90 protein-coding genes, 2 tRNA genes and 2 pseudogenes are annotated in these 89,192 nt (G+C 62.6%); 52 read left to right on the plus strand and 42 right to left on the minus strand.

Annotation, left to right across the window (positions count from 1 at the left end):
* Window positions 1-155: 155 nt before the first annotated feature.
* The 6 genes and pseudogenes from Q3C01_RS25510 to Q3C01_RS25535 all read left to right on the plus strand — a co-directional run bounded on the left by Q3C01_RS25510 (window position 156) and on the right by Q3C01_RS25535 (window position 9,720).
* Window positions 156-1,491 (plus strand): annotated as a pseudogene (locus tag Q3C01_RS25510) (transposase).
* Window positions 1,492-1,707: 216 nt separating this feature from the next.
* Window positions 1,708-3,015: a sensor histidine kinase gene (locus Q3C01_RS25515; protein WP_458148055.1), complete on the plus strand. Its 1,308-nt coding sequence runs from the start codon at window positions 1,708-1,710 to the stop codon at window positions 3,013-3,015.
* A 656-nt stretch (window positions 3,016-3,671) separates the two neighbouring features.
* On the plus strand, window positions 3,672-4,571 hold the full coding sequence (locus Q3C01_RS25520) for a SphA family protein (protein WP_458148056.1): 900 nt from the start codon (window positions 3,672-3,674) through the stop codon (window positions 4,569-4,571).
* A 1,160-nt stretch (window positions 4,572-5,731) separates the two neighbouring features.
* Complete coding sequence (locus Q3C01_RS25525) at window positions 5,732-7,405, plus strand: arylsulfatase (RefSeq protein WP_458148057.1); 1,674 nt, start codon at window positions 5,732-5,734, stop codon at window positions 7,403-7,405.
* 50 nt (window positions 7,406-7,455) lie between these two features.
* Window positions 7,456-8,085, plus strand: coding sequence for an alpha/beta hydrolase (locus Q3C01_RS25530; protein WP_458148058.1), 630 nt, complete (start codon window positions 7,456-7,458; stop codon window positions 8,083-8,085).
* Window positions 8,086-8,394: 309 nt separating this feature from the next.
* Window positions 8,395-9,720, plus strand: coding sequence for a sensor histidine kinase (locus Q3C01_RS25535; protein ID WP_458148059.1), 1,326 nt, complete (start codon window positions 8,395-8,397; stop codon window positions 9,718-9,720).
* Window positions 9,721-9,967: 247 nt separating this feature from the next.
* Here Q3C01_RS25535 and Q3C01_RS25540 read toward each other — a convergent pair whose 3' ends face one another.
* The 11 genes from Q3C01_RS25540 to Q3C01_RS25590 form a co-directional block, all read right to left on the minus strand.
* The gene (locus Q3C01_RS25540; protein WP_458148060.1) at window positions 9,968-10,264 is read right to left on the minus strand and encodes a hypothetical protein; all 297 of its coding nucleotides are present in this window, start codon (window positions 10,262-10,264) and stop codon (window positions 9,968-9,970) included.
* A gap of 76 nt (window positions 10,265-10,340) precedes the next feature.
* Window positions 10,341-10,979 (minus strand): hypothetical protein, encoded by a 639-nt coding sequence (locus Q3C01_RS25545; protein ID WP_458148061.1) that lies wholly within the window; start codon window positions 10,977-10,979, stop codon window positions 10,341-10,343.
* 9 nt (window positions 10,980-10,988) lie between these two features.
* The gene (locus tag Q3C01_RS25550; protein ID WP_458148062.1) at window positions 10,989-11,498 is read right to left on the minus strand and encodes a hypothetical protein; all 510 of its coding nucleotides are present in this window, start codon (window positions 11,496-11,498) and stop codon (window positions 10,989-10,991) included.
* Between the two features lie 5 nt (window positions 11,499-11,503).
* Complete coding sequence (locus Q3C01_RS25555) at window positions 11,504-11,749, minus strand: HNH endonuclease (RefSeq protein ID WP_458148063.1); 246 nt, start codon at window positions 11,747-11,749, stop codon at window positions 11,504-11,506.
* Between the two features lie 57 nt (window positions 11,750-11,806).
* On the minus strand, window positions 11,807-13,321 hold the full coding sequence (locus Q3C01_RS25560; protein ID WP_458148064.1) for an AAA family ATPase: 1,515 nt from the start codon (window positions 13,319-13,321) through the stop codon (window positions 11,807-11,809).
* 92 nt (window positions 13,322-13,413) lie between these two features.
* Window positions 13,414-14,355 carry a DUF1376 domain-containing protein gene (locus Q3C01_RS25565; RefSeq protein WP_458148135.1) on the minus strand — a complete coding sequence of 314 codons (942 nt, stop codon included), beginning with the start codon at window positions 14,353-14,355 and terminating at the stop codon, window positions 13,414-13,416.
* Window positions 14,355-14,903 carry a hypothetical protein gene (locus Q3C01_RS25570; RefSeq protein ID WP_458148065.1) on the minus strand — a complete coding sequence of 183 codons (549 nt, stop codon included), beginning with the start codon at window positions 14,901-14,903 and terminating at the stop codon, window positions 14,355-14,357. Before Q3C01_RS25570 ends, Q3C01_RS25565 begins: the two co-directional genes overlap by 1 nt.
* The gene (locus Q3C01_RS25575; RefSeq protein WP_458148066.1) at window positions 14,900-15,406 is read right to left on the minus strand and encodes a hypothetical protein; all 507 of its coding nucleotides are present in this window, start codon (window positions 15,404-15,406) and stop codon (window positions 14,900-14,902) included. Before Q3C01_RS25575 ends, Q3C01_RS25570 begins: the two co-directional genes overlap by 4 nt.
* Complete coding sequence (locus Q3C01_RS25580; protein WP_458148067.1) at window positions 15,396-16,475, minus strand: MT-A70 family methyltransferase; 1,080 nt, start codon at window positions 16,473-16,475, stop codon at window positions 15,396-15,398. The genes Q3C01_RS25575 and Q3C01_RS25580 overlap by 11 nt, the downstream gene beginning before the upstream one ends.
* Window positions 16,476-16,489: 14 nt before the next feature.
* Window positions 16,490-16,858 carry a GapR family DNA-binding domain-containing protein gene (locus Q3C01_RS25585; protein WP_458148068.1) on the minus strand — a complete coding sequence of 123 codons (369 nt, stop codon included), beginning with the start codon at window positions 16,856-16,858 and terminating at the stop codon, window positions 16,490-16,492.
* A gap of 71 nt (window positions 16,859-16,929) precedes the next feature.
* Window positions 16,930-17,370: a GcrA family cell cycle regulator gene (locus Q3C01_RS25590; RefSeq protein ID WP_458148069.1), complete on the minus strand. Its 441-nt coding sequence runs from the start codon at window positions 17,368-17,370 to the stop codon at window positions 16,930-16,932.
* A 346-nt stretch (window positions 17,371-17,716) separates the two neighbouring features.
* Between Q3C01_RS25590 and Q3C01_RS25595 the strand changes: the two genes are divergently transcribed.
* The 25 genes from Q3C01_RS25595 (at window position 17,717) to Q3C01_RS25715 (ending at window position 31,513) form a co-directional block, all read left to right on the plus strand.
* Window positions 17,717-18,643, plus strand: coding sequence for a PD-(D/E)XK nuclease-like domain-containing protein (locus Q3C01_RS25595; RefSeq protein WP_458148070.1), 927 nt, complete (start codon window positions 17,717-17,719; stop codon window positions 18,641-18,643).
* Window positions 18,643-19,587 carry a recombinase RecT gene (locus Q3C01_RS25600; RefSeq protein ID WP_458148071.1) on the plus strand — a complete coding sequence of 315 codons (945 nt, stop codon included), beginning with the start codon at window positions 18,643-18,645 and terminating at the stop codon, window positions 19,585-19,587. The genes Q3C01_RS25595 and Q3C01_RS25600 overlap by 1 nt, the downstream gene beginning before the upstream one ends.
* Before the next feature lie 16 nt (window positions 19,588-19,603).
* Window positions 19,604-20,047: a helix-turn-helix domain-containing protein gene (locus Q3C01_RS25605; protein WP_458148072.1), complete on the plus strand. Its 444-nt coding sequence runs from the start codon at window positions 19,604-19,606 to the stop codon at window positions 20,045-20,047.
* Window positions 20,047-20,256, plus strand: a complete 210-nt coding sequence (locus Q3C01_RS25610) for a hypothetical protein (protein ID WP_458148073.1) — start codon at window positions 20,047-20,049, stop codon at window positions 20,254-20,256. The genes Q3C01_RS25605 and Q3C01_RS25610 overlap by 1 nt, the downstream gene beginning before the upstream one ends.
* A 112-nt stretch (window positions 20,257-20,368) precedes the next feature.
* Window positions 20,369-20,719, plus strand: a complete 351-nt coding sequence (locus Q3C01_RS25615) for a hypothetical protein (RefSeq protein ID WP_458148074.1) — start codon at window positions 20,369-20,371, stop codon at window positions 20,717-20,719.
* Between the two features lie 2 nt (window positions 20,720-20,721).
* Window positions 20,722-20,973 carry a hypothetical protein gene (locus Q3C01_RS25620; protein ID WP_458148075.1) on the plus strand — a complete coding sequence of 84 codons (252 nt, stop codon included), beginning with the start codon at window positions 20,722-20,724 and terminating at the stop codon, window positions 20,971-20,973.
* 128 nt (window positions 20,974-21,101) lie between these two features.
* Window positions 21,102-21,177, plus strand: a tRNA-Phe gene (locus Q3C01_RS25625).
* A gap of 87 nt (window positions 21,178-21,264) precedes the next feature.
* Entirely contained in the window at window positions 21,265-21,507 is a 243-nt protein-coding gene (locus Q3C01_RS25630; protein WP_458148076.1) for a hypothetical protein, read from the plus strand.
* Window positions 21,507-21,764, plus strand: coding sequence for a hypothetical protein (locus Q3C01_RS25635; RefSeq protein ID WP_458148077.1), 258 nt, complete (start codon window positions 21,507-21,509; stop codon window positions 21,762-21,764). The genes Q3C01_RS25630 and Q3C01_RS25635 overlap by 1 nt, the downstream gene beginning before the upstream one ends.
* Window positions 21,764-21,976, plus strand: a complete 213-nt coding sequence (locus tag Q3C01_RS25640; protein WP_458148078.1) for a hypothetical protein — start codon at window positions 21,764-21,766, stop codon at window positions 21,974-21,976. The genes Q3C01_RS25635 and Q3C01_RS25640 overlap by 1 nt, the downstream gene beginning before the upstream one ends.
* The gene (locus Q3C01_RS25645; protein WP_458148079.1) at window positions 21,976-22,170 is read left to right on the plus strand and encodes a hypothetical protein; all 195 of its coding nucleotides are present in this window, start codon (window positions 21,976-21,978) and stop codon (window positions 22,168-22,170) included. Before Q3C01_RS25640 ends, Q3C01_RS25645 begins: the two co-directional genes overlap by 1 nt.
* Before the next feature lie 27 nt (window positions 22,171-22,197).
* The gene (locus Q3C01_RS25650) at window positions 22,198-22,383 is read left to right on the plus strand and encodes a hypothetical protein (protein WP_439372962.1); all 186 of its coding nucleotides are present in this window, start codon (window positions 22,198-22,200) and stop codon (window positions 22,381-22,383) included.
* Window positions 22,384-22,451: 68 nt separating this feature from the next.
* Window positions 22,452-22,592, plus strand: coding sequence for a hypothetical protein (locus Q3C01_RS25655; protein ID WP_458148080.1), 141 nt, complete (start codon window positions 22,452-22,454; stop codon window positions 22,590-22,592).
* A complete protein-coding gene (locus Q3C01_RS25660) occupies window positions 22,589-22,912 on the plus strand; it encodes a TSCPD domain-containing protein (protein ID WP_458148081.1) in 324 nt (107 codons plus the stop codon). Before Q3C01_RS25655 ends, Q3C01_RS25660 begins: the two co-directional genes overlap by 4 nt.
* Window positions 22,909-23,577 carry a hypothetical protein gene (locus Q3C01_RS25665; RefSeq protein WP_458148082.1) on the plus strand — a complete coding sequence of 223 codons (669 nt, stop codon included), beginning with the start codon at window positions 22,909-22,911 and terminating at the stop codon, window positions 23,575-23,577. The genes Q3C01_RS25660 and Q3C01_RS25665 overlap by 4 nt, the downstream gene beginning before the upstream one ends.
* On the plus strand, window positions 23,574-23,939 hold the full coding sequence (locus tag Q3C01_RS25670; protein ID WP_458148083.1) for a hypothetical protein: 366 nt from the start codon (window positions 23,574-23,576) through the stop codon (window positions 23,937-23,939). Before Q3C01_RS25665 ends, Q3C01_RS25670 begins: the two co-directional genes overlap by 4 nt.
* Entirely contained in the window at window positions 23,936-24,127 is a 192-nt protein-coding gene (locus Q3C01_RS25675; protein WP_458148084.1) for a hypothetical protein, read from the plus strand. Before Q3C01_RS25670 ends, Q3C01_RS25675 begins: the two co-directional genes overlap by 4 nt.
* 10 nt (window positions 24,128-24,137) lie before the next feature.
* Window positions 24,138-24,317: a hypothetical protein gene (locus Q3C01_RS25680; protein ID WP_458148085.1), complete on the plus strand. Its 180-nt coding sequence runs from the start codon at window positions 24,138-24,140 to the stop codon at window positions 24,315-24,317.
* A 56-nt stretch (window positions 24,318-24,373) separates the two neighbouring features.
* Window positions 24,374-24,700 carry a hypothetical protein gene (locus Q3C01_RS25685; protein WP_458148086.1) on the plus strand — a complete coding sequence of 109 codons (327 nt, stop codon included), beginning with the start codon at window positions 24,374-24,376 and terminating at the stop codon, window positions 24,698-24,700.
* Window positions 24,697-24,885, plus strand: coding sequence for a hypothetical protein (locus Q3C01_RS25690; RefSeq protein ID WP_458148087.1), 189 nt, complete (start codon window positions 24,697-24,699; stop codon window positions 24,883-24,885). The genes Q3C01_RS25685 and Q3C01_RS25690 overlap by 4 nt, the downstream gene beginning before the upstream one ends.
* A 1,028-nt stretch (window positions 24,886-25,913) precedes the next feature.
* Entirely contained in the window at window positions 25,914-28,070 is a 2,157-nt protein-coding gene (locus Q3C01_RS25695; protein ID WP_458148088.1) for a TonB-dependent receptor, read from the plus strand.
* 46 nt (window positions 28,071-28,116) lie between these two features.
* Window positions 28,117-28,932, plus strand: a complete 816-nt coding sequence (gene exbB / locus Q3C01_RS25700) for a tonB-system energizer ExbB (protein WP_458148089.1) — start codon at window positions 28,117-28,119, stop codon at window positions 28,930-28,932.
* A gap of 4 nt (window positions 28,933-28,936) precedes the next feature.
* Entirely contained in the window at window positions 28,937-29,371 is a 435-nt protein-coding gene (gene exbD / locus Q3C01_RS25705; protein ID WP_458148090.1) for a TonB system transport protein ExbD, read from the plus strand.
* Window positions 29,368-30,096: an energy transducer TonB family protein gene (locus Q3C01_RS25710; RefSeq protein WP_458148091.1), complete on the plus strand. Its 729-nt coding sequence runs from the start codon at window positions 29,368-29,370 to the stop codon at window positions 30,094-30,096. The genes exbD and Q3C01_RS25710 overlap by 4 nt, the downstream gene beginning before the upstream one ends.
* Before the next feature lie 454 nt (window positions 30,097-30,550).
* Window positions 30,551-31,513 carry a hypothetical protein gene (locus Q3C01_RS25715; RefSeq protein ID WP_458148136.1) on the plus strand — a complete coding sequence of 321 codons (963 nt, stop codon included), beginning with the start codon at window positions 30,551-30,553 and terminating at the stop codon, window positions 31,511-31,513.
* A 40-nt stretch (window positions 31,514-31,553) separates the two neighbouring features.
* Here the strand turns inward: Q3C01_RS25715 and Q3C01_RS25720 are convergent, their stop codons facing one another.
* From Q3C01_RS25720 to Q3C01_RS25750, 7 genes are all read right to left on the minus strand, one after another.
* Window positions 31,554-32,228, minus strand: coding sequence for an aquaporin (locus Q3C01_RS25720; RefSeq protein ID WP_458148092.1), 675 nt, complete (start codon window positions 32,226-32,228; stop codon window positions 31,554-31,556).
* Window positions 32,228-32,752 carry an arsenate reductase ArsC gene (locus Q3C01_RS25725; protein WP_458148093.1) on the minus strand — a complete coding sequence of 175 codons (525 nt, stop codon included), beginning with the start codon at window positions 32,750-32,752 and terminating at the stop codon, window positions 32,228-32,230. Before Q3C01_RS25725 ends, Q3C01_RS25720 begins: the two co-directional genes overlap by 1 nt.
* An 8-nt stretch (window positions 32,753-32,760) precedes the next feature.
* A complete protein-coding gene (locus Q3C01_RS25730; RefSeq protein ID WP_458148094.1) occupies window positions 32,761-33,234 on the minus strand; it encodes an ArsI/CadI family heavy metal resistance metalloenzyme in 474 nt (157 codons plus the stop codon).
* 12 nt (window positions 33,235-33,246) lie between these two features.
* Window positions 33,247-33,591 (minus strand): ArsR/SmtB family transcription factor, encoded by a 345-nt coding sequence (locus Q3C01_RS25735; RefSeq protein ID WP_458148095.1) that lies wholly within the window; start codon window positions 33,589-33,591, stop codon window positions 33,247-33,249.
* A gap of 69 nt (window positions 33,592-33,660) precedes the next feature.
* Complete coding sequence (locus Q3C01_RS25740) at window positions 33,661-34,203, minus strand: hypothetical protein (RefSeq protein ID WP_458148096.1); 543 nt, start codon at window positions 34,201-34,203, stop codon at window positions 33,661-33,663.
* 27 nt (window positions 34,204-34,230) lie between these two features.
* A complete protein-coding gene (locus Q3C01_RS25745) occupies window positions 34,231-35,472 on the minus strand; it encodes a site-specific integrase (protein WP_458148137.1) in 1,242 nt (413 codons plus the stop codon).
* Between the two features lie 376 nt (window positions 35,473-35,848).
* The gene (locus Q3C01_RS25750) at window positions 35,849-37,159 is read right to left on the minus strand and encodes an ABC transporter substrate-binding protein (protein WP_458148097.1); all 1,311 of its coding nucleotides are present in this window, start codon (window positions 37,157-37,159) and stop codon (window positions 35,849-35,851) included.
* A gap of 456 nt (window positions 37,160-37,615) precedes the next feature.
* On the opposite strand from Q3C01_RS25750, the gene Q3C01_RS25755 reads away from it, so the two are divergent.
* The 4 genes from Q3C01_RS25755 (at window position 37,616) to Q3C01_RS25770 (ending at window position 42,419) form a co-directional block, all read left to right on the plus strand.
* Window positions 37,616-38,746, plus strand: a complete 1,131-nt coding sequence (locus Q3C01_RS25755) for a sugar ABC transporter substrate-binding protein (protein ID WP_458148098.1) — start codon at window positions 37,616-37,618, stop codon at window positions 38,744-38,746.
* Window positions 38,747-38,810: 64 nt separating this feature from the next.
* Window positions 38,811-40,358, plus strand: a complete 1,548-nt coding sequence (locus tag Q3C01_RS25760) for a sugar ABC transporter ATP-binding protein (RefSeq protein ID WP_458148099.1) — start codon at window positions 38,811-38,813, stop codon at window positions 40,356-40,358.
* Window positions 40,351-41,463: an ABC transporter permease gene (locus tag Q3C01_RS25765; RefSeq protein WP_458148100.1), complete on the plus strand. Its 1,113-nt coding sequence runs from the start codon at window positions 40,351-40,353 to the stop codon at window positions 41,461-41,463. The genes Q3C01_RS25760 and Q3C01_RS25765 overlap by 8 nt, the downstream gene beginning before the upstream one ends.
* On the plus strand, window positions 41,460-42,419 hold the full coding sequence (locus Q3C01_RS25770; protein ID WP_458148101.1) for an ABC transporter permease: 960 nt from the start codon (window positions 41,460-41,462) through the stop codon (window positions 42,417-42,419). The genes Q3C01_RS25765 and Q3C01_RS25770 overlap by 4 nt, the downstream gene beginning before the upstream one ends.
* Before the next feature lie 229 nt (window positions 42,420-42,648).
* On the opposite strand, the gene Q3C01_RS25775 is transcribed toward Q3C01_RS25770, so the two are convergent.
* The 6 genes and pseudogenes from Q3C01_RS25775 to Q3C01_RS25800 form a co-directional block, all read right to left on the minus strand.
* Complete coding sequence (locus Q3C01_RS25775; RefSeq protein ID WP_458148102.1) at window positions 42,649-43,551, minus strand: SMP-30/gluconolactonase/LRE family protein; 903 nt, start codon at window positions 43,549-43,551, stop codon at window positions 42,649-42,651.
* A 175-nt stretch (window positions 43,552-43,726) separates the two neighbouring features.
* The gene (locus tag Q3C01_RS25780; protein ID WP_458148103.1) at window positions 43,727-44,968 is read right to left on the minus strand and encodes an ABC transporter substrate-binding protein; all 1,242 of its coding nucleotides are present in this window, start codon (window positions 44,966-44,968) and stop codon (window positions 43,727-43,729) included.
* A 42-nt stretch (window positions 44,969-45,010) separates the two neighbouring features.
* Window positions 45,011-46,492, minus strand: a complete 1,482-nt coding sequence (locus Q3C01_RS25785; protein ID WP_458148138.1) for an ATP-binding cassette domain-containing protein — start codon at window positions 46,490-46,492, stop codon at window positions 45,011-45,013.
* The gene (locus Q3C01_RS25790; RefSeq protein WP_458148139.1) at window positions 46,492-47,418 is read right to left on the minus strand and encodes a branched-chain amino acid ABC transporter permease; all 927 of its coding nucleotides are present in this window, start codon (window positions 47,416-47,418) and stop codon (window positions 46,492-46,494) included. The genes Q3C01_RS25785 and Q3C01_RS25790 overlap by 1 nt, the downstream gene beginning before the upstream one ends.
* A gap of 75 nt (window positions 47,419-47,493) precedes the next feature.
* Window positions 47,494-48,075, minus strand: a pseudogene (locus Q3C01_RS25795) (branched-chain amino acid ABC transporter permease); the annotation flags it as partial.
* 114 nt (window positions 48,076-48,189) lie between these two features.
* Entirely contained in the window at window positions 48,190-49,437 is a 1,248-nt protein-coding gene (locus Q3C01_RS25800) for an ABC transporter substrate-binding protein (protein WP_458148104.1), read from the minus strand.
* Between the two features lie 322 nt (window positions 49,438-49,759).
* Between Q3C01_RS25800 and Q3C01_RS25805 the strand changes: the two genes are divergently transcribed.
* On the plus strand, window positions 49,760-50,764 hold the full coding sequence (locus Q3C01_RS25805; protein ID WP_458148140.1) for a ribonuclease Z: 1,005 nt from the start codon (window positions 49,760-49,762) through the stop codon (window positions 50,762-50,764).
* Between the two features lie 18 nt (window positions 50,765-50,782).
* Here Q3C01_RS25805 and Q3C01_RS25810 read toward each other — a convergent pair whose 3' ends face one another.
* Window positions 50,783-51,883 carry an NAD(P)/FAD-dependent oxidoreductase gene (locus tag Q3C01_RS25810; protein ID WP_458148105.1) on the minus strand — a complete coding sequence of 367 codons (1,101 nt, stop codon included), beginning with the start codon at window positions 51,881-51,883 and terminating at the stop codon, window positions 50,783-50,785.
* Window positions 51,884-51,985: 102 nt separating this feature from the next.
* Entirely contained in the window at window positions 51,986-53,221 is a 1,236-nt protein-coding gene (locus Q3C01_RS25815; protein ID WP_458148106.1) for an SMP-30/gluconolactonase/LRE family protein, read from the minus strand.
* Between the two features lie 411 nt (window positions 53,222-53,632).
* Here Q3C01_RS25815 and Q3C01_RS25820 point away from each other — a divergent pair, with 411 nt between their 5' ends.
* From Q3C01_RS25820 to Q3C01_RS25830, 3 genes are all read left to right on the plus strand, one after another.
* Window positions 53,633-54,598, plus strand: coding sequence for an ABC transporter substrate-binding protein (locus tag Q3C01_RS25820; protein ID WP_458148107.1), 966 nt, complete (start codon window positions 53,633-53,635; stop codon window positions 54,596-54,598).
* A gap of 7 nt (window positions 54,599-54,605) precedes the next feature.
* A complete protein-coding gene (locus Q3C01_RS25825) occupies window positions 54,606-56,411 on the plus strand; it encodes an adenylate/guanylate cyclase domain-containing protein (protein WP_458148108.1) in 1,806 nt (601 codons plus the stop codon).
* 262 nt (window positions 56,412-56,673) lie between these two features.
* Window positions 56,674-57,699 (plus strand): aldo/keto reductase, encoded by a 1,026-nt coding sequence (locus Q3C01_RS25830; protein ID WP_458148109.1) that lies wholly within the window; start codon window positions 56,674-56,676, stop codon window positions 57,697-57,699.
* Window positions 57,700-57,712: 13 nt separating this feature from the next.
* On the opposite strand, the gene Q3C01_RS25835 is transcribed toward Q3C01_RS25830, so the two are convergent.
* The 7 genes from Q3C01_RS25835 to Q3C01_RS25865 all read right to left on the minus strand — a co-directional run bounded on the left by Q3C01_RS25835 (window position 57,713) and on the right by Q3C01_RS25865 (window position 66,377).
* Complete coding sequence (locus tag Q3C01_RS25835) at window positions 57,713-58,573, minus strand: carbohydrate ABC transporter permease (protein WP_458148141.1); 861 nt, start codon at window positions 58,571-58,573, stop codon at window positions 57,713-57,715.
* A gap of 88 nt (window positions 58,574-58,661) precedes the next feature.
* The gene (locus Q3C01_RS25840) at window positions 58,662-59,780 is read right to left on the minus strand and encodes a carbohydrate ABC transporter permease (RefSeq protein ID WP_458148110.1); all 1,119 of its coding nucleotides are present in this window, start codon (window positions 59,778-59,780) and stop codon (window positions 58,662-58,664) included.
* A 96-nt stretch (window positions 59,781-59,876) separates the two neighbouring features.
* Window positions 59,877-61,532 (minus strand): type 2 periplasmic-binding domain-containing protein, encoded by a 1,656-nt coding sequence (locus Q3C01_RS25845; RefSeq protein WP_458148111.1) that lies wholly within the window; start codon window positions 61,530-61,532, stop codon window positions 59,877-59,879.
* Between the two features lie 312 nt (window positions 61,533-61,844).
* Window positions 61,845-62,300, minus strand: a complete 456-nt coding sequence (locus tag Q3C01_RS25850) for an RbsD/FucU family protein (protein WP_458148112.1) — start codon at window positions 62,298-62,300, stop codon at window positions 61,845-61,847.
* A gap of 147 nt (window positions 62,301-62,447) precedes the next feature.
* The gene (locus Q3C01_RS25855) at window positions 62,448-63,371 is read right to left on the minus strand and encodes a substrate-binding domain-containing protein (RefSeq protein WP_458148142.1); all 924 of its coding nucleotides are present in this window, start codon (window positions 63,369-63,371) and stop codon (window positions 62,448-62,450) included.
* 37 nt (window positions 63,372-63,408) lie between these two features.
* On the minus strand, window positions 63,409-64,746 hold the full coding sequence (locus Q3C01_RS25860) for an ABC transporter permease (protein ID WP_458148113.1): 1,338 nt from the start codon (window positions 64,744-64,746) through the stop codon (window positions 63,409-63,411).
* Window positions 64,743-66,377 (minus strand): sugar ABC transporter ATP-binding protein, encoded by a 1,635-nt coding sequence (locus Q3C01_RS25865; protein ID WP_458148114.1) that lies wholly within the window; start codon window positions 66,375-66,377, stop codon window positions 64,743-64,745. The genes Q3C01_RS25860 and Q3C01_RS25865 overlap by 4 nt, the downstream gene beginning before the upstream one ends.
* Before the next feature lie 172 nt (window positions 66,378-66,549).
* Here Q3C01_RS25865 and Q3C01_RS25870 point away from each other — a divergent pair, with 172 nt between their 5' ends.
* Window positions 66,550-67,263, plus strand: coding sequence for a GntR family transcriptional regulator (locus tag Q3C01_RS25870; protein ID WP_458148115.1), 714 nt, complete (start codon window positions 66,550-66,552; stop codon window positions 67,261-67,263).
* Between the two features lie 45 nt (window positions 67,264-67,308).
* Here the strand turns inward: Q3C01_RS25870 and pxpB are convergent, their stop codons facing one another.
* The gene (gene pxpB, locus Q3C01_RS25875) at window positions 67,309-68,058 is read right to left on the minus strand and encodes a 5-oxoprolinase subunit PxpB (protein ID WP_458148116.1); all 750 of its coding nucleotides are present in this window, start codon (window positions 68,056-68,058) and stop codon (window positions 67,309-67,311) included.
* A 144-nt stretch (window positions 68,059-68,202) separates the two neighbouring features.
* Between pxpB and Q3C01_RS25880 the strand changes: the two genes are divergently transcribed.
* The 7 genes from Q3C01_RS25880 (at window position 68,203) to Q3C01_RS25910 (ending at window position 76,733) form a co-directional block, all read left to right on the plus strand.
* Entirely contained in the window at window positions 68,203-68,979 is a 777-nt protein-coding gene (locus tag Q3C01_RS25880; RefSeq protein ID WP_458148117.1) for a LamB/YcsF family protein, read from the plus strand.
* A gap of 112 nt (window positions 68,980-69,091) precedes the next feature.
* A complete protein-coding gene (gene xylB, locus Q3C01_RS25885; RefSeq protein ID WP_458148118.1) occupies window positions 69,092-70,537 on the plus strand; it encodes a xylulokinase in 1,446 nt (481 codons plus the stop codon).
* A 141-nt stretch (window positions 70,538-70,678) separates the two neighbouring features.
* A complete protein-coding gene (locus Q3C01_RS25890; RefSeq protein ID WP_458148119.1) occupies window positions 70,679-72,202 on the plus strand; it encodes a sugar ABC transporter ATP-binding protein in 1,524 nt (507 codons plus the stop codon).
* Window positions 72,195-73,235: an ABC transporter permease subunit gene (locus Q3C01_RS25895; protein ID WP_027524527.1), complete on the plus strand. Its 1,041-nt coding sequence runs from the start codon at window positions 72,195-72,197 to the stop codon at window positions 73,233-73,235. Before Q3C01_RS25890 ends, Q3C01_RS25895 begins: the two co-directional genes overlap by 8 nt.
* 98 nt (window positions 73,236-73,333) lie before the next feature.
* The gene (locus tag Q3C01_RS25900; protein ID WP_458148120.1) at window positions 73,334-74,281 is read left to right on the plus strand and encodes an ABC transporter substrate-binding protein; all 948 of its coding nucleotides are present in this window, start codon (window positions 73,334-73,336) and stop codon (window positions 74,279-74,281) included.
* 122 nt (window positions 74,282-74,403) lie between these two features.
* Window positions 74,404-75,240, plus strand: a complete 837-nt coding sequence (locus Q3C01_RS25905; protein WP_458148121.1) for an SDR family oxidoreductase — start codon at window positions 74,404-74,406, stop codon at window positions 75,238-75,240.
* Between the two features lie 182 nt (window positions 75,241-75,422).
* The gene (locus Q3C01_RS25910) at window positions 75,423-76,733 is read left to right on the plus strand and encodes a solute carrier family 23 protein (protein ID WP_458148122.1); all 1,311 of its coding nucleotides are present in this window, start codon (window positions 75,423-75,425) and stop codon (window positions 76,731-76,733) included.
* A 33-nt stretch (window positions 76,734-76,766) separates the two neighbouring features.
* On the opposite strand, the gene Q3C01_RS25915 is transcribed toward Q3C01_RS25910, so the two are convergent.
* Complete coding sequence (locus tag Q3C01_RS25915) at window positions 76,767-77,006, minus strand: hypothetical protein (protein WP_458148123.1); 240 nt, start codon at window positions 77,004-77,006, stop codon at window positions 76,767-76,769.
* A 21-nt stretch (window positions 77,007-77,027) separates the two neighbouring features.
* Complete coding sequence (locus tag Q3C01_RS25920; protein WP_458148124.1) at window positions 77,028-77,207, minus strand: hypothetical protein; 180 nt, start codon at window positions 77,205-77,207, stop codon at window positions 77,028-77,030.
* Here Q3C01_RS25920 and Q3C01_RS25925 point away from each other — a divergent pair.
* The 5 genes from Q3C01_RS25925 (at window position 77,206) to Q3C01_RS25945 (ending at window position 82,475) form a co-directional block, all read left to right on the plus strand.
* Window positions 77,206-78,294 (plus strand): hypothetical protein, encoded by a 1,089-nt coding sequence (locus Q3C01_RS25925; RefSeq protein ID WP_458148125.1) that lies wholly within the window; start codon window positions 77,206-77,208, stop codon window positions 78,292-78,294. The two genes, Q3C01_RS25920 and Q3C01_RS25925, sit on opposite strands and share 2 nt — an antisense overlap.
* 427 nt (window positions 78,295-78,721) lie before the next feature.
* A complete protein-coding gene (locus Q3C01_RS25930; RefSeq protein ID WP_458148126.1) occupies window positions 78,722-80,284 on the plus strand; it encodes a 2-isopropylmalate synthase in 1,563 nt (520 codons plus the stop codon).
* Window positions 80,285-80,465: 181 nt separating this feature from the next.
* A complete protein-coding gene (locus tag Q3C01_RS25935; RefSeq protein ID WP_458148127.1) occupies window positions 80,466-81,467 on the plus strand; it encodes a TRAP transporter substrate-binding protein in 1,002 nt (333 codons plus the stop codon).
* Between the two features lie 198 nt (window positions 81,468-81,665).
* Window positions 81,666-82,235, plus strand: coding sequence for a Spy/CpxP family protein refolding chaperone (locus tag Q3C01_RS25940; protein WP_458148128.1), 570 nt, complete (start codon window positions 81,666-81,668; stop codon window positions 82,233-82,235).
* A gap of 164 nt (window positions 82,236-82,399) precedes the next feature.
* Window positions 82,400-82,475 (plus strand) — tRNA-Lys (locus Q3C01_RS25945).
* Between the two features lie 312 nt (window positions 82,476-82,787).
* Here the strand turns inward: Q3C01_RS25945 and Q3C01_RS25950 are convergent.
* From Q3C01_RS25950 to Q3C01_RS25975, 6 genes are all read right to left on the minus strand, one after another.
* Window positions 82,788-84,314 carry a site-specific integrase gene (locus tag Q3C01_RS25950; protein WP_458148129.1) on the minus strand — a complete coding sequence of 509 codons (1,527 nt, stop codon included), beginning with the start codon at window positions 84,312-84,314 and terminating at the stop codon, window positions 82,788-82,790.
* A gap of 860 nt (window positions 84,315-85,174) precedes the next feature.
* Window positions 85,175-85,585: a GFA family protein gene (locus tag Q3C01_RS25955; protein ID WP_458148130.1), complete on the minus strand. Its 411-nt coding sequence runs from the start codon at window positions 85,583-85,585 to the stop codon at window positions 85,175-85,177.
* 171 nt (window positions 85,586-85,756) lie between these two features.
* Complete coding sequence (locus tag Q3C01_RS25960) at window positions 85,757-86,680, minus strand: oxidoreductase (RefSeq protein ID WP_458148131.1); 924 nt, start codon at window positions 86,678-86,680, stop codon at window positions 85,757-85,759.
* Window positions 86,681-86,797: 117 nt separating this feature from the next.
* The gene (locus tag Q3C01_RS25965) at window positions 86,798-87,646 is read right to left on the minus strand and encodes a helix-turn-helix transcriptional regulator (RefSeq protein ID WP_458148132.1); all 849 of its coding nucleotides are present in this window, start codon (window positions 87,644-87,646) and stop codon (window positions 86,798-86,800) included.
* Window positions 87,647-87,879: 233 nt separating this feature from the next.
* A complete protein-coding gene (locus Q3C01_RS25970; protein WP_458148133.1) occupies window positions 87,880-88,710 on the minus strand; it encodes a class I SAM-dependent methyltransferase in 831 nt (276 codons plus the stop codon).
* A 117-nt stretch (window positions 88,711-88,827) separates the two neighbouring features.
* Entirely contained in the window at window positions 88,828-89,115 is a 288-nt protein-coding gene (locus tag Q3C01_RS25975; RefSeq protein ID WP_458148134.1) for a GFA family protein, read from the minus strand.
* Window positions 89,116-89,192: the final 77 nt, after the last annotated feature.

Below are 89,192 nucleotides of genomic sequence, written 5' to 3' on the forward strand. Positions count from 1 at the left end.
CGGACACATGACTTGCACCCGACCGCAAGCCGAACGCCAGATTCTTCTTGCAACGCGGGCGTCGTCCACACATGACCGATTCCGTTGAAAAAGGCGGCTGTTGCGACTCAGAGATACCAGTGATTCAGTCTGCTTAGTTGGCAGGACTGAAGATCATGATGGGGCATCGGCAAGTCGAACAGGCTGCGTTGTTCTATGAGTTCTCGCTCGAGAAGCATATTCCCGCCGACCACCTGCTTCGGTCGATCGACAGGTTTGTCGACCTCGAAGAGGTCCGGCTGGGCCTGGCGCCTTTCTACAGTAGCATCGGTCGACCTTCGATCGATCCGGAGCTCATGATCCGGATGCTCCTGATCGGTTACTGCTGCGGCATCAGATCGGAGCGGCGCCTGTGCGATGAGGTCCACCTCAATTTGGCCTACCGGTGGTTCTGCCGGCTCGGCCTGAACGGTTCGGTGCCGGATCACTCGACTTTTTCCAAGAACAGGCATGGTCGCTTCCGGGAGAGCGATCTCTTCCGTCGAGTGTTCGAGAGCGTCTTGCGCCGCTGCATCGAGGAACGACTTGTCGGTGGTGAAGGATTTGCGGTCGATGCGAGCTTGATCAAGGCCGATGCCAATCGGCAGAAGGGGATCGAAGGCGACAAGGGTCTTCCACCGGAGGCCGCCGGCCGAGCGATCGATGAGTATCTGGCCGTCCTCGACGATGCCGCTTTCGGAGCAGCGACCGAGGTCACGCCGAAGTTCGTGTCGCCCTCCGACCCAGCGGCGCGCTGGACGGGAGCGCACGGCGGCCAAGCCTTCTTCGCCTACTCGACGAATTACCTGGTCGACGTCGAGAACGCGATCATCGTCGATGTCGAGGCAACCACGGCAATCCGACAGGCGGAGGTGTTGGCCGCCAAGCGCATGATTGAGCGCTCGCTCGACCGGTTCGATCTCTATCCGAGCCGGCTCCTCGGCGACAGCGGCTATGGCTCGGCCGAGATGCTCGGATGGTTGGTCTACGAGCACGGCATCGAGCCACACGTCACAGTGTTCGACAAGGATATTCTCGCGCGAGGACTTCACCTATGACCACGCAGGTGACGTGTATCGCTGTCCTGGCGGCAAGGTACTCACCACGACCGGAGCGCTGGTGAACGATGGCGCCACGATGCTTTACATGGCCAGCAAGCGCGATTGCGATCGGTGCGCACTGAAGTCCCGGTGTTGCCCCAAGCAGCCCTCACGGAGGGTGCCGCGCTCAATCTATGAGGGCGCTCGCGACATGGCCCGCCAGATCGCAAGGTCGTGGGAAGGAGGCACCTCGCGTCGGCTCCGCAAAAAGATCGAGATGCTGTTCGCGCACCTCAAGCGCATTCTCAAGCTCGACCGTCTGCGTTTACGAGGTCCAAACGGTGCTCGTGATGAGTTCACCCTCGCAGCCACCGCCCAGAACCTTCGCAAGATGGCCAAGCTGATCCCAACACAATCCCTCAAACCCGTATAACGGCCGTTGGGCCCCATCGGCGCTGGCGCTAATACATCAGGACTACTGCCGCCTTTTTCAACGGAATCGACCCAAAGCGGACATTGTACGTTTTTGCCATTCGTGGAAAGCTGCGATAGCGGCAGGGCCAGCGCAGTGAATAGCCGCAACGCGGTGTTAGCTTCCGACCGCTCGCCGGGGAGAGGCGGCGCACCGAAGTCGACGGAACGACGCCGCATGACAAAAAGAGACACCCGCCGAGGGGAAAACGCGGCGACGCCAGGCGCTCTTTCCAGCTCCGAGCTACAGGTGCAGGTGACTGAACTCACCGCACAGCGGGCAGCTATCTCGGAGGTGCTGCGCGCCATTGCCTCCTCACCACACGACTTGCAGCCCATATTCCATGCCATCCTCGACAACGCCAATCGCCTCTGCCGGGCAGATGTGGGCTTCGTCCGCCTTGCCGAGGAAGCAGGCCTTCGTCTCGTTGCGCGCACACAGAGCCCCGGCACGTATTCACCGTCAAAGCTAATCGGACCCGGTAGCCTCTATGGTCCCCTCATCGCAAACAAGGCGCCGATCCACGTCCCCGACCTCGCCACGCATGAACTCTATCGCGCGGGAGAGGTTGGCGCAGTGGGTTTGGTTAAGGCGGGCTACCGGACGCTCCTCGTGCTGCCGATGCTAAGAAACGACGAGCTAATCGGAACGATTGGTCTTTCACGGCTGCGCCCAGAGCCCTTTACTCAGAAAGAGATCGAACTGGTCACAGACTTCGCCGCGCAGGCGACCATTGCCTTGGACATTACGCGTCGCGAGCGCCAGTATCGTGAGGTGCAGACCGAGCTGGCTCATGCAAACCGCGTCGCTGTTATCGGGCAACTAACCGCCTCGATTGCCCACGAACTCAGACAGCCCCTCGGTAGCGTTGACGTCAATGGAAGCGCCGGTCTGCGGTGGCTTGCAATGCAGCCGCCTGATCTCAGAGAGGCGAAGCTTTGTTTCGAGAGGGCCGTTGAGAGTGCGCGCCGTGGCGGCGATATCATCAGCGGCTTGATGGACCTTACAAGGAAGCAGCCGATAAAGAAGGAGCCGGTGGATATCAACGAGGCCATCCAAGAGGTGATCGTGTTGACCCATGGCGAGGCCGGGAAACACGGAGTGTCCCTCCGCACGCAACTGGCGCCTCGGTTGGCGCACGTCGAAGGGGATCGTCTCCAACTTCAACAAGTTGTGCTGAACCTGACCGTCAACGCCGTACACGCAATGAGCGCCACTGATGGTGGGCCACGCGAGTTGCTGATCTGCACCGAGAGCATCGAGAGTGAAGGCATTCGCGTTGGCGTCCGGGATACCGGTCCGGGGCTGAGCCCAGAGAGCCTTCCGCATCTCTTTGAACCATTTTACACGACCAAGGCTGGCGGCATGGGTATGGGATTGGTGATCTGCCGCTCGATAGTCGAAGCGCACGGGGGACGGCTGTGGGCCACTCAGTGCGAGCCAAGAGGAGCCCTTTTCCAGTTTGAGATTATTCCTGGCCGTTAAGGCGCAGTCCCGTGATCAAGCAATGTCGGCTATTGGCCCTTCGCGTCATTTACTGCGTCTGCTCAAAAGCGGTCGCTATCGGGACCGAAGCGGACATCGATTGGTAGCGAGCACGCCCGGCTCAGTCGCGAATGACCCAACTCGGAAGTGCTGTCTGCGAATCCCTAGGAGCCACCGCGCACGCTTGGTGGTCATCCGAACGGCGACCCCTCGCCACGAAGACTCGCCTCTAGTGTTCAACGAAGCCGACAGCCCGCGCGCGCTTTTTAGCCGTTGTTCTTGTCCGAGGCCCGGCTGGCAGGCTGTGGCGCTCCAGGCACAGTCTTCCGATAAACATCGAGCGAACGGGCGGCTTGCCGATTCTGCATACGAAAGAGTGGCGGTGCAAAATATGATTATCTCGAGTTGAGTCTCCTAAGCCGGCCGCCTTGGAGATCGCTGTAGGCAAAAAAATATGAAGGGGTGCCAAAATGCGATGGCTTCGATTGGGGTTGGAACCCAGTTTTTCTCGGCGGTATTTTCCTATTGGGGTATTGGCCGCGCTACTCGCGCTTCCCACTCAAACCGCTCGCGCTGATGAAGGCGGCGTCAGCTTTTGGATACCCGGATTCTTTGGCAGCCTCGCGGCTGTCCCAGCGCAGGCCCCGGGATGGTCAGTGACCTCGATCTATTATCATGACTCGGTCTCCGCCGGCGCTGACGTGGCGCGGGCACGCGAGATCACGCTTGGTCGCATTCCCGCGAATCTGAACGTCAACGTGAACGCGAACGTCAATGCGAATGTGAATCTTGGCTTTCTGGCCGGGACCTACACCTTTGCGACGCCGGTGCTGGGTGGTCAGGCCTCTGCCAGCCTGCTAGCGGCCTACGGTTCCAACTCCACGTCGCTGGCGGGATCGCTTGTGGGGACATTGACGACACCGGGCGGCGCTATCCCCTTCTCGCGCTTCGACAGCATCGACAGCTCGATCATTGCATTTGGTGATCTGGTCCCGCAGTTCGCGCTGAAGTGGAATGCCGGTACCAACAACTACATGACCTACATTACCGCCGACCTCCCGGCCGGCGCCTACCAGTCAACCCGCCTTGCGAATTTGGGGATCGGGCACTGGGCAATCGATGCGGGCGGCGGCTACACCTATTTCGATCCAAAGACCGGGCATGAATTTTCGACGGTGCTGGGATTCACATACAACTTCGTCAACCCGGCCACTCAATATCAAAGCGGCGTCGACATGCACCTCGACTGGGGCGCGTCGCAATTTCTGACCAAGCAGTGGCAGGTCGGCCTCGTGGGTTACCTCTATCAGGAGATCGGCTGCGACAGTGGCTCCGGCGATCGCGTCGGCTGCTTCCGGTCGCGGGTGCAGGGCATCGGACCGCAGGTTGGTTACATTTTCCCGGTCGGAGACATGCAGGGCTATCTGAACCTGAAGGCCTACGGTGAATTCGCCAATGCCAATCGCCCAGCAGGCTGGAACCTCTGGCTGACGTTCAATCTTTCGCCCGCGGCGGAAACGCCACCGACATCCTCAAGGCCGAGGTTCACGAAATAGGAGCGCCGGCGCACCAGCACTCTTGCACGCTGAAGTCGGCTTCCCGCTTGGCCAAAGGCTTGACCGCCGCCGGGGTCGGCATAGCCTTCACCACCGCCATCATTGGTCTTTACTGGAACTAGCTCGGTCGGATTTCATCACGCCAGTTTAGTCCAGTATGCCCAAGCAAGTGGGAGAATTGTGCCATGCCGAAGCGCTCTTCCATAGGCAAGCGTCGGAGCAAAGCCTTACCCGCTCTAGGGTTTGCCGCCATGTCTCTCTCGGCGGCAAGCGGTGCGTGCGCCTCAACTAGCGAAGCGTCGGCGAATACATCACCGCCCTCGCAGAAGCACGAACTCTTTCTTGGTGAGGAGGAAATCTCCGACGTTAGTTTGGCGACGTTCCATGTCTTCGACAAGGAAAATGCTGGACCACCACCGCTCTTCCAAAAACCAAGGCTGGCCAGAGGCTGTGGCTGTGCCTGTAGCTGTGCGCCTTGTGCCTACTGGCCGCAAGCTCCGCAGCCTCCAAAGGCAACGCAGCCGACACAGCATCGAAAGAAGAAGCCTCCACACCGCACGAACTAAATAGCGTCCGGCACAGCTGCCTCAGTCAAGCTTTGCGCGACAGGCTTACAACGTCCTAGAGTCCTCACCTTCAAAATTCGCAGGGGTAGAGCGGAAGTCGTCGGTATGCGGTTAGATCGACGCGAATGACCGCAAACCGACATCGTTCGTCCAAGCGACTTATGCGACCCGTTGGTGTCGCTTCATCAATTCGACGTCGCCAGGCTACCAGCTCTTGTTTAGGGTGGCTTTGGCGTCGCGCGCCTGTTGGTCGCTGACGGGCCGCGTGATCAGCCATGCCGAAAAGGCGCCGGTGACAGCCGGCGCCCTCGAAGGTGAGCATATTCAGAAACGCGCTAGCACCGTAACGGAAAAAGATCAAGAAGATCGGGTCCGCCGAGTGCTGCGAAGCCATAACGCCGTCAACTCCCAGCACCGGCGTTTCGCAGTTATCCTAGCGGCCGCGCCACGAAGGCTCGGCTGGCTTGTCTGGATGTCCGCGACCGTCTCTCTACCTCACAATTCAATTTGATCTGCCGAAAATGCATAGCATCGGACGTTCCTCTCCAGCTGAACTCCGGACCACTCGGTAACGTCAAACGGAGGAACCGACCCATGAAAATCGGACGAGCATTGCGGCATGGCCTGTTGGCAGGCGTCGCCGTCACGGCGCTTACGAACGTGCCGGCATACGCGCAACAGCAGAAGCGGCCCAACATCGTCATGTTGATGACAGACGACACTGGCTGGAACGATTTCGGTGCTTATTCGGGAGGCGGCACCGCCCTTGGCCATCCGACCCCGAACGTCGACCGGATCGCCAAGGAAGGCGCGGTGTTCACCAACTGGTACGGGCAAGCAAGTTGCACCGCGGGCCGCGCCTCCTTCATAACCGGGCGCGTCCCGATTCGTACCGCGCTCTCGATCGTAGTCGCTCCAGGCGACGAGAATGCGCTGAAGAAGGAGACGCCCACCATCGCGGAGTTCTTTAAGAAGAACGGTTATGGGACTTACTTCTCCGGTAAATGGCATCTCGGGGACAAGCCGGAGTCTTATCCGATCGAGCACGGCTTCGATGAGATGAAGGCGTTCGGCGCCTACTATCCGGGCGTCTACACCTACGCTGACACATCCCGGTACTTCCATCCCTGGTTCCCGTCGTATAACCCGGAGTTCAAGAAGGCCTACTTCGACGTCGTGAACATGTACGAATGGGAGGGCGTGGCCGGCCAACCAGCTAAGAAGGTCGCCGACATCAGCTACGAATACTTGGCGAACTTCGACGTCCGGCAAGCCGATTACGCGATCGACTACATCAAGAAGCACGCCAAGGACGACAAGCCGTTCTTCGTGGACGTGAACTTCATGCACATGCACAACCCCACTAATCCGGCAACCAGGTTCGCCGGGAAGTCGCGCCTCGGTGACTACTCGGATTCGCTCATGGAACTCGATGACGACATCGGCCGGATCATGGATGCAATCCGCGCGGAGGCGCCAGACACGATCGTCATCGTGACGGCGGACAACGGCGCCTGGCAGGATGCCTACCCCGACGCCGGCACCTCGCCGTTCCGCGGCGAAAAGGGTTCGGCGTTCGAAGGCGGCTGGCGGGTGCCGGGTTTGATGTGGTGGCCCGGACACATCCCGGCCGGCGCGAAGTACGACGAGATGATGTCGCATATCGACTGCTGGGCGACGCTCGCCAAGATGGTCGGTCTCACCCCGCCGCCGCACGGTGCGTGGGTCGATAACAACAACAAACCGATCTACTTCGACAGCATCGACAACAGCGAGTACATCCTCGGGCAGGCCAAGCATTCCGCCCGGAGATCGTGGATCTACATCGATGGCGAAAACTTCATGGGAGCACGCGCCGACGTCGCCGGCGATCCCGAGAACCCCAATCTCTCCATCGCGTGGAAATATTTGTGGACGGCCAAGGATACCTGGCTCGGGTCGGAGCAGAACCTCGGGTCAATCGGCGCGATTTACAACCTCACCATGGACCCGTTCGAGAAATATGACATGACGTTCAACGGCGCCATGTCGGCACGGCTGGCGCAGTCCTCACCGGGCAAATGGTCGGGACAGGACAACGGCTGGGTCCTTGCGCTGATTTCTGCGGTCGTGATGGACTTCAACAAGTCGATTGTTGATTTTCCGAGCATTAAACGGCTCCCCGGTGGCGCCTCGAACGACTGGAGACCCAATCTTCAGCAACCCGACAATCCGGTGCCATTAATCGACATGAAGCATCCGCCACAAGTCAAGGCCAGCGGCGGCTAGTCGAGGCGGGCCCAAGACGGAGCGGGGCGTGCGCAATCGCACGTCCCCGAGTGATCCCGCTGCTCTTGGCGGATGGCTTTCAAGTGATCTCGACGCAAAACCATCTCAACACCGTTGCTGACGACGCGGCCGCAGTTCGGACCTCGTTCGCCCGCGCCAGCGGTCCTGTCGTTCTCGTCGGTCATTCTTACGGTGGCGCTGTCATCACGGCAGCCGGGACTGACAGCCGGGTGGCAGCGCTCGTTTATATATGCGCGTTTGCACCGGAGGACGGCGACACAGTGCTTGTCGACCAAAACAAGTACCCGGCCACGCCGATTTTCCAGCACGTCGAAGTGACAGACGGGCGCATATGGCTTCGTCCATCCGGCGTTCCCGAATTTGCAGGCGACCTGCCGGCACCCGAGCAGCAACTGGTTTGGGCTACGCAAATGGCACCACTGGCTGATCTTTTCGGTCAACCCGTTCCGGGTGCCGCCTGGAAACACAAGCCGACATCTTACATTGTCGGTTCTGAGGATCGGACCATACAGCCCGAGCTGGAGCGCTTCCTGGCCAAGCGCATGAACGCCAAGGTTACCGAACTTGCATCAAGTCACGTGCCGATGCTTTCCCAGCCTCGGCGCGTGTATGAAGTTATTCGGGACGCAGCCGGCAACATCCAGCGACGGGCCGCATAGCAACGGCGAAGCCCTTGCTCTTGGCGTCCATGCTTCGCGACGTTTCCGTTGAGGAAGTCGTCGAGTTCGATGCTGCTTGTGAACGTCAGCTATTGTTGGCCCTCAGCAGTAGTTGGCGAAGCGTGGCGCCATGTCCGTAGTTGGTGCAAAACCGGAGCGTTCAGAGCGAAGGGAATGACCCAGGGCGGTCATGGACCAATGCAGTGAAATGGTCGTAACGCTGCGATAGCGGCGGGGCCAGCCTAGCGAAAGCCGCAACGCCGTGTTAGCTTCCGGCTGTCGCCATGGAACTCGACTGAATGATGCCGCATGACCAAAGGGGACGCCCGTGCGCCAGATCCTCTCTCCCGCTCGGAGCTGCAGGAGCGGGTAACTGAACTCCGGGGGCAGGTAACTGAACTCGCCGCACAGCGGACAGCTATCTCGGCAGTGCTGCGCGCCATTGCCTCCTCACCGCACGACTTGCAGCCCATATTCCAAGCCATCCTGGACAACGCCGCACGCGTGTGCCGGGCCGACGCGGGTGGCTTCCGGCTCGTCGAGGAAGCCGGCCTTCGTCTCGTTGCCCATAAAGGCTTGGTGTTAAAGCAGTATCCACCGCCAATGCTTCTGGAATACAGCAGCTTTATAGGTCGCTTCACCGCAAGCAAGTCGCCGGTCCACATCCCCGACTTAGCCGCACATGAAGTCTATCGAGCGGGCGAGGCCTATCTAGTGGCTTTGGTCAAAGCGGGCTTTCGGACGGGCCTTTACGTGCCAATGCTGAGAAACGACGAGCTAATCGGAGTGCTTAGTATTGGGCGGCGGCGCGTAGAGCCCTTTACGGAGAAAGAGATCGAACTGGTCACAGATTTTGCCGCGGAGGCGACCGTTGCCTTGGAGATTACCCGCCGCGAGCGTCAGTATCGTGAGGTGCAGACCGAACTGGCTCACGCAAACCGTGTCGCCGTTGTCGGACAACTCACTGCCTCGATTGCCCACGAACTCAGACAGCCGCTCACTGCCGTCAAGGGCAACGGAGACGCCGGTCTGCGGTGGCTTGCGATGCAGCCGCCTGATCTTGAGGAGGCGAAGCTTTCGCTAGAACGGGTCATTAACGATGCATGCCGAGGCAGCGATATCATCACCGGCCTGATGGATCTTGCCAAGAAGCAGCCGCCAAGGAAGGAGCCGGTGGATATCAATGAGGCCATCCAGGAGGTGACCGTATTGACCCACGGCGAGGCCTTGAAACACGGGGTGTCCGTGCGGGCACAACTGGCACCTGAGTTGCGGCATGTCGAGGCGGACCGGATTCAGATTCAACAGGTCGTGTTGAACCTGACCATCAATGCCATTCAGGCAATGAGTGCTGTGGATGCTGGACCACGCGAGTTGCTGATCAGCACCGAGGGCATCGTCGGCGAGGGCGTCCGCGTTGGCGTCCGGGATACCGGTCCGGGGCTGAGCCCAGAGAACCTTCCACGTCTCTTTGACCCATTTTACACGACGAAGGCTGGCGGCGTCGGTATGGGATTGGCAATCTGCCGCTCAATTATCGAAGCGCATGGTGGACGGCTGTGGGCGACTGCGTGCGAGCCAAGGGGGGCTCTCTTCCAGTTTGAGATTCCTGCACGTCAAGGCGCAGTCTTGTGATCAGGTGATGTCGCCTGTTGGCCCATCGCGTCATTTCGCCGCTTCGCAGCAACCGCGTCATTTTAGGAGCAAAGCGGACATGACGAGATTGGAGTGGACCCCTCGGTACGAAAAAACAACCGGCGTCCGTTAACCGGGGCCGGTTGATCCAAGTCTCTGTGCTAGATGAAACCACGGCCTCGACCCGAGAGCGCCGGGCTCTGGCGTCGAGCTGTGCTGCGATCAAGCGCAGGCCCGGACTTAGCCGTCAACGTAAATTTCTGGCGAGCCACGCATTCCAGTCGAGCGTCGGATCGGCGATGCGCTGCTGTTTGAAGCGGCTGGCCAGGCCCTGGCGCGCTGCTTTCGATAGCTGCCGGTAGAGAAAGCGAAGCTCGACCACAGTCTCGCGCCGATTTCGCTTCGCGAGATTGCTGTCCGCCTCGCGGCGCTTCATCTTTCCGATCAATCCAATCGGCCCAGCGGGTGCAAGACGCTCTCCGCGTAGGAGCGCAGTCGCCTGCTTCTCCAGTTCTTTGCGCTTCTGGTGCTGGGTGATTGTCATTCGGGCAACCGATGGGCCCGCTCGCCGTCGCGCGATAGATGGGCGGGATTTTTTGCGGCGTCAACGTAAATCTTCATCAGCTAGTCGGACATTTTTCGGCTGGTTCTTGTCCGACGCTTCCAAGCAGCGGGAAAATGTCCGGCAACAGATGTTCGCTGCAATCGAGAACGTCCAACGTAATCAGCTGCTTGGTAACAGCCTTGCGCAGCCGCGCCCTCGCTTCAGCGTAGCTCATCCCCGCTCCGGTTTTTTTCGCATCGAGACGCCAGGCCCGATAGGCAGCGTTGAACCAGGCAAGCTCGCCGGTCGCGTTCGCCGCATCGATCACCTCCTGGACATGCCTGACCGCCGATTTCACGCGCGACATCGCTGCGTCGTGATTGGTCAGCGGGATATGCCAGGAGCGAGCGACTGCCTCGATCTGCCGCGCTGCGACTTCGGCGCGCACAGCGAGCCGACCGTCCTGGTCATGCGGCAGCACGCTGTCAACCTCAGCCGCGATTGCCTCGGCGGTGTCGCGGTCCTTGACCCAGTAGGCGCGCGAGATTTCCGACCGTAGCCATTTCCCCTGCATTGCGTGCAAGGTCAGATTGAGATCGCGGGTTGCGTCGACGATGCACGGCTCCCCAATCGGGCTGGTGCCTATATAGACCGCCGCCACGCCGAAGATGATCAGATACTCACGCTCCGCACCGTGAGGGATTTCAAATTCCATTAGGCACTCTCAGAACACCGGGACCAGCCTCTTGCGCAACTCGCGAGCGATGATCTCGCAGCCCTGGTCGTGGCGCTGCCGCCAAGTGTCCGCATAGCCGCCGCGCTTGGCCGCGACCCACCCCGCATCGCGATCCAGGGCGTGAGCCAACGCCACGGCATTCACGGCCGAGACCAGGTGCGCGAGCCGCCCGAGGTACTGGGCGGGCCAACAGATCGCCGCTTCCATGCGGGTCACATCGCGAAGCGACGGCAGCAGCCTGGTGCGGTTCTGCATCTGCTGCGTCCGCTCCAGCTCGCCCTGCTTGTGCTGCTCGACGAGGTCCTCGAACTCGTAGACGTAGGGCGGCCAGCCAGGCCGATGGCCGCAGACCCCAGGCATGGGCAGCAGCCGCAGGGTCTGCATCGCCTCGCACAGCCGCTTGCCGACATGGGGCCCATCCCAGATCGATGGCGCGTCGTCGTCGAGGACAATGTCCCCCAGCGGGTTGAAACTCATCGCCTCGCGCCGGATCAGCATGCAACTCATTTTCCAAGCCTCCCTTTCGGTGCATAGAGATCGCGCACGCGGCGCTCACCGTACTGCTGCCGCCGCCGCTCCTGTCGCTGGGCGTCCTTCAGCGACAATCGGCGGTGCTCCATCCGGTGACACGGGGCGCAGAGCGCTTCGAGATCGTCGTCGCGCTCGCAGAACAGTCGCTCGTAGGTCTTGTGATGAACCTCCTGCGCCGGACGCCCGCAGCGTTCGCAAAAGCCGCGCGCCCGACGCATTGCTGCGCCTGCTTTTGCCCGCCATTCCGGTGGATTGCAGGTATTCGGCGTAATCCATCATTCGTCCTCGCTGGACATCGCTGCCTGCTTCGGCTTCTTCGTTTGCAGATTGCAGGTTGTGTACCGGCCGCAGTCGGACTGAAATTCCAGGCCGAACTTCGTCGCGAAGCCCAGCTCATCGAAGCGCGCTTTCTTGTGATGAAGCTCGGCGTAGTACTCGCAGTTGCCTGCATCGTTGAACAGACGCGGCCGATGCACCACGAAACCCTGATCGACCATGTTGTCCCAGTGCTTTGAGCCATGGATGTGTTCAAGCTCGGGGGGATCGCTGCGACGGTAGCCGTCGCTCGCCTTCGCCGGATGCGCGATGATCTGCACATGGCAGTCGAGATCGACAGCGAAGCTGTACAGCTCGCGCAAACAACGGCCGATGTAGTCGGTCTCGCTCTCGCCGCGCTCGCGGCTTGCTTCAAGCCTGTTCCACGGATCGATCTGGAGGATTTTTGCGCCGTAGCGCCGCACGGCGACTTCCGCATTCATTAGCAACCACTGCAACGTCGGGCGACGTTCGGGATGCTGCAAGAACAGGTAGTGGTCCTCGATCCACCTGTCGGCGGCGGCGATCTCGTTGGCGTTAGCGTCCAAGGACTTTTCAAGCCTGCGCGCATGCAGCGTCCGCAGTTGCCGTCGCAGATGCGGCTTCGGACGGGTCTCGAAACTGGCGATGCAGGCGACGAGACCGTACCTTGCGATGGTCTGATACCAGAGCTGCGTCCACAGCGTGGTCTTGCCCATACCAGGATGGCCGGTCACGACCGACAGCGTACCGGCCGCGACATGGCAGCGATTTTTCCAGTCATCGAAGCCAAGGTGCCAGACCGTCATCGGCGGCGGGTCCGGAAGGTCGCTCATGCGGAACAGGCCATCGACAGGCCACGGCATGGGCGCGTGGAGAACCTTGTCGCGCAGGTCCGTCGCGCCGTCGCTGCGCAGGAAGTCGTTCGCGTCCTTCGTGCCCTCCGGCCACTCGATGAAGAAAAAATTCGAGAAGCCGAACAGTTGCGCCATCATTGCACGGAGCTTCAATCCGGCTTCGTCCTGGTCGCCGCACCAAACGATCTTCTTCGCTTTGGCCACGCCCTGCTGCTGCGCGTCGAGAACGTACTCGTAGGAGCCGCCGTTCGCTGCGGGCGCGGCCAGCACCTGATCAGCAGGCAAGCCCGCTTCCACCAGCGCACAGGCATCAAGCTCGCCCTCGACGATGTAAACCACTGTCATCGGGCCAGCGAGCACGGCCTCGATATTCCAGAACGTCAGCGTCGTGCCCTTGCGCGAGGTGAACGCTTTTTCGGGATAGGCTCGCGCCTTCCAGCCCTCCGGGTATCGGAAGAACAGCGCATCACTGCGCCGGTTCAGGTCGGGAAAAAACACGTTGCCGGATGCGACGGGCATCTTGCGCAAAGTCTCGACGCTGATCCCGCGCTCGACGCGCATCCACTCGATTGCCTGTTCGGACAGCCGGGTCTGCATAACCTGCAAATCCGCAGTGGTGGCATTTGAAAATGAAACCATCGCCGATGCTCGCTTCCTTCACGGAGAGACACTTTTGGTGCTTGTGATGCTTCCGGTGATCGCTGCACACCGGACATCGATACTTTCCGGGCTTAGTCGCACCCGTTCGGGCCAAGATGACCGCCGCTTCCGTTGGGCTCGGCTTGCCGTGCATTTGCTTCCTTCTCCATCCTCCGTTGTGCTTCCCTTCCGCGGTAGGCGGCCACGCGTGCAGCGTGGGCGTCGCGCTCCTTCAGCTTTTCGTTGAACGCAGCCTTCGTCGCCTGATCGGGCTTCAGCGAGGACGATGCGCTGCGCTGCAGGTTCTCGCGCTGCTTTTTGCGGAGAAACGCCAGCAGGGCCTGCTTGCGCTCGCTCGGCGCGATCTCCTTCAGCCAGGAGCGACAAGCGTTACGCACGATTGCGCGCACCGATTTGATTGTTGTGATTTCGCGTTCCAGTTCGGCGAATTCGTCAGCGAGGATCAGGACCGATCCGTCGTCGGACATGAAGTCGTAGTCCGACAGGACGCGCTTGCGATCCTGGGCGGCCTCGGGCTCGGTCTGTCGGTTGAGGGAAACAAACCCAAGCGAAGCGTCATCTTCTTCTTTCTTATCTTCTCTACTCTCTTCTTCTCTTCTCTTATGGTGTTGCTGATCGAACAGTGGACTTGACGGCTGGTCGTTATCTTTCAGAGAGTTATCATGCTGACCGCCGTTCAACCTCTTGCGAACCCCGGCACTAGCCTTGCCCCCTTTGGCCGAGGTCAGGCGGTGGTTGTGGACACGTTGAAGCTCGGTTGCAGCGCGGTCGTTCGAAAGTCGGCCGTCGATCAGGGACAGCTTTCCGGCGTCGAGCAGGGTCTTGAGGTTCTTCCGGAAAGCGAGGATGTGCTGGTTACAGCGACCTGCGATGCCTTGCTCGTGCAGCGCGATGGGCCCATTGTTCAAATAGATCAGCTGGCAGACGACGTGATAGGCGCGGTACGGACCATCATCGAGGCCTTCCGTGCCGTCCATCCAATCCGGGATGTTGTGCATGTACCATTCGACCATCACGCAATCCTCCGTCGAAAAAGTGGAGAGGCCTGCAGAGCGAGCTTGGGATCGAGGATTGACGCCTGGAAGTGCCAGAGCGCGAGCGCGTCGGCGGCGTTGTCGTCGGCCGGGGCCCAGCCGAGCCGATGGCAGGCGCTGATCGTCAGCGCCTTGGCCTGGTCGCGCTTGTGGCGGTTCGAGCCGATGAAGTGGGAGCGCACATCCGACACGCGCGCCTCCCGCACGTCGTAGCCGCCGCGTGTGCAGGCCAGCTCCTCGACCACCGCGCAAAGGCCGCTCAACCTCCGCATGATGTCGGCGGTCGTTCGGCCAGCCATCTGCTGCGGCGTCATTGGCGCTTCGAAGACGATCAGCTTGATGTCGGGCTCGATGTTGAGCAGATCGTCCAGCAACTGTCGGCAAGCGGAAAAGAGCGCTCCCATGCTCGCGCCCTCACGCGCCAGGCGGAACGATCCCGAGCGGGGCGCTTCGTCGTTCGGATAGCCGAGCGCCCAGCCAGTGCGCGCCGCCAGATCGAGAGCCAGGATGCGCGGCGAGTAGGTCATGAGAAATAGACCTCGCTCGACGCGATCAAGAGCGGCGGATGCGGCGGGAATGACCGGACATCAAACCATTTGAAGTGCGTGCCGTCGCCGTTGCTGCCATCGCCGTGGCGCAGCTCGGTTCCGTTCCGCGCCTCGCGGATCAACGCCGCGCGAAAAGCCGCGAGATCAATCAACCACCAAGGCGAAATCTCCAGCCCCTCGGGGCTGGCTGCGTGCCCGTAGAAGAACCAGTCGCCCCATCCGTTGATGATCTTCGACAGCTCAGTTTCGGTGCCGGTATCGCGCTGACACCTCAGGGTGAACTGATGCGGGTACCGCTCGGCATAGCCAAATGCACGCACACGGACGCCGATGCGAATATCGCGCCCGAGCACGGTCATCAAATCGGCGGCCTGCTTCTGGTCGATGAAGTCGGGAGTCGCGTCGAGCAGGTAAGGCGAGATCAGCCGCTTGACCTCGGGCAGGAAGCGGTCCGATGTCTGGCGGTCGGTTTCATACGGCATCCGCGACCTCCGGGAATTTGGAGATCTCTTTGCCGAACTGGGCAAAGCCGGAATGAGCCTCGCGGGCAAACACATCCAGCCGCGACCCCCCCGTCACTCGCGCAATCAGCTCATAGAACTCCGCTGGCTTGCGCGAGTGCTCGCGGCGCGGCCACGAGTTGCAAACGTTGAAGTCCTTCGTGTCGGTGAAGACCGGCGTGCCCCTGCGGGCATAGACGATGAACTCAGCGTTGTATTGCGGCAGATCGTGCGGCTGGAAGCCTCCGGGTTTGTGCCAGACCATCGTCAAGACGTAACGCAGGTCCCATTTTTCGAGGAGCGCCAGCGTTGCGGGCAGAAACTTCTCGGTGGTCCAGCAAAGGACGTGGCAGTCGTCCTTCAGGTGCGGTGCGATCTCGCTGGGCCAAAAGGCCTCGATCTGCTCCAGCGTCATCACGTCATAGTCAAAGGCGTCCTGGTTCGGCCGCTCGTTGCGGTCGATCTTCTGCATTGGCCAGGGCGGATCGATCACGACGACATCGAACGGCCCGGTCTCGGAAAAGACCGCCGTCAGCGCCGCCTGGCGCTTTTCGGCCTTCGCATTTTTGCGCGATGCCGCGAGCAACGCGGCGGGTGTGACCGCTTTGTCAGCCGCCTTAAGATCGGCCGTCAGCGCGGCGCGCTCGTCTTCGCCCATGTCGGCGAGCTTTTCCGCCCGGAGCAGGCGCTTCTTGTCGATCCCGAGTTCTAAGACGGTGGGGGCCGAGTCACGCGGGTCCACATAGGTCCCGCGTGGCCCGGTTTTCTTCCCGCCTGCGCGAGCACCCTTCGCCTTGCCGACCTTCTTCCGTTCCTCGCCAATCTTGACTTCGGCTTCGACCCAGACTTCGCCAGCGCGGTCGGCAACCGCCTTCACCGGCTTGAACATGCGCTGATAGCCAGCAGCCGCGTTCGCAGCTGCCTCGATGATATCGATGGAAGGTGCGTTCCTGATCTCGGCCGCCAGATGATCGAGTTCAGCCAGCGCCTTCTGCGCGGATGGGAAGAGTGCGAACTCGGTCGCGCGAGGGCCTGCAACGATGCTGTGCATGGACCGCCCCCCAATCAGTGAGCGGTGGCGCTTGCATCACCCATCATGGCGGCGGCCCGCCAGAGCGGCAGGTCCTTGACGCCTTCGGCGGTCGCCAGCATCGACAGCGTCAGCTGCTGGTCGGCCTCCAGCTCCTCGTAAATCTTGCGGTTCTTCTGCTCGTTGAGCCTGATCCGGACCAGCGAGCGCAGCTCCTTCTCGGGGATGCCGCGCGCCTTGGCCTCGGTGTAGACGTTCGAGATAGACTCGCGGATGCTGCGGCACGTTTTCATGAACGTACCGCGCTCGCTCGCCAGATCGGCGTGATAGCCGTCGATCTTCCCCAGGAGTTCCTGCACGACTTCGGGTTCGAAATCGTTGCTCGTGTTCGCTGCTTTCGCCATCGGTATCCCTTTGAGTTTTGCAGGGCCACGGTGAAGCGGGAGTGATCACCGGGCCGCGCTCATTGTCGTCATCACGACACCCTCGCCACGGTGAACACGCGCCGATGCTTGGCGCACCAGGGCGAGCCGAACGCCTTCGTCTCGCCGCAGAACAGCGCCAGGCCGTCCTTGCCGCGCTGATCGAGCACGGCGCGGCAGTGAAACCACTTTGCCTTGAGGAACGGCACCGGTTCGCTGGGGCGCGGCTTCGGCTTCGCCCCTTTGCGGTGCAGCGGCACGACGTTGGACCTGGTCGGCTGCTTCGCGATCTTCGGCTTGCGCTGTGTCCGCGACAGCCCCAGGCGATGAACCTTGCCGATGACGGAATTACGCGAGGTGCGCAGGGCATCCGCGATCAGCGCTGCTGAAGCACCTTGCATCCACATCGCCCGAAGAACCTGCTCAGAGTTTGGATTGTCCCAGACCGACACGCGCATCGGCAATTCATGATCACCGACGTTACTCGCTGTCATCGTAAACTTTGCGCGCGGCCAAACTTTCCGGGTCTGGCTCAACCGTTAGGACGCAGCGACGCGCGATGAAGACTCCATGGTGCGGTCGTTAAGAGTCGCAACGCGCTGCATCAAACTTTCCGGGTCTGCGCCTGGTCGCGCTGTTGACAGTCCATATTGCGGGATTGACAATCCGGAGCATCAGGCGGGCGCAAAGAGCACCAATCAACATCGCCCCTCATGATCTCGAAACCACGGTGTCATCACCTGCCGTGTAGCAGGTGACCCGGTCCCAAATCATCGCACTTCGTTGTCCTTGGCCTCGCGCCAAGGCCGTTGCTGCTTTGCGCCGGAGGTTCGTGTCGTCATGCAGTCTATCCAGTGGGACGGAAGCCCGATCACCACGCCCGGGATTTACCGTGGCGTCCCGCTCGCCGATTATCACCGCCCCGATTTGTGCGCCGAGATCAGCGTCTCGTCGTCAATGTTTCGCAGCATCATCGCGAAGTCGCCGAAGCACGCCTTCGAAAAGTCGCAGCTCAATCCGGCTCGCTCGCTCGATGACGAGCAGAACGAGTCGCTGTCGCTCGGCCGTTTCCTGCACAGCGCCGTGGCTGGCGAGCCGTTCGAGCACGACTGCGTGCTGCGCCCTGCGACGGTCGGCGGGGTCGCCTACCAGGGCAACAGGAAGGAATGGCGCGACTGGAAGGCCGCCCAGATCGCGGCAGGCAAGTTCATCGTGTCGCCCGAGATGGTCGAGGCCGCCAAGGGCATGATCGTGGCCCTCGGCAACTTCCCCCTCGTGCAGCAGGGCATTCTGAACGGCGCGCCCGAGCGGTCGCTGATCTGGCGCGATCCGCGCGGCTTCTGGAAGAAGGCTCGGCCTGATCAGATGCCGAACGACAGCGGCGACTTCGTCGATTTCAAGACAACGCGCTCGGTCCTCTATCGCGACACCCAGCGCTCGATCATCGACTACGGCTACCACCAGCAGGGCGCGATGGTGCTGGAAGGTGCCCGCGCGCTGGGCCTGCCCGCGAACTCGTTCACGCTGCTCTGGGTCGAGAGCAAGCCGCCTTATTGCGTGCGCGCCCAGACACTGAAGGAGGAGGACCTGGCGCGCGGCCATGCGCTCAACGAGCTGGCCGCGAAGATGTTCTGGGACTGCTACCGCAGCGGCGTGTGGCCTGGTCCTGGCGATGATCGGCCCGATGCCGAGTACGTCGATCTGCCCGACTGGTACCGGAAGTCGGTCGATGATCGCATCAAGTTCGAATTGCGGGAGGCTGCGTGATGACCGACGAGACTGTCACCACCGAAGCCCCGCATTCGCCGCCGCCCCAGCAGCACGCGCAAGCCCAGCCCCAGCGCGTCACTCGCGGTGACCTTGCACGCGGCGACGCCGAAAAGGTCGTCAGCGAACGCACGGAAGCCGTGACGCTGTTCAAGGGCGGCGGCGTCGATTACGCCAACCTGCGCGACATGGTCGATGCGGCCAAGCTGCTGTCCGCTGCCGGACCGATGATGCCGCCCTGGCTGCAGGGCAACGTCGGCGGAATGTTCGGCATCTGCATGAAGGCGCAGGAGCTGGATATCTCGCCGCTCTCGCTGGCGGGCTGGACCTACACCGTCGAGCAGTGGATCAACGGTCAGAAGGTCGAGCGCGTCGCTTACGAGAGCCAGTTCTTCCACGCGATCATCGAGCAGCGCGCCCCGATCACGACGCGCTTGCAGGTGGACTACGAGGGCGAAGGCGACAAGCGCCGCTGCCGGGTCTGGGCAACCTTCAAGGGCGAGAAGGAGCCGCGCTATTTCCCGCCGCTCGACGCCGATCCCGACCAGTTCACGCTCGGCAAGCTGCACCCCGGCCACAACGACAAGGGCAAGGTCAAGGGCTCGCCGCTCTGGGACAAGAAGCCCGATCTGCAGCTCTTTTACAACATGAGCCGCGACTGGGCGCGCATGTACTGCCCCGACATCATCGCTGGCATGTATGGCCGCGATGAGATGGAGGATGCCGGGTTCACCGTTGCCTCCGACGCCGCCAAGGACGTTTCGCCCCGTTTGGCGCAGCGCTTGAGCGGCAATGCTCCCCCGATTGGCCAGGCGGCCATCGCCGCCATCGACGCGCACGCCGCGACGCACGCGCCGAAGCCCAAGCCGCCGAAATCTGAGACCGAAGCACCTTCTGCACCTGCCGCCGACGCTGCGGGTGATCGACCGACCAGTGATGCGTAACGGGGAGTGACTGGGAATGGATAGGTTTGTTATCGACGCCTGCTGTGCCGAGCTGCTGAGCGAACGCCTGTGGGTTACTCGGAAGGTTCTCCACGCTGTTGGTGGCCAGCACAGCATGCTGGCAATGCCGTTCGCGGCTGACGGTGATCGCTATCGCAGAATGTTCGCCGAGTTCAAGGCGATCACCGGGACGCGCCCGTACCTGAACCACTGCACCATCGCATGTACGGTTGGCGCGCAGCATTTCGGCGTCACGGTCGCTGATCTGCAGACAAGACCCAATCGGGACATCGTCGCGACGCGGCAGAAGATCATGGCCTTCACGCGGGTCGTGACCGGGGCTGGCTATCACCAGATCGCCCGCGTCTTCAACATCGATCACAGCGCCGTCATCCGCGCCTGCGAGCGGCACGAGGATTTCATCCGCCAGGCCCTGGCTCGCAAGACCGAGGCCGAGTGATGCGGAAGGTGGTGCGCGATGCCATTGCCGCCATCCGCGACGCGGGCGGTTCGAACGTCCGCGTCTCCGAAGCCGGGAGGCACACGCGCATCCACTTCACCGGTCCGGACGGGAAACGATCCCTCGTGCTGCTCCATCGCGGCAGCGTCGTGAGCCGTTGGTTTCCGACGCAGGTCCGCTCTCAAATTCGAAGGAAGCTCGCGACATGAGTGCCAACCATCTTCGTCTTCTGATGCTGTTCGCCAACTTCGCCGTCTGGATCGTGCTGCTCTACGTCGCCGAGCTGCTCTGGACGCTGATCCGCTGAAAAAAGGAGTGACCATGAACCTCGCTAACGAAATTTCCTCGCTTGAGACCGAGCTGCAGTCCTTGCGCGCCGAGAACGAGGTGCTCAAGAGCAACAAGGCGATCATCGAGTTCGAGAACGACAGCCTGCGCCGCCAGGTCACCAAGGTGAACGCCGAGCGCGACAACCTGATGCGGCGCTCCGAGGCGATCAAGAGCCTGCTCGATCAGATCGGCGGCAGCCTGATGCTCGGCCTGCGCAAATTCCACGATAACGAGCGCGACGTTGCGGCAGCGCAGCTCATCGCCGAGACCGGTGAGATGCCGATGTTCCTGGCCCAGGCGCGCGGCAACGGCCACGCCGAGGCTGACCAGACCGAGCACTGATCATGAGCCGACCCAGCGACCTCGAAATTGCACAGGCGATCTGCTGCGGCGAGCACTGCCGCAGCGAGACGGCGCATTGCCATGCGGGCGATCACTTCGCCGAAGCCTATCGCGTTCGCAAGCTGCTGGATCGGCACGCCCTTGGGACCGGTGGAGCTACGGAGGCGGCGTCTCGCACAGCGCCGTCGCGCGGCGAGGATATGAGCCAACGACCCGCGCCCCAGACCAAGCGCAAGCGGAGGGCTCGGGCATGATCGCGCGCCGCGCCTTCCTGCAATGCGTCGTCGCCGCACTGGCGTCGCCGGTCCTGGCGGACGACGAGGATTTCGATGCGATGTGGACGCGCCGCATCGGGCGCGTCTCGAATGATGACGAGGCGCTGGCCGGGGTAGCTCAGTCGGTAGAGCGGCGGATCGAAAATCCGCGCGTCGGTGGTTCGAACCCATCCCCTGGCACCAAGCGCCATCGCCGCCGCGACCCGGTCTGCGGCACGCGCGGTCGCCGCTATTTCCACATCGGTCGCCGCCTGTCCTGGAGGTGCCGCCGTGCCGGTTGATGAAAACAAGATCGCCGACAACGTCTGCAGGCTGATCGAAACATTCCATCAGGCCAGCGAGGACATGGATTGCGACAGCGAGGGCGCGGCGCTGGCCTATCTGGTCGCCGAGTACGTCGCCTGCTTCGCGCCTTCGCACCAGCAGGAGATGCACGGGCTTTTCGACCGGTGCGTCGCCGACGAAATCAAACAGATCAACGCCTACCTGCATCGCCAGAAGGGAGCGCACTGATGATGTCCGCCGCGAAAGCGAACGCCAAACCGCGCGCCGAACGCAAGAAGCGCGAGCAGCAGCAGGTGGTCAAGCCCGACCTGCTTGCCTACTCGGTCCCTGAATTCTGTCGGGCGTTCCGCATCTCCGAGCGCCACTACCTCAATCTGCGATACGCGGGCAAAGCCCCCACCGAGATGCGTGTCGGTCGCAGGGTCTTGATCTCCGTCGAGAGCGCGCAGGCCTGGGTCAAGGCGCGCGAGCTGGAGGGGACCTGATGATCACCGCCGTCGACAAGCTGCGCTGCGTGCTGCGCGAGATCGGCTACCGCAAGCACGTCTATCGGCGGCGCGTCGCGGACGGCTTCATGAACGAGGCCCAGGCGAAGCGCGAGATCGAGCTGATGGAGGCCATTGCCCTCGATTACCACGCGATGGCCGCAGCCGAAGCGCCGCAGGCCGAGATGTTCACCGAAAAGGAGCGGCCCTGATGGAGGCGACGATCACCATCGACGGGCACAAGCTGACCGAAGGACAGGCCATGGCGGTCCGCGTCGCCATCACCGCGTTCCTGCTGGAGCTGAAGCACGACAAGAAGTTCGCGGACGGCCTCGGCGTGATCGGCATCGCCTACCAGGCGCGGCTGAACGAGGTCATGCACATCATCCTCAACGAAGCGTCTTAACCAACGCGCAAAAAAGGAGAGAAGACTATGCGTATTCCCAAGGGGGCCGATATCCAGCTGAAGACCGAGAACGACGCGCTCGAATTGCACATCACTGCAGCGATCACCACCAAGGCGCAGGCGAACGACCTGATCTCCTGCATCCGCCAGGTTGCCGGTGCGCTGGAGAGCGAGCGCCGGGTGCGCAAGCCGAAGATCGCCGAGGCGGCGTGATGGTTTGGCGGTGGCGTGTTTCGGCCTTCTATGGCATCGACGACCCCGACAACGGGAGGCGGCGCGGCATGTGCGCGATCGCGACGACGCACGCCACCGAACCCAGCCTGATGGTCGAGCTGGCGGCTTTCCGCCAGCGCCCCGACATCGGCTGGGTCGATATCGTTGACCTTCAAACCAGCGAACAGCGTCGGGGATACATGCGATGACGGACCGCCGCATCTTGCCGCTGCGCCGCCGCGCCGAGACCTTCGAGATCAGCTTCGGCGGCCTCAATCGTGGCTATGCCGTCACGTTGGGCTTCTACGACGATGGCGTGCCCGGCGAGGTCTCCATCTCGGGTGGCAGGTCCGGCGAGGCCGTCGAGGCTATCGCACGTGATGGTGCGGTCCTGTTGTCCCTCGCGCTGCAGTACGGCGCGCAGATCGAGAACATGGCGAGCGCCATCACCCGCGATAGCCAGGGGCAGCCGTTATCGATCATCGGCGCAGTGATCGACCGCCTGCTGCCGGAAGCGAGGGAAGGATGAGTAACGTCGCCTCGACCGTCTTTGAACACACCAGCGTCCCCTACGGCGAGGACGGCAGGCTGGTCCGTGGCATCATCGCGAGATGCGGCGCGCCTAACTGCGAGGCCGCCGTTCCGCTCCCGGTGAACCTGATGGCAAACGGTCGCGGCATGGACAGCAACATCGAGTGGCAGTTCATCGCTCGCAAGCTGGAGCAGAAGGGCTGGCGCATCGGCAAGACCGCGACGGCACACCGCTGTCCGAAGTGCTTCAGCGCGGCGAAGTTTTCAGCAATCCGAAAATCTGGGGAGAAACCCGTGGTGAACAAGACCGAGCAGCCGCTGCAGGTGGTGCAGGAGAACGCCAGGGTGATGACGCGCGAGGATCGGCGCATCATTTTCGAGAAGCTGAACGATGTCTATATCGATGGCAAGGTCGGCTACGGGCGCGGCTGGACCGACGAGAAGGTCGCCCTCGATCTCGGCGTGCCGCGCGCCTGGGTGAAGCTGCTTCGAGAAGAGAACTTCGGCGACGAAGTCGGCAACGAGGAAATCCACGAGCAGCTCGCAGAAGCGAAGACCGCGCTCGCCGAAATGCGTAAGCTGGAGCCCGACATGCGGCGGCTGCTGGCACTCGCCGACAAAATCGAGAAGTCGCTGGCCGAAATCCAGAAGGTGCTGAAGTGACCGAACCGAGCGAACTGGAGAACCTGCGGGCCGAGTTTGCGGCTGCCAAAGAACAGGCAGCCGAGCTGCAGGACATTTTCGATCTGCAGTGGGAGGCCGACATGCGGGCAGTCCGCCGCTGGCGCGCGGCGAACCCCGGCAACGAGCTGGTGCTGCCGGATCGCGCCAACCTGGTCATCTGGTTGCTCGGGCTCGTCGAGCGGTCAGCGCCTCCGCGCGGCAGCTGCGACGGCGAGCGCTGCTTCTGCGGCGAGCCCGCCGCGCACAAGGTCGAGGAAGTGGTCTTCGCCGACGATCCGCAGCCGATCAGGCATCCCCTGACGAGCTACGTTTGCCGCGAGCACTTCCGCCAGATCATGTGACCGGCAGCACCATGACCTTCCGAGTCATCAACCTGACCAGGGGTGAGATAGTGGCCGAGCTGCACCGGGCCGATCAGGCCATGCAGCTAGCCGACGCCCTGGCCGCAGACTGCCAGTACCAGGAGCAGTTCGCCGTGGTCGAACTGGTGACGATTTACGAAACATCGAGGCCGCTCAAGTCGAGTTGAGGAGTGAACGATGGCTGACAATCTCTGCCCCTGCGGGTCCGGCAAGCAGTCGTGGTGGGAGCACGACGCTCGCGGCATTCCGCTGTGCCGGGTCTGCGACAAGTGCAGGAAGGAGAAGCTCGGCCGCTATCGGCCCGATGTGCTGACCGACCCGAATTACTGGACCGACGAGCCCGTCGAAGAGGATTGATGAGGCGGCGCGGTTACATCTCGTTCAAGACGAAGCTCGCGGCGACGCTTTGCGAGATGCTGGCCGACGACGGCACTGGCAAGCTGGTGAAGATCATTCCGCACGAGGATGCGGTGAAGATGACCGAGGACCAGGTGCTTTCGCTGTTCCGGTTCGACCATGGGCTCTATCACGCGCAAGGCGGCTCGGACGAGTTCTGGAACCTGACGCCCATGCTGATTAAGGCGCACAACGTCAAGACGCGCCAGCGGGATCTCCCGCAGATGGCAAAGACGCGCCGGATCGAAAAAGCCCAGGAGGAATTCCGGGCGCGCCTCCTGGCTAAGGACCGAGGCGAGCCGCACCCGCCCAGCCGTTGGCCGAAGCGCAAGTTTGGAAAATGAGCACGATGAAGCTGGACGTTATCGCGACCAAAGTCTGCAAGGCATGCTGCAAGGAAAAGCCGATCAGCGATTTCTATGTGCAGGTGCGGCCTGGCCTGAGGGATGCGACCATGACGGTCTGCAAGGAATGCCACCGCGCTCGTGTGAAGCGCGCCACCGCAGAACGCAAAAAAAGCCCCACTTAAGCGGCGGAGAGCTGCCCGCAGCCGATGACATATTGGCAGCTAAGGAGCCCTAGCGGTGGAAGGGAGCCGCCCGTCCCCTGGCAGTCTCCAACCGGCACAGTAGGAGCGAGAGAATGGGCTGGATGAGGCGGACTACACGCCGCCGCGCTGATTACAGGCCGCAAGGTTCGATCAGCAGGCCTTCGTCGCCCGGCACTGATTGACCGAGCCGACAGGTCAGATAAAATGCTCAGGTGAGTGCCCATCCAGAATGGTGATAATTCGGTTTCGAATGGGCTGGTTCAGGAACAATATCAGACAGGGTTCGTGGGCGGCGCTGATTGCGCTCGCCATTAACTTTGCGTTGTCCTTTGGTCACGTTCATGCCATTGGCGGCACGGGCTCAGGTCTAAGCCAGGTTGCCCTCACAGCGCCAAACACGCCAGACGATCACGATCGGACGCCAAAACATCCTGCCGACGGGGTGGACTACCTCTGTCCGATCTGCATCGCCCACGCGGCGATGGGGAACGCGCTGGCGGCGACACCGCCTGCGCTACTCGCGACTCTCGCCGAGATATCGGTCGATCGTGCGGTCGAGCACGAATATGCAATCTCTCAGCCGCCATGCGCGGCCTTTCAATCCCGCGGCCCCCCGATTTCCTGACGCCGCTGCCTCGGTCGCGTAGCGCTGCACCAGAACTGTTGTCGCCGTCGGCCGAGGTTCCATCGCTCAGCATGGCTTGCGTTGTTTTGCCCCGCAGCCTTGCATCAGCTCAGTCAGGAATCTCATGTACTTCGCCCCTTTGCGCATCCCACGCAGCCTTCTCCTAACCGTGTCTACGCTTGCGCTGGTCGCAGCGTCAGATGTCCCCGCGCGCGCGCAAGCTGGCGCCGCCTCGCCGACGCCGCAACCATCCGCCTCCCCTTCCGCGCCCGAAACGCCGGCTCCGACTCAGCCGATACCGCAGCAGACCCCCCCTGCCACGGAACAGACCCCGTCGCCTCCGCCCCAAGCGCAGGGCGGCACTGTCCTGCCCGAAACGCGCGTGGTCGCACCCGCCGAGCGGCGGCCGCGAACGCCACCACCGCGCCAAGTGGTGCGCCGCCAGCCGTCCGCGCCAACACAGACCCAGGCACCGAGCGAGGCGGCGACCCAAGCGCAGGTCGTCGCCCAGCAGAACCAGAAGTTCGACGCGGCCCGCCAAAACATCTTCCCGCCGGTAGGGGCCGGCTCTTATGAGATGAGCCATCAGGCCATCGAGTCCTTGCCGCAGGGCAACAACACTACGCTGGATAAGGCGCTGTTGCAGTTCCCGGGCGTCCACCAGGATTCGGCCGCGAGCGGCGAGCTGCATGTGCGCAACGAGCACGCCAATCTGCAATACCGCATCAACGGCATTATGCTGCCCGACGGCGTCGGCGGTTTCGGACAAATCCTCGACACAGGTATCGTCGGCAATATGGCGCTGCTGACGGGCGCGCTGCCGGCGCAATATGGCCTGCGCACGGCCGGCGTGCTGGATATTACGACCAAGGCGGACGCGTTCGACAATTCCGGCAAGGTCAGCGTCTATGGCGGCAGCCATCAGACCATCACGCCGTTCGCCGAATACGGTGGCACCGTGGGACAAACGCAGTATTACGTGTCGGGTCGCTATCTCTACAACAATCTCGGCATCGAGAATCCGACGCCCGCAAATGAGGCCATTCACGACCGCACGCAACAGGAAAAAGGCTTTGCTTACGTTTCGACGGTACTCGACCCCAACAGCCGCATCACCTACATCGGCGGCGTCTCAAACGCGCTGTATCAGATTCCCAACAATCCCGGTCAGCCGTCCAACTTCCAGTTGGGGAACATAACCAGCTTCAATTCCGCGCTTCTCAACGAGCGGCAGTCCGAACTCAATCAGTTCAACGTCGTGGCCTACCAGCACTCGGCCGAGGGAATTGACTACCAGCTTTCCTATTTCAACCGCTACAGCCAGCTCCACTTCTTCCCCGACCCGATCGGTGACCTGCTCATCAACGGGATTTCATCGAGCGTGTATCGTCAGAGCTACGTCAACGGCATTCAGGAGGATACCGCCTGGCGCGTCGCCGACGCGCATACGCTGCGGTTCGGCTTCACCGCCAGCGCCGAGCGGTCCCTGGTCACCGACATCAACACCACATTCCCGGCCGATCCGGTGAACGGTGGTCAGGCGTTCGACGCGACCACGGGCAATCCGCTTCCGCCTGTCACCATTTTTGATTCCAGTTCCAAGCTCGGCTGGCTGTTCGGCGCCTATGTGCAGGACGAATGGAAGATAACCAACAATCTGACCCTGAACGCCGGCTTGCGCTTCGACCAGATGTGGCAATATGTCGACGCCAACCAGTTCAGCCCGCGCATCAGCCTGACCTGGGTGCCTCAGGAGGGCACGACCGTCCATGCCGGCTACGCGCGAACCTTCACGCCGCCACAGCAGGTGATCGCGGCTCCGACCAACATTGCGCTGTTCCAGGGCACGGTGGCTGCGCCCGCGGTCACCCTGAACGATCCGGTGCTGCCGGAACGGGCCAATATTTTCGATGCCGGCGTGCTTCAGAAGATCTGGCCGATTCCCGGCCTCGAAGTCGGCCTCGATGGCTACGTCAAGCTGGCGCGTGATCTGCTCGATGACGGGCAGTTCGGCCAAGCCTATGTGCTCAGCGGCTTCAACTATGCCAAGGCGAATAATATCGGCCTCGAATTCAAGGCGAGCTACACCAATGGCAATCTCAAGCTCTACGGCAACGTGGCCTGGGCGCGCCAGCTCGGCACCAATGTCGTCTCGAACCAGTTCCTGTTCGATCCGGACGAACTGGCCTACATCGCGACCCACTACATCTTCACCGACCATAGCCAGTGGGTGACGGCGTCGGCCGGTGCCTCCTATAAGTGGTACGACACGAAGTTTACCGCATCCATGATCTACGGCAGCGGACTTCGTTCCGGCTTCGCCAATACCGACCACGTACCGTCCTACACTCAGGTCAATGCCGGCGTATCGCACGACTTCTATCTCGTCGCGCCGAACAAGCCGACCACGGTGCGGTTCGACGTCGTGAACCTTTTCGACAAGATCTACGAAATCAGGGACGGGTCCGGCATCGGCGTGTTCGCGCCGCAATTCGGACCGCGGCGAGGATTCTTCGTCGGTATCTCACAGAAGATATGAGCGGGAGCAGGGAGTGATCCAGAAGGACAACAGAAAAGAGAACCATATGCCTGATCGCAACTCACGGGCGAAGTCTGGAATTTTCGCCCGCATCGTCACGCTGACTATCGTGAGCCTTGCACCGCTCGCGATATCGACGGCTGCGCTGGCGCAGGCGGACACCTCAAATCCGCTGCTGCCCCGCAATCTCTCGCCATGGGGCATGTTCCTCAACGCCGACATCATCGTGAAGGCGGTGATGATCGGGCTTGCGTTTGCATCGTTCGTGACCTGGACGGTGTGGCTTGCCAAAACGATTGAGCTGGCGGGCGCGCGGCGGCAGGCCCGCCGCCGCACCAGGCTGTTGGAAAGCGGCGGCAGCCTCGCGGAGGCGGTCCGCGCCTGCCGTAACGACAGCGACGCCGTCGCCCAGCTCATCCTCACCACCGCGCGCGAGGCCGAACTGTCCGACGGCATCGTCGACGACGCGTTCAAGGAGCGCGTTGCCTTGCGGCTGGAGCGCGTGCAGGCGGCGATGACGCGGCAGATCTCGCGCGGCACCGGCCTGCTCGCCACGATCGGCGCGACGGCACCGTTCGTCGGCCTGTTCGGCACGGTCTGGGGCATTATGAACTCCTTCATCGGCATTTCAGAATCCCACACCACCAATCTCGCGGTGGTGGCGCCTGGTATCGCCGAAGCGCTGCTCGCAACCGCGATGGGACTCGTCGCCGCAATCCCCGCGGTCGTGATCTACAACCACCTGGTGCGGGTCATCGGCGGCTACCGCGTGTTGCTGGATGACGCCTCGGCGCAGCTCCTGTTGATGATCAGCCGCGGACAGCACGGCCGCGCCGCGATGCTGTCACGGGCCGCGGAGTGACAGCATGGCCATACGTCTTGGACAACGTTCGGGCAGCGACGATCTCGAAATCCAGCACGAGATCAACGTCACGCCGTTCATCGACGTGATCCTCGTGCTCTTGATCATCTTCATGGTGGCGGCACCGCTTGCCACTGTCGACATCGGCGTCAACCTGCCCGCTAGTACCGCGCCGGAGCAGCCGCGGCCGGACAAGCCCGTCTTCGTGACCATCAAGCCGGACGAGACCATTGCGGTTGGCGAGACCTTGGTGCCGCGCGGGGAGCTTTCGGCCGCGCTCGATTCCGCCACCAACAATCATAAGGACGAAACGATTTTCGTCCGCGGAGACAAGACACTCAGCTATGGCGCGCTCATGGAGGTGATGAACAGCCTGCGCGACGCCGGATATCTCAAGCTCGCTTTGGTCGGTCTGGAAACGCCGGCAGCCAAGCCATGAACGCGTTTGCACTGCATCTGCCAGAACGGCGCGGACTTTCCCGCTGGACATTTGCCGGCGTGACGATCCTGATGGCGCACGCGGCGATCGTGGCCACGGTTGCGTTGTGGTATGCCCGCAGGCCGGTCGAACCGAACATCCTGCCCGCCATCGCAGTGACACTGGCGCCGGTCGAAAGCAGTTCGCCCGAGATCCAAAACCAGGACATCGCCGTCGGGCCAACCATGCAGCAGGCCGAGGCCGCGCCACCGGAACCGCCCAAGGTCGAGGAGAAGCAGGAAGAGCCGGCGGTGCAGCCACCGCCGCCGGCACAAGAGGCGGAAGTCACGCTGCCAAAGGTCGAGAAGGAGGTGGACGAACCGAAGCCGGTGCCTCAACCGCCCGCGCCGGAAACCCGCGCGCCGCCAAAGAGCGAACATATCGGGCAGTTCACCGAAGCAGGCTCAAACGCCTATAACGCGCTGGTGTTCGGCCATCTGCAAAAGTTCAAGCGCTACCCGTCGGCCGCGCGCGGCAAATCAGGCACGGTCATCGTGAGATTTGTGCTGAACCGCGCAGGCGATGTGATCGGCAGCACTGTAACGAAGTCGTCGGGCAACGATGTACTCGATCGCGAGGCGATCGAGATTCTTCGACGCGCGAGTCCCTTCCCGGCATTCCCTGCGGCCAAGCCGGGCGCGCAGGATACTTACATCGCGCCGGTGAATTTCGCCCGGTCCAGTTGAAGGCGCCGGCACCGGGTCGCACTCGACGGGAGTGTCGAATGACAGTCCGGACCTTGTTGCTGGCTCTTTGCCTTCTGATTTGCAGTGAACTGCCCGCTGTTTCCAAAGGCAGTGCCGCAAATAAGGAGGATCCCTGGGATCCTCGCCATATAGACAATTTGCCCGCCGAGGTCCGACAATACATCACTGGAATCTGCAAAGGGCCGGCCCGCGCCCGGCATGACTTCGCAACCTACTCACCGCACGAAAAGCGCTGGCGAATAAACCTTGAGTACCTTCAATGCAACGGCCTTGGCGAATACCGTCGAGGAAACCAATGTCTGGACGTGGATTTCGTTGAAATAGGCTCGCACTTTCGTGTTGCCTCGAAACAGTACAGAGATTGCGGCTACTAAAAGCCCGCGAAGGGTAAGGTGGAGGCGATCCGTTGCGGTCAGGATTAAGCTTTCTCAAGATGGTTGGTCTCAGCATCACAACGGCCGCGTGGCTGGCGGCTGGATCCTTTGCAGCGGAGCAAACGTCGGACGTTCCGGCCTGGCTGCGAGGCCTTATTGGCGAAGGCGACGGGCAGATCGCGCAAGTGGTCCTACAGAGGGCGCGCGCCCTCTATCTGAGAAAGGTGAACGAAGGCGTCGTTAAAAATCCCTGCTATTTTGCCATGGACGCGACGCGCCCCAACGATTTAGGCAATGGCAGATTGGGCTCCCGGTTTTACGTTATTTGCGAAGCTGACCGGTCTTTTCGTGCGATTTCCGCAGGGCACGGCAGCGGTCGCAATTTGAAGGGCGTTGCTGATTTCGCAAATGGCAGAGAGTGCGCGAAGAATTTTGGCAATGCCATGGATTCGCACCTGACGACCGGCGGCGCCTACGTGACAGGTGAGACGAAAACGTCGTTCAAAGGCTATTATCGCGTGTCGACGAAACAAGATGCGGCCTTGACGCGCTCGTTTGTTCAGTTCGATGGCGAGGGCGAGACCGCCAACGCCAGACCGCGCGCCATCGGTGGACATGCGGCCGTCACACTGAAGGACATATGTCTTCGAAAGAATCCACGTAGTCCATATGCGAACCAGAACGGTTACGTTCCATTTGGGACTCTGGTGGACTACTCCGGAGGTCGCAGCGATGGCTGCACCAGTTGGTCGCCGTCTGACGCCCAGCAAATCGTTCCGCTGTTGAAGGACGATCCAACGACGGTCTACATTTATCCGGAATCCCACGACATCGAGGCGGTCGCGCAAGCCGCTGCAACTCGCCAGTCGCTGTCGCGAGCGGGGTTGTATTGGAACGCCCTCTGCTTGAAGCAGATGGGCACTCCGAAATTCTGGCCGAAAGAGGTTCTCGAACCGATCCTTGCTCGATACCATAAGGACCCGGAGCTGCCCGCACGGTCGCCTCCGGTTTGCAAGCCGTGAACTCGTTCCTTGTTTCGCCAAAGTTCCTTTGAAGGTTGGCCTAGCCCGCTGCGGAAGGCTTAGCTTCCCAAAGCCATCCGGCAATTGCCGTTGCAGCCAAGGCGCCCCCCAATTGCGCCACGATGAACGCTAGCACCCCAGCGGGAGCGATACCCGCGAACGTGTCCGACACGGACCGAGCGATGGTCACGGCGGGATTCGCGAATGATGTCGAGGCCGTGAACCAGTAAGCTGACGTGATGTAGAGACCGACCGCATACGGGATCGCGCTTGGCGCGCGAGCAGCGCAGCCGAAGATGGTCAACAGGAGCCCAAACGTTGCGACCGCCTCGGCCAGCCATTGGCCGGTCCCTGCGCGTTGGGTCATCGACAACTGCCATAACGGCAGATCGAACATCAGATGCGCGGTCCATACGCCTGCGATCCCGCCAGCGATCTGCGCGGCGATGTAGATCGCGACCAGCCGCCACGGCAACTCGCCCCGATAGGCCAACGCCAGCGTCACGGCGGGATTGAAGTGCGCGCCGGATACGGGTCCAAATATGAGGATCAGGACGACAAGGATCGCGCCGGTCGGGATCGTGTTGCACAGCAGGGCGAGCGCGACGTTTCCGCCCGAGAGCTTCTGCGCCATGATGCCAGAGCCGACGACGGCCGCCAGCAGGAACGCGGTGCCGAGCCATTCGGCAACAATTCGGCGCGCCAGCGACGGCATCAGGTGCGTTCCCGTACCTGCGTTGCGCCTTCCATCTCGCCGATTTCACGGAGCTTGGCCTTGAGGCTCATCTGGTCCAGCGCCCGCAGCGGCAGCGCGACGAAAGCGCTGATCCGCTGATTGAGCAGGCGGTAAGCCTCCTTGAACGCCAGCGCGATCTCGGCATCGGTGCCCTTTGCTTCGGCCGGGTCCAGTATGCCCCAGTGTGCGGTCATCGGATGACCCGGCCACACGGGACATGCCTCGGCCGCCGCGCTATCGCAGACGGTGAAGATGAAATCGAACTTGGGCTCGCCGCCCTTGGCGAATTCATCCCATGACTTTGAGAGAAAGCCGGATGTGTCGTAACCGAGACTTTCGAGAAGCTGGATCGTATGCGGGTTCACCTTGCCCTTCGGCTGGCTGCCCGCGCTGTAGGCGCGGAACTTGCCCGCGCCGATCTTGTTGAGGATCGCTTCGCCGATGACCGATCGCGCCGAGTTTCCGGTGCAGAGAAATAGGACGTTGTAGGGCTGGTCGGTCATGGTCGATCCTAATTGCAGCACGCAGTGGCTTGCTTCGGCTCGGCTTGTGGCGCGCAGCAGGCGCTCTGCTTCTCATGCGCGACCCGCGCCCCGTTCTCTCCAGTGCCGTCGCCGTAGTTCGTGCTCTCGCCGGTCGTGTGGAAGGTCTCCCACGCGATGCCCGCCGGGTCATCGATCCACGACTTCTCGGATTTGGCATAGCAGCAGGACGTCTGCCCCTGCTCGATGATATTGCCGCCAGCCTGCCGCAAGCGATCGTAGACTTCGTGCAATTCCTCGCTGTTCTCGACCTGAATGCCGAGATGATCGAGGCCAGGTTGGCGGCCTCGCGTTGAAATGGCGAAGTTGACGCGCGGATCATCGAGCATCCATTTCGCATAATCTGGTTTCACCACCGACGGCTGCGCCGCGAACAGCGCCGAGTAAAACCCGATCGAGCGCGACAGGTCTTCGACCGAGACGTGAACATGCAGTCGCTTCATGGCTTTTCCCTTTCAGGCTGGCGTTTTCGCCCGCTTCCGCGCAGGCTTGCACTCAGCGACGGGCGCACACGGCGCGCCGCCGCAGCAGTTCTCGGTCAGGAAGCAGAGCAGCCCATTCATCGTCTCGAACTGCGCCGCATAAATCATCGAGCGGCCCTCGCGCCTCACCGTAACAAGGCCCGCTTCCCGAAGCCGGTCGAAGTGGAATGTCAGCGTGTTGGGCGCGAGATCGAGCGCCTGCGCCACCGACCCAGCGGACATGCCCTCGGGACCGGCCTGCACAAGCAGCCGGAAAACGTCGAGACGATTGTCTTGAGCCAGCGCCGCCAAGGCGGCCACGACATCTGCCTTTTTCATATTTCAATAATCGTCGAAATAATCGACCCTCGTCAACTATCATTTCAGCAGCCATTGAAATGTTGTCGATCACCGTTGCGTGACCCGACCACTCGGGGCCCGCGCCAGGGGATGCCAAAGCAACGCCCGGACAATGAGCGGTGCCGCGACCGCAAGCGGCAGAAGCCAGTAGGTGATTGACGGAAGGTCCTTCCAGATCGGCAATTGCTTTCCATTGTCCACGTAGAAGGCGATCAGCATGAAAACGTAAGACATGCTCATTCCCGTGATGTGCAGCCTCACCCAATTGCGCCAACGCCGTCGCAGCGCGGTGCGACCAAACAAAGCGCAGGCGAAAGCAACGGCACCGAGAACAAACAGGTGGTAGTTCTCGGCCCAGCGCATGACCGAGAGCACGGTGGCCGAGGTGAAAAGCGCCAGTAGGCACCAGAAATAGACCAAGCCGAAGCTGGAGTGGCGTCCGCGTCCCTTCCGCGACAGCATTGCGCCAGCGCCGATTACAACGCACGCAATCCCGAGCGGGATGTGCACCCCGATGACCACGGCGAGGAAAACCGGGTCTGTTGAAGGGATGACGATGCCGCCAATCGTGGTCGCGTCTTCCACCGTCATGCGACCCGTCTCAACGGTGCGGCTCGATCAGGCCGCTGCCAGCTGCACCACGTTGTCAGGCGGCGTTGTTTCATGATCCAGGAGAGTAGCGCGGGTGATCGCATCGGTGTGGTCGGTGATGTATTTGGAATAGGTCCTTTCGATCTCGACCACGCTGGTGTCGTGGTTGGCGGCAACGACGCGGGGCGGAGTGCCTTTCATCAGCTGCCGCACGATGCTGGAATGCCGCAAGGCGTACATCGTCACCTCGTCGGGGTCGAGGCCGCTTGCTTTGACGACCTCGCGGAAATCATCGCCATAATCGTCGGCGACCCCGATAGCGTCCCGGCTCGGGTCCTTCGGATCGATGCGGCCCCAGGGCTTGCCGTTGCTCTGCAAGAGCAGCCTGTCATTCGGCTTGCGGCCTTCGGCGTGTTTGGCCAGCCGCGCCGCCAGAGCCGGAGTGATCGGGAGCGGGAAGCGCTCGACCCGCTTTTCCTTCGCCTTCGCGCCGCCGCCCTTGCTCGACTTCGGCATCATCAGCTTCGGACTGGTCCGATGGTTGAGCAGGTCGCGAACCCGGAGCCGCGCACTCTGCGAAGGCCGGTTGCCGCCCTGGGCCTGCACATCGGTAAACAGGCCAAGCTCGTGGTCGTGAGCATAGGCGTTGCGGACAATTGTGCGGACCTGATCATCGAGCAGGATGACGTTATTGCTTTCGGTCGCGCCCGGTATCCGCTTCAGACCGCTCTTCCAGGCCTGCGCATTCTGGATGCGGCCATCCTGCTCAGCCGCGAGGTTGAGGGCAGCGTTGATATTGCTCAGGTGGCGGTTGACGCTGGCGGGTGTCAGATCGTCGAGCAGACCGTCGCGCCACTTGCGCAGCTCGGTGGCATCAAGCAGTGGCACCGGCTTCGACAGCAGCGACGCGGGCAAATGCAGGCGCGGCCAGGTGGCGTTGTAAGGATTGCCGCCGCGCTTTTCCAAATCGGTCCCATAGTTGGTCAGAGCCTCGTCGAGGGTCACGAACCTCTTGCCCTGGTCGGCATCAATGTTATCGGCGTCGCCGCCGCGCACCAGCCTGCGGGCTTCCTGGGCCGCCTGTTTGTAGGTGAAGATCGTTTTGCCGTCCGCGACGGATTCGCCGTCGTCGGCGCTGCCGAAAGCTTTGAGCCACTCGCTGCCGTTGCCATCGGGAGCGATGACGCACCAGGTGCCTGGCCCCTGGTTTCGGCGATAGCCAAGGGTCAGGCCGCGTTCAAGGTGCTGGCGATAGGGACGCTTGCGCACGGCCAATTTGGCGCGAGCGCTCGGGCTTTTGAGATTGAAGGGCGACATCTTGCACATTCCGTTGTTTTGGTGTCGGGTTTGGTGTCGGTAAATGCGGGTGCGGGCCGGTGCGTCCGCTTTCCGGAACGTGCGTAATTTACTAAGGATATCAGGGGTTTGGAAGTCGAGTGGGTGCCGCAAGAAACCGCAAGGACCCGCAAACTTTTCCCCTTGCGGGAGAAGGTGGCGCGAAGCGCCGGATTAGGAGTTGTTTCCGAAAGCGCCAATCGCGAGAGGTTACTCGTGGAGAGAACCCCTCACCCGTCTCGCCGCTGAAGCGGCGAGCCACCCTCTCCCGCAAGGGGGGAGGGGAAGAGTCAGCGCAAAAGCTTTCCTCCTACGCCCCGTAGGTCGATCCCTTCGGCAGCGGAAAGACCGGGTCCTGCGTCCGGATATTCGTCGGCCACACCACCGAGATGTGCTCGCCGGCATTTTGCATCACGACCGGTGTCGAGCGCTCGTTCTGGCCGGAGAGCGGCGTGCCCGGTGGGAAGAATTTCACGCCATAGCCCTGGATCGTGCCTCCGGCGGGGATATCGACGTCGAGCGCGGCCTTGCGGATCGCATCGGGTTCGAAGCTGCCGTATTTCTCCTTCGCTACCGGCAGCACGTTGTTGAGCAGCACCCATGTCTGGTTGAAGCCCATCGAGCAGTGCGGCGGCACGTCGGTCGCGCCGGTCTTCGCCTGATAGCGCGAAACCATGGTCTTGATGAGATCGCCCATGCCGGGGGCGAGCTTCGACGGATCGAGCAGCTGCGCGGGCACCGGGTCGATGTTGCAGAAATTGTCGATGTCCGCACCGAACGTCGCGCGCAGCTTGTCGAGCTGGCTGTAGCCGGCCCCGGCCCCGAACAGCATCTTGAAGCGCAGCCCGCTCTCGCGTGCCTGGCGCAGGAACAGCGTGATGTCGGGATTGTATCCGGCATGCGAGATCACGTCGGCCTTGGCGCGCTTGATCTTGGTGACGAGTATCGAGAGATCGGGCGCGGAGGCCGAATACCCCTCTTTCAGCGCAACCTGAACGCCAGCCTCCTTGGCATAGGCCTCGTCGGCGGCGGCAACGCCGACGCCATAGGGGCCATCCTCGTGGATGAGCGCGACCTTGACGTCCTTCGGATCCATGCCGAGCTTTCCTTTCGCATGCTCGGCGAGGAAGCCCGCGAAGGCCTGGCCATACTGGTCGGAGTGAATCTGCGCGCGGAAAACGTATTGCAGGTTCTTGTCCTTGAACACGGCGGTCGAGACCGCGGTCGTGATCCAGAGGATCTTCTTCTGCTGCTCGACCTTTGCCGCGAGCGGCACCGCGTGTGCACTTGCATAGACGCCGATGATGATGTCGACCTTCTCCTGGTCGATCAGGCGGGTTGCCTCGTTGATCGCGACGTCCGGCTTGCTCTGGGAGTCCGCGGCGACAGGGACGATCTTGGTCTTGCCGCCGATGCCGCCCTTCTCGTTGACGAGGTCGATCGCGATCTGCGCGCCGATCGAGGAAGCGACCGAGCCGCCCGCCGCAAACGGGCCGGTCAGGTCGTAGATCACGCCGATGCGCAACGTTTCGGCTTGTGCTTGGGCGCGTGTCCAATCGAGGCTGAGTGCGGCGGCGGCAGCCGCCGAGGTCTTCAGCAGCATCCTGCGTGAAGTGGGCATCCTATCCTCCCATGGCCCGGCGTTTGCGACCGGCTCTACGCTTTTTTTTGCCGAGTATTTGGAGGGGGTGGTGGAAAGTCAACATGCGCCGCACTAGGCAATTCGGACATGTGCGATGTGCCGCGCGATCGCGGTCGGGGTTTTCGGATCACGTGTCGCGTCGCACTGGAAGCTCGGCGCCCGCCGCGAACATTTTCCCCTGAGTATCATTCTTTTTGCGCCATTATCGGTGCCTCCTCGGGCGCGCTGTACGAGGCCGCACCGCCTCCCGTTTTTGTGATGGATTTTTGCTGGCTTGCTCGGTGCGAGCCGAGGGCGTCGGTGGGCCTTCGGCTTGTGCGCATCGCAGATTGCATGTCATCCTAGCCAGGCAAATTGCATGGGAAGCTCAATTCCCGGCATGGCCATCGCGCCAGTTTAAGGGTTGGAAACGCAAAACGCTCAAGGAGAAGGGACATGGAATGGACGCATCGTCTTGCAGGGCTGGCTTGCGCCGGTCTCCTGCTATCCCCGGTCAGTGCTTTGGCAGGCCCCAAGGTGGTGTCCGGTCCGGGCGCCGATCCCGGATGTTTCAAGCCTTGGTCCAGCCAGACCAAGTTCTTCCAGTGGGATAAGAAGCCGGGGCCCTACAAGATCGCCCTCGTCAACGGCTTCGTCGGCAACACCTGGCGCATCCAGATGGTGAAGACGGCGAAGGCATTTGCCGAGCAGCCCGGCATCAAGGAGAACATCAAGGAGTTCAAGGTGGTCTCCACCGGCACCGATGTTGCAGCGCAACTCGGCGCGATGGAGGACTTCATCAATCAGGGCTTTGACGGCATCGTCACCATCGCGGTGGCGCCCGACGGCTTCGACCGCATCATCCGTCTCGCCGACAAGAACAACGTGGTGGTCGTTCCCTTCGACAACATCCTCGATACCGACAAGGTGATGATGGTCAACGAGGACCAGAAGGAAATGGGCCGCATGTCGGCGAAATGGATCATGGATGAAAGCGGCAAGAAGTCCGGCGACATCCTGGAGGTCCGTGGCCTGCCCGGCAATTCGGTCGACCGTGACCGCCATATCGGCTTCCGCGAGGTGATGGAAGCACCCGGCAACAGCTTCAAGATCACCGAAGTGGTCGGCAATTGGGATACCGGCACCTCGCAGAAGGTGACGGCGGACGCGCTTGCGGTGCACGGCCACTTCGACGGCGTGTTCACGCAAGGCGGCTCCGACGGCACCGTGCAAGCGATGATGTCGGCCAAGCATCCCTTCGTGCCAATGTCGGGCGAGGGCGAGAACGAGTATCGCAAGCAGATCGCCGATCACGCCAAGGACGGCCTCAAGGGTATGTCCTATGGTCAGTCGCCGGCGCTGGTCGCCATTGCCATGAAAGCGGCGATCTCGGCGCTTCAGGGCAATCCCATGCCGCAGCTGATCTCGATCCCGATTCCGGTCGCGACCTACAAGGATCTCAAGCCCGGCACCAATTACTGGCCCGAGCTTAACGCCAACTTCTTCGCGCCGAACCAGTTCACGCCCTGCGGCGTGAATTTCACCGCGCCGGAGATCATGTCGCAAAGCGAAAAGAACACCCAGTGAGCTCACTGGGGATGCCTCGGTCACGGCCCGGCACTCGCCGGGCCGTCGTTGCGTGAGCCTGGCCATGCCGGATGCCGTCCTGACGCAAGAAGTCTTTCTCGAGCTGTCCGGCATCTCCAAGCGCTACGCCGGGGTGCGGGCGCTCGAGGGCGTCGACTTTGCCTGTGAGCGCGGCAAGATCCACGCCGTGCTGGGCGAGAACGGCGCCGGCAAATCGACGCTCATCAAGATCATCGCCGGCGTGGTGCAGCCCGACAGCGGCCGCATGCGGCTCGCCGGACATGACGTGAGCTTCGCGACGCCGTCGGCCGCCAATGCCGCCGGTGTGGTCTGCATCTTCCAGGAATTGTCGTTGATGCCCGACCTCTCGGTCGCGGACAACATCTCGATCGCCTCGCCACCGCGCCGGTTCGGCCTGATCGACGCACGGGCGCAGCGCCGCCGCGCCGAGGAACTGCTGGCCGAGATCGGGTGCGAGGACGTCAACCCCTTGATGCGCGTCCGCGACCTGCCGCTGTCGCGCCGCCAGATCGTCGAGATTGCCAAGGCGCTCGGCAAGAGGCCGCAGCTTTTGATCCTGGACGAGGCAACCTCGGCTCTCACCAGCGCCGACGTCGAGAAGGTCTACGCGATGCTGGCCCGGCTCAAGTCCGAGGGCGTTGCCATTCTCTACATCTCGCACCGCATGCACGAGGTCGAGGCGCTGGCCGACCGTGCCTCGGTGTTCCGCAACGGACGCCATATCGAGACCTTCGACAAGGGCAGGCGTTCGACCGCGGAGATCGTTCAGCTCATGATCGGGCGCGACATCGCGGCTCAATATCCTGCCAAGCCGGCCCGTACCTCGGTGAAGCCGATGCTGGCGCTCGACAACCTGTCGTGGGAAGGTCGTCTCGACCGCATTTCGCTGCGCGTCGGCGCCGGCGAGATCGTCGGTCTCGGCGGCCTCGACGGCCAGGGTCAGAAATCTCTCCTGCTGGCGCTTTTTGGCGTGCTGCGCGGCATCTCCGGGCGCGTCACGGTCCAAGACCGCGAGGTGCGGCCGGGCTCCCCCGCAGCTGCGAAGTCGGCTGGCATTGCACTGGTACCCGAGGATCGCAAGACGGAAGGCCTGATGCTGCCGATGTCGGTCGCCGACAATCTGGTGGTCGCCTCGCTCGACGCAATCTCGACCGGACCTCTGGTCGACCGTGCCAAGGAGAGCGAAGCCGTCAAGCGCGCCATTGCGCGGCTCCAGATCAAGATCGGCGCGCCCAGCGATGCGGTCTCGACGCTGTCCGGTGGCAATCAGCAGAAGGTGGTGCTCGCCAAATGGCTGATGACCGAGCCGCGCATCATCCTGCTCAACGATCCCACGCGCGGTATCGACGTCGGCACCAAGCAGGAGCTCTACCGGCTGATGCGTGAGCTCGCCGACCAGGGCGCCGCCATCCTGTTCTACTCGACCGACTATGACGAGCTGATAGGCTGCTGCGATCGGGTCGCGATCATGTATGATGGCCGTATCGTGCGCGAGCTCGAGGGTGATGAGTTGACCGAGACCAATATCATCGCGAGCGCGCTGAACATCGATGCCGCAGCGCCGCCCGGTCCCGGAGCCGTCCATGCTTGACGATGTTGCCATCCGTGTCCGCCAGAACGTCGGCATCGTCACCGCCATTGTGTTGTTCTGCGTCCTTTATCTGCTCTACAACCTCGCGCACCCCAAGGGCTTCTCCTCGGCCGTGTTGGTGCAGAACAGCGACGAGATTTTTGCGCTTGCCATGCTGGCCATGGCCCAGACCGTCCCAGTGCTGGCCTCGGGCCTCGATCTCTCGGTCGGTGCCGTCATGACCATGGTGGGATGCTTTGCGAGCTATCTGCTCACGGGGACGGCGGGAGGCGCGCCGCTGCATCTCGATATCTTCGGCCTGCATCTTTTCCTCGGCACCTTCCCCGGCGGCGTCAGCGGCATCCTGCTCGGGATCGTCGTCTGCCTCGCCATCGGCGCACTGGCTGGCTTCGTCAACGGCTGTGTCGTCGTTTACGGACGCATCCAGCCGATCATCGCGACACTCGCGACCGGTGCGGTCTATATCGGCATCGCGCTGTTCCTGCGGCCGACGCCGGGCGGCAAGATCGACGAGGATCTCAACTGGGCGCTGACCAATTCGCTCGGCGATTTCGCTGCGACCGTGCATATCTTCGACGATGGTGCCGCAAGCTGGTTTGCGCCGGTGGCCTGGATCCCGGTGCCTTTCGTGCTGCTGGTCCTGATCGCGCTCCTCGTCTGGGTGCCGTTCCGCCGCTCCGTTCTCGGCCGCGCCGTCTATGCGGTCGGCTCGGCCGAAGGCGCGGCCTACATGTCGGGACTGCCCATTGACCGCGCCAAGATCGCGGCCTTCACGCTCGCCGGCTTCTTCGCCGGCTGCGGTGGTCTTTTCCTGGCCATCCAGACCTCCTCGGGCAATGCCGACATTCCGCAGGCCGGCGCTTATACGCTCAACTCCATCGCCTCCGTTGTGATCGGCGGCACCTCGCTGCTCGGCGGCACCGGCAGTGCGATCGGCTCGATCTTCGGGGCCATGATCCTGCGTGTGATCTCATTCTTCTTTCGCATCTTCGATATTGCGCCCCTGCTGCAACCGCTGTTCGAGGGCCTGATCCTGCTGGCGGCGGTCAGCATCGGCGCGCTCGGCGTCTTGCGCGTCAGGAATACGCTGGAGCTCTTTCGATGACGTCGGCCTCTCTCAGCCTCTCGCGCGACGACCGCCCGATCCTGATTGCGGCGCTGTTCATCCTCGTGATCCTGGTGGCGGGCACCGTCTATACGTTCGCCCGTTTCGGCAGCGCGCCGCTGCTGTCGCCGACCTATCTGTTGCAGCAGCTTCAGATCGGCGCTTTCCTCGGCATCGTCGCGGCCGGCATGATGATCGTGATCCTGATCGCCCAGATCGACCTGTCGGTGCCGTGGACACTGGCCGCCGCTGCCATGATGGCGACGTCGATCGGCGGGCCGCTCGCCATTCCCGTGGGGCTCGCGATCGGGCTTCTGGTCGGGCTCGTCAACGGCATCGGCGTCGCGTACTTGCGCGTGCCCTCGATGATCTTCACCCTCGGCGTCAACGCGGTGATGCGCGGCCTGATGGTAGCCCATACCGGCGGCTACGCGCCGCAGACGGCCGCCACCGATTTGATGCGGACGCTCGCTGCCGACCGGACGCTCGGTATCCCCAACGCCTTGTTCGTCTGGGCCGCGGTGTCCGTGCTGGTCGCCGTCATGCTCCAGCGCACCGCGCTCGGCCGTTACATCTATGCCATTGGCAACAAGGAAGCGGCGGCGTATCTGGCCGGCATCGACACGCGCCGCGTCACAGTGGTTTGCTTCGTCATCTGCGGTGGTGCGGCCGCACTCGCGGGCGTCCTGCTCGCCGGCTATTCCACAAAAGCCTATCAGGGCATGGGCGATGCCTATCTGCTGCCGTCGATCGCCGCGGTGGTGATCGGCGGCACCAACATTCTGGGCGGCCGCGGCCGCTATCTCGGCACGCTGATCGGCGTGGTGCTGATCGTGCTGCTCAACAGCGTGCTCTCGATCATGGAAATGCCCGAGGCCGGCCGGCAGGTGATCTACGGCCTCGTCATCATCTTCATGCTGCTGGTCTATGGGCGCGGCGAGCGCGTCACGAGCTGACGAATCTGAGTCCGTTTCCTGGCGCTCGAAAAGGTTAGGTGGGTCCGACTGCTCCCGTTAGGGGTCTGTCCATCCCACGGCCCGATGATGGCATCATGCCCCTGATTTGCCCGACGCGTCAAATGATTTCGTAAAATCGTAAATCATCGCGCCGTTCGCCACCGGCTACTTTGCATGGGGTTGTTTTCGATGTTTTTGTTGTGTGGTTGCGCGAGCCTCGCGGCGCTCCCTAAACCGCCGCGCGCGTGTTGAGATAGATCGAGTACAGCGAGGTCTGGCCGCAGATATAGAGCCGGTTGCGGCGCGGGCCGCCGAAGCAGACATTGGCGACGATTTCCCCGACCGGAACCGTGCCGATATGCGTGCCATCAGGCGCGTAGCAGAACACGCTGCGGCCTGCCGACGTCCAGATATTGCCATGGATGTCGCAGCGGAAGCCGTCGTAGAGACCCTCGCCACAGGTGGCGAACAGTGCGGCGTCTCCGGACGTTTGCTGTCCCTCCACCTTGTAGGACCAGATCGTTGCGGGCAGCCCGGGGACATGGGTGGCGCCGGTGTCGGCGACGTAGAGCCGCGTCTCGTCGGGCGAGAAGGCCAGCCCGTTGGGCTGCACCCGGTCGGACACGACGCGCGTGATCTTTCCGGTGCTGCCGTCGATGCGGTAGACGTTGCTGGCGCCGATCTCGGACGGGCTCTGCTGCCCCTCGTAATCGCTGTCGATGCCGTAGGTCGGATCGGAGAACCAGACCGAGTCGTCGGACTTGACCACGACGTCGTTGGGCGAGTTGAGCCGGTGGCCGTCGAACTGGTCGGCCAGCACGGTGACCGAGCCGTCGTGCTCGGTGCGGGTGACGCGCCGCATGAAATGCTCGCAGCTGACCAGCCGTCCCTGGCGATCGGTCGTATTGCCGTTCGAGTTGAAGCTGGGCGAGCGGAACACCGACACCGATGCATCGGTCTCGTCAAACCGCATCATCCGGTTGTTGGGAATGTCGGACCAGACGAGGTAGCGGCCGGCCGGGAAATAGGCCGGACCTTCGGCCCAGCGGCAGCCGGTGAAAAGCTTCTCGATATTGACATGACCGATGACCAGCCGCTCGAAGCGCGGGTCGTGCGTGACATAGGGGAGCATGGGTCCTCCGCGATGAGCCGCAGGTTCTTCAAGCTTGCCCGCGTGCTGCTTTCCATCACTCTGATCGACCCTGCCAAATTTGCAAGTGGTGCTTCATCGGATGGGCACGGATGCAAGAAAGTGAATGCCCGGGGCAAGCCCGGGCATTCGCGTGATAGAGCTCGTTCTGCGGCCCTTACTGCGACAGCTTCACGAAATTGGGAAACTTGAGCTGCCCTTCCGCGATCGCCTTCGGCCAGACCGTGATCTGCTTGCCGTCCTGCCACTGAAAGACCAGACCGGTCACCGCCCCGGGGCCCGACTTGATGCCGTGGGTGAACTCGTCGCTCTTGCCGTAGAACTGGATGCGGCCGATCGTGCCCTCGAAGTCGGTCTTCTCCAACTCAGCGACCATCTTGTCCGGATCGGTCGAGCCCGCGCGCTTGATTGCATCCGTGATGATGTAGACCTCGTCATAGGCCGTATAGCCGGTATAGGCCGGCGGCGTGCCGAACTTGGTCTTGAAGGCCGCCGCGAACGGTTTCGTCTTCGGTGTCACCGCGACGTCGGGCGTCGCAACCGCCAGCGACGGCACGCCGTCGGCCGCGCCGTTGGTGTCGTTCCAGAAGGTCGGGCTCAAGGCCTGCGCGCTGATGCCGAACATCGGGATCGGCACCTGCTGGTTCTTCCACTGCACCGTCGGCTGCACGCCGACATGCGAGATGCCGGTGACGATCACGTCCGGCTTCTTGCTCTCCATGTTGTTGAAGATCGGCGTGAAGTCGGTGGTATCGGGCGAGAAGCGTACGTGCTCGACGACCTTGAGGCCGGCCTTGGGCAGACAGGCTTCGTAACCGACGTCGAGCGGCTTGGTCCAGGCCGCGTCCTCGCTCATGATCGCGACCGTCTTGAACTTGAGCTGGTCGACGAGCAGGTCCTTTGCGGCATCGCAGACGAGCTGCGCCTGCGCGGCCGAGGTCAGGTAGCCGTGGAATGTGTACTTGTTCTTGTCGTAGTCATTGTGGATCGCCTTGGTGATCTCGTTCGACGCAGCACCCGGCGTGATCAGCGGCATCTTCAGCCGCGCTGCCCACGGCTCCAGCGCAAGGACGACCTCGCTGATATAGCTCGCGATCACCGCGGAAACCTTGTCCTCGCTCACCGCACGCTGGAAGGCGCGCACGGAATCTGCCGAAGAGCTCTTGTTGTCGTAGGTGACGATCTCGACCTTGCGGCCGAGCACGCCACCCTTGGCGTTGATCTCGTCAGCGGCGATCTGGGCGCCGCCCGGCGTCGCTGCACCCGCGATCGACTGTACCTCGGCGATCACGCCGATCTTGATGGGCTCGTTCGATTGCGCATAGGCGGGCGCGGCGAGGCATAGCACCAGCGCAGAGGCGAGAAGGAGGTTGCTGGTGAGGCACTTCGATAGTGGCATGCTTGTCTCCCTTGCTGTGTTTTTTGGTTGTTATGGCAATCGTCAGAGATAACCCGCGCCGGCTTCCGCCGCGAACCTTCCGGGATCGCCTTCCCAGACGATCCGTGCATGCTCGAGCACATAGACGCGGTCGGCGTGGGGAAGGGCGAAGGTCACGTTCTGCTCGCCGAGCAGAACCGTGATCGACGTGGTCTGCCGCAGCTTCTCCAGTGCCTTGGACAATTGCTCGAGGATGACAGGCGCGAGCCCCAGCGTCGGCTCGTCCAGGATCAGGATTTGCGGCTGCATCATCAGCGCGCGGCCGATCGCGAGCATCTGCTGCTCGCCGCCGGAGAGCGTCTGCGCCAATTGGCCCTGACGCTCTTTCAGGATCGGGAACAGCCCGAACAGCCAGGCGAGCTGCGCTCCGCGCGCCTCGTCGGTCAAATGCTGGCCGCCGAGATCGAGGTTTTCACGCACTGTCATCTCGCCGAACAGCTCGCGCGATTCCGGACATTGCACGAGACCGCTCCGCGCGATTTTCGCCGCGCTCGTGCCCCGCAGCTTTTCCCCCTTACGCAGGATCTCGCCGTCATAGGGCAGGAAGCCGGAGATGGTGTTGAACAGCGTGGTCTTGCCGGCACCATTGAGGCCGACAATCGAGACGAACTCGCCCTCGTGGATGTGGATCGAGACTTTCTCCAGCGCCTGCGCCTTGCCATAGTGAACGCTGACGTTCTCCACCTGCAGCAGCGGCACCTTGTCCTTGAAGGTGGTTTCGGGCCGCGCGTGGGTCTCGATGGCGCCGCCGAGATAAACCCGCCGCACGGTCTCGTTCTTCATCACCTCGTCGGCCTTACCGGTGACGATCTCCTCGCCGAGATACATCGCGAGCACGCGGTCGACGAGCGCGGCGACGCTCTTGACGTTGTGGTCGACCAGCATCACTGCGCGGCCCTCATCGCGAAAGCTGCGGATCAGGTCGGAGAAGACGTCGACCTCGGCCCGCGTCAGCCCGGCGAAGGGCTCGTCGACCAGCACCACCTTCGGGTCGCGCGCGATCGCCTTGGCAAGCTCGAGCCGGCGCAAATCGGCAAAGGGCAGCGTCGGCGGGCGGCGGTTCATCACGGCGCCTAACCCGACGCGGTCGGCGATCCACTTGGCACGGTCTACCAGCGCCTTGTCCGGAAACAGCATGAACAGGCTGTCCGGCAACAGCGCGACCATGATGTTCTCCAGCACGGTCTGCCGGTTCAGCGGCCGCGAATGCTGGAACACCATGCCAAAGCCCTTGCGCGCGATCTTGTGCGCGGGAAGGCCCGCGACGTTCTCGCCCTCGAAGATCACTTCGCCGGCACTCGGGCGCTCGATGCCCATCACGCTCTTCATCGCAGTGGATTTGCCCGAACCGTTCGGCCCGATCAGGCCAAAAATCTCGCTGCCGCGCAGGTCGAAGCTGAGATTCTTCACGGCCGTCAGGCCGCCGAACCGTTTGGTCAGACCGCGAACGGCGAGAACGGAGGTGGCGGCGACAGTCTGATCCATCATGAACGCGCCTCGCGTGACAGGGCCGCTCCGAGGAACCCGCCGGGGAAGAAAAGCACCACAAGGAGCGCAACTGCCGAGACGATGAAGGTCGCGAGCTCGCCGGTCGGCCGCAGGAACTCGCCGGCGACGATCAGGAAGATCGCGCCCAATGCCGCTCCGAGCACCGTGCGGCGGCCCCCGAGCACGGCCGAAACGATGACATTCACGCCGACCGCGACGTCGACCACGGTTCCGACCGAGGCGGTGCCGAAATAGAACACCAGCAGCGCACCCGACAGTCCCGAGAAAAACGCGCTGACAACGAACGCAGCGAGCTTGTGCTTGACGATATTGAACCCGAGCGCGCCGGCCTGTACCGGGTCCTGGCCACTTGCCTGCAGCACGAGCCCGATCGGCGATTGCGACAGGCCGTAGAGGATGGCCGCCGAGATCGTCATGAAGCCGAGCGCGATCCAGTAGTTGGCGCCGGCGTTGATGGTAATGACGTCGGGGATGGTCAGTCCGATCTCGCCGCCGGTGAGATCGGCGAACACCACGATGAAGTTCTGGAGCATGAGCACCGCAACCAGCGTTGTCAGGCCGAAATACGGCCCCCGCACCCTGAGCGCGGGCAGCGCCAGCACGAGGCCGGCGATGACGGAGGCGAGCGCGCCGAGCACGATGCAGAGATAAACCGACCAGCCGAACTGGTTGTTGAGAATGCCGGCCGTGTAGGCGCCGACGCCGATCAGGAAGGTCGGCCCGAAATTGACCTCGCCAGCAAAGCCGAACAGCAGGTCCCAGGCCATGGCGAAGACGCCGAAATAGAAGGCGACCGTGAGCAGGCCGAGGACATAGCCGGAGACGTAGAGCGGCAGGGTCGCTGCGATCAGGACGAGCGCGAGCGAGACGAAGAACAGGCGAGAGGTGAAGAATCCGGCCATATCAGCGCCTCCCCAGAAGGCCCTGGGGCCGGATGTACATGACGACCACCAGAAGCAGCAGCGCCGGAATGGTGAGTAGATGTTGGTGAGCTCGAGACCGAGCAGGGTGACGCCGCGCGGGTTCATCGAGGCCGCCAGCACCGCCTTGCCGGTGCGGGTGCGGTTCACCAGCAGCCACAAGAGCGCGATGACGAGGCAGCACACAACCGCGGTGAAGATCTCGTTGCGCGGCGTGCGCACGCCGAGAATGTCGACGACGCCCTCGACGATCGGCAGCACGGTCTTGGCATTGTTGGTGAAGAAATAGGCGATCAGTTCCTGGATCATGATGCCCCAGAGTAACGTGCCCGTGAGGACGAAGATCTCCTTTTCCTCGTTGGGGATACGACGGGAATCCTGGATCGGCTTCACGACCGCGAAGTAGGTGGCAAAGGCAGTGATGAGCGCGACCCCGACTCCGATCAGCGCGCCGAAATAGGTGTCGACATGCAAAATGCTGGCTGCGGCCCAGGCCGCCACCGCTGCCGCCACCATGATGGCGCCGTGGGAGAGGTTGAGCACGCCGGAGACGCCGAAAATCAGCGTGAATCCGGTAGCTCCGAGAGCGTAGAGGGCGCTGATGGCAAAGCCATCGATCAGGATCTGGAGTGCTCGCATCTATGATTGGCAATCTGGTCTATGAGAGGCGGTCTCACGCGCCCTCTTTGGAGAAAAGGTGCTGCGTACGCCGCATGTGAAAGCTCCCGGGAGGTGGCCCGGGAGCAGTTCCGACTAGTTGGTTGTGAGCTTGATGAAGCTCGGGAACTTGACGTCGGTTTTGGCGACGTCCTTCGGCCAGACCGCAATCTGCTTGCCGTCCTGCCATTGCAGCATCAGGCCGGTGATCAGACCCTTGCCGTATTTGATCGAATGGGTGAACGGATCATCCTTGCCGTAGAACTGCACGCGGCCGATGGTGCCTTCCCAATCGGTCTTCTCCAGTGCGTCGACCAGCTTGTCGGCGTCGGTCGAGCCCGCTCGCTTCACGGCGTCGGCGATGTAGTAGACCTCGTCATAGGCGGTGTAGCCGGCATAGGACGGATAGTTGCCGTACTTCTTCCGGAAACCCTCCGCGAACGGCACCGACTTCGGTGTCACCGCGACGCCGGGGCCGGAGACGCCCTGGTAGAGCACGCCCTCGGCGGCCTGGTTGGTGTCCTTGCCGAACGTCTCGTTGGTGGCCTGCGAGGAAATGCCGAACATCGGAATCGGCACCTGCTGGTTCTTCCACTGCACCGTCGGCTGCACGCCGACGTGCGAGATGCCGGTAATGATCACGTCGGGCTTGGCGCCCTCGATCTTGTTGAAGATCGGCGTGAAGTCTGTGGTATCCGGCGAGAAGCGGATGTGGTCCAGCACCTTCAGCCCGATCTTGGGCAGGCATTCCTCGTAGCCGACGTCGAGCGGCTTGGTCCAGGCGGCGTCCTCGCTCATGATGACCGCCGACTTCATGTGCATCTTGTCGACCAACAGGTCCTTGGCGGCGTCGCAGACGGAAAGCGCCAGCGCGGCCGAGGTCAGGTAGCCGTGGAAGGTGTACTTGTTCTTCGCGTAGTCGGCGTGAACGCTCTTGCTGATTTCGTTGGAGGCGGCGCCCGGTGTGACGAACGGCGTCTTCAGGCGCGAAGCCCAGGGCTCCAGCGCCAACACAACTTCGCTGATATAGCTCGCGATGACGGCGTTGACCTTGTCTTCGTTGACGGCGCGCTGGAATGCGCGCACTGAATCGGCCGAGGAGGAGTGATTGTCGTAAGAGATGATCTCGATCTTGCGACCGTCGACGCCGCCCTTGGCGTTGATCTCGTCGGCGGCGAGCTGCGCTGCCTGCGGGATCGATGCGCCGGCGATCGCCTGCGCCTCTGCGATCACGCCGATCTTGATGGGATCTGCTGCAAGTGCCGCGCCCGATCCGGTGATCAGCACGTTGAACGCTGCCGCACCGAGGAATATCCGCAATGCACCAGGGAGTATGCTTTTCATTCTGTTTCTCTCCTCTTAAACAAGCCTCTTTTGAGCTATTGGGCGCGACTATAACGGCGACGCCAATCTCGGCAAGCGAAACTGCATTCAGGATTGTGAGAGCCGGACTAAAGTCTAGCGCTGCGCAAATAGAGTGCAGGAAGGTTCGCTGCAGGCATGCAGAATTTGCTGGTGGGCATGCGTTCGCGCCCGCCGCGAGCCGCAGGTCGCCCGTGACGCGAGCAGGCACCAGTCGACGCCCGCCTCAAGCGCAGAGAAACGAGGGCGGTCGCCTGGCCGGCATCGTCGGGATAACGTCGCGCGGTCCAGGAAGGTCCTATTGATGGGTCAACTCGTTCAATGCCGCCTCGTCAATGAGCCATTCGCCGATCCCGGACTGCTGGCCGATTTCAGGTTCGGGCGGCGCGCCATGTTGTTTGACCTTGGCGATCTGTCTTCCCTGGCCAATCGGGAATTGCTGCGCATCAGTAACGTCTTCGTCAGCCACCGTCACATGGACCACTTTGCCGGCTTCGATCAGTTGCTGCGGGTCAGGCATCATCAGCCGGGCCGTTTGCGCGTGATCGGGCCGCCTGGTCTCGTCGCGGCCATCGCCGGCAAGCTAGCGTCGTATAGCTGGAATCTGCTGAATCAGGAGTCGCCGGAGTTCGAGATCGTCGCCGCCGAATTCTGTGATGACCGGCTCGGCGAGTGGACCAGCTTTTCTGCGAGACGGCAGTTTCACCACTCGCCGATTGAAGCGCCGTCCGTTGCACCGGGGCTGGTGTTTGCGGATGGCGATCTGCGGATCGAGGCTGCGACCCTCGATCACGGGATTCCCTGCCTTGGATTTGCGCTGCAGGAAACCCTGCGCGTCAATGTCTGGACAGCCGGGCTCGCCGAACTCGGCCTTCAGGTGGGCCCGTGGCTCAATGCGGCCAAGAGCGCGGTGCGGATGGGCGCAGATGAGGACACATCGATCGAAGTTGACAGCGGTCGCCCGATCCGGCTTGGCGAGCTGACCCGGCACGCGCTCAAGGTCGCGCCCGGACAGCGCATCGCCTACGTGACCGACGCCGCCTTCACCCGGGCCAATGCGGAAAAGATCGTCGCGCTCGCGCGCGGCGCCGATCACCTGTTCATCGAGGCTGCCTTCGCCGGCGACGACGCGCAACTTGCTTCCGAGCGCCGTCACCTGACCGCGGCGCAGGCCGGATACCTCGCGCGCGAAGCGGGCGTGAAGCGGATGACGACGTTTCATCATTCTCCGCGCTATCTGGAGACGCCGGACAGGCTGCGAGATGAGGCAGAGGCTGCATTTGCAGGCCGGAGCGCCCCCGTGGCATGAGCCGCGTCGTCGGCGTGATCATCGCGCCTGCAGCAGCGACGGATCGAGCGGTCGAAGCCGGGCGGGATCGAATGCCGTGAGATCGATGCAGCGTGCTGCGCCCTCAGTGATCACTTCCGCCAGTGCTTCGCCGGTCGCAGGCGCATTGAGGATGCCCCAGACATTGTGCCCGGTCGCGACGTAAAGGCTCTCGCTGTTCGGCACTTTGCCGATCAGCGGCAAGCCGTCTTGGGTGACCGGCCGGAAGCAGGCTTGCCGGGCGATGATCCTGTCGGCGCGAAACAGCGGCGACAGCCGTCCAGCGATCGCTTGCAGGCGGTCGATCGCGTCCTGATCCGGCGTTACGGTCGCAGGGTCCACCGGTAGCGGTGCGACGTCCGAGAACGCGGTGATCAGCGTGCTGCCGTCCGCGCGCGGAAAGACCTCGAGCGATATTGCGCTGCCGCTTTGCTCATGCTCCAGAAACAGCGCATCGGCTGGAACGTCCGTGCCGGTGTCGTACACGAGGCTTGGACTTCGCTGCCCATACACGGCGGGCAGGGTCATCCATTGGGTCGCCAGCAGCGACCATGGTCCCATGGCGATGACAACCGCATCCGCCTCGATGACGTCGCCTTCGATCTCGACGCTCTTCACGGTCGTTCCGTCCGCATCGCGCGCGATACCGGTGACGCATCCCCGGCGCAGCTCGACGCCTTGCGCGAGCGCCGCGTTCATTATCGCTGAGGTGAATTTGCGCGGATGAACGATGGCCGTCGTATCCGTCGTGCCGAGACGGTGCGCGATGACGACGCCATTGGAGAGCCAGCCGAGCGCAGACGGCGTGTCACGCTGCGCGTCGTTGCCGGCAACGAAGCCGCCATAGGCGGTCATGCGGCGGTAGGCCCAATCGCCTGCGACTTCGTGCGGCAGTTGCGCGTGAAGCGCAAAGCTGCGCCGTGCCAGCGCATCGAGTGGCGTCCCGGCGCACCAGTCGAGCGCCAAAAATCCGCCGGCCTTGCCGGATGCCGCCGCAGCTACCTCGGTTCGCTCCACGACGATGACGTCGATCCCGCGGCGGCTGAGGAAATAAGCGGTGCAGGCGCCAATCACGCCGCCGCCGCAGATGACAACGCGCATTGTGTCTTCCCTGGCAATCCCTCGCGCATCGAGGCGAGGATCGAAACAATTCGGCGCCGGCGGGGCACGCCGGCGCCTCGTCGTGGTCCGGCTCGCGCCGCCTCAGCCCGGCCCTGCGCCTTGCGTCGCCGTGTACACGGCGTAGAGCGACTGGCTCGCAGCCATGAACAGGCGGTTGCGCTTGGGGCCGCCGAAGCAGACGTTGCCGCACACCTCCGGCAAGCGGATGCGGCCCAGCAGCTTGCCATCGGGCGACCACACCGTCACGCCGTTATAGCCGACCGCGCGGCCCGCGTTGCTGGAGGCCCAGACATTGCCGTTGACGTCGCAGCGCACGCCGTCCGGCCCGCACTTCACGCCGTCGATCGTGAAGTCGCTGAACAGCTTTTGATTGGAGAGCTTGTTGTCGCTGCCGACATCGAAGACGTGCACGTCGCCCTTGCCGCCGGCGCCCGTATCGCCCGGACCCTTGCCGGTAGAGACGACGTAGAGCTTCTTGAAATCGGGCGAGAAGCAGAGGCCGTTGGGATCGGGCACCTGGTCCTCGCTGACCACGAGGTCGATGCGGCCAGTGGGGTCGATGCGATAGCAATTGGTCGGCAGCTCGCGCTTGCCAGGCGCGAAGCCGGCCGGCTGGCCGATCCGCGGATTGATCTTGCCGGCGGCGTTGCTCGGACCGCCCGGACCATCCGGCTCGCCCTCATAGAGCTGGCCGCCATAGGGCGGGTCGGTGAACCAGTAGCTGCCATCGGGATGCGCGACGACGTCGTTCGGCGAATTCAGCTTCTTACCCTGATAGGAATCGGCGAGCACGGTTGCGGTGCCGTCATGCTCGTAGCGGGTGACGCGGCGGGTCAGATGCTCGCAGGAGAGCTGGCGGCCCTGGAAGTCGAAGGAGTTGCCGTTGCTGTAGTTGGACGGCGTGCGGAATACGCTGACATGACCATCGTCCTCGCTCCAGCGCATCTGCCGGTTGTTGGGAATGTCGCTCCACACGAGATAGCGGCCTTGCGAGCTCCACGCCGGCCCTTCGGCCCAGAGCAGCCCGGTATGAAGCCGCTTGATCGCCGTGTTCGGTTGCGCGAGGTCGTTGAAGGACGGATCGACCGCGATGATGTCGGGGTCCCAGAAATAGGTGGTCGGCGCACCACGCGGGCTGAAGTCGCGAGGCGGATTGGTGATCGTCGTCGGCGGGGCCGCAGGCGCATTCTGCGCCAGCGCGGCGCCGGCGCCCGTCATCGTGGCGCCTGCAGCAATCGCAAGGCCCTGGACAAGTGATCGTCGTGAAAGCGTGGTGTCTGGATCGCGCTGCTCGGAATCGGACAGTTGGCGTGTCATCGCTTCCTCCGGGTGGGGGTTCGCCGGCCGGTTGATTCCGGCCGAGCGCGAGCAAGTTAGTCCGGCCGGCGTCGAGTTACGAGTGCGGCCGTTCTTCTTCGCATGGCGTGAAAGCAGGTTCGCGGGAAAGCGGGTAAGCCTTGTTGACGTGACGGGTTCCGGGACGTGCCGATCTCAAGGAAAAAACAAGCGCTTCTAAAGCCAAAAACACATGAACGTGCAGTCTCTTGAGACGGTTCCGTCGACTAATGAAGGAGATCGCTCCTTCGGCAGCTCAATATTCAGGGTGCGAGAGAATCGAGACCCTGTCGGTCCGCTAGCCACAGCTCGGCGAGCCTCGAAAGTCCGAGGGCAAATTTCAAGACCACTGGATGGCCTGTTCCGTGCAGCCTGGTCGTAACGGTGGTTGCCATGAAACGAAGGGACTTTATTCGGCTTATTGCCGGCGCAGTGGCCTTTCCTGTGATTGCGCGCGCGCAAGAGGCACGGAAGGTCTATCGCATTCTCTGGATCTCCACGGGTTCCGAACCGGATCCGTTCCTCGATGGCTTTCGAGAGGGGATGCGAGTGCTGGGTTACGTCGAAGGTAAGAACGTGGCCCTCGAGACGCATTATGGAAATCCGTCGGCGCTGCACCAGGTCATTTCCCAACTAAGACGCGGTGACGTGGACCTTGCAGTTTCCAGTGGTCCGGCAACGCGTGCCATGGCCATTGTAAAGGACATACCCGTCCTGTTTGCACTCAGTGGCGACCCGGTGGCTTTGGGGGTGGTCAAGAGCCTGGCTCAACCTGGCACTAATTTCACTGGCAGTACGTTCCTCTCGCTTGAGTTGGCGGGAAAGCGGGTTGAGTTGCTCAAGGATATTTATCCCAGAGTTCGCAGGCTCGCCGTTCTCTCGAACACGGACCATCCGGGGGAACCATCGGAGTGGCGCGCGACCCAGCAGACGTGCGCCGGGCTGGGCATCCTGCCGATCTATGTCCCCTTCTCCGGCGTGAGCGAACTAGACAATGCGCTCGAGGTTGCGGGTGGCTCGGGAGCCGACGCTATGCTCGTATTTCCCGACGTCGTGACAATGGTTGATCGAACGAAATTCGCGGAGTTCGCGCTGGCGCATCGGCTCCCTTCGATGTTCGGCTGGTCCGAGTATTGCGAGGCCGGCGGACTTTTGAGCTACGGCGCCAACCAGCGTGCGACCTATCGGTGGCTTGCGAATTACGCTGACCGGATCCTGCGCGGCGAAGATCCTGCTGTTCTTCCCGTCATGCGGCCCGAAAAGTTCGAACTGGCGATCAATCTGAAGACGGCTCAGCACCTGGGCGTAGAGCTGGAAACATCTTCAATCCTTTTTCGCGCCAACAAGGTGATTGCCTGAGATCGATATGCCAGAATTCACTGCGCCATCTTCGTTAACTGCCCGTGGTGACGCGAAGCGGCCGCGTCGCTCCCTGTTTTTCAAGTACTTCGCGAGCCTGTTCGTGGCAGCCGTCGTGCCTCTCATCCTTGGGGCAGTGATCGAAGCATCGTTCGGCTATCGCGACCAGCGCCGTCATATCAGCGAGGTTCTGCAGGCCGAGGCTCGTGGTGCGGCGGGCAGGATAGAGGCCTTCACGGATGAAATAAGCGATCAGTTGGGCTGGGTCGTGCAGTTTCCGTGGACACAGGGAGACGATGACCGGCACAGGATCGACGCGTTGCGTCTGTTACAGCAGGTGCCGGCAATCGTTTCGGTCTCGCTGCTCGACGAGACCGGGACCGAGCGCGTTTTTGTGTCCAGGTTACGTCTGAACAAGACTGGCCGAGGGATCGACCTGTCCGCGGATCCCGCAGTGGTCGGCGCGCGCGCCAACATGGTCTGGTACGGTCCCGTTCAGTATCAGCACGAGTCCGAGCCATATATGAGGATCGCGGTCGCCGGAAACCTTCCCGCCGCCGGGGTTGCCATCGCCGAGGTCAACCTGAAGCTGATCTGGGACGTTATTGCCGCAATAAGGATCGGTCAGACCGGCTATGCCATGATCGTCGACGATTCCGGGCAGCTGATCGCCCATCCAGACATCAGCCTGGTCCTGCGCGGCCGTACCGGTTCCGTTGATTTCGGCCGGATCAAGCATTTGGTTGGCACCACGAGTAGTGGTGCCGTCATCACGGGGGACAAAGGTAATTCCGTCGTCGCGCTCTCGGTGCATGCACCCGATATCGGCTGGACGGTGATTGCGATGCAGCCGGTCCTGGAGGCATTCGCATCGATCCGCGCGGCATTGTGGCGCTCGTCGCTTCTGATTGCATTCGGTGTGCTGATCGCGCTCGCGCTAGCCTACTGGCGGGCGCACCGGATGTCCGGTCCGATCAAGCAATTGGAAGAGGGCGTCGAGCGGATCGGTAACGGACATTTCGACCACCGCATTGGGATTTCCAGTCGCGACGAATTGGAGCAATTGGCGGTCCGTTTCAACGAGATGGCATCGGAGCTGGCGATCTCCCAGCAGAAATCCGTCCGCATCGACCGGCTAAAGCAATTTCTTGCGCCCCAGGTCGCCGAACTCGTCGAACATTCCGCCGAACTGCTCGAAGGGCAGCGGCGTGAAGTCGTCGTGGTTTTTGGTGATTTGCGTGGCTTCACGGCATTTTCCGCGCGCGCCGAACCGGACGTCATCATGGCCGTCCTGCGCGAGTACTATGCGGCAGTGGGAGCCGTTACGACCCGTCACGAGGCTACGCTGATCCGCTTCGCCGGAGACGGCGTGATGCTTCTCGTCAACGCGCCGGTTGCCTGCGACAAGCCCGCAAACCACGCTGTTCAGCTGGCGATCGATCTGCAGGTTGCGGTGCAGTCGATTGCGGGAAGATGGTGCGCCGCCGGTCACGCGATCGGCTTCGGCGTCGGCATCGCAATGGGAACGGCGACGGTCGGAACCGTTGGCTACGAGGGGCGGCTCGACTACACCGCCCTCGGCAATGTCGTCAACTTGGCGTCTCGGCTTTGCGGCCTGGCAAAGGATGCGCAAATCCTGACCGACAGAGCTGTCGCCGAGAAAGTCAAGGACGCCTTTCCTCTTGCTTCGGCCGGTAAGCAAACTATCAAGGGCTACGATCAGCCCATGGAAATGTTTGCTGTCGCAGAGAGCAGCATGCCCCCGACGCGCTCCGATTCCGGGCTGCGCCGTCTGGAAATCGAGACTTTGTGAGTTAGGCGTCTGCGACACAGCGACGCCGCGCAGGCGGTCGGAGTGTGTTGCCGCATCGTTGCTCTCACCACGCCGTTCCACTTTCCCGCGCCCATCGTCAATCCGTTGACGACAGGGCGCTCTCGGGAAACGTCGACGAATTCGGAGTTGAGTTCTCGCACGACGCGCGGGTGCGCGTTGACTCGCGGCGACAAAGTCATACGCTGCATTTGATCGAACATGAGACCGGCGAAAAGCCGCGCAGAAAAGAGTGACCTTCACCATGGTTTCACAATCAGCACTACCCCGCCGCACCCTTGGCCGGACCGGGCTTCAGGCCTCGGTCCTCGGCTTCGGGACCGCCCCGCTCGGCGACCTCTTCCTCAAGCTTGACGATCAGACGGCGATCGCAGCCGCGGAGCGGGCATTCGAGCTTGGCGTCAATTTGCTCGACACTTCCCCGCTCTATGGCTATGGCCTGTCGGAGCACCGCTGCGGCACTGCGTTGCGGCGCGTGGCCCGCGAGGACGTCGTCCTCTGCACCAAGGTGGGCCGCTGGATGGACGCGTTTCACCGGCCGGAGAACCGGTCGGGCTTTGTCGGCGGCCAGCCGCACAAGGCCGTCGTGGACTATTCCTATGACGGCACGATGCGCTCGGTGGAGCAGTCGCTGCTGCGGCTTGGCACCGACCGGATCGACCTATTGCTGATCCATGATGTCGACGTCTGGACGCATGGCGCTGCAGCGATCGAGGACCGGTTTCGTGAGGCGATGACGGGCGCCTATGTGGCGCTCGACAAGCTCCGGGCGGAGGGCGTGGTCGCAGGCATCGGGATCGGCGTGAACGAAGCCGATATGTGTGTACGCTTCGCTAAAGCCGGTACGTTCGACGTGATGCTGCTGGCTGGCCGCTATTCGCTGCTCGAGCAGCCGGCGTTGAAGGAATTCTTGCCGCTGGCGCTCGAGCAGGGCATTGCCGTGTTGCTCGGCGGCGTCTTCAATTCGGGCATTCTCGCCACCGGCGCGGTCAAGGGGGCCAAGTACAACTATCAGGACGCGCTGCCGGAGGTTATGGCGAAGGTTGCCGAGATTCAGCGCGTCTGCGAGGCCCATCACGTCGCGCTGCCGACGGCCGCCGTGCACTTCGCGCTTGGCCATCCGGCCGTGGCGAGCGTGGTGCTGGGAGCGCATAGTCCGGAGGAGGTCGAGCGCAACGTCGCAGCGCTCACCACCAAGGTGCCGAGCGCGCTCTGGGCCGATCTGAAGGCCGCACGCCTGCTCGACGCGGATGCGCCCGTGCCCGCGTAAGCGTTGATCGGCTCTATTTTCCGGCGCCCGTCGTCAGGCCGCTGACGATGTAGCGCTCGAGGAAGATGCCGACCACGACGAGCGGCGCGATCGCCGCCGTCGACAGCGCCGCCATCGACCACCAATTGATGCCCTGCGAGCCGGTCTGGCTCGCCACCATCACGGGCAGCGTCTTCGCGTCGGTGCTGGTGAGGAGGGCGGCAAAGAAATACTCGTTCCAGCACAGCACCAGCGAGAGGATGAATGCGGCGACCATACCGGGCACCGCGAGCGGCAGGATGATGCGGAGGAACGCGCCCCAGGTCGACAGGCCATCCACGAAGGCGGCCTCGTCGAGCTCGATCGGAATCGCGTTGAACTGGTCGCGCATGATCCAGATGACGATCGGCAGCACGGTCAGCGTGTAGAGCAGGATCAGGCCAAACGTCGTGTCGAGCAGCGCCAGGGCCTTGTAGAGCACGAGGAACGGCAGCGCGAGCACGACCGGCGGCAGGATCAGTTGCGACATGAAGAAGAACAGGATGTCGTCATTGCGCATCCAGGCGAATTTGTAGCGAAAGCGGCTCAAGCCGTAAGCGGCGAGCGATCCGAGGACGAGCGCCAGCAGCGATGCGCCGACCGAAGTGATGATGCTGTTGACGAAGCGGCTCATGAATTCGGACCGCGCGGTCGAGGTCCCGAACAGCGTATCGGGCGACAGGCCGAGCGAGCGCCAGCCTTTCCAGTCCGGCTGGAAATCGACCCAGGGGATCAAGTGCGCCTGCGTCACATCGACCGCCGATTTGAACGAGGTCGTCACGGTCCAGTAGATCGGAAACAGGCAAATGAACGTCCAGAGCAGTAATGCGGCGTAGATCAGCGCGCGGCCCAGCATCCGCCTGGCGCGCGGCGCTGCCGGACGCTTTCGGATCGGGTTCGATGCCACGGTCGAGATAGCCAAGCGCTCAAACTCCTTTTCCGACCTAAACGACCTTCTGCGTCCAGCGCTTCGAGGCGCGCAACATCAGCGTCAGCAGCACGATAATCAGCAGCAGATAGACCATGGCGAGCGCCGTGCCGTATCCGACGTTCGAACGGTCGCGATAGACGCGGTAGATGAAGCTCGACACCGTGTCGGTCGCGCCGCCGGGACCGCCGGCCGTCACGTTGATCACGATGTCGGCGAGCTTCAGCTTGAAGATGATGCGGATGATCAGGACGGTGATGCTGACCGGAAGCATGATCGGGAAGGTGACGTGCCAGAACGACTGCCAGCCATTCGCGCCGTCGACCTTGGCCGCCTCCTGCACCTCCTTCGGCATCGCTTGCAGGCCTGCAAGCAGGATGATCATGATGAAGGGGATCGAGACCCAGGCATCCATCGCCTGAATGCTGAAGCGTGCCATCCAGGGCGAGGCGAAGAACGCGGGGTTATCCCAGCCGAGATGGCGCGCCAGCGTCGCTGCAGGGCCGAAGCGGTACTCCATGAGCGACTTGCCGATCATCCAGCTCACGGCGACGGGGCTGAGCATCATCGGCAGCAGGAAGACAACGCGAAAGAATTTTCGCGCGCGGATCTCGGCGCTGAGCAGCAGCGCCAGTCCGAACGCGATCGCGTATTCGCCGAGCACCGCGACGGTGTAGAAGACCATGTTGCCGAGCGCATTCCAGTAATAGGTGTCGTTCAGCATTCCCTTCAGATTGTCGAAGCCGGAAAAGCGCGGGCCCTCGATCGAGCTGAGATTCCAGTCGAGCGAGGCGATGTAGATCCCGAAGATCGTCGGGAAAATCACGACGGCGACGGTGAAGAACACTGCTGGTAGCAAGAACAGCGCGCGCTGGCCACGCTCGCCGCGGGTCAAAACTTGTCCCACGCCAAATGCAACGGCCCAGACGAGATAGGCGATGAGGATCGGCCGCCAATCGGAAAAGCCGGCCGAGATCGTGCCGGTCGTGTGCAAGACCTGAATGAGGACGACGAGCAGGAAGCCGAGCGAGGTCAGCAGAACAAGCGCGCGGCCGGCGGCCTTCTTGCTGCCGGGCGCGCGCTTCGCTACTGGCTGGTGGTGCGCATCGTCGCTGACGGGTACGGAATTCTGCATCGAGATAGCTGCATTCAGTGCCGGTTCTGTCGCCGGGCAAGATTTCGGCTGGCGCCGGGAGCGCCAGCCGAGGGTAGATGATCTTGCGTTGGCGCGCTACACGCCAAGCGAGGCCTTATAGAGCCCGATCTGCCGTTCGCGGCCGATCTGGTCGGTCAACTTCTCCCAGGCCGCCGCGATATTGTTCGCCCCGGTTTGCGCGTCGACCTTGCCGGCGAAGATCTTCGTCAGCTCGTCCTCGGCGATGCTGTAGTACTGGAAGATGCCGGGAATGCGCGGCTCAACGGCGCGGTTCGGGTGATTATAGGAGCCGAGCTGCGAGTTCAGGTACGAGGTGATGTACTTGCGATCGTAGCCAGCGGCCACCCACTCATCGTACTGGAAGTGGCTGGTCCGGTGGGCCTGGAAGCCCGACGGGTACAGCACCATCCAGAACGAGAGATCCTTGCCGCCGAGATGCGCGGCCGCGCTCCAGGCGGCCTTGTGCTTCTTCTCATCACCATTGACGCGCGCCATCACATAGATGCCCCAGCCGAGATAGGCGCAGTTCGGGGCATGGTTCGGACCGCTCGCAAGCTTGTCCCATTGCCCGGTCTTGGAATTATAGACATCGTCTGAGCCCGGCAGGATGTCGAAGCCGACAACGTCGCCGATGACCGAGGTGTCGCTCGCCTTCGCCACCTGGCCGATGTCGCCCCACCACGGGATCATCGAGCCGATGCCAGCCAGGAACTGCTGGAAGCCCGTGGTGTTGGGATCGGCGTTGAGCTGATCGGCCGGCTCGGATGGCAGCGCGTCGATCACATCCTGGATGGCGCGCACCCAGGCCGGATTGTTGATGCGCGGCTTCATGGTGTCGATGTCGAACAGCCAGGCCTTGTCGTCGGGATGTTTGGCGTAAGCCGTGGCGCGGCTGCCAAGGAAATAGAAGCCGAACCCACCCCACGGCTTTGGCGCATCGAGATAGCCGTAGACGTTCTGGTTCTTGAACTTCTTTCCTTTGAGGAATTTCGTCACGGCCTGGACCTGCTGCCAGGTTTTTGGCACGCCCCATTCGCCGGCATTGCCGGCTTCCTTCCAGGCCTTGGCGAGGGCCGGGTCGGAGAACACGTCGGTGCGGTAGTTGAAGTTGTGGCAATCGCCGTCGATCGTGACGCGATAGGTCTTGCCGTTCCATGTGCCGACCGGTGGCTTCAGATAGTCGACATAGTCATCGATATCGATCTGCTTCTTGACCCAGTCCGGCATCTCCGACGCCAGGCCCTTGCCGCAGACGTCGCCTTCGAACGGCGCGCCCATCTCCAGGATATCGAAGTCGACCGTGCCGGTCGCGATCGCCTGCTGGAGCCGCGGGTTGTAGTCCGCCTGCGCCAGATCGATCCAGGAGATTTTTGCCCCCGTATAGGCCTCCCAGGGTTTCAGGAAGCCGCGGAACAGGAGGTTGTGCAGGTTCTGATTATTCAGTCCCATGAAGGAGAGCTCGACGCCTTTGAACTCGCCCTCCTTGATGCTCGCCTTGGTCGGGCCGAGGCAGAGCTCGCCGACCTTCTGCCAGTCGGCGTCGGTCGGTGAGCCCTTGCCCACGCCTGGAATTTGCCCAATCTGCGCGCGAAGATTGTTTTGTGCGAGCGCAATCTCCGAGAACGTGCCAAGCGCTCCGCTCGTGCCCAATGCCGCGGCGCTTGCCGCACCCTTCAGCACCGTACGCCGGTTCGGACGTGCGGAAAGCCAATCATAGTCTTGCTGTTTCATCGCGTTACCCTCCCTTATTGACTTTCTTGATGTGAAGTCTGAGTAGCCGAAGCACATCGAGGACGTGACGCTCGTGGACTTCGGTGTCGTCGTGATGGGTGACTGAGGCCGCTTTCGAGTATGCAACGGCGCCCATCAATGTCAACGAAGGCACGCGGAGTTGAAGCCGCCTGCCGCCGATCAGAATTGGCGAAGAGAATTTTCGCGATGCCGCGCTGCAAGATGGATGTTCGCGCGCGACATCATTTCGATGTCATATTTGTGCGTGAGGTCTCGTACGACCCTCGCCGGGTCTCCCTTGAGGTGTTCACCTCACGTAGCATCGGGCGGGATGACGCCCTTCTTGAAGATGAAGCAGCCATAGAAGCGCCGCTCCCCGGTCTGGATCACGCAATAGGATTTTTTTGCGAGCTCGTAGAAGGCGAAGCGCTCAACCGAGCCCATAGGAAAGGATTTCCCCTCCGCCGCATCGATTTCAGCCTGAACCTCACGCTGCACGGGCGGGATCTCGTTGGGCTGGCCGACGATCTCCATGCGCGATGCCGGCTTGTCGACAAAACTGTCGAGCGGCAGCACCGAGAGGATCGCGCGCGCGGCGCGCGCAGTGGTGACATTATCGATGCGAATGAGCTTACCCAGCACGGTCTGGCGCGCCACCGCATCGGCCGGAAAATTGGTGTCGCAAAGCACGAGGTCGTCGCCGTGTCCCATGGACCGCAGCGCGTAAAGAACATCGGCATTCAGAAGCGGGTCGATCGATTTCAGCATGCAGCGCCTCCCGGGACGTTGGTCAGTTTCTTAGGCTCACGACTATCCAACGTCGGGGCGCCCCCGTCCATATCGACGTCAAAGTCTGCAGTCCGGTTCAAGTTGGCTTGAACCGGACTCCGTTGGCTTGCTTAAAGCCTCAGCGGGTCAGAGCAGCCCGTTCTTCTTCAGGATCTCCGGGGCATTCTCCTTGGTGATCAGCATCGTCGGCAACGTGATGACCGGCTCCAGCTTTTCGCCCTTGAGCAGCTTGACCGCCTGCCGCAGGCCCTCGGCACCGGGCGTCGCATAGAGGAACGTCGCGGTGAGCTGACCCTTGGAGACCCAGGTGACGCCTTCGTCCGGCAGTCCGTCGATGCCGATGATGAACTTGATGTCCTTGTCGCGGCCGGCGTCCTTGGCGGCGAGGTAGGCGCCATAAGCCATCGGGTCGTTGTGGCCATAGACGAGGTCGATCTTCTCGTTGTTGCGCAGCGCGGTCGTCATGATGTTGTAGGCCTTGTCCTGCTTCCAGTCGCCCGACTGGTTGTTGAGCAGATACTTGATGCCCGGCTCCTTGTCGGTGTGGGCATGGAAGCCATCGTGCCGGTCATGCGCGGGCTGGGTGCCCATGCCGCCCCAGATTTCGACGACGTTGCCGGCCGCCTTGCCAAGGCCGCCGAGCAGCTTGACCGCATGCTCGCCGGCCGCCTTGCCGATCGCGACATTGTCGCCGCCGATGAACTGGGTGATGCGTTTGGTATCGACGTTGCGGTCGAGCACGATCACCGGAATCTTGGCGTCGATCGCCTTCTCGACGACGCCGGTCAGCCCCGCGGACTCCTTGGGCGAGATCAGGAGCACGTTGACCTGCTGCACGATGAGGTTTTCGCAGTCGGCGACCTGCTTCTCGGTCTTGTCCTGGCCATCGGTGATGACGAGGTCGACGTCCGGCTGGTTCTTCGCTTCGGCCTGGATGTCCTTGTTGAACTGCACGCGCCACGGCTCGAGCGTGGTGCATTGACTGAAGCCGACCTTCCATTTGCCTGCAGCTTTGGCCGGGCTCCAGCCGGTCGGCAGATAGACGGTCATGGCCGCGCCGGCCATGGTGGTGGACAGTTTCAAGAATTCACGACGCTTCATCGAGATCCTCCCTTTCTTTTGCTTGCGCCTTCGCGGCGTTTGGCAGCCGATAGGCTTCGGCTGTTTTCGGATCGGCATGGGCGTCCCGCGACCGGATGAACCGCCATCGCGAGATGAGCTGGCCGAGATTCTGTTCCTGCACCAGAACGGTGCAGACGATGATCAAGCCCTTCATCAAAAGCTGGACGTTGGAGTCGATGTTCTGAAGCTGAAGAATGTCCGACAGCAACCCGAAGATCAGGACGCCGACGAAGGTGCCGGCGAGGCCGCCGCGGCCGCCCATCAGGCTGGTGCCGCCGATCACGACCGCGGCGATGGCATCGAGCTCGAGGCCGGCGCCGGCATCGGGCTTGCCTTGCCGATATTGCGCGACGAACAGCACGCCGGCGATGCCAGCGAGCAGTCCGGACAGCAGATAGGCGGTGAGCTGGACCTGGGCGACCTTGATGCCCGAGAGCTTGGCAGCCTCGACGTTGCCACCGATCGCATAAGCATAGCGGCCGAACGTCGTGAAGCGCAGGATCGCTCCGAACAGGACGATCGCCGCCAGGAAGAAGACGCTTGGCACAGGCAGCACGCCCCACAGCATTGAGCGCAGCAGCTCGAAGGCCTCGGTCGCGTTGGTGCCGGTGTAGACCGGCACCACGGCGTTGTCCGACCCCGCCGTCAATCGCGCGATGCCGAGTGCGCTGACCATCATCGCGAGCGTCACGATGAAGGGCTGCATCCGCCCGGTGACGATGAGGAGCCCGTTGATGGCCCCGAGCAGCAGCGCGAGGCAGGGCGCCACCAGGAGCACGCCGAGCACGCCGAACTTGCTCGGCACCTGGCTCGCCGTCCACCACCCAATCGCGATCGCGACGATCAGGCCGAGCAGTGCGGGAATTCCGACGCCGTGCCAGCGCGACAGCGCGATGTCGCGCCGACGCCCGGCGCCGACATCGCGGCCGCGGGCAAGGCCTGCGAATATGAAGCGCGCGGCCAGCGCCGAGGCCGCGCCACAGACGAGCACGGCCGCCGGCACACCCAGCGCCGAGGCTGCCGTCCAGCCGGGCTTGGTGAGTAGCATCGCACAGATCACGGTCGAAAAGCCCATCACGGAGCCGACCGACAGGTCGATGCCGCCGAGCAGGATGACCATGGTCATGCCGGTCGCGACCAGCCCGGTGATCGAGACCTGCCGAAGCACGTCGGTCAGGTTGCCGTAGGACAGGAAGATGTTGTTGCCGGACGAGGTGTGCGGCGAGGTGAGGGCGCCGATCAGGCAGATCAGCAGCAACCCCCAATAGAGCTTGGTTTGCGAGAGGAGTTTGATTGCCTTCATGATGCTTCTTCCTGCGACCACGTCGCCATGCCCGGTGCGGCAAGGCGCATCACCGCCTCCTGCGTCGCATTCTCGCGCGTCAGCAGGCCGGTCTGCCGTCCCTCGCACATCACGAGGATGCGATCGGACAACAAGAGAAGTTCGGGCATTTCCGAGGTCACCACGATGATCCCGAGGCCCTGTGCCGCGAGATCGAAGATCAGGCGATAGATCTCCTGCTTGGCGCCGATGTCGATGCCGCGGGTCGGTTCGTCGAGCAGGAGAATGCGCGGCTCGGTGGCGAGCCACTTGCCGATCACGACCTTCTGCTGGTTGCCGCCCGACAGCGCTGCGGCCGCTTGTCCAATGCCGGTGCAGCGCACCGACAGCCGGCCGACCATCTCGCGAGCCAATGCACGTTCGCGCGCGAAAGAACGCAGGCCGAATTGCGACAGCACCCCGATCGACGGCAGCGCGATGTTGTCGCAGATCGATGCGGCCAGATGCAGGCCGCGCTCCTTGCGGTCCTCGCTGACGAGCGCGAGGCCAAGGCGATAGGCATCCGCGGGCGCGTTGATGTCGGCGGTCTCACCGTCGATCGTGACAGCGCCGCCGCACCAGCCTCGCGCGACGCCGAAGATGGATTCCAGGATCTCGGTCCGTCCGGAGCCGAGCAGGCCGCCGATGCCCAAAATCTCTCCGCGCCTGAGCTCGAAGCTGACGCCGTGCAGCATCCGCCGCCATCCGCGCGGGCTGAGCGTGTCGAGCGTGAGGTCCTTGACCGACAGGATGACCGCGCCGTCCGCCGCTGCCGCACCGCGGTCGCTTGCGGCCATGTCGCGGCCGACCATCGCCGAGATGATCGCGCCGCGTGACAATTCGCCGATCGGGGCCGTGACCACCCGCCTGCCGTCGCGCAGCACGGTGACGCGGTCGGCGAGCTCGAGCACCTCCTCGATGCGGTGCGAAGTGTAGATGATCGCGACGCCTTCGGTCGCGAGCTGTCGTACGATCTTGAACAGCGTCTCGCACTCCGACGACGACAGCGCGGAGGTCGGCTCGTCCATGATGAGGATACGGGCATCGAGCGACAGCGCCTTGGCAATTTCCACCAATTGCTGCTCGCCGACGCGCAAGTCGGCGACGCGGCTCTCCGCGTCGAGCCTCACGCCCAGCCGCGCCAGCAGGCGCCCGGCCGCCTTGACCATGCGGCGGCGATCGATCAGCAGGCCCGCGATCAGCGGCTCGCGACCAAGAAAGATGTTGTCGGCCACGCTGAGCTCGGGAACGAGATTGAGCTCCTGGTGGATGATCGCGACGCCGGCTTCCTCGGCGTCGCGCACGCCGGCGAACGATATCGCCTGGCCTTCGACCTCGATGATGCCATCATAGCTCGTGTGCACGCCGGCGAGGATCTTCATCAGGGTGCTCTTGCCGGCGCCGTTCTCGCCCATCAGCGCGTGCACTTCGCCGGGGCGCAGATCGAAGTCGACGTTGTGGAGAGCCTTCACGCCGGCGAAGGATTTGGAGATCTGTTCGGCGGAGAGAGCGACGTGACCACCCGGCGCGCCGGCGCGGGCGCCAAGCTCGATCACGCGGGAGGACGCGCGTGATTCGTCCTGCGCTCCGAGAGCACCGCCGCGTGCTTCCATCGCTGCTCCTCCCAGCCCCCGACTCTTCAGTCTGAAGGACATTGAGCCGCTGGGGTGATGGTTGTTGTTTTGCTGATATGCTAGTTATATCAGTCGTCGTTCGTCAAGCCTTCGTCCGCGCAATTGGACTTCGCTAACCGAAAAAGTGAAAAATCAGCCGGGGGATCACAGCATGCATTCAATCGGCGGGCTCAGGGGCGGAACCGTTGCAGCGCGAGGTCGCAGGGCAGGCGGGTCGAAAGTCGACCAGGCGTACTTTGCGCTGAAGCGGGCCATCGTGTCGGGGCAGCTCGCGCCGGAAACCCCGATCGACAAGAACGAGTGGTGCGCCGCCTTCGACGTGTCGCGGCTGTCGATCACGACCGCGATCAACCGGCTCGCCTTCGAAGGCCTCGTCGTGGTCGAGCCGCAGCGGGGCTCCTATGTCGCGCGGATTCACCTCGAGGATGTGCGGCAATGGATGCTGATGCGTCGCGCGCTGGAGGTGGAGGTCGTCGAAGTCTGTGCCGCCGACATGTCGGACGAGGCGATCGCGGCGCTAGGTCAGAATCTCGCTTATCAGAAAGCGGCCATCGCCAGCGGTGATCTTGGAGGCTTCCACGAACTCGACACCAGGTTTCACCGCCAGATGACCGAGACCTTGAATCTTGCGCGGGTTGGCGAGGTGCTTGATCCGATCCGCACTCATCTTGAGCGCGTGCGCCGGACTCTGCTTCCCGAACCCGGGCGGCCCGAGGGGACGTTCCGCGAGCACGAAGCGATCTATCGTGCAATTGCCGCCCACAAGCCGGATCAGGCCAGGCGCGAAATGGCGGATCATCTTGACCGCGTCTCGCGCGAGCTGCAGACCTTTGTCGCCAAGCACCCCGGCTTCTTCGACGAGTAGGGGCCGACCGATCAATCGAGCGCTGAAGCTAAGCGATGGCGCCGCTCAAACCTCAAATTCTTCTTTCTCGGCGATGATTTCGCCTGCCTCCGAAGCGCGCTCCAGCGTGGCGCATTCGGCGCCATCGATCGGACGAAAGCACAAGAGATCGCCGGCGCGAAACAGGAAAGGTTCGGTTTTGCGGCGGGGATCGTAGGAGCGAACTGGCGTGCGCCCGAGCATATGCCAGCCGCTTGGCGCGGCGATCGGCGGAGAAATAGAAGCCTGCCGGCCACCGATGGAAACACTGCTTGGAGGCACCACCAGCCTCGGCTCGGGGCGTCGGTCGACATGAAGCAAGGGATCGAGGCCGCCGAGATAGGTCAGCCCTGGCATGAAGCCGATCATGTAGACGCGATATTCGGCGGCGCTATGCCGAGCCACGATGTCGTCCGTCGTCGTATCGAGGCGTCGCGCAAGCCAGTCGAGATCCATGCCGTTATCGCCGCCATAGGCGACGGGAACGGTCCAGCGGCGGCGAATCCGTCGTTCGGGTGGCGTCGGCGGCCATAGCGCCATCACCTCGGCCTCGATTGCGTGTTGCGACAGCACGGTCGGATCGAAGCAGATGAGCAGCGTGCGGTAGGTCGGCACGATCTCCACGATGCCGGGCATCGCGCGCCCGGTTAGCGAGCGGTCGAGGTCGACGACTCGCGCATTGACGTCGGCATCGATGCCGTCTCCGACTTCGATCGTCAGCGCTGCGTCGCCGGACTGGCGGAAACGCGGCAGGGCATAGAGAGCGTTGGATGTCATGCTGGTTGATCGCTCGTCATGAGATTGCCGGCCGCCTATGCTCTTCGAAAAGCGAGGCCGTCGCATGCAAGCCGTGCGCCGGATTGTTCGTGACCCGCGTCGCATGCCATGTCTATATCGCACAGGCGCGAAACGAGGGCTACGATGACTCTGATCGATATGAACTGCGACATGGGCGAGGGTTTTGGCGTCTACTCGCTCGGCGATGACGCCGAGATGCTGCGCACCGTCACCTCCGCCAATATCGCCTGCGGCTTTCATGCCGGCGATCCTCTGGTGATGCATCGCACCTTGACGGAGGCGAAGGCCAACGGCGTGCAAGCCGGTGCGCATCCCGGCTTCCTCGATCTCTGGGGTTTTGGCCGCAGGCCCATTCAGGGCGAGCGTCCCGCCGACATCGAGAAGATCGTTCTCTACCAGGTGGGCGCGTTGATGGCGCTGGCATCCGACGTCGGTCACGCCATCCGCCACGTCAAGACCCATGGTGCGCTCGGCAACATCGCTGCCGAGGACCGCGATCTCGCCGAAGCCGTGGCGCGGGCGATACGCACCGTCGATCGCAACCTGATCTTCGTGGTGATGCCCGGCCAGGAGACCGAGCGTGCCGGCGAGAAATTCGGCCTGCCGCTAGTGCGCGAGATCTATGCCGACCGCGCCTATGCCGATAACGGCAATCTGGTGTCGCGTCGTCTTCCGGGTGCCGTGATTCATGATGCGCAGGTCGCTGCCGAGCGGGTCATTCGCATGATCGAGGATCGCGTCATCACCTGCCTGTCGGGAACACGTCTGCCGACTCGGATCGACAGCGTTTGCGTCCACGGCGATACGCCGGGCGCGGTCACGATGGCGCAGCGCCTGCGCGAGCGCCTCGCCTCAGCCGGCATCACTCTTGCACCAATGTCGAAGGTCATCGGCGCTTGATCCCTACGAGTGGGTTGCACGCACATTGAAAATATCAAGCAGAGTATTATGCGTAAGCCCGGCGCGATCGGCCATCGAAGCTTGATTCCGACGGTGCCTGGCAAGGAGCATCATGTATCTCGGCATCGATCTGGGCACCTCCGCGGTCAAGTCCGTCCTCGTCGACGACGCCCAGCGCTTGATCGCGAGCACGAGCCGGTCGCTCGCGACAGCCTCGCCGCGCCCCGGTTTTTCCGAGCAGGATCCGCGGCATTGGATCGAGGCAGCGTTTGCGACGCTGGATGAGCTGAAGGCAGATCATCCGCGCGAACTGGCCGGGGTCGAGGGCATCGGCCTGTCCGGCCAGATGCACGGCGCGACGGTGCTCGACGCGAACCTCAAGCCGCTCCGCCCCTGCATTCTCTGGAATGATGGCCGCTCTGCGGCCGAGTGCCGTCAACTCGAAGAGCGCTGGCCGGCCTTGCGCGCCACGACCGGCAACAAGGCGATGCCCGGCTTCACCGCGCCGAAGCTTTTGTGGATCGCGGCGCACGAGCCCGAGATCTTTGCGGCGACAAAGCTCGTATTGCTGCCGAAGGCCTATCTTCGCCTGGTCCTGACCGGCGAGGCGATCGAGGACGTTTCCGACGCCTCGGGATCGCTATGGCTCGACGTCGCGCGGCGCGACTGGTCGGATGAGGGCCTCGCCGCAACGGGCCTGTCACGCGCGCACATGCCGCGGCTGGTCGAAGGCTGCGCGCCTGCCGCGCGGCTGACGCATGAGCTCAGCGAGCGCTGGGGCATGGTGAAACGGCCGATGGTCGCGGGGGGCGCTGGCGATAACCCGGCCGGTGCCGTCGGCATCGGCGCGATCCACCCGGGAACCGCGTTCATCTCGCTGGGGACATCAGGCGCACTGTTGACGCCCACCGACAGGGTTGCTGCGAACCCGGATCGCGTCGTGCACACCTTCGCACATGCGATCCCCGAAATGTGGATTCAGGCCGGCGCGATTCTGTCGGCCGCGTCCTGCCTTGCCTGGGTCGCGCGACTGCTCGGCGCCCCGGAAGCCGAACTGCTGGCGCCGCTCGGTGCGCGCCCGCAGGCGCCGTCGTCCGTCAGTTTCCTGCCTTATCTTGCCGGTGAGCGGACGCCGCATGACGACCCCAATGTGCGCGGCATGCTCGATGGCCTGAGCCATGACACCGATCGCACGGCGATCGTGCAGGCCGTCCTCGAAGGCGTTGCCTTTGCGCTCGCCGATTGCCGCGACGCGCTCGCCGCCGCCGGCCTTGCAGTCGCAGAGGCCGATGCGATCGGTGGCGGATCGCGGTCCACTTTCTGGCTTGCAGTGCTGGCGAACGTGCTGAACATGCCGATCCACCGGTTTGCAGCAGGCGAGACGGGTGCCGCTTTGGGTGCAGCGAGATTGGGGCGCCTTGCTGTCACGGGTGAGGCGATCGCCGCCGTCTGCACGCCGCCGCGGCGCGTCGAGACTTTTGAACCCGAGCGGGCGCTCGCCAATGCCTACGCCGAACGCCTGCCCGCATGGCGCGAACTGTACCGGCCGCGCCATTAGCGTCGTGCGTTCCGCATGTGCACCTCTTCGATATTGTCGGGTTCGGTATTGCCCTGCGCCGCCGCCTTTTGTTTAATGGTCGGACCGCGCTGACAACGAAAGAGACGCGGGTGGGAAACGCATTGTGCGCCGGGAGGCACGATGAACGATCCGATCCTCGAGATGCGCGGGGTCTCCAAATCCTTCTTCGGCATCAAGGCGCTGCGCGCCGTTGACCTCACCGTCTATGCTGGCGAGGTCCACGCCCTGATGGGCGAGAACGGCGCCGGCAAGTCGACTCTGATGAAAATTTTATCGGGTGCCTACCGGCCCGATCCCGGTGGCGAGATCCGCATCGAGGGCAAGCCGGTACGGATCGAAGGCCCGCTCGGCGGCCGCGCCGCCGGCATCTCGATCATCTACCAGGAACTGTCTTTAGCCCCCAACTTGAGCGTCGCGGAGAATATTTATCTCGGCCGCGAGGTCTCACGTTCGGGATTGCTCGCGCGCGGCGACATGCGCGTCGGTGTCGGCCCGATCCTCGAGCGGCTGGGCGCCGACTTCACCCCGTCGATGCTGGTGGCACATCTTTCCATGGGCCAGCGCCAGCTGGTCGAGATCGCGCGTGCGCTGCACGCGCGTTCCAAGATCCTGATCATGGATGAGCCTACTACTGCGCTGTCGGCCGGCGAGAGTGAGCGGCTGTTCGCACTGGTCCGGCAACTGCGCGCCGAGGGGCTTGCCATCATCTATATCTCGCATCGCATGGACGAGGTCTACGCGCTTGGCGATCGCGTCACGGTGCTGCGTGACGGGCGCCTGGTCGGCTCGCTCGACAAGTCCGACATCCGCGCCGACAGCATCGTCCGCATGATGGTCGGGCGCGACGTCTCGTCTTTCTACAAGAAGGACCACGATCCCGAGGCTGGAAAGGGGCATCCGGTGCTCACCGCGACCGATATGTCCGACGGGCAGCGCGTCAAAGGCTGCTCGCTGACCGTGCATGCGGGCGAGGTCGTGGGACTGGCCGGCCTGATCGGCGCGGGCCGCACCGAACTTGCACATCTGATCATCGGCGCCGCGCCGAAGATTTCCGGCCGTGTCGAGCTCGAAGGCCGCCCAATCGACATCCGCACGCCCGGCGAGGCGCTCGAGGCCGGCATCGCCTATCTCACCGAGGACCGCAAGGCGCTCGGCCTGTTCCTGGACATGTCGTGCCAGGATAACATCAACCTTGCCGTGCTTGGGCGCGATGCGAAGCTCGGCTGGTTCCTCGATCGCGAGAAGGCGCGTGAGCGCGCAGACAGGGCTTTCGCAGGGTTAAGTATCCGCGCCGCCAATGCCGGCGTCCCCGCGGGCGGCCTGTCCGGCGGTAACCAGCAGAAGGTGCTGCTCTCGCGGCTGCTTGCAATCGGACCGAAAGTCCTGATCCTTGACGAGCCGACGCGAGGCGTCGACGTCGGCGCCAAGTCCGAAATCTATTCGATCATCGACAATCTCGCCAAGGCCGGCACCGCGATCCTCATCATCTCGTCCGATCTGCCCGAAATTATCGGCATCTGCGACCGTGTCATCGTGATGCGCCTGGGGCACGTCGAAGGCGAGATCAGGCGCACCGCGACACAGCCGCTGACCGAGGAGGATATCATGGCACTTGCCACGGGGATGGAGCACCTCGATGCCTGATCAGGGATCTTCACCAGCAAAGGCGGCCACGGCAAACGGGCTTGCCGCTGCCCAGGAGACGAAACGCCAGCGGGTCAGGCTCCTGATCCAGGCGGCCGGCATGCTGCCGGTGCTGCTGCTCCTGTGCGCCGGCTTTCATTACCTGTCTGACGGGCGTTTCTTCACCGGCCAAAATCTCGGCATTGTGCTGCAGCAGGCTGCCGTCAACACCGTGCTCGCGGCGGGCATGACCTTCGTCATCCTCACCGGCGGCATCGATCTGTCGGTCGGCTCGATCCTGGCGGCATCCGCGATGGCCGGGCTGACGCTGTCAAAGCTGCCCGAGCTCGGGGCGCTGTGGCTGCCGGCCGCCGTCCTCACCGGGCTCGGTTTCGGCGTCGTCAATGGCGCGCTGATCGCGCTGCTGCGGCTGCCGCCCTTCATCGTTACGCTCGGCTCGCTCACCGCCGTGCGAGGTCTGGCGCGCCTGCTCGGCGCCGATACCACCGTGTTCAACCCTTCCATTCCCTATGCCTTCATCGGCAACGGTTCGCTCACCCTCATTCCCGGCGTGATCTCGATTCCCTGGCTGTCGGTGATCGCGCTGCTCGTGATCCTCGTTTCCTGGCTGGTGCTGCGCCGGACCGTGCTCGGCGTGCACATCTACGCGGTCGGCGGCAATGAGAGCGCGGCGCGGCTTGCCGGTATCAAGGTCTGGGCGGTGCTGATCTTCGTCTATGGCGTGTCAGGACTGTTTGCCGGCCTCGGCGGCGCGATGCAGGCGGCGCGACTCTACGCGGCCAACGGATTGCAGCTCGGACAAAGCTACGAGCTCGATGCGATCACCGCCGTGATCCTGGGGGGCACGTCCTTCGTCGGCGGTATCGGTTCGATCTGGGGAACTCTGGTCGGCGCGCTGATCATCGCCGTGCTGTCGAACGGCCTGATCCTGGTTGGGGTGTCCGACATCTGGCAATACGTCATCAAGGGTCTGGTGATCATCGGCGCCGTCGCGCTCGATCGTTACCGCCTGCAAGGCTCGGCGCGCACCTGACGATCGGGGCGCGAAAGTACAGCCACTCGCGCTGTGGGACTCCGTTGCGGCAACTGGTCAGCCGCGCGGGACATCAAATCAGACCAGGGAGGAAGCCAATGTTGAAGACGATCTCGCTTACCAGCGCCGCCGTGGCGCTTGCCCTGAGCTCCGCGCCGCTGCAGGCGAAGGAGCTCAAATCCATCGGCGTCTCGCTCGGTTCGCTCGGCAACCCGTTCTTCGTCGCGCTATCGAAGGGCGCCGAGTTCGAAGCCAAGAAAACCAATCCCAACGTCAAGGTCACGACCGTCGGCTTTGAATACGATCTCGGCAAGCAGGTGACCCAGATCGACAACTTCATCGCCGCAGGCGTCGACCTGATCCTGTTGAACCCCGGCGATCCCAAGGCGATTGGCCCGGCGATCAAGAAGGCGCAGGCCGCCGGCATCATCGTTGTCGCGGTTGACACCGCGGCCGAAGGCGCCGACGCCACGGTGACCACGAACAACGTCCAGGCCGGCGAGATCTCGTGCCAGTACATCATCGACAAGCTCGGCGGCAAAGGCGACGTGATCATCGAGAACGGCCCACAGGTCTCCGCGGTCATCGATCGCGTGAATGGTTGCAAGAGCGTGTTCGGCAAGAACCCCGGCATCAAGGTCCTGTCCAGCGACCAGGATGGCAAGGGCTCGCGCGAAGGCGGTCTCACGGTGGCACAGGGTTACCTGACCCGCTTCCCGAAGATCGACGCCATCTTCGCCATCAACGATCCGCAGGCGATTGGCACCGATCTGGCGGCGCGCCAGCAGGGCCGCTCCGGCATCATCATCACCGCCGTCGACGGTGCGCCCGACATCGAGGCTGCGCTGAAGGACCCGCAGTCGCCGCAGATCCAGGCCTCGGCCTCGCAGGATCCGTTCTTCATGGCGCGCCGCGCCGTGCAGGTCGGTGTCGGCATCCTGGGCGGGCAGAAGCCCGCCTCGACCGTCGAGCTGCTGCCGTCGAAGCTCGTAACGCGCGACAACGTCAAGGACTACAAGGGCTGGACCTCGGACCGCACGCAGTAAGCGGCATTGCGTTTGCCGGCGCCGCCCCCTTGCGGGCGGCGCTGGAACGCTGCAAGACGGGAGGCGTTTTGTGATCGACCGGCATGTGCCGTTCGACAGACCCCCCGTGAGTGGCGACGCCTATGCAGCAATCCGATCCGTCGACCTCGTTCGCATCCCGCCTCGTTGGACGATATGCACTCATAACCGGCGCGTCCCAAGGGATCGGGCGCGCGATCGCCGTTCGCTTCGCGCAGGAAGGGGCGACCGTCGCCATCAATTACCTGGAGCACCGTGCGGACGCCGAACAAACGCTTGCGTTGGCGCGAGCCGCCTCGCGCGAGCGCGGCCATGGCGACCGGGATCACGTCGTCGTCCAGGCCAATGTCGGCGCCGAGGCCGACATCGCGCGGATGTTCGAGACGATTTTGTCGCGCTGGCCGCGGCTCGATTGCCTCGTCAACAATGCCGGCTTCCAGAAGGAATCGCCCAGCGAGGCGCTCGACGTCGAGGCCTATCGGCGCATCATCGACGTCAATCTTAACGGCGCGGTGCTCTGTGCGCAAAAGGCGCTGGCGCATTTCGTCGGCCGCGAAGGCGGCGGCACTATCGTCAATTGCTCGAGCGTGCACCAGATCGTCCCAAAGCCAGGCTATCTCGCCTATTCGATCAGCAAGGGCGGCATGGCGAATTTGACTCGCACGCTGGCGCTCGAATTCGCCGGCCGTGGAATTCGCGTCAACGCCGTCGGGCCGGGCGCGATCGACACGCCGATCAACGCAGCCTGGACGGGGGATGCGAAGAAGCGCGCGGGGGTCGAGAGCCACATTCCGCTCGGCCGGGTCGGAACGGCCGAAGAGATCGCTGCAGTGTTCGCTTTCCTCGCCTCGGACGAGTCCAGCTACATCACCGGTCAGACAATCTACGCCTGCGGGGGTATTACGCTGTTCGGTGAATTCCGCGAGAACTGGGCGAGCTGATCGTCCTGTGTCATAACATTCCAACTCCTCATCCTGAGGATCTCGCCGGAGGCGGGCGTCTCGAAGGATGGCCGCGGTAATATCCGGGCCTGCATGGTTCGAGACGCGCGTTCCGCGCGCCTCACCATGAGGGGCTGACAATGCAATAAGACGCGCTCGCGCCAGAAACGGGGAGGGGGAACATGTCGACGACCACGGGCTCTGATGAGCAGGGAAGCAGCTACTTTCCACGCTGGAAGCTGAAGACGTCGGGCGTGATCTTGCCCGAGGAACGGCTGCCCTGGGGCCAGACCATCATCGCCAGCCTCCAGCACGGCGTCGCGATGTCGGGGGCCACAATCATCGCGCCGCTGTTGATGGGATTCGACCCAAATCTCGCGCTGTTCTTCTCCGGCGTCGGCACGCTGATCTTTTTTGTGGTCGTCGCCGGACGCGTGCCGAGCTATCTCGGCTCCAGCTTCGCCTTCATTGCCGTCGTCATCGCGGCGACCGGCTATTCCGGGCAGGGACCGAATCCCAATATCGGCGTAGCGCTCGGCGGTATCGTCGGCGCCGGCGTGCTCTACGGCATCATCGCGCTGATCGTGATGTGGGCCGGCGTCGGCTGGGTCGAGCGCCTGATGCCGCCGGTCGTCACGGGAGCGGTGGTCGCCGCGATCGGTCTCAATCTTGCGCCGGTAGCCGTGAAGGCGGTGAGCGCGAGCGCGTTCGACACTTGGGTCGGGCTCTTGACCGTGCTGATCATTGGCCTGACCGCCGTGGCAGCTCCGGGATTGTGGCGGCGGCTGCCGATCATCGTCGGTGCCGTCGGCGGCTATCTCCTTTATCTCCTGCTTGCCAATGGCCTGGGTCTCGGCAAACCGGTCGACTTCACCCAACTCTCCGCGGCGCCCTGGATTGGCCTGCCGAGATTCACGACGCCGACCTTTCATGCCGATGCGATCTTCCTCATCGCGCCGGTCGCGATCATTCTGGTTGCCGAGAATCTCGGCCACATCAAAGCCATCGGCGTGATGACCGGCCGAAGTCTTGACGGCTATCTCGGTCGTGCGTTCCTCGGCGACAGCCTTGCAACGATCGTCTCGGCCTGCGGCGGCGGCACCGGCGTCACCACCTATGCAGAAAACATCGGCGTCATGGCGGCGACGAAGGTCTATTCGACGCTGCTGTTCGCGGTGACGTCCGTGGTGTCGATCCTGCTTGGCTTCTCGCCGAAATTCGGCGCACTGATCCTGTCGATCCCCGGTCCCGTGATCGGCGGCCTCTCGATCGTGCTGTTCGGCCTGATCGCGGCGATGGCTGGGCGAATCTGGGTCGAGAACAAGGTCGACTTCTCCAACCCGCGCAACCTGATCACTGTCGCCGTTGCGCTCACCGCCGGCGCTGGCGATCTTACGCTCAAGTTCGGCGCCTTCACGATGGGCGGCATCGGCACCGCGACGTTCGGCGCGATTGTGCTCTATCAGATTTTGGCCACGAAGAACGCGGGGTAACTGATCAGCGGAAGCCGTGATACACGGATTCCATCAGGCCGCCGGCAGCTCGAGCGCGATCACGCCGTCGCCGCCGTCTGCGGCCCTGACGCTATTGCGCGCCACCGATTCGATCGCGGGCCATCGTTCGCGGAATAGCGCCGATGCGTCGTGGAAGTTCGGGGCGTCGACCCTGACACAGCAGGCCCGCCGCTTGCCGCCATCCGCTATCTGAAATGAGAAGGTGAAGCCGACCCGCTCCGCATCGCCGTCGATCGCCCGCAGTTTTTGCATCAGTGTCCCCTGATGTTGCATTCACCAGCGCACCTTGCGTTTTCGATTTGGAAATTCCTGCGGCGCGATTGTGGCGCCGATCAAATAGGTTTGCAGTGTTGCAAACATCTGACACTTATCGTGAGGTAGAGCTTCCGGGCCTTGTTCCCGATGACTACGATTGAGGCAACCGGCCGAACGCATGAGCTCGATGGCGGACATGAGACGTCACATCATCGCAAGCGCAACGCTTGTTGTTGCAATCGCCTTGAGTGGGGCAGTGAATGTCGGCTCATCGGCGCGCGCGCAGCCAGCCGCGCTCAGCGCGAAGCAATCAGGGGCGCTCGAGGCCTACAATCGGGCCTTGAATGACTTCAAGGCGATCCTCAGCCAGCGCCGCCGCCAGATCGACGCGCATGAGCCGCTTCCGAACCAGCCAGGGCAAGCCCTTTACCTGGCGCGCGTCGACGTCATGAGCACCTACAAGGATCTCACCGATGCACTTCCGTCGCGGATCGGACGGCCCAACAAATATGAGGTTCCACCGGCCTATTTCGACGCCGATATCGAACCGTTGGTCGACGAGTACAGAAGTCTCTTCGACGTCATGGAGGCGCCGCCCGCGAATGCGCAGGCCTCGTCGACGCCGTTCAAGGACGTCGTCGATCTCGGTAGTGCGATCGCGCGCGCCAAGGGACTTGATGCCAAGGGCGTCGATGCGGCGGGCCGCATCAGCCTGGGGCTTTTCTTCGCCGAGACCAACGGCAAGCAGAATGTCGGCAACGGCCGCGCCAAGACCTATATCGGCAGTTTTCAGACCGGCCCGTCCGAGGACCGCAATGGCCATAAGCAGTGGCAGTCGATCAAGGCATCGATCGCCGCCTTCGATCCGCAACTGATCGCGCGCGACGACAGGGAGGAGGCCCGTGCCGCCGGCCTCGACCACCGGCTCAATCACTGGACCGCAGTGCGGGACGGCCTCATGAACGCGCATGCGGATCTCTTCGCGCAGATACCCGACATCGCCAGAACCCTGCCGGACCCCATCGACCAGATGAAACTCTTCGAGCTCATTCAGATCATCCCGACCGCGACGCGAGCCGCGCTGAAGTCGGGCAATTTACTTCAGAGCCGAGTCTCCGACCCGACGGTCATGAAATACTTGCGCAACAACAGCATTTTTGCCTATGGACGCGCCGACAGGGCAAGGACGTCGGCGAGCTTCCGCGAAGTCCTGGATGCGATGTGGTTGTTCAATCAGAAGTTCGCGCGGGCGCAGGCGGAGTTTGAACGCGTGCGGGCGCGCTGAGACGACGAGATTGACGCCCGCGGGCAGGCCAGTTGCGCGAGTTGGCGCGTTGCTCAATCAGGTCAGCTACCCTGACCATCTTTTGGCGTTGCAGTTTCAGCCATTTCTCGTCTAGAAACGCCTCAACGGGCCTCCCGGCAACGAACCGTCAATGGTTTTGGCCGAGGATTTTGCGGCTCAAAGGGTCTGGCAATGCTGATTCGCGGCCAAAATGACGGGATTTCGGGGGAGGCGGCTCTGGCCGCCGGCACCGCCGCGTCCCGGCCCGCGATCCTGCCCACCCTCCTTCTTGGCGAGCTCCTTCTTACCTGCCCCTGAGGGCCGGCTGGGCGAACGCGCCTGGGCACTCAGGGGTTGTACGAGATCACCGGACACCTCAAGCGCTCGAGCCAACTGAAGGGCGCACCAGCTTAAAGGAAATTTCGAAATGGCCCCCGTGAATAAGTCCGAGAAGGACCGCGTCATCATTTTCGACACCACCCTACGCGACGGCGAGCAGTGCCCCGGCGCGACCATGACGTTCGAGGAGAAGCTCGAAGTTGCGGAGTTGCTCGACGATATGGGCGTCGACGTGATCGAAGCCGGCTTCCCCATCACCTCAGAAGGTGATTTCCAGGCAGTCAGCGAGATCGCCCGCCGCTCCAAGAATTCGGTGATCGCCGGCCTGTCGCGTGCGCATCCAGCGGACATCGATCGTTGCGCCGAAGCCGTCAAGTTCGCCAAGCGCGGCCGCGTCCACACCGTGATCGCGACTTCGCCGCTACATATGCGAGTGAAGTTGAACAAGACCCCGGAGCAGGTGATCGAGACCTCGGTTGCCATGGTCGCGCGCGCCCGCAATCTGATCGACGACGTCGAATGGTCGGCTGAGGACGGCACCCGCAGCGAGATGGACTTTCTCTGCCGCATCGTCGAGGCCGTCATCAAGGCCGGCGCAACCACGGTGAACATCCCCGACACCGTCGGCTACACCACGCCGGACGAGTACACTCACTTCATGAAAACGCTCATCGAGCGCGTGCCGAACTCGGACAAGGCGGTGTTCTCCGTGCACTGCCATAACGACCTCGGCATGGCCGTTGCGAATTCGCTGGCCGGCATCGTCGGCGGCGCGCGTCAGGTCGAGTGCACGATCAATGGCATCGGAGAGCGGGCGGGCAATGCCGCGCTCGAAGAGATCGTGATGGCGATCAATGTGCGCAACGACAAATTCCCGTACTGGAACAAGATCGACACCACGCAGCTCACCCGCGCTTCAAAGGTAGTGTCTGCGGCGACCTCGTTTCCGGTGCAGTACAACAAGGCGATCGTCGGCCGGAACGCCTTCGCGCATGAGAGCGGCATCCACCAGGACGGCGTGCTGAAGGACGCTTCGACCTACGAGATCATGCGGCCGGAAATGGTTGGTCTGAAGCAATCCTCGCTGGTGTTGGGCAAGCATTCCGGTCGTCATGCCTTCGTGCACAAGCTGGAGGAGATGGGCTACAAGCTCGGTCCGAACCAGCTGGAAGATGCATTCGCGCGGATGAAGGCGCTGGCCGATCGCAAGAAGGACATCTACGACGAGGACATCGAGGCGCTAGTCGACGAGGAAATGGCGGCCTCGCACGACCGCATCAAGCTGACCTCGCTCACCGTGATCGCGGGCACCCATGGTCCGCAGCGCGCGACCATGAAGCTCGATGTCGACGGCGAGACCAAGATTGAGGAAGCCGAGGGCAACGGTCCGGTCGATGCCGTCTTCAACTGCATCAAGGCGCTGGTGCCGCACGAGGCCAAGCTTGAGCTGTACCAGGTCCACGCGGTCACCGAAGGCACCGACGCGCAAGCCGAGGTGTCGGTCCGTCTGTCCCATGACGGCCGTTCGATGACGGCGCGCGCGGCGGATCCGGACACGCTGGTGGCTTCCGCCAAGGCCTATCTCGGCGCGCTCAACAAGATCGTCATGAAGCGCCAGCGCGATACGGTGCAGACGGCGGCGGCGAGCTGACAAATGAAGCTTGCCATTCCGGGTTCGGCTCTTCGAGCCTCCCCGGAATGGCAGTGTTAGTCATGAATAGCAGCCCTGCTAACGGCCAATAGCGCCTGTGCGCGTCGCCCTGTATGGATGCACCCGCTCGAGGAAGGCCGCCCGCGCGCCGGGCGGCCCAATCAATAACATGGGAGGCATCATGCGCACCTTCGCGATCGCGGCATCCGTCGCGGCTTTGGTTCTAGGGCTTGCCGGTTCGGCAGCCGCCGACCCGATCGTCATCAAATTCAGCCACGTCGTCGCGACCGATACGCCGAAGGGCAAGGCGGCCGAGAAGTTCAAGGAGCTCGCCGAGAAGTACACGGGCGGCAAGGTGAAGGTCGAGGTCTATCCGAATTCGACGCTCTACAAGGATAAGGAAGAGCTCGAGGCGCTCCAGCTCGGCAGCGTGCAGATGCTGGCGCCGTCGAACTCCAAGTTCGGCCCGCTCGGCATCCGCGAGTTCGAGGTGTTCGATCTGCCCTACATCCTTCCCGACCTGAAGACGCTGCGGAAGGTGACGGAGGGACCGCTCGGCGCGAAGTTGCTTAAGCTGCTGGACTCCAAGGGCATCACCGGCCTTGCCTATTGGGACAACGGCTTCAAGCAGATGAGTGCCAACAAGAGGCTCGTCACGCCGGCCGACTATCAGGGCGTGAAATTCCGTATCCAGTCCTCGCGCGTGCTTCAGGCGCAGTTCAAGGCGCTGGGATCGCTGCCGCAGGTGATGGCGTTCTCCGAGGTCTATCAGGCGCTCCAGACCGGCGTCGTCGACGGGCAGGAGAACACCTGGTCCAATATCTACACCCAGAAAATGCACGAGGTGCAGAAGTACATCACCCAGACCAATCACGGCTACATCGGCTACGTCGTGATCGTGAACAAGAAGTTCTGGGACGACCTTCCGGCCGATGTGCGCGACCAGCTTGCGAAGGCCATGAAGGAAGCGACCGATTTCAACAACGCGCAGTCGCAGAAGGAAAACGACGACGCGCTCGCCGAGATCAAGAAGAGCGGCAAGAGCGAGATCATCTCGCTGACTTCAGAACAGGACGAGGCGATGCGCAAGGCGATGGAGCCGGTCTACAAGGATGCCGCGAGCCGGGTCGGCCAGCCGTTGATCGACGAATTCCAGAAGGAAGCGAAGAGCGCGACGAACTGAGTTCGTGCGCCGTTGCGCCGCGAGAAGGGCTTCCGTTCGCCAGGCGGAAGCCCTTCTCTGTTTCAGCCATGTTGCGAATGATTTCAAAGTGCAGCCGCGGATTACATCTTGGTAAGACTGCTCTCTCTATCGAAGTTGTAAGTTGAACCGCGTGCAAATGGCGCCCATCTTCATGGAACCTTGCAAGAGGAGGTTCGTATGAGAAAGTTCGCCATCGCCGCCATCGCCGTGCTCAGTATCGCCGGCTCCGGCGCAGTCTACGCGCAATATCACCGCTTCTCCGACCACATGCGCCATATGCGCATGAATCCGGAAGACCGCGCCGCCTTTGTCGACGCGCGGATCGCGGCCGTGCATGCCGGCTTGAAGCTGAATGCCGACCAGGAGAAGCTGTGGCCGCCGGTCGAGGCCGCCGTGCGCGACTTAGCCAAGCTGCGCATCGATCGCGCCAACGCGCGGATGAACGCTGACCCCGGCGATGCCGACAAGCCGGATGATCCGGTCGCCCGCCTGCGCCAGCGCGCTGACGACATGGGCGCCACGTCCGCGGCGCTGAAGAAGATCGCCGATGCTGCAGACCCGCTCTACAAGACCCTGGATGAGGGCCAGAAGCGGCGCCTGGCCGTCCTGACCCGTCACCAGGGCCCGTTCGGCGGTGAAGGCGGCTGGCACCATCGCTTCATGGAGCGCGGCATGGACCGCATGATGGACCGTTTCCACGGTGGCGACCGAGATGGCGGACCGGATCGGGACGGCGGGCGCCTGTAAGGCCCGGCAAATCTCCGGGCATGGCGAGCGAAGCCGCTGGAATCCGGCGGCTTTTCCGTTTTTGGGACCCGGTCATGAAGACTTGGAAAACCTCGTCCACATCGCTTGCCTTCCCGGGATCGCTTTGCTAAACGACCGGCCTCGCAAGGCGTTACCCGCCTTTCGGGCGCATAGCTCAGTTGGTAGAGCAGCTGACTCTTAATCAGCGGGTCCCAGGTTCGAGCCCTGGTGCGCCCACCACCCTTAAGCGATTGGCCCGTAAGGGCTTTTTTAATTTCTCTGCAGAACAAACCGGGTCTCGTGCGACGCTTTTAGTGGTCGTACGTCGCACGCCGTGCGACGAGCCGGATAATTTGGTAGGAATGTTCACTGGGCGCGGGCGGTCGTCGATGAGTCGTCCGCTTGTTCACGGATAACCCAGTGCCGAAGCGCTTGGCTCGTTCTAGGAATGACTTGAAACACAGAACGCGAGATTGGCGGCGCGTTGCGCGCCCGGGTTTCACCTAAGGGCTTAGGGCCGGAGCCCATCCGACGCTGAAACACGCCAGCCATTCAGCCCTTCATACCTTCCTTCCGCACCTGCAATTCAAGCCTATCGATGCCGGAATCGGCGCGAGCGGCATTGCGGGCGCGGTAATGCTTCACGATGGTCTGTGCGCTTCGGTATGAATGCCCAGTGATGTCGCAGATCGTCAGCAAGTCGCAGCCAGCCCGATCGAGAAGCATGACGCAGGTATCACGTAGGTCTTGGTCGTGCTTTTGGTCGAGTTCGCCGGCGCCATTGACGAATACCAGAGCGGGGCAAGGCTTCAGACGCCATGCTGTCTCATGGCCATTGCTGTCGCGTGCGGTCTGCGTATCCAGCCATTCCGCTAATGCGCGCTTGCGCTGATCGACCGCTCGAGCGCGCTGCGCCTTATTCTCCTCATCGAGAGGAAAAGGGGCGAACAGCCTGTCGACATTTTTGATCAGTTCGGCGTTCAGTCGCTCGGCGCGGACAATTGCCTGGCGCGCGTTGTCGCGCGCGAGAAAGCCGAAGATAGCGACGGCCCGGGCGGTCGACACCCAATGGCGATAGGTACTCTCGTCATAAGGCTCACCATTGTCTTCGTTGACCACGAGCTCGGGTGGCACCTTATCCAACTGAAGCCGGAGCTTGAGTTCCTTTATTCGTGCACGCGAGGCATTTAGCCGTGCGCTCAGTTGTGGCGCCTCTTTGATGTCGACAAGCTCGCCGGTCTTGCTCTGTCGAAACGCGTGCCGGCCCTCAACGTCGCTCTCGTTGCGCATAATCAGACGGTCAGTCTGGCGCTGTCCGGTGAACAATGCCAGATGGAAGCTGTCGCTGACCGACGGCCGTTCGATCGCATCGGCTGCAGCGACCCAAGCGGAAAATTCGGTCATCGCAACCTGTACGATGCGTCCGTCCGGGTGATCGAACTCCATGCCTTCTCGCGGGTTAGGTCCGAGACGCCACAAGATGCTTTCCTGCCCCCAGGTAAATGCCGCTGAGAGCGTGGCTATCATCGAGAGCGCCATATGATGGCCGCGAGCCGATTTCGCATAATTATAGAAGGCTCGGAACTCTGGTTTGCCGATTGATGTCGGAGTTGCAGTTGCGATCGCCTCGAGTTCTCGGACTGGCTCTGCTACGCCGAGCAGTTTGGCGGCACGGATTTCGGCACGCATTTTCGCCGCGGATTTGCGCGATTGCGGTCGGTACAAGATGGCCGAGATGCATTTGCGATAGGAAGATTGCGAGGCGGACGACAACGCCTTGAACTCAACCGACTTGCTCCAATCGTCCAGAAGATCTTCGATCGTTGAACGCTTCCGGATCGTAATCTTCTTCGGTAGCTTGCCGGCGCGGCGCGCCGCCTCGATTTCCGACTTTCGCTTGTCTGAAAAGTCTGAGGCTTCCTGAAGATTGAACCACGCACCGACCGGACGGCCTTTTTCATCGTGCGGCGGATGGCGCAAGTCGGCGTCGACAAAGCCGAGTGCCCTGGCATAAGCGCCATGCGACGAGCGAGGACGGCCATCGCGCCACCTTACATGGGGAAATTTGGGATCGGCCATAAAGAGCCTCAGGGCCAGTAAGAGATGGCACCCATTGGAATCTAGTGCGATCTGGTCTGTCAAGCATTGTGCTGGCCGTAGGCCCTCCCCAGCCGCTCGCGGTGTTCCTCGTCGCTTGATGCTGGGGGCGGCGCGAATGCGTCATTCGCAATTGTCTTTGGGCGCATAGGATGATGTCGTGTAAGCCAAGCATCGAAGCCGGTGCGTTCCCATTTCAGCGGTCCTCGCTCGCTGATCGGCGAAGGCAAGCCATCGCGCTCCTGCCTGAGGCGGCGCGTGCGATAGAATGTATCTAGAGAGATGCCAATCGCTGTCGCGACCTCGGTCGAAGAATAGGGTGGCTGCATGCTCTGGGGGCGCAAACGCATAATGCCTCGCCACTCTTGGCTTTTTGAGCGAAGTCTTGGCGAAGCAAAATGAACAGATAAAGCTACAGGCGAGAAGCATTCCTTTCCGTGCGTAGGGAATTCGGCTTCTTTGGAGTACGAACAGGATGCCCCGGCGCTAACACGTCGGATATTTGTCCGCCGCCTTCGGGGATTCAAGATAGATGCGTAACTGGTGCGGCGAGCCAACCCTCGCAGCATGGGGCGCAGATTCCACTGGTCGGTCAGCGGACTCGAACCTGCAACCAGACCGTTATGAGCGGGAGGATATCGATTAGCTTCGTTGATTTTGCTGCGATTTTGTTTGATTTCGATTGCGCTCGTTGCGTTTCGAACAGGTTGTTTCTGGTGCGAAACTGGTGCGGTGCCCCTTGAAAGTTGCGAGGGGCGGCTTCCGGGCCACAAGCAGACTTTCTGCGCGGCCAAGGAATTTCAGTGCCCAAAATGGCCATCCGCCACCGCGGCGGGTCAACCTCAGTTCGGTGTGCCTTCGAATTTCCGGATTGAGTTGAGGTCGTTGACCCAGGGCTGTTGAGAGCGAGTAAATATCTGCCGACGTGGCACCAATTCATTTCGTTGGCGAAGCGCTCCAACGCGCACGGCGTAGGCTTTTGGCTCATCGCCAGTCGATGTCGAATAGATCGCCGTCCCGCACTGAGGGCAGAAAGCTTGCACACGGACGTTTCCACTATCGGCGGTCTTTCGATATTCCGTTAGTTTGCCCGACAAAAGCACAAACGTGCCTGGATGAGTGCCGATGACCGCTCGCAATGGCGCGCCGCTTATGGTTTGGCAGTCTGTGCAATTGCAAATGGTCGTCGTTTCGGGATCGGCTTCGGCCTCGAACGTGACAAAGCCGCAGTGACAGCGTCCATCTATCTTCATCACATGCTCCTGACTTTCAACGGAACGCGGCGTGGGGAACTACGGGACAGATTAAGGCGAGGTACAGCTCTATCGAGGCGGCAACTACTCTGACACAGGGGGATGCGAGCAGGCGACCGGCCAAGGGCGCTTAAGAAACATCGCACAGCCGCCGTCGGCGCCGCCGTTGAATTACGGACCCTCAACCCGCGTCGTTGCCGCGACGCCTTCCCACACCCGCAGGTCCTCCAGCAGCCGCTGGGCATGACCGCGGATGGCATCGACCGCGTCCGTTCCGAGCTGCAATCGAAGCGGTGTTGCGCTCGCTGCCAGCGCCTGCTCGATCGCGGCGCCTGCCTTCAGTGGATCTCCCGGCTGCGCCCCATGAATAGACCGCAGAAACTCACGCGTGGGGCCGACCACATCGCGGTAGGGCTCGAGCTCCGGCATGAGGCGCCCAGAGCCGGTCATGTTGGTGCGAAAATACCCTGGCTCCACGATCAGCACCTTGATGCCAAAGGGCGCCATCTCGGGCGCCAGCGCCTCTGAAAGCCCTTCCAGCGCGAACTTGCTCGCCGAGTAGGCGCCGAACCCGCCGAAGGACAGCTGGCCGCCGAGGCTCGAGATATTGACGATCGCCCCGCTTCTCTGAGAACGCAGGATCGGCAGCACGGCCTGGATCACCGCCACGGCGCCAAAGAAGTTCGTCTCCATCTGGGCACGCAGCTCGCTCTCCGGCGTCTCCTCGACAGCACCCACGACGCCGTAGCCCGCGTTGTTGATCAGCACATCGATACGCCCGAAGCGGTCGATGGCTGCCGCAACGGCCGCTTCAGGCTCCCCGGGGCCGGTCACATCTAGCCGCTGGACCAGCACGCGATCGGGGGCGAGCGCTTGGAGCGCGGCCAGCTTCGACCGGTCACGCGCTGTGGCGACGATGCGATATCCCTGGCTGATGGCGTGGCGCGCGAAGGCGTCGCCGAAGCCGCTCGAGGTACCCGTGATGAACCAGACCGGATTTCCTTCCTCAGCGCTTAGCTCATTCCTGTTGAGCGCGGAGGAAAGCTGCTGCGCAGTGGAGAAGGGGTCTAACGAGACGTTCGCGTTGAGTGTCATTTGCTTATCCGTAACCGTGAATGGTACCGCAGCCCGCATTAAGACGCTGGGGTCCAAGGAACGGAAAGAACCTAAAATGCTGCAATCAGCCTGAATTGCGAATATGCGCGGGACTGCTCACCGTTCGAACTCGCGGCGATATGCTGTCGGGCTCATACCTGCTTCTCGCCTAAAAAGCCGGGAAAATTGACCGGCAGTCTCGCAACCGATTTCCTCTGCGATCATGGAAAACGAGGTCGAGGAGAGGGTCAGAAGCTTCTTCGCGTGCTCGATCCTCAAATCGGTCAGATAGCGATACGGCGGAATTCCTTCGCAATTCCGGAATGCCCTGCAAAAATGACTCGCGCTCGTTCCGACTTCTGCGGCAAGTTCTTCGAGCGACCAGCTCTTGCGGATGTTGCCGGCAATAACCGACTTCGCGCGCCGCAATTGCCATGGAGCCAGTCGTTCGCGTCGGTATTCCGGCGTCTCCATTTGACTCAGAGCCCGCGGGAAGCGCTCCAAAATGGCACCCGTCAATTGGTCGCTGAACAAGGATCCCGAGGGCAATCCTGTCATCATTTCCTTGGACAGTAATCGTCCAAGCGACGAAAGCGCATCGTCCCTGACGCCGAAGGCAGGAAAAGGATCGAATTCGTGGCCAGCTACCGAAGCGAGCCTGTTCGGAGTAACGTAGAAGTGTATCGCCAAGCTCTCTCCGGAAATAGAGAGCTGCTGGGTTTCTCCGGCGGGCGTTACGGCAATGAGCCCAGGCCGGAAGCGAAAGGTCTGCTTGCGTCCGTCGCTCAGCGTTCGTCGCGCCACGCCGCAGCCTTGCAGTACGAGGACGAGTTCGTGATTGTCGATCGACGGCGCCTCGAGCTCGGACCGAGAATGTCGATATATTTTAGCGTAGATTCCATCGCCGGATGCCATGGGCGTCTCGGCAACTGGCGCTCTCCGCAGAGGGATATCGAAGTCCTCCATTATGGAAGTCTCCTCTAAATCGGATTCTGGATCGGGCTGCCTTCCGCGTTGACGCCAGTCGTGGCCGCTTGGCAAGCTGGCCAGAATGTCGTGCGCCCGTTCGGAAAAGCAAGTGACCGATGCAGCGTAACTCCTGGCTCAATACCGGGTAGCGACGACCGCTGCAGGCCATCATCGTCGCTTCGAGGCGTCGCACTTAGACGCTTTGAGTCCAAGCAATCGAACAACCAGACCTACCGCCTCCTGGCGAGCGCCTGCAAATACTCGTTGCTGATCACGGTATGGTTCTCGCCTTTGGCCGCGAGATTGTTGTCTATCCAGAGTTGCTCCAAGTCATGCAGGAGTGCGGCCTGTTTCGGGGCATCGAGGCGGCCGAGCATGAGTTGTATTGGCCCGGAATTCTTCGCGAAGAATTCAGCGGAACCAGCGGCGCTTCTCTGCAACTCCCACCTGACGGCCACGACGCTGGTTTCGACAGCATCGAAGCCCGGGTTCAACCTGTCGCGTACGGTGGCTTCTTCTGCCCAGAGGAAAGGAGATACCGTGCCTTGAGGCGGCGGCGGAAGGTGCCGGGCGGCAACTGCTTGCATCTTCCCGCCAAAGCCAAATGGAGTCCAGTTGGCCAAAGCAAGCCGTCCGCCGTGCCTCAAGACACGCGCTATCTCCGAAGCAACGGTCGCGGGGAGCGGAGAAAACATAATCCCGAACATCGAAACCACCACGTCGAAACTGCCGTCGGGGTAGGGAAGCGTTTCGGCAAAGCCTTCGTCGAAGCGGATGCGAAGTCCTTCGCGAGCCGCGCGCGCTCGAGCCTCCTCCAGCAGATGAGGTGTCATATCCAAGCCGGTCACCGTGGCACCCCGGCGGGCTAAGGGGATGGTCACGTTACCCGTACCGCAGGCAATATCCAGCACGCGCGCGTCAGGTTCGAGCTCCATCCGGGCGACGAAGCGCTCCGCTTCGGGAATACCCATTTCCCTGGCTATTGCGCCAAAATCACCGGCAATCCAGGGCGCGCGCATGGAATCCTTCATTTGGTCGATGAGCGCGTGTTGCGTGATCATCCCTTTTTCCAAACTTGTATTGTCTGCAACATTTCGTCGATGGGCACCCTGGGCGCTAATCACACTTGCCGCACCTCAGACGATTACCTAGCGCCCGCATGGGCTCGGTACGGGCGCCTAGCGGCGGGCCGTGGCAGCGCCTTCGACCAGTTCCGGTTGACGTCCAAAGTGAAGGAGTTGGTAATCGAAGGTCACCCATGGATGTCGTGTCGTCTCCCACACGGATACAGGAGGCCAAGGCATCGACGGATCGGCGAACGCGCCAAAGGCGATGCCGATAAGGTCGGGGAAAGATTCCGAGTGCCAAAATACCGCGGAACCGCAGTTGGGGCAGAAATGCTGTTCGATCATTCGTCCCGAGTCGCTGCCGCGCACATAGACCCTGCTCGGCCCTTCGACGCGCACCTGTCATTCGGCCTGCAATATTGCCCCCCTAAGCCGGGGGATCGGCGTCCAAAATTGACCCCCTGTAGGTTGGTCTG

It is taken from the genome of Bradyrhizobium sp. UFLA05-109 (assembly GCF_054185165.1).

What these genes read in the sequence shown, in the direction of transcription:
- Q3C01_RS25735 (WP_458148095.1), bottom strand. Translation starts at nt 33,591, where the DNA reads ATGAAAAAGGCAGATGTCGTGGCCGCCTTGGCGGCGCTGGCTCAAGAC.
- Q3C01_RS25940 (WP_458148128.1), top strand. Translation starts at nt 81,666, where the DNA reads ATGAGAAAGTTCGCCATCGCCGCCATCGCCGTGCTCAGTATCGCCGGC.
- Q3C01_RS25835 (WP_458148141.1), bottom strand. Translation starts at nt 58,573, where the DNA reads ATGCTGGGCCGCGCGCTGATCTACGCCGCATTACTGCTCTGGACGTTC.
- Q3C01_RS25635 (WP_458148077.1), top strand. Translation starts at nt 21,507, where the DNA reads ATGATGTCCGCCGCGAAAGCGAACGCCAAACCGCGCGCCGAACGCAAG.
- Q3C01_RS25770 (WP_458148101.1), top strand. Translation starts at nt 41,460, where the DNA reads ATGACGTCGGCCTCTCTCAGCCTCTCGCGCGACGACCGCCCGATCCTG.
- Q3C01_RS25545 (WP_458148061.1), bottom strand. Translation starts at nt 10,979, where the DNA reads ATGGAATTTGAAATCCCTCACGGTGCGGAGCGTGAGTATCTGATCATC.
- Q3C01_RS25910 (WP_458148122.1), top strand. Translation starts at nt 75,423, where the DNA reads ATGTCGACGACCACGGGCTCTGATGAGCAGGGAAGCAGCTACTTTCCA.
- Q3C01_RS25605 (WP_458148072.1), top strand. Translation starts at nt 19,604, where the DNA reads ATGGATAGGTTTGTTATCGACGCCTGCTGTGCCGAGCTGCTGAGCGAA.
- Q3C01_RS25720 (WP_458148092.1), bottom strand. Translation starts at nt 32,228, where the DNA reads ATGCCGTCGCTGGCGCGCCGAATTGTTGCCGAATGGCTCGGCACCGCG.
- Q3C01_RS25555 (WP_458148063.1), bottom strand. Translation starts at nt 11,749, where the DNA reads ATGCGTCGGGCGCGCGGCTTTTGCGAACGCTGCGGGCGTCCGGCGCAG.
- Q3C01_RS25600 (WP_458148071.1), top strand. Translation starts at nt 18,643, where the DNA reads ATGACCGACGAGACTGTCACCACCGAAGCCCCGCATTCGCCGCCGCCC.
- Q3C01_RS25725 (WP_458148093.1), bottom strand. Translation starts at nt 32,752, where the DNA reads ATGACCGACCAGCCCTACAACGTCCTATTTCTCTGCACCGGAAACTCG.
- Q3C01_RS25935 (WP_458148127.1), top strand. Translation starts at nt 80,466, where the DNA reads ATGCGCACCTTCGCGATCGCGGCATCCGTCGCGGCTTTGGTTCTAGGG.
- Q3C01_RS25590 (WP_458148069.1), bottom strand. Translation starts at nt 17,370, where the DNA reads ATGACAGCGAGTAACGTCGGTGATCATGAATTGCCGATGCGCGTGTCG.
- Q3C01_RS25755 (WP_458148098.1), top strand. Translation starts at nt 37,616, where the DNA reads ATGGAATGGACGCATCGTCTTGCAGGGCTGGCTTGCGCCGGTCTCCTG.
- Q3C01_RS25680 (WP_458148085.1), top strand. Translation starts at nt 24,138, where the DNA reads ATGGCTGACAATCTCTGCCCCTGCGGGTCCGGCAAGCAGTCGTGGTGG.
- Q3C01_RS25710 (WP_458148091.1), top strand. Translation starts at nt 29,368, where the DNA reads ATGAACGCGTTTGCACTGCATCTGCCAGAACGGCGCGGACTTTCCCGC.
- Q3C01_RS25890 (WP_458148119.1), top strand. Translation starts at nt 70,679, where the DNA reads ATGAACGATCCGATCCTCGAGATGCGCGGGGTCTCCAAATCCTTCTTC.
- Q3C01_RS25655 (WP_458148080.1), top strand. Translation starts at nt 22,452, where the DNA reads ATGTGCGCGATCGCGACGACGCACGCCACCGAACCCAGCCTGATGGTC.
- Q3C01_RS25900 (WP_458148120.1), top strand. Translation starts at nt 73,334, where the DNA reads ATGTTGAAGACGATCTCGCTTACCAGCGCCGCCGTGGCGCTTGCCCTG.
- Q3C01_RS25840 (WP_458148110.1), bottom strand. Translation starts at nt 59,780, where the DNA reads ATGCAGAATTCCGTACCCGTCAGCGACGATGCGCACCACCAGCCAGTA.
- Q3C01_RS25575 (WP_458148066.1), bottom strand. Translation starts at nt 15,406, where the DNA reads ATGCCGTATGAAACCGACCGCCAGACATCGGACCGCTTCCTGCCCGAG.
- Q3C01_RS25615 (WP_458148074.1), top strand. Translation starts at nt 20,369, where the DNA reads ATGAACCTCGCTAACGAAATTTCCTCGCTTGAGACCGAGCTGCAGTCC.
- Q3C01_RS25585 (WP_458148068.1), bottom strand. Translation starts at nt 16,858, where the DNA reads ATGGCGAAAGCAGCGAACACGAGCAACGATTTCGAACCCGAAGTCGTG.
- Q3C01_RS25850 (WP_458148112.1), bottom strand. Translation starts at nt 62,300, where the DNA reads ATGCTGAAATCGATCGACCCGCTTCTGAATGCCGATGTTCTTTACGCG.
- Q3C01_RS25820 (WP_458148107.1), top strand. Translation starts at nt 53,633, where the DNA reads ATGAAACGAAGGGACTTTATTCGGCTTATTGCCGGCGCAGTGGCCTTT.
- Q3C01_RS25815 (WP_458148106.1), bottom strand. Translation starts at nt 53,221, where the DNA reads ATGACACGCCAACTGTCCGATTCCGAGCAGCGCGATCCAGACACCACG.
- Q3C01_RS25690 (WP_458148087.1), top strand. Translation starts at nt 24,697, where the DNA reads ATGAGCACGATGAAGCTGGACGTTATCGCGACCAAAGTCTGCAAGGCA.
- Q3C01_RS25930 (WP_458148126.1), top strand. Translation starts at nt 78,722, where the DNA reads ATGGCCCCCGTGAATAAGTCCGAGAAGGACCGCGTCATCATTTTCGAC.
- Q3C01_RS25860 (WP_458148113.1), bottom strand. Translation starts at nt 64,746, where the DNA reads ATGAAGGCAATCAAACTCCTCTCGCAAACCAAGCTCTATTGGGGGTTG.
- Q3C01_RS25965 (WP_458148132.1), bottom strand. Translation starts at nt 87,646, where the DNA reads ATGGAGGACTTCGATATCCCTCTGCGGAGAGCGCCAGTTGCCGAGACG.
- Q3C01_RS25905 (WP_458148121.1), top strand. Translation starts at nt 74,404, where the DNA reads ATGCAGCAATCCGATCCGTCGACCTCGTTCGCATCCCGCCTCGTTGGA.
- Q3C01_RS25595 (WP_458148070.1), top strand. Translation starts at nt 17,717, where the DNA reads ATGCAGTCTATCCAGTGGGACGGAAGCCCGATCACCACGCCCGGGATT.
- Q3C01_RS25880 (WP_458148117.1), top strand. Translation starts at nt 68,203, where the DNA reads ATGACTCTGATCGATATGAACTGCGACATGGGCGAGGGTTTTGGCGTC.
- Q3C01_RS25610 (WP_458148073.1), top strand. Translation starts at nt 20,047, where the DNA reads ATGCGGAAGGTGGTGCGCGATGCCATTGCCGCCATCCGCGACGCGGGC.
- Q3C01_RS25665 (WP_458148082.1), top strand. Translation starts at nt 22,909, where the DNA reads ATGAGTAACGTCGCCTCGACCGTCTTTGAACACACCAGCGTCCCCTAC.
- Q3C01_RS25855 (WP_458148142.1), bottom strand. Translation starts at nt 63,371, where the DNA reads ATGACCGTCTATCTGCCGACCGGCTGGAGCCCGGCCAAAGCTGCAGGC.
- Q3C01_RS25895 (WP_027524527.1), top strand. Translation starts at nt 72,195, where the DNA reads ATGCCTGATCAGGGATCTTCACCAGCAAAGGCGGCCACGGCAAACGGG.
- Q3C01_RS25790 (WP_458148139.1), bottom strand. Translation starts at nt 47,418, where the DNA reads ATGGCCGGATTCTTCACCTCTCGCCTGTTCTTCGTCTCGCTCGCGCTC.
- Q3C01_RS25540 (WP_458148060.1), bottom strand. Translation starts at nt 10,264, where the DNA reads ATGACAATCACCCAGCACCAGAAGCGCAAAGAACTGGAGAAGCAGGCG.
- Q3C01_RS25775 (WP_458148102.1), bottom strand. Translation starts at nt 43,551, where the DNA reads ATGCTCCCCTATGTCACGCACGACCCGCGCTTCGAGCGGCTGGTCATC.
- xylB (WP_458148118.1), top strand. Translation starts at nt 69,092, where the DNA reads ATGTATCTCGGCATCGATCTGGGCACCTCCGCGGTCAAGTCCGTCCTC.
- exbB (WP_458148089.1), top strand. Translation starts at nt 28,117, where the DNA reads ATGCCTGATCGCAACTCACGGGCGAAGTCTGGAATTTTCGCCCGCATC.
- Q3C01_RS25845 (WP_458148111.1), bottom strand. Translation starts at nt 61,532, where the DNA reads ATGAAACAGCAAGACTATGATTGGCTTTCCGCACGTCCGAACCGGCGT.
- Q3C01_RS25750 (WP_458148097.1), bottom strand. Translation starts at nt 37,159, where the DNA reads ATGCCCACTTCACGCAGGATGCTGCTGAAGACCTCGGCGGCTGCCGCC.
- Q3C01_RS25950 (WP_458148129.1), bottom strand. Translation starts at nt 84,314, where the DNA reads ATGGCCGATCCCAAATTTCCCCATGTAAGGTGGCGCGATGGCCGTCCT.
- Q3C01_RS25970 (WP_458148133.1), bottom strand. Translation starts at nt 88,710, where the DNA reads ATGATCACGCAACACGCGCTCATCGACCAAATGAAGGATTCCATGCGC.
- Q3C01_RS25915 (WP_458148123.1), bottom strand. Translation starts at nt 77,006, where the DNA reads ATGCAAAAACTGCGGGCGATCGACGGCGATGCGGAGCGGGTCGGCTTC.
- pxpB (WP_458148116.1), bottom strand. Translation starts at nt 68,058, where the DNA reads ATGACATCCAACGCTCTCTATGCCCTGCCGCGTTTCCGCCAGTCCGGC.
- Q3C01_RS25535 (WP_458148059.1), top strand. Translation starts at nt 8,395, where the DNA reads ATGACCAAAGGGGACGCCCGTGCGCCAGATCCTCTCTCCCGCTCGGAG.
- Q3C01_RS25960 (WP_458148131.1), bottom strand. Translation starts at nt 86,680, where the DNA reads ATGACACTCAACGCGAACGTCTCGTTAGACCCCTTCTCCACTGCGCAG.
- Q3C01_RS25955 (WP_458148130.1), bottom strand. Translation starts at nt 85,585, where the DNA reads ATGAAGATAGATGGACGCTGTCACTGCGGCTTTGTCACGTTCGAGGCC.
- Q3C01_RS25925 (WP_458148125.1), top strand. Translation starts at nt 77,206, where the DNA reads ATGAGACGTCACATCATCGCAAGCGCAACGCTTGTTGTTGCAATCGCC.
- Q3C01_RS25560 (WP_458148064.1), bottom strand. Translation starts at nt 13,321, where the DNA reads ATGGTTTCATTTTCAAATGCCACCACTGCGGATTTGCAGGTTATGCAG.
- Q3C01_RS25515 (WP_458148055.1), top strand. Translation starts at nt 1,708, where the DNA reads ATGACAAAAAGAGACACCCGCCGAGGGGAAAACGCGGCGACGCCAGGC.
- Q3C01_RS25620 (WP_458148075.1), top strand. Translation starts at nt 20,722, where the DNA reads ATGAGCCGACCCAGCGACCTCGAAATTGCACAGGCGATCTGCTGCGGC.
- Q3C01_RS25800 (WP_458148104.1), bottom strand. Translation starts at nt 49,437, where the DNA reads ATGAAAAGCATACTCCCTGGTGCATTGCGGATATTCCTCGGTGCGGCA.
- Q3C01_RS25565 (WP_458148135.1), bottom strand. Translation starts at nt 14,355, where the DNA reads ATGGTCGAATGGTACATGCACAACATCCCGGATTGGATGGACGGCACG.
- Q3C01_RS25715 (WP_458148136.1), top strand. Translation starts at nt 30,551, where the DNA reads ATGGTTGGTCTCAGCATCACAACGGCCGCGTGGCTGGCGGCTGGATCC.
- Q3C01_RS25810 (WP_458148105.1), bottom strand. Translation starts at nt 51,883, where the DNA reads ATGCGCGTTGTCATCTGCGGCGGCGGCGTGATTGGCGCCTGCACCGCT.
- Q3C01_RS25805 (WP_458148140.1), top strand. Translation starts at nt 49,760, where the DNA reads ATGGGTCAACTCGTTCAATGCCGCCTCGTCAATGAGCCATTCGCCGAT.
- Q3C01_RS25580 (WP_458148067.1), bottom strand. Translation starts at nt 16,475, where the DNA reads ATGCACAGCATCGTTGCAGGCCCTCGCGCGACCGAGTTCGCACTCTTC.
- Q3C01_RS25645 (WP_458148079.1), top strand. Translation starts at nt 21,976, where the DNA reads ATGGAGGCGACGATCACCATCGACGGGCACAAGCTGACCGAAGGACAG.
- Q3C01_RS25550 (WP_458148062.1), bottom strand. Translation starts at nt 11,498, where the DNA reads ATGCTGATCCGGCGCGAGGCGATGAGTTTCAACCCGCTGGGGGACATT.
- Q3C01_RS25660 (WP_458148081.1), top strand. Translation starts at nt 22,589, where the DNA reads ATGACGGACCGCCGCATCTTGCCGCTGCGCCGCCGCGCCGAGACCTTC.
- Q3C01_RS25650 (WP_439372962.1), top strand. Translation starts at nt 22,198, where the DNA reads ATGCGTATTCCCAAGGGGGCCGATATCCAGCTGAAGACCGAGAACGAC.
- Q3C01_RS25570 (WP_458148065.1), bottom strand. Translation starts at nt 14,903, where the DNA reads ATGACCTACTCGCCGCGCATCCTGGCTCTCGATCTGGCGGCGCGCACT.
- Q3C01_RS25780 (WP_458148103.1), bottom strand. Translation starts at nt 44,968, where the DNA reads ATGCCACTATCGAAGTGCCTCACCAGCAACCTCCTTCTCGCCTCTGCG.
- Q3C01_RS25920 (WP_458148124.1), bottom strand. Translation starts at nt 77,207, where the DNA reads ATGTCCGCCATCGAGCTCATGCGTTCGGCCGGTTGCCTCAATCGTAGT.
- Q3C01_RS25730 (WP_458148094.1), bottom strand. Translation starts at nt 33,234, where the DNA reads ATGAAGCGACTGCATGTTCACGTCTCGGTCGAAGACCTGTCGCGCTCG.
- Q3C01_RS25830 (WP_458148109.1), top strand. Translation starts at nt 56,674, where the DNA reads ATGGTTTCACAATCAGCACTACCCCGCCGCACCCTTGGCCGGACCGGG.
- Q3C01_RS25760 (WP_458148099.1), top strand. Translation starts at nt 38,811, where the DNA reads ATGCCGGATGCCGTCCTGACGCAAGAAGTCTTTCTCGAGCTGTCCGGC.
- Q3C01_RS25865 (WP_458148114.1), bottom strand. Translation starts at nt 66,377, where the DNA reads ATGGAAGCACGCGGCGGTGCTCTCGGAGCGCAGGACGAATCACGCGCG.
- Q3C01_RS25740 (WP_458148096.1), bottom strand. Translation starts at nt 34,203, where the DNA reads ATGACGGTGGAAGACGCGACCACGATTGGCGGCATCGTCATCCCTTCA.
- Q3C01_RS25765 (WP_458148100.1), top strand. Translation starts at nt 40,351, where the DNA reads ATGCTTGACGATGTTGCCATCCGTGTCCGCCAGAACGTCGGCATCGTC.
- Q3C01_RS25785 (WP_458148138.1), bottom strand. Translation starts at nt 46,492, where the DNA reads ATGGATCAGACTGTCGCCGCCACCTCCGTTCTCGCCGTTCGCGGTCTG.
- Q3C01_RS25525 (WP_458148057.1), top strand. Translation starts at nt 5,732, where the DNA reads ATGAAAATCGGACGAGCATTGCGGCATGGCCTGTTGGCAGGCGTCGCC.
- Q3C01_RS25685 (WP_458148086.1), top strand. Translation starts at nt 24,374, where the DNA reads ATGCTGGCCGACGACGGCACTGGCAAGCTGGTGAAGATCATTCCGCAC.
- exbD (WP_458148090.1), top strand. Translation starts at nt 28,937, where the DNA reads ATGGCCATACGTCTTGGACAACGTTCGGGCAGCGACGATCTCGAAATC.
- Q3C01_RS25870 (WP_458148115.1), top strand. Translation starts at nt 66,550, where the DNA reads ATGCATTCAATCGGCGGGCTCAGGGGCGGAACCGTTGCAGCGCGAGGT.
- Q3C01_RS25825 (WP_458148108.1), top strand. Translation starts at nt 54,606, where the DNA reads ATGCCAGAATTCACTGCGCCATCTTCGTTAACTGCCCGTGGTGACGCG.
- Q3C01_RS25640 (WP_458148078.1), top strand. Translation starts at nt 21,764, where the DNA reads ATGATCACCGCCGTCGACAAGCTGCGCTGCGTGCTGCGCGAGATCGGC.